Source organism: Bradyrhizobium sp. USDA 3262 (assembly GCF_054060035.1).
The window spans coordinates 461,404-573,019 of sequence record NZ_JBSSCT010000001.1 but is presented as its reverse complement, the minus strand read 5'-3'; the positions used below and the strand labels follow the sequence as shown (position 1 = coordinate 573,019).

The 111,616-nt window shown below is 65.0% G+C and carries 103 protein-coding genes and 3 pseudogenes (2 of these 106 running past the window's edge); 66 read left to right on the top strand and 40 right to left on the bottom strand.

Annotated elements, in window-relative coordinates:
- From maiA to ACVWYP_RS02715, 4 genes are all read left to right on the top strand, one after another.
- On the top strand, positions 1-159 hold the end of the coding sequence (maiA, locus tag ACVWYP_RS02730) for a maleylacetoacetate isomerase (protein WP_304497642.1). 474 nt of this gene lie to the left of the window's left edge; 159 of the gene's 633 nt are visible here — the last part of the coding sequence; its start codon lies off the left edge, out of view; the stop codon is at positions 157-159.
- Positions 149-661 carry a MarR family winged helix-turn-helix transcriptional regulator gene (locus tag ACVWYP_RS02725; RefSeq protein WP_304497641.1) on the top strand — a complete coding sequence of 171 codons (513 nt, stop codon included), beginning with the start codon at positions 149-151 and terminating at the stop codon, positions 659-661. The genes maiA and ACVWYP_RS02725 overlap by 11 nt, the downstream gene beginning before the upstream one ends.
- Positions 661-1,845 (top strand): 3-hydroxybenzoate 6-monooxygenase, encoded by a 1,185-nt coding sequence (locus ACVWYP_RS02720; protein ID WP_304497640.1) that lies wholly within the window; start codon positions 661-663, stop codon positions 1,843-1,845. Before ACVWYP_RS02725 ends, ACVWYP_RS02720 begins: the two co-directional genes overlap by 1 nt.
- A gap of 510 nt (positions 1,846-2,355) precedes the next feature.
- Positions 2,356-3,297 carry an IS110 family transposase gene (locus ACVWYP_RS02715; protein ID WP_369525591.1) on the top strand — a complete coding sequence of 314 codons (942 nt, stop codon included), beginning with the start codon at positions 2,356-2,358 and terminating at the stop codon, positions 3,295-3,297.
- A 64-nt stretch (positions 3,298-3,361) separates the two neighbouring features.
- Here ACVWYP_RS02715 and ACVWYP_RS02710 read toward each other — a convergent pair whose 3' ends face one another.
- The 5 genes and pseudogenes from ACVWYP_RS02710 to ACVWYP_RS02690 form a co-directional block, all read right to left on the bottom strand.
- A complete protein-coding gene (locus ACVWYP_RS02710; protein WP_439711128.1) occupies positions 3,362-4,972 on the bottom strand; it encodes a benzoate-CoA ligase family protein in 1,611 nt (536 codons plus the stop codon).
- Complete coding sequence (locus ACVWYP_RS02705) at positions 4,969-6,099, bottom strand: FAD-dependent monooxygenase (RefSeq protein WP_304497638.1); 1,131 nt, start codon at positions 6,097-6,099, stop codon at positions 4,969-4,971. The genes ACVWYP_RS02710 and ACVWYP_RS02705 overlap by 4 nt, the downstream gene beginning before the upstream one ends.
- Before the next feature lie 114 nt (positions 6,100-6,213).
- Complete coding sequence (locus tag ACVWYP_RS02700) at positions 6,214-6,426, bottom strand: hypothetical protein (RefSeq protein WP_304497637.1); 213 nt, start codon at positions 6,424-6,426, stop codon at positions 6,214-6,216.
- Between the two features lie 93 nt (positions 6,427-6,519).
- Positions 6,520-6,741, bottom strand: coding sequence for a cysteine rich repeat-containing protein (locus tag ACVWYP_RS02695; RefSeq protein ID WP_304497636.1), 222 nt, complete (start codon positions 6,739-6,741; stop codon positions 6,520-6,522).
- A 40-nt stretch (positions 6,742-6,781) separates the two neighbouring features.
- A pseudogene (locus tag ACVWYP_RS02690) lies at positions 6,782-7,571 on the bottom strand (cysteine rich repeat-containing protein).
- A 249-nt stretch (positions 7,572-7,820) separates the two neighbouring features.
- Here ACVWYP_RS02690 and ACVWYP_RS02685 point away from each other — a divergent pair.
- Both ACVWYP_RS02685 and ACVWYP_RS02680 read left to right on the top strand, forming a co-directional pair.
- Positions 7,821-8,978: an efflux RND transporter periplasmic adaptor subunit gene (locus ACVWYP_RS02685; protein WP_304497634.1), complete on the top strand. Its 1,158-nt coding sequence runs from the start codon at positions 7,821-7,823 to the stop codon at positions 8,976-8,978.
- Positions 8,979-8,990: 12 nt separating this feature from the next.
- Positions 8,991-12,161, top strand: coding sequence for an efflux RND transporter permease subunit (locus tag ACVWYP_RS02680; RefSeq protein WP_304497633.1), 3,171 nt, complete (start codon positions 8,991-8,993; stop codon positions 12,159-12,161).
- Positions 12,162-12,527: 366 nt separating this feature from the next.
- Here the strand turns inward: ACVWYP_RS02680 and ACVWYP_RS02675 are convergent, their stop codons facing one another.
- On the bottom strand, positions 12,528-13,529 hold the full coding sequence (locus ACVWYP_RS02675) for an NADP-dependent oxidoreductase (RefSeq protein WP_304497632.1): 1,002 nt from the start codon (positions 13,527-13,529) through the stop codon (positions 12,528-12,530).
- Between the two features lie 226 nt (positions 13,530-13,755).
- Between ACVWYP_RS02675 and ACVWYP_RS02670 the strand changes: the two genes are divergently transcribed.
- Together ACVWYP_RS02670 and ACVWYP_RS02665 are read left to right on the top strand one after the other, a co-directional pair.
- Positions 13,756-15,045: a dicarboxylate/amino acid:cation symporter gene (locus ACVWYP_RS02670; RefSeq protein WP_304497631.1), complete on the top strand. Its 1,290-nt coding sequence runs from the start codon at positions 13,756-13,758 to the stop codon at positions 15,043-15,045.
- Between the two features lie 12 nt (positions 15,046-15,057).
- The gene (locus tag ACVWYP_RS02665) at positions 15,058-16,014 is read left to right on the top strand and encodes an amino acid ABC transporter substrate-binding protein (RefSeq protein ID WP_304497630.1); all 957 of its coding nucleotides are present in this window, start codon (positions 15,058-15,060) and stop codon (positions 16,012-16,014) included.
- Between the two features lie 260 nt (positions 16,015-16,274).
- On the opposite strand, the gene ACVWYP_RS02660 is transcribed toward ACVWYP_RS02665, so the two are convergent.
- Positions 16,275-16,502: a hypothetical protein gene (locus ACVWYP_RS02660; protein WP_304497629.1), complete on the bottom strand. Its 228-nt coding sequence runs from the start codon at positions 16,500-16,502 to the stop codon at positions 16,275-16,277.
- Positions 16,503-16,568: 66 nt separating this feature from the next.
- On the opposite strand from ACVWYP_RS02660, the gene ACVWYP_RS02655 reads away from it, so the two are divergent.
- Positions 16,569-16,733, top strand: coding sequence for a hypothetical protein (locus ACVWYP_RS02655; protein WP_304497628.1), 165 nt, complete (start codon positions 16,569-16,571; stop codon positions 16,731-16,733).
- A 114-nt stretch (positions 16,734-16,847) separates the two neighbouring features.
- Here the strand turns inward: ACVWYP_RS02655 and ACVWYP_RS02650 are convergent, their stop codons facing one another.
- On the bottom strand, positions 16,848-17,105 hold the full coding sequence (locus ACVWYP_RS02650) for a hypothetical protein (RefSeq protein WP_304497627.1): 258 nt from the start codon (positions 17,103-17,105) through the stop codon (positions 16,848-16,850).
- A 215-nt stretch (positions 17,106-17,320) separates the two neighbouring features.
- Between ACVWYP_RS02650 and ACVWYP_RS02645 the strand changes: the two genes are divergently transcribed.
- Together ACVWYP_RS02645 and ACVWYP_RS02640 are read left to right on the top strand one after the other, a co-directional pair.
- Positions 17,321-17,677, top strand: a complete 357-nt coding sequence (locus ACVWYP_RS02645) for a response regulator (protein WP_304497626.1) — start codon at positions 17,321-17,323, stop codon at positions 17,675-17,677.
- Between the two features lie 20 nt (positions 17,678-17,697).
- Positions 17,698-17,898 carry a hypothetical protein gene (locus ACVWYP_RS02640; RefSeq protein ID WP_028341810.1) on the top strand — a complete coding sequence of 67 codons (201 nt, stop codon included), beginning with the start codon at positions 17,698-17,700 and terminating at the stop codon, positions 17,896-17,898.
- Positions 17,899-17,956: 58 nt separating this feature from the next.
- Here the strand turns inward: ACVWYP_RS02640 and ACVWYP_RS02635 are convergent, their stop codons facing one another.
- A complete protein-coding gene (locus ACVWYP_RS02635; protein WP_304497625.1) occupies positions 17,957-18,892 on the bottom strand; it encodes an ATP-grasp domain-containing protein in 936 nt (311 codons plus the stop codon).
- Between the two features lie 349 nt (positions 18,893-19,241).
- Between ACVWYP_RS02635 and ACVWYP_RS02630 the strand changes: the two genes are divergently transcribed.
- The 3 genes from ACVWYP_RS02630 to ACVWYP_RS02620 all read left to right on the top strand — a co-directional run bounded on the left by ACVWYP_RS02630 (position 19,242) and on the right by ACVWYP_RS02620 (position 23,494).
- On the top strand, positions 19,242-20,015 hold the full coding sequence (locus ACVWYP_RS02630) for a ferredoxin--NADP reductase (protein WP_024581583.1): 774 nt from the start codon (positions 19,242-19,244) through the stop codon (positions 20,013-20,015).
- A 384-nt stretch (positions 20,016-20,399) separates the two neighbouring features.
- Entirely contained in the window at positions 20,400-21,269 is an 870-nt protein-coding gene (locus ACVWYP_RS02625) for a patatin-like phospholipase family protein (protein ID WP_080583354.1), read from the top strand.
- Between the two features lie 596 nt (positions 21,270-21,865).
- Positions 21,866-23,494, top strand: coding sequence for an FMN-binding glutamate synthase family protein (locus tag ACVWYP_RS02620; RefSeq protein WP_304497624.1), 1,629 nt, complete (start codon positions 21,866-21,868; stop codon positions 23,492-23,494).
- Positions 23,495-23,602: 108 nt separating this feature from the next.
- On the opposite strand, the gene ACVWYP_RS02615 is transcribed toward ACVWYP_RS02620, so the two are convergent.
- The 4 genes from ACVWYP_RS02615 to ACVWYP_RS02600 all read right to left on the bottom strand — a co-directional run bounded on the left by ACVWYP_RS02615 (position 23,603) and on the right by ACVWYP_RS02600 (position 29,652).
- Positions 23,603-25,075, bottom strand: coding sequence for an FAD-dependent monooxygenase (locus ACVWYP_RS02615; RefSeq protein WP_304497623.1), 1,473 nt, complete (start codon positions 25,073-25,075; stop codon positions 23,603-23,605).
- 296 nt (positions 25,076-25,371) lie between these two features.
- A complete protein-coding gene (locus tag ACVWYP_RS02610) occupies positions 25,372-27,360 on the bottom strand; it encodes a carbohydrate porin (RefSeq protein WP_304497622.1) in 1,989 nt (662 codons plus the stop codon).
- A gap of 310 nt (positions 27,361-27,670) precedes the next feature.
- Complete coding sequence (locus ACVWYP_RS02605; protein ID WP_304497621.1) at positions 27,671-27,871, bottom strand: hypothetical protein; 201 nt, start codon at positions 27,869-27,871, stop codon at positions 27,671-27,673.
- Positions 27,872-27,906: 35 nt separating this feature from the next.
- Positions 27,907-29,652 carry an NRAMP family divalent metal transporter gene (locus ACVWYP_RS02600; RefSeq protein ID WP_304497620.1) on the bottom strand — a complete coding sequence of 582 codons (1,746 nt, stop codon included), beginning with the start codon at positions 29,650-29,652 and terminating at the stop codon, positions 27,907-27,909.
- Positions 29,653-30,137: 485 nt separating this feature from the next.
- Here ACVWYP_RS02600 and ACVWYP_RS02595 point away from each other — a divergent pair, with 485 nt between their 5' ends.
- Positions 30,138-30,404 (top strand): hypothetical protein, encoded by a 267-nt coding sequence (locus ACVWYP_RS02595; protein WP_304497619.1) that lies wholly within the window; start codon positions 30,138-30,140, stop codon positions 30,402-30,404.
- A 298-nt stretch (positions 30,405-30,702) separates the two neighbouring features.
- On the top strand, positions 30,703-30,972 hold the full coding sequence (locus tag ACVWYP_RS02590) for a metal-sensing transcriptional repressor (protein WP_304497618.1): 270 nt from the start codon (positions 30,703-30,705) through the stop codon (positions 30,970-30,972).
- A 116-nt stretch (positions 30,973-31,088) separates the two neighbouring features.
- On the opposite strand, the gene ACVWYP_RS02585 is transcribed toward ACVWYP_RS02590, so the two are convergent.
- Positions 31,089-31,355: a hypothetical protein gene (locus ACVWYP_RS02585; protein ID WP_038384780.1), complete on the bottom strand. Its 267-nt coding sequence runs from the start codon at positions 31,353-31,355 to the stop codon at positions 31,089-31,091.
- A 323-nt stretch (positions 31,356-31,678) separates the two neighbouring features.
- Positions 31,679-32,485, bottom strand: coding sequence for a creatininase family protein (locus ACVWYP_RS02580; protein WP_304497617.1), 807 nt, complete (start codon positions 32,483-32,485; stop codon positions 31,679-31,681).
- A 144-nt stretch (positions 32,486-32,629) separates the two neighbouring features.
- Between ACVWYP_RS02580 and ACVWYP_RS02575 the strand changes: the two genes are divergently transcribed.
- From ACVWYP_RS02575 to ACVWYP_RS02525, 11 genes are all read left to right on the top strand, one after another.
- Positions 32,630-33,661: an ABC transporter substrate-binding protein gene (locus ACVWYP_RS02575; protein WP_304497616.1), complete on the top strand. Its 1,032-nt coding sequence runs from the start codon at positions 32,630-32,632 to the stop codon at positions 33,659-33,661.
- 324 nt (positions 33,662-33,985) lie between these two features.
- Positions 33,986-34,792: an ABC transporter ATP-binding protein gene (locus tag ACVWYP_RS02570; protein ID WP_304497615.1), complete on the top strand. Its 807-nt coding sequence runs from the start codon at positions 33,986-33,988 to the stop codon at positions 34,790-34,792.
- Entirely contained in the window at positions 34,789-35,577 is a 789-nt protein-coding gene (locus ACVWYP_RS02565; RefSeq protein WP_253594168.1) for an ABC transporter permease, read from the top strand. The genes ACVWYP_RS02570 and ACVWYP_RS02565 overlap by 4 nt, the downstream gene beginning before the upstream one ends.
- The gene (locus tag ACVWYP_RS02560) at positions 35,577-36,560 is read left to right on the top strand and encodes a 2-hydroxyacid dehydrogenase (protein ID WP_028341796.1); all 984 of its coding nucleotides are present in this window, start codon (positions 35,577-35,579) and stop codon (positions 36,558-36,560) included. The genes ACVWYP_RS02565 and ACVWYP_RS02560 overlap by 1 nt, the downstream gene beginning before the upstream one ends.
- Entirely contained in the window at positions 36,560-37,255 is a 696-nt protein-coding gene (locus ACVWYP_RS02555; protein ID WP_028341795.1) for an AprI/Inh family metalloprotease inhibitor, read from the top strand. The genes ACVWYP_RS02560 and ACVWYP_RS02555 overlap by 1 nt, the downstream gene beginning before the upstream one ends.
- Before the next feature lie 393 nt (positions 37,256-37,648).
- A complete protein-coding gene (locus ACVWYP_RS02550) occupies positions 37,649-38,020 on the top strand; it encodes a YciI family protein (protein WP_038384775.1) in 372 nt (123 codons plus the stop codon).
- A 13-nt stretch (positions 38,021-38,033) separates the two neighbouring features.
- On the top strand, positions 38,034-38,384 hold the full coding sequence (locus tag ACVWYP_RS02545; protein WP_028341793.1) for a YciI family protein: 351 nt from the start codon (positions 38,034-38,036) through the stop codon (positions 38,382-38,384).
- Positions 38,385-38,400: 16 nt separating this feature from the next.
- Entirely contained in the window at positions 38,401-39,699 is a 1,299-nt protein-coding gene (locus tag ACVWYP_RS02540) for an RNA polymerase sigma factor (RefSeq protein WP_439711126.1), read from the top strand.
- Positions 39,700-39,894: 195 nt separating this feature from the next.
- Entirely contained in the window at positions 39,895-40,272 is a 378-nt protein-coding gene (locus tag ACVWYP_RS02535; protein WP_304497613.1) for a hypothetical protein, read from the top strand.
- Between the two features lie 194 nt (positions 40,273-40,466).
- Positions 40,467-41,495 carry a putative zinc-binding metallopeptidase gene (locus ACVWYP_RS02530; RefSeq protein WP_018269137.1) on the top strand — a complete coding sequence of 343 codons (1,029 nt, stop codon included), beginning with the start codon at positions 40,467-40,469 and terminating at the stop codon, positions 41,493-41,495.
- Positions 41,492-42,526 (top strand): D-alanine--D-alanine ligase family protein, encoded by a 1,035-nt coding sequence (locus ACVWYP_RS02525; protein ID WP_028341789.1) that lies wholly within the window; start codon positions 41,492-41,494, stop codon positions 42,524-42,526. The genes ACVWYP_RS02530 and ACVWYP_RS02525 overlap by 4 nt, the downstream gene beginning before the upstream one ends.
- A gap of 10 nt (positions 42,527-42,536) precedes the next feature.
- Here ACVWYP_RS02525 and ACVWYP_RS02520 read toward each other — a convergent pair whose 3' ends face one another.
- The 3 genes from ACVWYP_RS02520 to ACVWYP_RS02510 form a co-directional block, all read right to left on the bottom strand.
- Entirely contained in the window at positions 42,537-42,809 is a 273-nt protein-coding gene (locus tag ACVWYP_RS02520) for a hypothetical protein (RefSeq protein WP_304497612.1), read from the bottom strand.
- 361 nt (positions 42,810-43,170) lie between these two features.
- On the bottom strand, positions 43,171-43,797 hold the full coding sequence (locus ACVWYP_RS02515) for a Crp/Fnr family transcriptional regulator (RefSeq protein ID WP_028341787.1): 627 nt from the start codon (positions 43,795-43,797) through the stop codon (positions 43,171-43,173).
- A gap of 135 nt (positions 43,798-43,932) precedes the next feature.
- The gene (locus ACVWYP_RS02510; protein WP_304497611.1) at positions 43,933-44,907 is read right to left on the bottom strand and encodes a lytic transglycosylase domain-containing protein; all 975 of its coding nucleotides are present in this window, start codon (positions 44,905-44,907) and stop codon (positions 43,933-43,935) included.
- 187 nt (positions 44,908-45,094) lie between these two features.
- On the opposite strand from ACVWYP_RS02510, the gene ACVWYP_RS02505 reads away from it, so the two are divergent.
- From ACVWYP_RS02505 to ACVWYP_RS02470, 8 genes are all read left to right on the top strand, one after another.
- Positions 45,095-46,114, top strand: a complete 1,020-nt coding sequence (locus ACVWYP_RS02505) for a L,D-transpeptidase family protein (protein ID WP_304497610.1) — start codon at positions 45,095-45,097, stop codon at positions 46,112-46,114.
- 189 nt (positions 46,115-46,303) lie between these two features.
- Positions 46,304-47,107 (top strand): dienelactone hydrolase family protein, encoded by an 804-nt coding sequence (locus tag ACVWYP_RS02500; protein WP_304497609.1) that lies wholly within the window; start codon positions 46,304-46,306, stop codon positions 47,105-47,107.
- Between the two features lie 213 nt (positions 47,108-47,320).
- Positions 47,321-48,985, top strand: coding sequence for a thiamine pyrophosphate-binding protein (locus ACVWYP_RS02495; protein WP_304497608.1), 1,665 nt, complete (start codon positions 47,321-47,323; stop codon positions 48,983-48,985).
- Between the two features lie 114 nt (positions 48,986-49,099).
- Complete coding sequence (locus tag ACVWYP_RS02490; protein WP_304497607.1) at positions 49,100-49,870, top strand: SDR family NAD(P)-dependent oxidoreductase; 771 nt, start codon at positions 49,100-49,102, stop codon at positions 49,868-49,870.
- A gap of 133 nt (positions 49,871-50,003) precedes the next feature.
- A complete protein-coding gene (locus tag ACVWYP_RS02485; RefSeq protein WP_304497606.1) occupies positions 50,004-50,216 on the top strand; it encodes a hypothetical protein in 213 nt (70 codons plus the stop codon).
- A 100-nt stretch (positions 50,217-50,316) separates the two neighbouring features.
- Entirely contained in the window at positions 50,317-50,583 is a 267-nt protein-coding gene (locus ACVWYP_RS02480) for a hypothetical protein (protein ID WP_155258580.1), read from the top strand.
- A 195-nt stretch (positions 50,584-50,778) separates the two neighbouring features.
- Positions 50,779-51,696 (top strand): DMT family transporter, encoded by a 918-nt coding sequence (locus ACVWYP_RS02475; protein WP_304497605.1) that lies wholly within the window; start codon positions 50,779-50,781, stop codon positions 51,694-51,696.
- 105 nt (positions 51,697-51,801) lie between these two features.
- Positions 51,802-53,358 (top strand): serine hydrolase domain-containing protein, encoded by a 1,557-nt coding sequence (locus ACVWYP_RS02470; RefSeq protein WP_304497604.1) that lies wholly within the window; start codon positions 51,802-51,804, stop codon positions 53,356-53,358.
- A gap of 285 nt (positions 53,359-53,643) precedes the next feature.
- Here ACVWYP_RS02470 and ACVWYP_RS02465 read toward each other — a convergent pair whose 3' ends face one another.
- Complete coding sequence (locus ACVWYP_RS02465) at positions 53,644-53,820, bottom strand: hypothetical protein (RefSeq protein ID WP_162832420.1); 177 nt, start codon at positions 53,818-53,820, stop codon at positions 53,644-53,646.
- A 387-nt stretch (positions 53,821-54,207) separates the two neighbouring features.
- On the opposite strand from ACVWYP_RS02465, the gene ACVWYP_RS02460 reads away from it, so the two are divergent.
- Positions 54,208-54,336 carry a hypothetical protein gene (locus ACVWYP_RS02460; RefSeq protein WP_016847287.1) on the top strand — a complete coding sequence of 43 codons (129 nt, stop codon included), beginning with the start codon at positions 54,208-54,210 and terminating at the stop codon, positions 54,334-54,336.
- Here the strand turns inward: ACVWYP_RS02460 and ACVWYP_RS02455 are convergent.
- From ACVWYP_RS02455 to ACVWYP_RS02440, 4 genes are read right to left on the bottom strand one after another with little or no spacing between them, the layout of a single operon-like run.
- On the bottom strand, positions 54,333-55,088 hold the full coding sequence (locus ACVWYP_RS02455; protein ID WP_018269133.1) for a GntR family transcriptional regulator: 756 nt from the start codon (positions 55,086-55,088) through the stop codon (positions 54,333-54,335). The genes ACVWYP_RS02460 and ACVWYP_RS02455 overlap by 4 nt on opposite strands.
- Positions 55,089-55,094: 6 nt before the next feature.
- A complete protein-coding gene (locus ACVWYP_RS02450; RefSeq protein WP_304497603.1) occupies positions 55,095-56,075 on the bottom strand; it encodes a Gfo/Idh/MocA family protein in 981 nt (326 codons plus the stop codon).
- A complete protein-coding gene (locus ACVWYP_RS02445) occupies positions 56,072-56,959 on the bottom strand; it encodes an NAD(P)-dependent oxidoreductase (RefSeq protein WP_304497602.1) in 888 nt (295 codons plus the stop codon). Before ACVWYP_RS02445 ends, ACVWYP_RS02450 begins: the two co-directional genes overlap by 4 nt.
- A gap of 19 nt (positions 56,960-56,978) precedes the next feature.
- Positions 56,979-57,938 (bottom strand): Bug family tripartite tricarboxylate transporter substrate binding protein, encoded by a 960-nt coding sequence (locus ACVWYP_RS02440; protein WP_456683981.1) that lies wholly within the window; start codon positions 57,936-57,938, stop codon positions 56,979-56,981.
- A 136-nt stretch (positions 57,939-58,074) separates the two neighbouring features.
- Between ACVWYP_RS02440 and ACVWYP_RS02435 the strand changes: the two genes are divergently transcribed.
- From ACVWYP_RS02435 to ACVWYP_RS02425, 3 genes are all read left to right on the top strand, one after another.
- Entirely contained in the window at positions 58,075-58,464 is a 390-nt protein-coding gene (locus ACVWYP_RS02435; protein WP_051002989.1) for a carboxymuconolactone decarboxylase family protein, read from the top strand.
- Between the two features lie 60 nt (positions 58,465-58,524).
- A complete protein-coding gene (pcaB, locus tag ACVWYP_RS02430) occupies positions 58,525-59,886 on the top strand; it encodes a 3-carboxy-cis,cis-muconate cycloisomerase (protein ID WP_304497600.1) in 1,362 nt (453 codons plus the stop codon).
- A 114-nt stretch (positions 59,887-60,000) separates the two neighbouring features.
- On the top strand, positions 60,001-61,257 hold the full coding sequence (locus ACVWYP_RS02425; protein WP_304497599.1) for an aminopeptidase: 1,257 nt from the start codon (positions 60,001-60,003) through the stop codon (positions 61,255-61,257).
- A gap of 171 nt (positions 61,258-61,428) precedes the next feature.
- Here ACVWYP_RS02425 and ACVWYP_RS02420 read toward each other — a convergent pair whose 3' ends face one another.
- The 3 genes from ACVWYP_RS02420 to ACVWYP_RS02410 form a co-directional block, all read right to left on the bottom strand.
- Positions 61,429-62,361 carry a GNAT family N-acetyltransferase gene (locus ACVWYP_RS02420; RefSeq protein WP_304497598.1) on the bottom strand — a complete coding sequence of 311 codons (933 nt, stop codon included), beginning with the start codon at positions 62,359-62,361 and terminating at the stop codon, positions 61,429-61,431.
- Positions 62,362-62,372: 11 nt separating this feature from the next.
- A complete protein-coding gene (locus ACVWYP_RS02415; RefSeq protein ID WP_304497597.1) occupies positions 62,373-63,422 on the bottom strand; it encodes an amidohydrolase family protein in 1,050 nt (349 codons plus the stop codon).
- Positions 63,423-63,567: 145 nt separating this feature from the next.
- Positions 63,568-64,512 (bottom strand): EamA family transporter, encoded by a 945-nt coding sequence (locus tag ACVWYP_RS02410; RefSeq protein WP_304497596.1) that lies wholly within the window; start codon positions 64,510-64,512, stop codon positions 63,568-63,570.
- A gap of 90 nt (positions 64,513-64,602) precedes the next feature.
- Here ACVWYP_RS02410 and ACVWYP_RS02405 point away from each other — a divergent pair, with 90 nt between their 5' ends.
- On the top strand, positions 64,603-65,226 hold the full coding sequence (locus tag ACVWYP_RS02405) for a CGNR zinc finger domain-containing protein (protein WP_304497595.1): 624 nt from the start codon (positions 64,603-64,605) through the stop codon (positions 65,224-65,226).
- 11 nt (positions 65,227-65,237) lie between these two features.
- Here ACVWYP_RS02405 and ACVWYP_RS02400 read toward each other — a convergent pair whose 3' ends face one another.
- The gene (locus ACVWYP_RS02400; RefSeq protein ID WP_304497594.1) at positions 65,238-66,053 is read right to left on the bottom strand and encodes an MBL fold metallo-hydrolase; all 816 of its coding nucleotides are present in this window, start codon (positions 66,051-66,053) and stop codon (positions 65,238-65,240) included.
- Positions 66,054-66,223: 170 nt separating this feature from the next.
- Between ACVWYP_RS02400 and ACVWYP_RS02395 the strand changes: the two genes are divergently transcribed.
- Entirely contained in the window at positions 66,224-67,174 is a 951-nt protein-coding gene (locus tag ACVWYP_RS02395) for an alpha/beta fold hydrolase (RefSeq protein ID WP_304497593.1), read from the top strand.
- Here the strand turns inward: ACVWYP_RS02395 and ACVWYP_RS02390 are convergent.
- Positions 67,158-68,675 carry a permease gene (locus tag ACVWYP_RS02390; protein ID WP_304497592.1) on the bottom strand — a complete coding sequence of 506 codons (1,518 nt, stop codon included), beginning with the start codon at positions 68,673-68,675 and terminating at the stop codon, positions 67,158-67,160. The two genes, ACVWYP_RS02395 and ACVWYP_RS02390, sit on opposite strands and share 17 nt — an antisense overlap.
- Positions 68,672-69,424: an ABC transporter ATP-binding protein gene (locus ACVWYP_RS02385; RefSeq protein WP_304497591.1), complete on the bottom strand. Its 753-nt coding sequence runs from the start codon at positions 69,422-69,424 to the stop codon at positions 68,672-68,674. The genes ACVWYP_RS02390 and ACVWYP_RS02385 overlap by 4 nt, the downstream gene beginning before the upstream one ends.
- 295 nt (positions 69,425-69,719) lie before the next feature.
- Between ACVWYP_RS02385 and ACVWYP_RS02380 the strand changes: the two genes are divergently transcribed.
- The 6 genes from ACVWYP_RS02380 (at position 69,720) to ACVWYP_RS02355 (ending at position 76,569) form a co-directional block, all read left to right on the top strand.
- On the top strand, positions 69,720-70,595 hold the full coding sequence (locus ACVWYP_RS02380) for a branched-chain amino acid ABC transporter permease (protein ID WP_018269126.1): 876 nt from the start codon (positions 69,720-69,722) through the stop codon (positions 70,593-70,595).
- A 10-nt stretch (positions 70,596-70,605) separates the two neighbouring features.
- Complete coding sequence (locus tag ACVWYP_RS02375) at positions 70,606-71,757, top strand: branched-chain amino acid ABC transporter permease (RefSeq protein ID WP_304497590.1); 1,152 nt, start codon at positions 70,606-70,608, stop codon at positions 71,755-71,757.
- On the top strand, positions 71,754-72,512 hold the full coding sequence (locus tag ACVWYP_RS02370) for an ABC transporter ATP-binding protein (protein ID WP_028336610.1): 759 nt from the start codon (positions 71,754-71,756) through the stop codon (positions 72,510-72,512). Before ACVWYP_RS02375 ends, ACVWYP_RS02370 begins: the two co-directional genes overlap by 4 nt.
- A gap of 10 nt (positions 72,513-72,522) precedes the next feature.
- A complete protein-coding gene (locus tag ACVWYP_RS02365; protein WP_304497589.1) occupies positions 72,523-73,302 on the top strand; it encodes an ABC transporter ATP-binding protein in 780 nt (259 codons plus the stop codon).
- 147 nt (positions 73,303-73,449) lie between these two features.
- The gene (locus ACVWYP_RS02360) at positions 73,450-75,288 is read left to right on the top strand and encodes an AMP-dependent synthetase/ligase (RefSeq protein ID WP_304497588.1); all 1,839 of its coding nucleotides are present in this window, start codon (positions 73,450-73,452) and stop codon (positions 75,286-75,288) included.
- A gap of 81 nt (positions 75,289-75,369) precedes the next feature.
- Positions 75,370-76,569 carry an ABC transporter substrate-binding protein gene (locus ACVWYP_RS02355; RefSeq protein WP_016846826.1) on the top strand — a complete coding sequence of 400 codons (1,200 nt, stop codon included), beginning with the start codon at positions 75,370-75,372 and terminating at the stop codon, positions 76,567-76,569.
- Between the two features lie 148 nt (positions 76,570-76,717).
- Here the strand turns inward: ACVWYP_RS02355 and ACVWYP_RS02350 are convergent, their stop codons facing one another.
- The gene (locus ACVWYP_RS02350; RefSeq protein WP_304497587.1) at positions 76,718-77,467 is read right to left on the bottom strand and encodes a transglutaminase-like cysteine peptidase; all 750 of its coding nucleotides are present in this window, start codon (positions 77,465-77,467) and stop codon (positions 76,718-76,720) included.
- A 594-nt stretch (positions 77,468-78,061) separates the two neighbouring features.
- Between ACVWYP_RS02350 and ACVWYP_RS02345 the strand changes: the two genes are divergently transcribed.
- Together ACVWYP_RS02345 and ACVWYP_RS02340 are read left to right on the top strand one after the other, a co-directional pair.
- The gene (locus ACVWYP_RS02345) at positions 78,062-82,210 is read left to right on the top strand and encodes a VCBS domain-containing protein (protein ID WP_304497586.1); all 4,149 of its coding nucleotides are present in this window, start codon (positions 78,062-78,064) and stop codon (positions 82,208-82,210) included.
- 100 nt (positions 82,211-82,310) lie between these two features.
- The gene (locus ACVWYP_RS02340) at positions 82,311-84,545 is read left to right on the top strand and encodes a CHASE2 domain-containing protein (protein WP_304497585.1); all 2,235 of its coding nucleotides are present in this window, start codon (positions 82,311-82,313) and stop codon (positions 84,543-84,545) included.
- Between the two features lie 166 nt (positions 84,546-84,711).
- Here the strand turns inward: ACVWYP_RS02340 and ACVWYP_RS02335 are convergent, their stop codons facing one another.
- Positions 84,712-86,319 (bottom strand): ABC transporter substrate-binding protein, encoded by a 1,608-nt coding sequence (locus tag ACVWYP_RS02335; protein ID WP_304497584.1) that lies wholly within the window; start codon positions 86,317-86,319, stop codon positions 84,712-84,714.
- 209 nt (positions 86,320-86,528) lie between these two features.
- Here ACVWYP_RS02335 and ACVWYP_RS02330 point away from each other — a divergent pair, with 209 nt between their 5' ends.
- From ACVWYP_RS02330 to ACVWYP_RS02300, 7 genes and pseudogenes are all read left to right on the top strand, one after another.
- Positions 86,529-88,181, top strand: coding sequence for an ABC transporter substrate-binding protein (locus tag ACVWYP_RS02330; RefSeq protein WP_439711125.1), 1,653 nt, complete (start codon positions 86,529-86,531; stop codon positions 88,179-88,181).
- 197 nt (positions 88,182-88,378) lie between these two features.
- Positions 88,379-89,332, top strand: coding sequence for an ABC transporter permease (locus tag ACVWYP_RS02325; protein ID WP_038384809.1), 954 nt, complete (start codon positions 88,379-88,381; stop codon positions 89,330-89,332).
- A gap of 2 nt (positions 89,333-89,334) precedes the next feature.
- Positions 89,335-90,222 (top strand): ABC transporter permease, encoded by an 888-nt coding sequence (locus ACVWYP_RS02320; protein ID WP_193375416.1) that lies wholly within the window; start codon positions 89,335-89,337, stop codon positions 90,220-90,222.
- A 3-nt stretch (positions 90,223-90,225) separates the two neighbouring features.
- The gene (locus tag ACVWYP_RS02315) at positions 90,226-91,299 is read left to right on the top strand and encodes an ABC transporter ATP-binding protein (RefSeq protein WP_304497583.1); all 1,074 of its coding nucleotides are present in this window, start codon (positions 90,226-90,228) and stop codon (positions 91,297-91,299) included.
- Positions 91,296-91,505 (top strand): hypothetical protein, encoded by a 210-nt coding sequence (locus tag ACVWYP_RS02310; protein ID WP_028339145.1) that lies wholly within the window; start codon positions 91,296-91,298, stop codon positions 91,503-91,505. The genes ACVWYP_RS02315 and ACVWYP_RS02310 overlap by 4 nt, the downstream gene beginning before the upstream one ends.
- A pseudogene (locus tag ACVWYP_RS02305) lies at positions 91,502-92,915 on the top strand (amidase). Before ACVWYP_RS02310 ends, ACVWYP_RS02305 begins: the two are co-directional and overlap by 4 nt.
- Positions 92,912-93,889 carry an ABC transporter ATP-binding protein gene (locus ACVWYP_RS02300; RefSeq protein ID WP_304497581.1) on the top strand — a complete coding sequence of 326 codons (978 nt, stop codon included), beginning with the start codon at positions 92,912-92,914 and terminating at the stop codon, positions 93,887-93,889. The pseudogene ACVWYP_RS02305 and the gene ACVWYP_RS02300 overlap by 4 nt, the downstream one beginning before the upstream one ends.
- On the opposite strand, the gene ACVWYP_RS02295 is transcribed toward ACVWYP_RS02300, so the two are convergent.
- Together ACVWYP_RS02295 and ACVWYP_RS02290 are read right to left on the bottom strand one after the other, a co-directional pair.
- Entirely contained in the window at positions 93,886-94,017 is a 132-nt protein-coding gene (locus ACVWYP_RS02295; protein ID WP_456684317.1) for a hypothetical protein, read from the bottom strand. The genes ACVWYP_RS02300 and ACVWYP_RS02295 overlap by 4 nt on opposite strands.
- A gap of 85 nt (positions 94,018-94,102) precedes the next feature.
- Positions 94,103-94,840: pseudogene (locus tag ACVWYP_RS02290) on the bottom strand (LysR family transcriptional regulator); the annotation flags it as partial.
- A gap of 65 nt (positions 94,841-94,905) precedes the next feature.
- Between ACVWYP_RS02290 and ACVWYP_RS02285 the strand changes: the two are divergent.
- The 3 genes from ACVWYP_RS02285 (at position 94,906) to ACVWYP_RS02275 (ending at position 98,915) form a co-directional block, all read left to right on the top strand.
- Positions 94,906-95,706: an acyl-CoA thioesterase domain-containing protein gene (locus tag ACVWYP_RS02285; protein WP_304497579.1), complete on the top strand. Its 801-nt coding sequence runs from the start codon at positions 94,906-94,908 to the stop codon at positions 95,704-95,706.
- A 150-nt stretch (positions 95,707-95,856) separates the two neighbouring features.
- Complete coding sequence (locus tag ACVWYP_RS02280) at positions 95,857-97,608, top strand: type I secretion system permease/ATPase (protein WP_304497578.1); 1,752 nt, start codon at positions 95,857-95,859, stop codon at positions 97,606-97,608.
- Entirely contained in the window at positions 97,605-98,915 is a 1,311-nt protein-coding gene (locus ACVWYP_RS02275) for an HlyD family type I secretion periplasmic adaptor subunit (RefSeq protein WP_304497577.1), read from the top strand. Before ACVWYP_RS02280 ends, ACVWYP_RS02275 begins: the two co-directional genes overlap by 4 nt.
- Before the next feature lie 284 nt (positions 98,916-99,199).
- On the opposite strand, the gene ACVWYP_RS02270 is transcribed toward ACVWYP_RS02275, so the two are convergent.
- Positions 99,200-99,682, bottom strand: coding sequence for a CinA family protein (locus tag ACVWYP_RS02270; RefSeq protein ID WP_304497576.1), 483 nt, complete (start codon positions 99,680-99,682; stop codon positions 99,200-99,202).
- A gap of 173 nt (positions 99,683-99,855) precedes the next feature.
- Here ACVWYP_RS02270 and ACVWYP_RS02265 point away from each other — a divergent pair, with 173 nt between their 5' ends.
- From ACVWYP_RS02265 to ACVWYP_RS02250, 4 genes are all read left to right on the top strand, one after another.
- On the top strand, positions 99,856-100,932 hold the full coding sequence (locus ACVWYP_RS02265; RefSeq protein WP_304497575.1) for an amidohydrolase family protein: 1,077 nt from the start codon (positions 99,856-99,858) through the stop codon (positions 100,930-100,932).
- Positions 100,929-102,038, top strand: coding sequence for an amidohydrolase family protein (locus tag ACVWYP_RS02260; RefSeq protein WP_304497574.1), 1,110 nt, complete (start codon positions 100,929-100,931; stop codon positions 102,036-102,038). Before ACVWYP_RS02265 ends, ACVWYP_RS02260 begins: the two co-directional genes overlap by 4 nt.
- Before the next feature lie 53 nt (positions 102,039-102,091).
- The gene (locus ACVWYP_RS02255) at positions 102,092-102,505 is read left to right on the top strand and encodes a Rieske (2Fe-2S) protein (protein ID WP_016846808.1); all 414 of its coding nucleotides are present in this window, start codon (positions 102,092-102,094) and stop codon (positions 102,503-102,505) included.
- A gap of 114 nt (positions 102,506-102,619) precedes the next feature.
- Positions 102,620-103,132: a class I SAM-dependent methyltransferase gene (locus ACVWYP_RS02250; protein ID WP_304497573.1), complete on the top strand. Its 513-nt coding sequence runs from the start codon at positions 102,620-102,622 to the stop codon at positions 103,130-103,132.
- Between the two features lie 39 nt (positions 103,133-103,171).
- Here the strand turns inward: ACVWYP_RS02250 and tcuB are convergent, their stop codons facing one another.
- The 4 genes from tcuB to ACVWYP_RS02230 form a co-directional block, all read right to left on the bottom strand.
- Positions 103,172-104,275: a tricarballylate utilization 4Fe-4S protein TcuB gene (gene tcuB / locus ACVWYP_RS02245; RefSeq protein WP_304497572.1), complete on the bottom strand. Its 1,104-nt coding sequence runs from the start codon at positions 104,273-104,275 to the stop codon at positions 103,172-103,174.
- A 16-nt stretch (positions 104,276-104,291) separates the two neighbouring features.
- The gene (gene tcuA, locus ACVWYP_RS02240) at positions 104,292-105,692 is read right to left on the bottom strand and encodes an FAD-dependent tricarballylate dehydrogenase TcuA (protein ID WP_439711124.1); all 1,401 of its coding nucleotides are present in this window, start codon (positions 105,690-105,692) and stop codon (positions 104,292-104,294) included.
- A 128-nt stretch (positions 105,693-105,820) separates the two neighbouring features.
- On the bottom strand, positions 105,821-107,131 hold the full coding sequence (gene tcuC / locus ACVWYP_RS02235) for an MFS transporter (RefSeq protein WP_304497571.1): 1,311 nt from the start codon (positions 107,129-107,131) through the stop codon (positions 105,821-105,823).
- Positions 107,132-107,407: 276 nt separating this feature from the next.
- Positions 107,408-108,307, bottom strand: coding sequence for a transcriptional regulator GcvA (locus ACVWYP_RS02230; RefSeq protein WP_304497570.1), 900 nt, complete (start codon positions 108,305-108,307; stop codon positions 107,408-107,410).
- Positions 108,308-108,425: 118 nt separating this feature from the next.
- On the opposite strand from ACVWYP_RS02230, the gene ACVWYP_RS02225 reads away from it, so the two are divergent.
- Entirely contained in the window at positions 108,426-108,629 is a 204-nt protein-coding gene (locus ACVWYP_RS02225; protein WP_304497569.1) for a DUF1127 domain-containing protein, read from the top strand.
- Between the two features lie 70 nt (positions 108,630-108,699).
- Positions 108,700-109,323 carry a GNAT family N-acetyltransferase gene (locus tag ACVWYP_RS02220; protein ID WP_028339129.1) on the top strand — a complete coding sequence of 208 codons (624 nt, stop codon included), beginning with the start codon at positions 108,700-108,702 and terminating at the stop codon, positions 109,321-109,323.
- Positions 109,324-109,400: 77 nt separating this feature from the next.
- On the opposite strand, the gene ACVWYP_RS02215 is transcribed toward ACVWYP_RS02220, so the two are convergent.
- Positions 109,401-110,330, bottom strand: coding sequence for an enoyl-CoA hydratase (locus ACVWYP_RS02215; RefSeq protein ID WP_456683980.1), 930 nt, complete (start codon positions 110,328-110,330; stop codon positions 109,401-109,403).
- A gap of 195 nt (positions 110,331-110,525) precedes the next feature.
- Positions 110,526-111,227, bottom strand: a complete 702-nt coding sequence (locus tag ACVWYP_RS02210; RefSeq protein WP_038384830.1) for an SDR family NAD(P)-dependent oxidoreductase — start codon at positions 111,225-111,227, stop codon at positions 110,526-110,528.
- Positions 111,228-111,298: 71 nt separating this feature from the next.
- Here ACVWYP_RS02210 and ACVWYP_RS02205 point away from each other — a divergent pair, with 71 nt between their 5' ends.
- Positions 111,299-111,616: the 5' end (the start) of an acyl-CoA dehydrogenase family protein gene (locus ACVWYP_RS02205; RefSeq protein ID WP_304500417.1), read on the top strand. It continues 1,464 nt past the right edge of the window; 318 of the gene's 1,782 nt are visible here — the first part of the coding sequence; its start codon is at positions 111,299-111,301; its stop codon lies off the right edge, out of view.

Genomic DNA, 111,616 nt, shown 5'->3' with positions numbered 1-111,616 from the left:
ACGCTGGCCGATCTCTGCCTGGTGCCGCAGCTCGCCAATGCGCGGCGTTTCGGCGTCGACGTCTCAGCCTATCCGCGTCTGCTCAAGGCCGAGGCCGCGGCAAAGCAAATCAAGGCGTTTGCCGACGCCGCCCCGGACAAGCAACCCGATGCCGAATAGCAAGCCAACGCCCGTCACGATGGACGCGGTCTACACCGCGCCCGGCTACCTGTTCCGGCGGATGCAGCAGATCGCGGTCGCGCTGTTCATCGAGGAGTGCAAGCTGTTCGACCTGACGCCGGTGCAATATGCCGCGCTGGTCACGATCTCGACCCATCCCGGCATCGACGCCACAAGGCTCTCGGCGGTGATCGCGTTCGACCGCTCCACGCTCGGCAACGTGATCGAGCGGCTGCAGGCCAAGGAGTTCATCGTGCGCAAGCCTGCGCCCGAGGACAAGCGGGTCAAGCTGCTTTATCTTACCAAGGCCGGCGCGGCGGTGCTGAGCGACATCATGCCCTCGGTCGACAAGGCACAGGCGCGAATGCTGCAGCCGCTGAAGCCGGCCGACCGCAAGACGTTGCTGGCGCTGTTGACCCAGCTGGTCGACCTCAACAACGAGGCGTCGCGGGTGCCGCTGCGCGCCGAGGATGCGCTCGAACATCTCGGGAGGTCGGGCTGATGGCGGAGACGAGACCTGTCCTGATCGCGGGCGGCGGCATCGGCGGCCTCGCCGTGGCGCTCGGCCTCGCGCAGAAGGGCATCCGCTCGATCCTGCTGGAGAAGGCTGCCGCGCTCGGTGAGATCGGCGCCGGCATCCAGCTCGGCCCGAACGCGTTCCACGCTTTCGACTATCTCGGCGTCGGCGAGGCCGCGCGCAACATGGCGGTCTATATCGATCAGCTGCGGCTGATGGATGCGCTGACCGCCGACGAGATCACCCACATCGATCTCGGCGATGCGTTTCGCGCGCGGTTTGGCAATCCCTATGCCGTGGTGCACCGCGGCGATCTGCACGGCGTGTTCCTGCGCGCGTGCCAAAGCCACGAACTGATCGAGCTGCGCGTGTCCAGCGAGGTGACCGGCTATGAGCAGGACGGCTCGTCCGTGACGGTAAAGCTCGCGGGTGGCGAGCGGATCACCGGCCGTCTTCTGATCGGCGCCGATGGCTTGTGGTCGAACATCCGCAAGCAGGTCACGGCGGACGGCCCGCCGCGCGTCTCCGGCCACACCACCTATCGCTCGGTGATTCCGACCGAGCAGATGCCGGAGGATCTGCGCTGGAACGCGGCCACGTTGTGGGCCGGCCCGAAATGCCACATCGTGCATTACCCGCTGTCGGGCTGGAAGGTGTTCAACCTCGTCGTCACCTATCACAACAATGCGCCGGAGCCGGTCGCGGGCAAGCCGGTGTCCGAAGCCGAGGTGATGAAGGGTTTTACCCACGTCCATGAGCGGGCGCAGAACATCATCCGCCACGGCACCAACTGGAAGCTTTGGGTGCTGTGCGACCGCGATCCGAACGGGCAATGGATCGACGGCCGCGTGGTGCTGCTCGGCGACGCCGCGCATCCGATGCTGCAATATTTCGCGCAGGGCGCCTGCCAGGCGATGGAGGACGCGGTCTGTCTGTCGCACATGCTGGCCAGTCACGATGACCAGACAGCGGCGCTCGAAGCCTACAGCGCGCAACGCTTCCCGCGCACCGCGCGCGTGCAACTGATGTCACGCGCGATCGGCGAACACGTCTACCATCCCGCAGGTGAGCACGCTCGCATCCGCAACGCGATCATGAGCGCGAAGTCGCAGGCCGAGTGGTGTGACGATATCGCGTGGCTCTATGGCGGGACAGGGCTTAAGGCGTAACTGCCGACGGTCGATACACGCGGCATGCTCGCCGCATTCTCCCTCGTCGTCCCGGACAAGCGAAGCGCGATCCGGGACCCATAACCACCGAAGGCTGTTGTGATGGCAGGCTGGGGCCCCAGCCTTTGCGCCGCAAATATTTGTGGTTATGGGTCCCGGCCTTCGCCGGGACGACGCTGAATCGCGTGGCGGTATGGCGGGACGCGGCTGGGCAGCTAGCTACTTACTCGTCGTCCCGGACAAGCGAGCGTAGCGAGCGCGATCCGGGACCCATAACCACCGATGGCTGCTGTTGTGGCAGGTTGGGGCTCCAGCCCTCGCGCCACACACATTTGTGGTTATGGGTCCCTGTGTCTTGGAAGTCTGTCAGGATGAGGGTGGGCGGGAAGCCGTTGGGTCCTTGGCGCTTGACGCCGTGAGCCGGCTCGGTCTCCCGCCCGTTCCATCTATCAACCTGAACAGTTGCACGAGGCTGCGCCAAACAGACCTCGCATCACAGGGACAGGCACCGTGATCATAGCTCTTCGTTACGTCGGAATCGACATCTCCAAAAACCACCTCGATATCTTTGATGAGGCTGACGGCGTGCCGAGGCGCATTGCCAACGCGACACAGGCCATCACACAGCAGGTGGCGCGTTGGCAATGCGATGCGCTGGTCGTCTTCGAGGCGACGGGTATCTATGACCTCGCGCTTCGCGAGGCGCTGCGTCAGGCCGGGATCCAGTTCGCACGGATCAACCCGGCCCGTGCCCGCGACTTTGCACGGGCTAGCGGCCTACTCGCCAAGACCGATCCGATCGATGCGCGGATGCTGGCGGCCTTTGCGCGGGCCATGCAGCCCGCCCCCGAGCAGGTCGCCGATCCTGCACGGGGCGCCTTGGCGAGGCTTGCAAAACGGCGGGATCAGCTGGTCCTCATGCGCGCCCAGGAGAAGAACCGGCGCAGCGAGGCCGACGATCGCGCCATGGCCGAACGCATTGGCCGCCTCATCGAGGTCCTCGACAGCGAGATCGCCGAGATCGAGGCCGACATCAGCGCATTGATTAAAGCCGAAGCGGAGATCGCGGACGATGCGAAGTTAATGCGTTCGCTGCCCGGCGTGGGTCCCGTGGCCTGCATGCAGCTCATCGCGCAGATGCCGGAACTCGGGCGGGTCGGACCGAAACAACTCGCAGCGCTCGCTGGCCTTGCTCCCTTCAACGTCGACAGCGGCACCTTCCGCGGCAAGCGCAAGATTGCGGGCGGCCGAAAGCGCGTTCGTGACGCCCTTTATATGGCGGCCCTCAACGCAGTTCGCAGAGCTGATCCGTTCAAGGCCTTCTATGCACGACTGCGACAGGCCGGAAAACCAGCCAAACTCGCCCTCATCGCCGTCGCCAGGAAGCTGCTCACGGTCCTCAATGCCATGATGCGAGACCGAAAGCCGTACCTACAGACCAAACCAACATAACAGTTGCCGGCTTTCGCCGGGACGACATCGAATGTGTGGCGGCAGTGTTGCGCAGTCTGCGCACTCACATTCGCATCACCGCCTGCCGGTCGATCTTGCCGGTGCCGGTCTTCGGCAGCTCGTCGATGAATTTGACCTCGCGCGGGTATTTGTACGGCAACAGCTTTGTCTTGACGTAATCCTGCAGCCGCCGCGTCGCTTCGGCCGTGTCGAAGCCGGCCTTGTTCATGACAACCACGGCGCGCAGCGTCATGCGCCGGTCAGGCAATTCGGCGGCGTAGACGGCGCATTCGCGGACGTCGGGGTGATCGGCGAGGCAGAGCTCGACTTCGAGCGGATAGACCCACTGGCCGGAAATCTTGATCAGATCGTCGGCGCGGCCGCGGAAGAAGTGGAAGCCGTCGCTGTCGCGCATGAAGCGGTCGCCGGTGTAGATCCAGCCGTCCTCGCGCACGGTCTCGGCGGTCTTGTCCGGCCGGTTCCAGTACAGTGGGGTCGCGGAATCGCCGCGCACCCACAAGATCCCTTCCTCATTGTCGCCGACCTCGCGGCCGTCGCTGTCGCGCAGCATGATCTCGTAGCCGGGCACGCGCAGGCCCGCGGCGCCGAGCTTCTTTCGCTCCGCGCGGTTGCTGAGATAGACGTGCAGCACTTCGGTCGAGCCGAGGCCTTCGATGATCTCGAGCCCGGTGAGCCGCTTCCAGCCGTTGAACACATCGGCCGACAGCACCTCGGCGGCTGAGACCGCCATCCGCAGCGAGGAGAAATCGGCAGTGTCGGCGCCCTCGGCCTTTGTCAGGGAGATGTAGAGCGTCGGCAGGCCGAAGAACACGGTCGGGCGATATTGCCCGATCGCCGCGAAGATCGTGGCCGGCTTCGGCTGGCCCGGCAGCAGCAGCGTCGCGGCGCCGATTGAGAAGGGAAACGTGATCGAGTTGCCGAAACCGTAAGCGAAGAAGATCTTCGGCACCGAGAAGCAGATATCACCGGACTCTAGCTTCAGCACATTGCGGGCAAAGGCGCGCTCGCTATAGGCCATGTCGTGCTGCAGATGCACGATGCCCTTGGGACGGCCGGTCGACCCCGACGAATACATCCAGAACGCCATCTCGTTGCGGTGGGTGTCGGCCGCGTCGAGCTCGATCGGAAATCCTTGCAGCCAGTCGCCGGCGTTGCGCGCCTCGGCGACGGCGTGATCGCCGGCGGCGCCGTTGACCACGACCAGCGTGCGTAGCGGCGTGTCCTTGCAGGCTTCCGCGTTGAAGCGCGCACAGAATTCCGCATCGGTGACCGCGACCTGCGCGCCGGCGTCGGACAGATAGAATTGCAGCAGCTCGGGCGTGGTCAGCGTGTTGATCAAGAGCGGCACGAAGCCGGCACGCACCGCGCCGAAGAATGCCGCGGGATAGGCCGGGGTGTCGTCGAGGAACAGCAGGACGCGGTCGCCGCGCTGCAGTCCAAGCGACCGGAAGGCGTGGCCCCAGCGTGCGGCCTCAGTGCAGAGCTCGCGATAGGTCCGCGTACCGGCCGGGCCGGTCAGCGCCAGGCGCTCGGCATTCCCGTTGCCGAGATTGTCAAACAGGATGCCGCTCGCATTGTAGCGTTCGGGGATCGTAAAGCCGATCTCGCGCGCACCGGGATTGTCCAGCGGAACCTGGTCGGCGATCCCAGTCATGATTGTCCCTTTGCGGCTGCGTAGCGGGCCATGAAGGCGGGCGACATCGCGCGCAGCCGCGCGTCATCGATCCGGCCGGAGCGGGTGATGTAGCTGTAGGCGAAATCCATCAGATCGAGCGTCATGTGCGCGGGGAAATGCTCGTACCAGTCGGCACTGGTCCGCGCCGCGGTGACGAGCTTCTTCACGATCGGCTTGCGCTCGCTCTCGTAGCGGGCAAGCGCGGCGGCGATGCCGCTCTCGGTCTCCAGCGCCTTGGTCAGCGCGATCGCATCCTCGATCGCAAGCCGCGTGCCCGAGCCGATCGAGAAATGCGCCGAATGCAAGGCGTCGCCGATCAGCACCATGTTGCCGTGCGACCAGCGCTCGTTCCAGATCCACGGGAAATTGCGCCACACCGATTTGTTCGAGATCAGCCGGTGGCCGTCCAGCGTCGCGGCGAATACGTCTTCGCAAATCGCCTGCGACTCCTCGATGCTCTTATCGGCGAAGCCGTAGGCGGCCCAGGTCGCCGCATCGCACTCGACCAGGAAGGTGCTCATGTCCTTCGCATAGCGATAGTGATGGGCGTTGAAGCTGCCGCGCTCGGTCGCCACGAAGGTCTGCGACAGTGTTGCGAAGGTTTTCGTGGTGCCGTACCAGGCGAACTTGTTTGAGGAATGCGAGACCGACGCGCCGAAGGCGGACTCATAGCCGCGGCGGACCATCGAGTTCAGCCCGTCGGCGGCGACGATCAGGTCGTAACCCCTGAGCTCATCGACCGATTGCACGACGGTGTCGAAGCGCGGCGTGACGCCTGTGCTGCGGACGCGCTGTTGCAGGATCGTCAGCAACGCCAGCCGGCCGATCGAGGAGAACCCGACGCCGTCGATCTCGACGCTCTCGCCGCGCAGATTGAGGGTGATGTTCTTCCAGCTCTCCATAAGCGGGGCGATGGCGTCGACCGTCTCGGGGTCGTCGGCGCGCAGGAAGTCCAGCGCCTGTTCGGAGAACACCACGCCGAAGCCCCAGGTGGCGCCGGCCGCGTTCTGCTCGAACAGGTCGATCTCGGCGTCGGGATGACGCCTCTTCCAGAGATAGGCGAAATAGAGCCCGCCGGGCCCTCCGCCGATCACGGCGATCCGCAACGTCTGCCTCCCAGATTGACAGTGTACTTACAATTTGGATCCAGACTAATCACCCTCCGACGGGAACGCCAGAGGGAAAATGCGCGCGGCGACTAGCCGCCTGGGCTGAAAGTCTCAGTAGCAGCGGCGGACCTTGACCCCGTCGACCCATACCCAGCGGCAGCCGGCGGCGACGGGTTTGCGGACGACGACCGCACCGTTGGGACCGGCGCAGCCGGCGCGATAGACGCCGCGCGCGCAAACGACCGCGTTGGCGTCGGAGGAGTCAAAGGTCATGGTCGCGGCAAAGGACAGCAGGGCGGCGGCGATCAGCAATATTGAACGCATGAAATTCCCTCTCCCGGGTGTGGGTGGCAACAAGGTGCTACGGTTCCGTGCCCGGCAAATCGCCGGGCACATGTCGTCTCACCGCCTGCGCGGCTATTTCTTCTCCGCTTCCGCCAGCACCTTCTTGCAGGCGGGCGCCAGCTTGTCGCTCTGCTTGGCGAGACAGGCGATGATGCGGCCGCCGCCGGGCGTCACGCTTTTGCAAAACTTCTCGTAATCGCCCATGCAGGCGTCGCGTTGCGCGGTGGTCAGCTCCTGGGCGCAGACGGCGGTTGCGCCGCAGAGCAGCGCGGCGGTCAGGATAATGCGCAGCATTGTTCGCTCCCCTTTTCCGGTCGATCGCGTGACAACAGGATTACCGCGCCGCGAACGGCGCCAGCACGTCGCGGCACGCCGGCGACAGCGAGCCGGCATTGGTCGCGAGGCACTGCACGATCCGCCCGCCGCCCGGCTGGACGCCGCCACAGATCGAGCGGACGTCGGCGCCGCAGGCCGAGCGCAGCACGAGCAGCTCTTCGCGCGGCCGCAGCGGCCGCAACGCGATCACGGCCGGCGCCGCGGCTGGTGCTGCCGTCGTCGCTGCAGCGCCCGCGGGCCGGCGCGGCGGCACCGCCACCAGCGGCGGCCACGGCCTTCTCGCAGGCCGGCGAAAGCTTGCCCTTGTTCTTTTCGAGGCACTGCAGCGCCGGCGCGCCGCCGGTCGGCACGCCCGCGCAAACCTTGGGATAATCGGAGCGGCATGCGCTGCGGATCGCGGAGATCTGCGCGTTGGACGGCGTCCCGGCCGCCTTCGGTGCGGCGGCTTCGGTGGCAGGCTTGGCCGTTGCCGCGGGAGCAGCTTCGGTCTTGGCCGCCGCCGGCGCGGTGTCTGCCTTCGGTGCGGCGGCCGGCGCTTCGACGGCCTTCACCGCGCTGGCGCAGCCCGCGCCGAGGCTTGCCATGTTCTTCTGCAGACATTGCAGCGAGGCTTCGCCGCCTGGCGGAACGCTGGAGCAGTGGGCGATGTAGTCGTTGCGGCATTGCGACTTGATGGCGTCGCGCTGCGCCTGGGTCGGCGCCTGCCACAAGGCCGGTGCGGTGCTCATGAATGCCGCAAGCGCAAGACATGCGGACAGCTTCGTTGCTCGTGTCAACGCATTGATCATCTGAATAAATCCTCTGGTCGCGCCGGAGGCATCCGGCTCAACTGAACTGAGTTCTGAAAAAGTCTTGTTGTAACAACCTCGGCGCGCGACATCATTTTCGCTTTCGAGTTCCGCTGCAAGCGGATTGTTGCTATGGATGAAGCAGGCGGATTTTTTGCCCGTCACGAGATCTTTAAATTTAGTCATTTGAATCGAGGCTCGGAAATGAGGCATGCGCGCGCGTCGGCACATTTCGGTCGGAGCAGTTTTGTGCGGCTGCGAAATGCACCGCTTGCGCGCGTCGCGTTCGTGATATCGGCCTTCGTCAGTTTAAGTGCCTGCGAGCAAAACAGTTTTGTTGCGCCGCCGCCGCCCAAGGTCGAGGTTGCGCCGCCGGTGCAGCGCGCCATCACGCGTTATCTGGACGCCACCGGAAACACCGCGCCGATCCAGACCGTCGATCTGGTCGCGCGCGTGCAGGGCTTCCTGCAGACGATCAACTATCAGGACGGCTCCTTCGTGAAGGCGGGGACCACGCTGTTCACGATCGAGCCGGAGACCTACAAGCTGAAGCTGGAACAGGCGCAGGCCGCAGAGGTCGGCGCGCAGGCGACGCTGAAGCAGGCCGAGCTCGACTTCAAGCGGCAGACCGATCTGGTGCAGCGGCAGGCGGTCTCGCAGGCGACCCTTGATACCTCGACGTCGACCCGGGACAACGCCCAGGCCAGCCTGCAGCAGGCCCAGGTCAACACCAAGATCGCGGCGGTCAACTACGGCTACACCAACGTGGCCGCGCCGTTCGACGGCATCGTCAGCAATCACCTGGTCTCGGTCGGCGAGCTGGTCGGCGTGGCGTCGCCGACCCAGCTTGCCACCATCGTGCAGCTCAACCCGATCTATGTGAATTTCAACGTCAACGAACAGGACGTGCAGCGGGTGCGGGATGAAGCGCGCCGTCGTGGCCTGACGGTCAACGAACTCAGGCAGTTGCCGGTCGAGGTCGGCCTGCAGACCGAGACCGGCTTTCCGCACAAGGGCAAGCTCGATTACATCTCGCCGACCCTCAACCAGTCGACCGGCACGCTCGCGGTCCGCGGCGTGTTCGCAAATCCGGACCGGACCTTGCTGCCCGGCTTCTATGTCCGCGTTCGCGTGCCGTTCGAAAAGCAGGACAACGCGCTGCTGGTGCCTGACGTCGCGATCGGCAGCGACCAGGCCGGCCGCTACGTGCTGGTCGTCAATGCCGAGAATGTGGTCGAGCAGCGCAAGGTGACGACCGGCCCGCTCGATGAGGGGCTGCGCGTCATCGAGAGCGGCCTGAAGGGGGATGACCGCGTCGTGACCGCCGGATTGCTACGCGCGATCCCCGGGCAGAAGGTCGATCCGCAGGTGCAGAAGGCCGACGCGGCGCCGACAGCCGCCAAATAGGACGCACGCGCCATGATCTCGAAATTCTTCATCGAGCGCCCGGTCCTTTCCAACGTCATCGCGATCCTGATGATCCTGATCGGCGGCGTGGCGCTGTATAATCTCGCGGTCGCGCAATATCCCGACGTGGTGCCGCCGACGGTGCAGGTGACGACGCGCTATCCCGGCGCCTCGGCCAAGACCGTGGTCGACACCGTGGCGCTGCCGATCGAGCAGCAGGTCAACGGCGTCGAGGACATGCTGTACATGCAGTCCTACAGCGGCGCCGACGGCACCTATACGCTGACGGTGACCTTCAAGATCGGCACCGATCTCAATTTTGCGCAGGTGCTGGTGCAGAACCGTGTCTCCAGCGCGCTGTCGCAGCTGCCGACCTCGGTGCAGAACCAGGGCGTCACGGTCCAGAAGCGGTCGACCTCGATCCTGCTGTTCGTGACGCTGACCTCGCCGAACAAGACCTATGACAGCCTGTTCCTGTCGAACTACGCCACCATCAACATCCGGGACGAGCTGTCGCGCCTTCCGGGTGTCGGCAACGTCACGGTGTTCGGCGCCGGGCAATATTCGATGCGGGTCTGGCTCGATCCGAACAAGCTGCAGGTGCGCGGGCTGGTGCCGCAGGACGTCATCCAGGCGATCCAGCAGCAGAGCCAGCAGGTCACCGCCGGCCAGGTCGGCGCGCCGCCGACGCCGGCGGGCCAGGCGTTCCAGTACACGCTGAACGTCAACGGCCGGCTCGACGACAAGAGCCAGTTCGAGGACATCATCGTCAAGTCAGGCAATGTCGGCGACGTCACCCGGGTCCGCGACGTCGGCTGGGTCGAGCTCGGCGCGCAGACCTACAGCCAGATATTCTCGCTGAACCAGAAGCCCGCGACCGGCATCGGCGTGTTCCAGTCGCCGGGCGCCAATGCCTTGCAGGTCGAGAAGGCCGTCGAGAAGAAGATGGCGGAGCTCGCCAAGCAGTTCCCGCAGGACATCAAATACGACACGCCGTTCGACACCACCAAATTCGTCAACGCCTCGATCGAGGAGGTCTACAAGACCCTGTTCGAGGCCGGCCTCCTGGTGCTGGTCGTGATCCTGGTCTTCCTGCAGGACTGGCGGGCGATGCTGGTGCCCGCCACCACCGTGCCGGTCACGATCATCGGCGCGTTCGCGGCCATGGCGGCGCTCGGCTTCACCATCAACCTGTCGACGTTGTTTGCGATCGTGCTGGCGATCGGCATCGTGGTCGACGACGCCATCGTCGTGGTCGAGGGCGCGGCGCACAATATCGAGCGCGGCATGTCGGGCCACGACGCCGCGATCAAGGCGATGGACGAATTGTTCGCGCCGATCGTCGGCATCACGCTGGTCTTGATCTCGGTGTTCCTGCCGGCGGCGTTCCTGCCCGGGCTGACCGGGCGGATGTACGCGCAATTCGCGCTGGTGATCGCCGCCACCGCGCTGCTCAGCGCCGTCAACGCCGCGACGCTGAAGCCGACACAGTGCGCGCTATGGCTGCGTCCTCCCGCTCCGCCCGAGCAGCGCAATTTCTTCTATCGCGGCTTCAACGCGGTCTATGACCGGCTGGAGCGCGGCTACACACGGCTGGTCAGCGGCATCGCCGGGCATGCCAAGACCTCGGTCGCCGTTGCGCTCGTCATCATCGGGCTCGCCGGCTACGGCCTGTCGCGGGTGCCGACCGGATTCATTCCGATCGAGGACCAGGGCTATCTGCTCGCCGCGGTGCAATTGCCCGACGGCGCGGCCCTCGACCGCACCCAGCACGTGCTCGACGAGGTCACCAGGATCGCCGGCAAGACCCCCGGCGTCGACCAGGTGGTCAGCATCGCCGGCATCTCCGCGCTCGACAACTCCTCGAGCCTCGCCAATGCCGGCGTCGCCTATCTGATCCTGAAGGACTGGGGCGCGCGCGGGCCGGGCGAGGATCTGCGTTCGCTGGTCTACGGGCTCAACGACAAGCTCGCGGTGATCCCGGAGGCGCGCATCCTGGTGATCCCGCCGCCGCCGATCCAGGGCATCGGCAACGCCGCCGGCTTTGCCATGCAGGTCGAGCTGCGCGACGGCAATGCCGACTACGGCAAGCTGCAGGCGGTCACCGGCGCGATCGTGGCCAATGCGCAGACCCAGAGCGCGCTGCAGCGGGTCCAGTCGTCGTTCCGCTCGATGGTGCCGCAGTTCGACGTCGACGTCGATCGCATCAAGACGCAGACCCTGCACGTCACCCCCGACCAGATCTTCGCGGCGCTGTCGACCTATCTCGGCGCCAGCTACGTCAACCAGTTCACCAAGTTCGGCCGCACCTTCCAGGTCTATACCCAGGCCGAGGCACAGTACCGCCTGAGCCTGCGCGACATCGAGAACATGATGGTGCGCAACAGCAACGGCGACATGATCCCGCTTGGCACGGTCGCCAAGATCACGCCCTCGATCGGACCGTCGCTGATCAGCCTCTACAACCTCTATCCATCCGCCTCCATCATCGGGCTGCCGGCGCAGGGTTACTCGTCCGGCCAGTCGATGGCGTTGATGGAGGAGATCGCGGCAAAGACGTTGCCGCCCGGCTCGGGCTTCGAGTGGACGGCGATGTCGTACCAGGAGAAGGAGGTCGGCAGCCAGATCTACTATGTGTTCGCGCTGGCGCTGCTCCTCGTCTATCTCGTGCTCGCCGGGCAATATGAGAGCTGGTACGCGCCGATCTCGGTGATCCTGGCCGTGCCGCTGTCGCTGCTCGGCCCGACGCTGGTGCTGCTGAGCCTGAATATCGAGAACAACCTCTACACCCAGATCGGCACCATCCTGTTGATCGCGCTGTCGGCCAAGAACGCGATCCTGATCGTCGAGGTCGCGCTGGAACGTCATCTGCGCGACGGACGGTCGGTGCTGGATTCGGCGATCGACGCGGCGCGCGCGCGATTCCGGCCGATCCTGATGACGTCGTTTGCCTTCATCCTCGGCGTGCTGCCGCTGGTGCTTGCGACCGGCGCCGGCGCCAGCGCCCGCAAGTCGATCGGCATCACCGTGTTCTCCGGCATGATCGCCTCGACCTGCCTCGCCGTGCTGTTCGTGCCGGCGTTCTTCGTCGTGGTGCAGAGTTTCGAGAACTGGCGCAAGGCGAAGAAAGGCAAGACCGCCGCGCCGCAAGCCGCACCGCAGGCGTCGGGCACGCTGCATTAGGGCTGCGCCGAGTGCATTCAGATCTCTCCCCGTCACCCTGAGAGAATGTGAATGTATTCACCGTCGTCCTGGCGAAAGCCAGGACCCATTACCCCAACCGCTTGTTGTTGTGTGACGCTGGGGCCACTATCGCACGCTCAATCGAATTCGGTGGTTATGGGTCCTGGCTTTCGCCAGGACGACGACGTTGGGAAGCCACTCGCTACAACTCTCACACCGTCACCCTGAGGAGGCCGCGAAGCGGCCGTCTCGAAAGGTCGACGGCCACCAGCCGGGCCGTGCATCCTTCGAGACGCGCTACGCGCTCCTCCAGCGACAAAGGCGAAGCCTTTGCGCGGGGATGACGGGTTCGGAGATGTTCCCCAGCTACACCTTCACCATGCGCTTACCGCGATTCTCGCCGGCCAAGAGCCCGATCAGCGCCTGCGGCGTGTTCTCGATGCCGTCGATGACGTCCTCCTGCACCTTGAGCTTGCCCGAGGCGACCCAGGACTGCAGGTCGGCGAGCGCGGCGTCGCGCTGGTCCATGTAGTCCATCACGATGAAGCCCTGCATGATCAGCCGCTTCACCACGATCAGGCCGGGCACGCCGCGCGGGCCGTGCGCGGAGGGGACGCCGTCATATTGCGAGATCGCGCCGCAGCAGGCGATCCGGCCGCGATTGTTCATCTGCGCCAGGCAGGCCTCCAGAATGTCGCCGCCGACATTGTCGAAATAGACGTCGATGCCCTTGGGCGCCGCCGCGCGCAGCGCCTTGTAGGTGGCGCCGTCCTTGTAGTCGACCGCGGCGTCGAAGCCGAGCTCGCTGGTCAGCCAATGGCACTTGTCCTTGCCGCCGGCGATGCCGACGACGCGGCAGCCCTTGATCCTGGCGATCTGGCCGACGATCGAGCCGACCGAGCCCGCGGCCGCCGACACCACCACGGTCTCGCCTTCCCTGGGCTTGCCGACGTGGAGCAGTCCGAAATAGGCGGTCAGGCCGGCAACGCCGTAGACGCTGAGCAGATGCGTCATCGGCTCGAGCTTCGGCATCTTCGCCAGGTGCCTGGCGGGCACGGCGGCATAATCCTGCCAGCCGGTGTCGCCGAACACGAGATCGCCGGGCTTCAGGGCGGGGTCGTTCGACGAGATCACCTCGGCGATGCTGCCGCCGGCCATCACGGTGTTGGCTTCCACCGCAGCGCGGTAAGTGGCGCCGTGCATCCAGGCGCGGTTGGCGGCATCGAGCGAGATGTAACGCGTCCGCACCAGCGCCTCGCCGTCCTTCGGTGCGGGGATCGTCCCCTTGGTCAGGCGAAAATGCTCGGGGCCAAGCTTGCCGGTCGGCTTTTCGACAAGCAGGATCTGGCGATTGACGGTGTCGTTCATTGGTGTCTCCCCCTTTTGCCTTCCCTTGGCGTTGGTTGTTTCGCATGCAATTGACTGCGACGCGCGCAGCGCCTTGCACAGATTGTGCGCTGCATGAACGCTAATCCGCGCGCTGGCATTCCACAACGGGAACGTTTCGGCAAAGTCGCGCTGGACGCGAAGCGTGTTGCGTAGCTGCGTAAATCTGCCACACTTGCCCTCCGCCGGGAACTACGGGGGTAAGAGAATGTCCAGCAGGTTTACGCAGTATATCCTGATTGCGATGGTCCTTGGCATCGCGATGGGGACGATTGTCTTCAACTACTTTCCTGACAGCCGTGCCGAGATCGCAGCAGACGTCAACCTGATCGCGATGCTGTTCCTGCGTCTGATCAAGATGATCATCGCGCCGCTGGTTTTCGCGACCCTCGTCGGCGGCATCGCCCATATGGGAAGCGGCGCCAAGCTCGGCCGCATCTTTGCCAAGACCATGGGCTGGTTCGTCTCCGCCTCGTTCGTCTCGCTGCTGCTCGGCCTCGTGATGGTCAATCTGCTGCAGCCCGGCGCCAACTTCCCCGGCACGCTGCCCGACAAGGCGCAGGCGACCGGGCTGCCGGTGTCGGCGTTCTCGATCGAGAAATTCCTCACCCATCTGATCCCGACCTCGATCGCGGATGCGATGGCGCAGAACGAGATCCTGCAGATCGTCGTGTTCGCGGTGTTCTTCGCGGTCGCGCTCGGTGCGATGCCTGAACGGGCCAAGCCGATCATGAGCCTGATCGACGACCTCGCGCACATCATGCTCAAGGTCACCGGCTATGTGATGCTGTTCGCGCCGCTCGCGGTGTGGGCCGCGATCATGGCGACCGTCTCGAAGAACGGCCTCGGCGTGCTCTGGAAGCTCATCGTCTTCATGGGCGGCTTCTATCTCTCGCTCCTGATCCTGTGGGGCATCCTGGTCGTCGTCGGGTTCATCGTGATCGGGCCGCGCTACAGCCATCTGTTGCGGCTGATCCGCGAGCCGCTGATGATCGCGTTCTCGACCGCCTCGTCGGAGGCGGCCTATCCGAAGACGCTGGAGGGGCTGAACAGGTTCGGCGCCTCCTCGCGCATCTCGGCCTTCGTGCTGCCGCTCGGCTATTCCTTCAACCTCGATGGCACGATGATGTACTGCACCTTCGCGAGCATCTTCATCGCGCAGACCTACCACATCGAGATGTCGGTCGGCACGCAGCTCGCGATGCTGGCGACGCTGATGATCACCTCGAAGGGCGTTGCCGGCGTGCCGCGCGCCTCGCTGGTGGTGATCGCCTCGACGCTGGCGCAGTTCAACATCCCCGAGGCGGGCCTGCTGATGATCATGGGCATCGACACCTTCCTCGACATGGGCCGCAGCGCCACCAACGTGATCGGCAACTCGCTGGCGACCGCCGTGGTCGCGAAGTGGGAGGGCGAGCTGAAGGCCGAGCACGAGCTCGGGCCCGACGACGCGGTGCCGCAGGATGCGGTGCCCGGCGCCGTGATGGCCGGCCATTGAGGGGAGGGATGCATGCATCGCGCCCGCTGGAGGCCGATACGGGCTGAGGCGCCCCTGCTGTCGACATGCCTGCTGTCGGCATGTCTGCTGGCGGCAAGCCTGCTCGCCGCACCGGCCACCGCACAGCCGGCGGGCGAGGGGCTCAGCCCCACGCTCGCCAACATCAAGGCCACGCACACGGTGCGGATCGGCTATCGCGAAAGCTCGCTGCCGTTCTCGTTCCTCGACCACTCCAACCGGCCGATCGGCTACAGCCTCGAGCTGTGCGATGCGATCGTCGAGGAGATCGGGACCGAGGTCGACGACGCCAATCTCAAGGTCGACTACGTCAAGGTCACCTCCGACGACCGCATTCCGGCGGTCGTCGACAAGAAGATCGACCTCGAATGCGGATCGACCACGGCGAATGCCGAGCGCGGCAAGCAGGTCGCATTCTCGCCGCTGATGTTCGTGGCCGGCACCAAGCTGATGGTGCCGAAGGCCTCCGGCGTCACCCAGGTTGCCGACCTCAAGGGCAAGACGGTGGTGGTGACCAAGGGCACCACCAATGAGCAGGCGATGCACAATGTCGACGCCAAGCAAAAGCTCGGCCTCAACATCGTCACCGCCCCCGACCACGAGCAGTCCTACCAGATGCTGGCGGACGGCAAGGCGGACGCGTTCGCGACCGACGACATCCTGCTTTACGGCCTGATCGCGCGGCACAAGTCGCGGGACAAATTCCGCGTCACCGGCGACTACCTGTCCTACGATCCCTACGGCATCATGTACCGCAAGGGCGAGCCGCAGATGAAGGACGTGGTCGAGCGCGCGTTCCGCAGGCTCGCCTCGAACCGCGACATCGTCCCGCTCTACAACAAATGGTTCGTCGCCCGGCTGCCGACCGGCGAGAAGCTCAACGTCGCGCTGTCGCCGCAGCTCGAAGAGGCGTTCAAGGCGCTCGACGATTCACCGGGCGGGTCGAACTAGCCGCGAGGTTCGACCTCTCCCCTTGCGGCAGGGCAATCGCATTTCGTGGCGGTGCCCTCGTGGCCATCCTTCGAGACGCCCGCCTTCGGCGGGCTCCTCAGGATGAGGTCTTGTTTTGCGGCACAATAGTAGACCCTCATGGTGAGGAGCGCCACTTGCGGCGCGTCTCGAACCACGAGGCCCAGCACTTGCGCGGTCGCCAAGGGGCATATGCGATAACCCTGCCCCTTGCGGGGAGAGGTCGGGAAGTCTGGCGCGCGTCACCGCCAATAGCGGCGCGACAAATCCAGGCACTGCCGGACCCAGTATCCGTTCACATGGATCAGCTGGCATGTGCTCGGAGGCGGCTCCTTGATGATCGGGTAGCCGTGGATGTCGATGTTCGTCGGGGCCGTGACGCCGCGCCAGAACACGGCGTTGGCGGCCGGAGGATTGAAGGCGGCGGCGAACGCCGCGATTGCGAGTAGGCCCAAAAGAAGTTTGCGCATAATCTGTGTCCGGATCAATCAATGCGCGGAAGCGTACTCCCTTGCGCGGGATGAGCAAGGCGCTGAATGGATCAAAATGACGGCCAGAGCTTCGGTGCCAGCCGCACCACCGCCCCCGCGTCAGCCGCCGCGAACCGCCATACATGCGAGGGCAACGATGCCGACCGCCGCCAGAACAACCATGACCTGGAAAATCGCGCGCCCAAGAATCGCTCCAATCGCACCCATTAAAGCTCCGTCGATCCGGCGGGATCTTTCTTCGAGTGTCCACGCGCCGCGATCTCTGGAGCATCATCGGCAGGCAAGATTCGGTTGTTGAAGTCGGCGAGCTCGTCGCTTCACCGGCTAATGTCGTTCGGCGACAAGTCGATCGACCTGTTGCTTCAGCTCTGCTTCCATTTCGGAGATGACGTCGTGCGGCAGGCGAGCGCGAAGCGGATCGGTCGTTTCGTGCGGCTTCCCGGGCGGCTTGACGAGCGCGGGTCGTTCAAGGGCCTGATCCTCAATCAATCGTCGAGAGGACACATAGCCTGTCGCGCCAGCCGTCACGTCAGTTCCGTGGGGTTCGCAAGAATCCTGATCCGGCTGCACCGCGTTCTTCATGAGCTTTGCCTCCTGGCACTATGTCGCAAGAATTCCCTTGCTCAGGCCCGAACCATTCGGCTCGTCCGGCTCGTCGCCCATCAATGACGCCGAAACCTCCAAAGTTGTTCCGCTCGGAACCTGCAAAGGTCCGCCGGAGCAGTCCCTCATGAAGCGGGAACCAGAACCATAAACATCCTCATTCGTTAACTCTGGTTGGTTGTTTGGAGGTTGCCATGGGTCACGCGAGGCCAATTCGACAAATAGCCGTTGTCGTTGAAGACGACACGATCCAGCGCGACATGATTGCGCTGTTGTTGCAGGAAGGTCATTTCGACGTCATCCAGTGCGAAGACGCCGAGACGGCAGCGCTGGCCATCAAGATGCGTCATCCGTCGCTGGTGGTCACCGACATCAAGCTCACGGGCAAAATGGATGGCGTCGAACTTGCTCGTTTGGCCCTCGATTGCGACCCGGGCGTGCGCGTCCTTGTCATCTCGGGCCGGCCCCCGGACAGCGCGCTGCCCGAGGGCGTCAAGTTTTTCGAGAAGCCGGTTTATCCACCCATGCTGCTGCGAGAGCTGGCGTCGTAGGTCTCGCCGATGGGTGGCCCATGCAAGACGATCCTGAAATCGATTGGCACCGGGAGCAGATTGCGAAGAACCGGGAGCTGATCGCGGAATTGCAATCCGGAAATACGGCGGGGGCTGACGTGTTTCCAGAGACGCAAGCCGAGATCGACCGTCTCACGGCACAGATCGAGCAATCGGAACTGATCGTCGCCGCCTATGAAAAGGAGCACCCGCAAGGCTGATCGGGCGCTCACAGTGCAGGATAGCGCCGTCGAGCCCGCGTCATCGGGCGGGGAGACGCTACGCGAACACTTCGTCCAGCGCCGCCGAATAGGCCGCCTCGACCAGCGCCGGATGCCGGCGCCCCAGCGCTTCCATCTTCACCCCGGAATTCACCTCAAGGATTTTCCACACGCCCTCCGTGCGCACGACGTCGATCGAGGCGAAGCGGATGCCGACGGCTTGCGCGGCCCTGATCGCGAGCGCGACGCAGGCCTCGCGCGTCGCGTCATCGGCGAGCAGCACGGGCTCCGCGCCGGCATCGAGGTTGTGCCGCCAGTTGAGCAGAAGCCGTTCGCCGGCGGGCGGAACGGCGTCGAGCGCGGCGGCATCGAACTCCTCGGTGATGGTCTTGAGTTGCTCGTCCGTCGCGTTCGCCTGCGCCAGTGCGCGCAGCGACTGGATGCCGTCGCCAACCACCGACGGGCGCGTCTTGCCGTAGACGATCAGCGCGCGCGCATTGAGCAGCACCACGCGCACCTCGTCCGCGATCTCGGCGTAGGGCGAGATGGCAAGACTTGGATGCGCGGCAAGGATGCGCGCAACCGCCGTCTCCAGCTGCGCTCGCGTCGTCACGCGGAAGACAAGCTCGCCGGAGGTCCCCTCATTGGGCTTCACGACCAGCCCCCGCGGATGCTGTTCGAGCAGACGCTGCATCGCGTCCAGCGAGTCCGATCCCGGAATGTGCTTGCTGAACTTCGCACCCAAAAACAGCGTGTGCGGAATGGCGGGAACGCCGGCCGATGCCAGCACGTCCGCGCAGGCCGATTTGTCATTGGCGACCTGATGCGCGACCGCGCTGTTCAGCCCGACGTCGTAGCCGATCGCGAGCCGCCGCGCGTTGCCCTTGGTCATGGTGACCAGCCAGCCGCCGGACTGCACCTCGACGGCAATCGCGTGCGCCAAACAATATTTTTTGATGGTTTCCAGGAAGATTCGCTGGCTGATCAGGACCACGAGATCATTTTCCCTTCACCGCGGTTTTCGTAGCAATTAATTGCCAGATCAATGCCGATCCCAGCAAGTAAATTACGTGCAGTCCCACGTGTTAACGATGACGCGGTTGAACCTCTGCGCGAAATCGAACGACTGCCATTCTGAGATCGCAATTGCACGCCAGTTGATCTTGACTATCTCCTGCATTGGCGCAATGGACACGCGAGATCTTCAGTGATTTCGGCCACTTCCGCGCCGTCGCGAGCAGTCTAAGCATGACCCGGAAAAGTGGGCACCGGTTTTCCGAACAGGTCATGCGCCAATAGAGTCAAACCATTCTAATTCTGGTCAGTCGAGAAAACGAAAACCCATGAGCGCGTTCTATCGAGAGAAAGTTCTTTCCGTTCAGCACTGGACCGATACGCTTTTCAGCTTCCGGGCGACCCGCGATTCCGGTTTCCGCTTCCAGAACGGGCAGTTTGCCATGATCGGCCTCGAGGTCGACGGAAGGCCGCTGCTGCGCGCCTATTCGATGGCGAGCGCCAATCACGAGGAAGAGCTCGAGTTCTTCTCGATCAAGGTGCAGGACGGCCCGCTCACCTCCAAGCTGCAGAAGATCCGCGAGGGCGACACCATCCTGGTCGGCCGCAAGGCGACCGGCACGCTGATCACCGACAACCTGATTCCCGGCAAGCGGCTGATGCTGCTGTCGACCGGCACCGGCCTCGCGCCGTTCGCCAGCCTGATCAAGGACCCCGAGGTCTATGATCGCTACGATCAGATCCTGCTGGTGCATGGCTGCCGCCAGGTCTCCGAGCTCGCCTATGGCGAGGAGCTGGTCGCCAAGCTGCGCGACGACGAATTGTTCGGGCCGCTGCTGTCCGAGAAGCTCTCGTACTATCCGACCGTGACGCGCGAGCCGTTCCGCAACCGCGGCCGCATCACCGACCTGATCACCTCCAACCAGCTGTTCACCGATCTGCATCAGGGTCCGCTCGACATCGAGACCGACCGCATCATGATGTGCGGCAGCCCGGCGATGCTGGAAGAGCTGAAGCAGCTGTTCGAGACGCGCGGCTTCAAGGAAGGCAGCGGCAACACCCCCGGTCACTTCGTGATCGAGAAGGCGTTCGTCGAGCGCTAGGGCCGTGAGCTTCTAAGATTGTCGTCCTGGCGAAAGCCAGGACCCATAACCACCGCTCTTTGTTTGTCGAAGGTTGGGGCCCCACCGGGCTCCAGCCTTTTGCATTTCGAGAATATGTCCGCGAACTCTCTTCGCCTCTCCCGCTTGCGGGGGAGGCCGGATCGCATCGATAGATGCGATCCGGGTGGGGGCTCTCTCCTCACGAAGAGGATTGCAAGCGGCGAAACCCCCACCCCAGCCCTCCCCCGCAAGGGGGAGAGGGGGCGCAGTCCCGTTGCGGCCCCGGTAGTTTCCTGTTGGGTGGCGTGCACCGTTTCTCACTTGCTATAACGCCCCCAACGCCGCGCAGCCGTTTCCCGAACGCGGCGATCAGGGAGTAGCACCTTGTCCATCACCGATCCGGATGCACCGAAGACCGCCTTTGTGTTCGCCGGCGGCGGCAGCTTTGGCGCGATCCAGGTCGGCATGCTGCAGGCGCTGGCCGCGCATGGCGTGGTCGCCGACATGGTGGTCGGCTCCAGCGTCGGCGCACTGAACGGCGCGTTCTATGCCGGCGACCCGACGGTCTCGGGCGTCGCACGGCTGGCCGAGATCTGGCGCGGCCTCAACCGGCAGGACGTGTTTCCCGTGACCTGGCGGACGCTGGTGAGCTTCCTGTGGCGGCGCGACTTCCTGATCCCGCATGATGGCGTCCGCAAGCTGATCGACGACTACATCCCGTTCCGCAATCTCGAGGACGCGCGGATCCCGATCCACATCGTCACCACAGACATCATCAGCGGCGACAGCGTGGTGCTGTCGGAAGGTTCGACAGCCGAGGCGATCGTCGCATCGACCGCGATCCCGGGTGCGTTCACGCCGGTGCACTACCGCGATCGTTTCCTGGCCGATGGCGCGATCTCCAGCAACACGCCAGTCCGCGTCGCGGTCAGGCACGGCGCCAAACGCCTGATCGTGCTGCCGACCGGGCATGCCTGCGCCAACCAGGCGCCGCCGGTCGGCGCGCTCGCCAATGCTCTGCACGCGCTGACGCTCCTGATCGCGCGGCAGCTCGTCAACGAGCTCGAGAACATCGCGCCCGATGTCGAGTATTTCGTGGTGCCGCCGCTCTGCCCGCTGGTCGGCTCGCCCTACGATTTCTCCCGGACCGCAGATCATATCACCCGGGCGCTGGACACCACCAACGCCTGGCTTGATGGCGACGGCCTGAAGCCCGGGCATATCCCGCACGAATTGCAGCCGCACGAGCACTAGGCGAACGGTGCTCTCTCCTCATCTCCTCTGCAAGCGCACTCACATGCGCGGGTGATGACACCGCGTGGTGCGACGCCTCGAATCGAGAACCATCCTCATCGTCGTCCCTGCGAAAGCAGGGACCCATACGCCGCGGCCGACCTTGTTGAAGGGACTCGTCGTTCCAGCGTGGCCCAACAATTGGCATTTGTGGTTATGGGTCCCTGCTCCCGTGCGCAATTGCGCACTAGGCAGGGACGACGGGTTGGAGGAGCCGCAGACTCACATCACGATTTCGGAATAGTGGAATTGTGCCGGTGAGTTGCCCGACGTGTCAAGTCGCTCTATCGAGCGCCGGCCGCAGCCGGCTCCTTTGCATGGGGTTGTTTTCGATATTTTGGTAGTGCGCCCGCGACGGCAGGTTATCGCATCCGATCCGCTGCGCTCCGTTGCAGTGCAAAAGGCGATACCGTTTCAATTTGACCGGTATCCGCACCCACCCATTCGGGCGGTTGTCACATCTGTGACTGCTCGGCCCTATAACCGTAGTGCACTTGTTCCGCGAGTTGGATTAGGCTCGCGGCCGACAGGGTATTTGGCCAGACCGGAGGAATTTCATGGATACAGTGCTGCTTCCGTTCTCGCCACGCTTCATCGTGCTGACGATCTGCGCCGTCGTCACCACACTGCTGCTGCTGGTCGGAATTTTCGATCACAAGGTCTTCAAGATCGTTCTGATTCCGCTGGTCATCTTCGGCGCCCTGACATTGCTCGGCATCCGCGACCTCACCCAGAAAAACCACGCGGTGCTGCGCAACTACCCGATCTCGGCGCATATGCGCTTCCTGCTCGAGGAAATCCGCCCCGAGATGCGGCAATATTTCTTCGAGAGCGAGAAGGACGGCATGCCGTTCTCGCGCGACACCCGCGCGCTGGTCTATCAGCGCGCCAAGATGGTGCTCGACAAGCGGCCGTTCGGTACCCAGGAGGACGTCTACCGCGAGGGCTATGAGTGGATGCATCATTCCGTGGCGCCGAAGCCGCGTGCCGAGGAGAAATTCCGCATCACCGTCGGCGGCCCCGACTGCACCAGGCCGTATTCGGCGTCGGTCTTCAACATCTCGGCGATGAGCTTTGGCGCGCTGAGCCCGAACGCGGTGCGAGCGCTCAATGCCGGCGCCAAGAAGGGCGGCTTCGCCCACGACACCGGCGAGGGCGGCGTCAGCCCGTACCATCGTGAGATGGGCGGCGACATCATCTGGGAGATCGGCTCCGGCTATTTCGGCTGCCGCAACCGCGACGGCACCTTCAATCCGGATCTCTTCGCAAGCGTCGCGGGCGACGACCAGATCAAGATGGTCGAGCTCAAGATCAGCCAGGGTGCCAAGCCCGGCCACGGCGGCGTGCTGCCGGCGGCGAAGGTTTCCGAGGAGATTTCCAAGATCCGGGGCGTACCGATGGGCGAGGACTGCATCTCGCCGGCCTATCACAAGGCGTTCTCGACGCCGCTGCAGATGATGGAATTCGTCGCCCGGATGCGCAAGCTGTCCGGCGGCAAGCCGGCGGGCTTCAAGATGTGCATCGGCCATCCCTGGGAATTCCTGGCGATCTGCAAGGCGATGCACGAGAGCGGGCTCTATCCCGACTTCATCGTGGTCGACGGCAATGAAGGCGGCACCGGCGCCGCGCCGCTCGAGTTCATGGACCATCTCGGCATGCCGATGCGCGAGGGCGTCAATTTCGTCCACAACGCGCTGGTCGGCATCGGCGCGCGCGATCGCATCAAGATCGGCGCCTCCGGCAAGATCGCGACCGCTTTCGACATGGCGCGCGCGATGGCGATCGGGGCCGATTGGTGCAATTCGGCGCGCGGCTTCATGTTCGCGCTCGGCTGCATCCAGTCCCTGAGCTGCCACACCGATCGCTGCCCGACCGGCGTGACTTCGCAGGACCCGATCCGCAACCGCGCGCTCTATGTGCCCGACAAGATCGACCGCGTGTACAACTACCACCACTCGACCCTGCACGCGCTGACCGAGCTGCTCGCCGCCGCCGGCCTCGAGCACACCAAGGAGCTGCGCCCGATCCACTTCTCGCAGCGCAGTTCGACCACCGAGGTCTCTTCCTTCGCGGAGCTCTATCCGACGCTGCGCCCCGGCGAACTGCTCGAAGGCACACCCCAGGACCGCCGCTTCCGCGACGCCTGGGCGATGGCGCGCGCGGATTCGTTCCAGCCGGCGGGGTAGAGGGGCGGCAAATCCGTAGCCCGGATGAAGCGCAGCGTAATCCGGGGCCACGCTCTGTGCGGATCGACCGATCCCGGATTACGCTTCGCTCCATCCGGGCTACGCTCGCTACGTACCAGCGGACGCGCCGAACCATTTGGTCAGCGCCTCGGTCAGCCCGGCCTGCGTTCGCTCGCCGACCCACGCCACATAGCCATCGGGCCGCACCAGTACCGCGGTCGGGGCCGAAACCGTGCCGCGCGCGGGAAGCTCCCATGCGCCGCGATACGCGGCATCGACCAGCTGAACCCGGTCGGTCCATCCCGTGATGGCGATGCTGCCGGGCGCGCCGAAATTCAGCAGCACCGGCCGCGCGCGGTGCAGCAGCGCGAAGACCTGCATCGGGCCGTCGGCGGTGACGAGATCGAGATCGGGCATGCGGCGTCCGAGCAGCGGATGGCCCTCGCCAAGATCGTAGTGAAGATCCAGGCCGGACATCATCGCGGCGAAGCATCTGCGCGGCTCGTCCATGCGCAGCAGGTCGGAGACGATCTCGTTCAGCGCCCTGGTGCGTGGATCGGTGCGGTTGAGCGCGACATGGGCCATGGTGTTGCGCAGCACGCGGGCCGCCACCGGATGCCGTTCGGCCTCGTAGGTGTCGAGCAGGTTGTCCGGCGCGATCTGCTTGACCACCTGGGCGAGCTTCCAGCCCAAATTCACCGCGTCCTGCACGCCGACATTGAGGCCTTGGCCGCCCATCGGCGGATGCACATGGGCGGCATCGCCGGCCAGCAGCGCGCGCTGTTTGCGGTAGGCCACGGCCTGCCGGGTCATGTCGGTGAAGCGCGAGATCCAGACCGGATTGTGGATGCCGAAATCGGTGCCGTAGGCGGCGACCAGCGCCTCGCTGACGTCGCGCAAGGTCGGCTCCCTGTCGGTGCCGAGTTGCCGCTCGGTCAGCACCAGCCGCACCCGCCCGCCATCTTCCGCCTTGCCGATCGCTGAGGTGCCGGTGTCGTGCTGGCGAAAACCCCATTCGGGCTCGCCCGACATCTCGGCCTCGGCGATCAGCCAGCTCATGGTCGGATCCCACCCGGCGAATTCGATGCCGGCCGCTTTGCGGACGAGGCTCCGGCCGCCATCGCAGCCGACGAGATATTGTGCCCGGAGCAATTGGCCATCCGACAGTTCGACGTCGACGCCGCCGTCGTCCTGCGCGAAGTCGGTCACCTCGCGCCCGCGATGGATCGGCACCGCGAGTTCGCCGACCCATTCGCCGAGAATGCGCTCGATATGGGTCTGGAACAGCCCCAGCGTGAAATTGCGCCGGGTCGGAAAGTCGGTGATCTCAAGCGGAACCAGATGCGAATGGAACAGCACCGCCGGATGGCGCGTTCCCAGCGCGACGAAGCGGTCGCCGATGCCGCGCTGATCGAGCACCTCGATGGTGCGCGCGTGCAGGCCGCCGGCCCGCGCGCCGATCAGGTCCTCCCTCGCGCGCCGCTCGACAATCGCAACATCTATTCCCGCCAGCGCCAACTCGCCCGCCAGCATCAGCCCGGTCGGACCTCCGCCGGCAATCACGACAGCATGTTCCCGCATCCCGCACTCCTCCGTTCGATTGGGCGCGCGTTCTACGGGATGACCCCGGGCTTGCGGCAAGCCCGGGGGGTCTACATATATCTGAGTGGGGAGAGGGCGTTTGCTTCTCGAACCAATTCAGAAGCTGTGCGCTGGCGATGCAAACTCGCTGTCGTCCCGGCGAAAGCCGGGACCCATAACCACAGGACCTTGTGGTTGGATTCGCTGTCGCCCCAGCTCGCTCTAACGACAATCAGCGGTGGTTATGGGTCCCGGGTCGCGCTTCGCTTGCCCGGGACGACGGGGCGTATCGCGCCTCAGAACTCGCCGTGGATGCGGCCGGAGAAGATGTGCACCGGGCCGCGGTCGGCGTTGTAGGCGGGGTTGGTGATGAACTGATAGTCCGCGGTCAGCGTCAGGTTCTTGTTCACCTGATAGGCGTAGTAGGTCTCGAAGATCCGCTCCGGGCTGTAGTTCAGCGCGCCGTCGCCGATCAGCAGGCCGAGGCCGCCGGCGGCGAGATAGTCGCGATGCGCTGATGACAGCCCGTTGACCGCGCCGCCGATGCCGATCGTGTCGTTCGCCCGTCCCCACCTGCTGCCCTTGATCGACAGGCCGCCCGAGATGCTGCGATCGACATCGGTGAACGACAGGATCTCGGTCCGGCCGTCGTTCCAGCTGAGGCGGCCGAACAGGCCGACATCGGTTGCGATCTGCTGCTCGCCGTTCAGATAGAAGCCGTATTTCAGATTGTCCTTGCGGATGCCGGCCATCACGTCGTTGATGTCGAGCCCCGGATTGGCGTCCTCGATCGCGAGCGCTTGGGCGTAATTGCCGGTGTTGCCGCGGTTGCCGAACACGCCGACGCGCAGCTTGCCGGGCTGGTCGAAGATCGAATAGCGGCCCTCGAACTCGACCACCGCGCCACCGGTGTTGAACACCAAGACGTCGCTGTTCGGTGCGTTCGGCACCTGGAACACGCCGGCGCGCACGGCCCAATCCTTGCGGTTGAGCTCGACCACCGCGCCGCGGGTATAGCCGGGCAGGTCGGCCGGGAAGTCGTAGGCCGCGGACGCCCACATCGCCCAGTTCATGAAATCGGCGCGCGGATCCTTGGCGTAGGAATTGCCGTCGAAGAAATCGCCGACCGCAAAGCGCCCGACCACGAGCGTGAGGCGATCGATGTCGCGCTTGCCGGCGATCTGGTTGGGACCGTCGGCGACGTCTTCCTGCTCGCCGCCAAAGCCGAAGGTCTGCTTGAAGTAGTAGCGCTGCGGCCGGATTTTCGGGAACGGCGCGCCGGCCTTCTGGGCTTCGCCGTTCGAGAAGCCGGCAAGGCCGAGCGTGCCGTTGAGGCCAAAGCCCTGCGCGGTTTCCGGGTTGAAGTAGAACTCGCCGCCTTCCCAGAGCCGCACGCCGAGAAACGCCGTCGTGGTCCAGGTCTGCTGCAACTGCCCCGCGCCGGGAAGGCTGTTGGTGCCGGCATAGGGCGAGCGGAAGGACGCGTAGGTCTGCGGCAGCAGCGTCGTCTGGCCGTGCACGCTCCAGTCGCTCGATTCGGGCAGCGCGGTGCGCGTCGGCGTCGCCGACCACGGCGAGTCGCCGAGCTGATAGTTGAGGCCGAATTTCAGCAGATGGATGCGCGGGTCGATGCTGACGCCGGGCATGCCGAAGTCATTGAGGCCGAGCGTGCGGCGCGACAGGTCGACATAGTCGTATTCGACCTTGGCGGTCCAATTGCCGCTCACCGCGAATTCGGCGCCGGCGCCGACGGTCCAGCCGGTCTGGTACTGGCCGGGCTCCGAGATCACCTCGCCCGCGGCGTCGTTGACCCGAACCTGGCTGTGGCCCCAGGCGAAGCCGCCGGTCACGTAAGGCATCCAGGTGCCGAAAGAGTAGCCGGCGCGGCCGCGCAGCGTGCCGACATAGTCGATCGACGAATTGAAGGGGCCGAGCACCCGCCGCGGCAGATCGGTCGGGCCGGTGAAGGTCGCATCCGCCTCGACGCCGAGCACGAAGCGGTTGGCGAATTCCTTGTTGTATCCGACCTGGAAGCCACCGATCCCGCCGGTGATGGTGGGCGGAAAGAACACGCCCTGTTCCAGGATCGGGTTGGTGCCGGGACCCAGCGTGCCATCGCCATAGCCGACATGGGCGCCGACGTAAAAGCCGGTCCAGCTGTAGACCGCCCTGGCGGCGGGAGATTTGAGGGCCAGATCGGCCGCGGTCGCCGGCGCGCCGAAGGTTGCCGCACCGAGCGCTGCGCCGGCGGCGATCTGGACCCGGAAGAGGCGGACGCAGGTCATGACGCGGCTTTCCGCGAACAAGTGGCGGTTTCGCCCGGCATCACTGCAGATTTGGCGGCCGCTTGCCACCCGAGATTTGAAATCATCGCCCGCCGTCCCCGGTCCGATCTGTGTCGTCCCATCCAAAGCCAGATCAGCACCTAGCATCCCCCGTTGCTTATTGCAAATAATTCGCAATAGCAACTGAGGCGCGCCCAATACCGCTCCGATTTGCACGCCACCGTGACAGTCACGTAACAGCGCGAAATCCCACGCCACATCGGCTGCGATCGACCACGTGTCTGTGGCAAATCGGTCGAGACCCGACCGTTCAATCGACGCCACCATTGCCATTGTCCTTTGTCCTGATGAATGCCGACTGCGATGTCCTGCCGAGCACGACCCTCGCGCCGGCCCGTTCGACACATCGCGCCATCGACAGCGCCGTCCGCAGCCCGGCGCCCGAGATCACACGCCTCTGATGGAGCGCGGCCGCGCCGCGCAGGATGGCGCTCGCCAGCCTGAACAGCATGAGCGCGCCCCATCGCCGGCTGCGACTGAGCCCAGTCACGCCCCCACCGTGGCAAGCTGCACGATCCGCAGCAGCACGAGCCCGGCGGCGACGACGAGATAGCCGCGCAGCACGATCATCCAGATCCGGCTCAGTGGGCTGAGCCGCGCCGGCGGCAGCCGGTCAAGCGGCGGCATCCGCCAGCTGTCGCGGTCGACCAGAGCGTTTTCGAGCGAAGTGGGTACCGGTTCGCGTGAAGAAAACGCGTCAAAACAGGAATCTGGAGCCCCGTTCCGATTCCATCGGAACGGAAAAGGCTCCAGCGGAGGCCTGCGCTTGAAGCGGAACGACGCGTTGCGGCGCGACGACATCTCGTAGAACTTGACAGCTGCGGTCACCAATAGTGCGAGCAGGCTGCCTCCGACGAGGATGCCGATGATCCAGGCCTCGCCGAGATCGGGGAACAGCACCGCCGCGGTCAGGATCACCGACAGCATCACCAGCCCCGCGACCACTGCGCCGGTGAACAGGTTGAGTTTGGTCGAATTGACCCAGGGCCCGAGGATGTGGCGGTCGTTGCACAGCAAGAGCAGGAACACGGTCGCGCTCGGCAGCAGCACGCCGGCCAGCGTCTGCACCGCGTTTGTGAGCAGCCCGAGCGGCGTGCCCGGCGTCAGCACCAGCACCGCCGCGAGCACGATCAGGCCGCAATAGACGCTGTAGAAGCCCTTCGCGTCCCAAGGCTTGCGGTGCAGCGAATGCTTGACCGCGAACACGTCGCCGATCGCATAAGCGGTCGCGAGGGAGACCGCCGCAGCGCCGATGATGCAGGCATCGAGCAGCGCAAGGGCGAACAGCACCGCCGGCAGCCGGCCGGCATATGTCTCGAGGCCCACGGCGGTCCCCAGCGCGTCGGTGTAATTGCCGAATTCGGCCTTTCCTGCGAACACCGCCGCGCAGAACGAGATCATCGCGACCGCGCCGACCACCACCAGCACGATGCCGATGCACAGATCCATCCGCTCATAGCGGATGAAACGCGGCGTGATCCGCTTGTCGACGATGTAGCTCTGCTGGAAGAACAATTGCCACGGCGCCACCGTGGTGCCGACGATGGCGACGATCAGCAGCATCACCTCGCTGAGCTTGGCGTCTTGCGGCATCTTCGGCACGAAGAAGTCCGCCGCGATCTGCCCGATCGGAGGATGCACCATCAAGATCACGGGCACCAGCAGCAGGCTGCCGGCGACCAGCACGATGCCGAAGCGTTCGAAGCGGCGGAAGTCGCCGGTCGAGACCGCCAGCATCACGATAACAGCCGAGGCCAACACGCCCCAGAACTGCGAGACGCCGAGGAAATGAAGCGCAAACGTGATGCCGATGAACTCGGTGACGATGGTCAGCGCGTTCAGCACCAGGAGGTCGATGACGCTGAAGGCGCCCCAGAACTTGCCGAAGCGCTCGAAGATCAGCCGCGCATGGCCGACCCCGGTGACCGCGCCGAGCCGCACCACCATCTCCTGGTTGACGTAGAGCACCGGGATCAGCAGCAGCAGCGTCCACAGCAGCGTGGTGCCGTAATTCTGTCCGGCCTGGGTATAGGTGCCGAACGCGCCGGCGTCGTTGTCGCCGACCATCACGATCAGGCCGGGGCCGACGATCGCCAGCAACGTCTTCAGCCGCGCCAGCAATGTCGCGCGCGGCGCGATGTCGTCGCGAGCGATGCTGCCGAGCGCGCCGCGGATGTCGCCGGCATGCGCGCTATCGAGAATGGCGGTTTGTGTGGTCTTGCTTTCGGTCATTTCGCGTCTCCTCGCCGCCTTTCGGCACGGCGGGAGGGACGCAGGCGTCGTCAGGCGCGCACGTCTCCGCTACCGTGAGCAGCGGCATTTCCAGATGTGATGCAGTTCAATAGTCCCGCTGCCGCGCCGCGATGGCGCGCAACGGGACGACTAGGTCCTTCGTCCATGTCGGCCTCCTGAACCAAGACGACTATTTCTGACCGAGCAGCGGGCGCCGCTTCACCTCGCCCCGCGTGCGGGGAGAGGTCGGATCGCATCGTCAGATGCGATCCGGGTGAGGGGGAGCCTCCGCGAACTCGGCTATCACCGTGTACGCGGAGACGGCCCCTCACCCCAACCCTCTCCCCGTAAGAACGGGGAGAGGGAGCAGCAGCACCGTCGTTATCAAGCCCACCCTCATCGTCGGCCTACGCGCACAGCCGCGGCTTTGCCGCGGCGTGGCGCGTGGCGGTTGCGCGCGGGCCGAAACGCCGGCCCGCGCGTCGATGCTGATCGAGATCGCCGCCGGTATCATCGACGATCCAACGGCATTCCAGGCGGCCGTCGATCAGGACCCAATGACATGCCGGGGTTGGACGCCGGCGGCGACCCGCCAGGCGGCGAAAGCCCGGCAGGTTGTCATTGCAATGAACGGCGGCCGGCGGCGGCATGCGCCGCGGCTCGACAACGCGCCGCGGGCTTGCTTGCCGGAATTTTGCGAGCTTTTCGAACATCGCTCACCTCCACTTCCGCTGGTCGCGGCAGGCCGGTGAGGAGCAGTGGTCAGCTTGGGCGCGACCACCCGTCCACGCAGGCGAGATCTGCGCGATCAGTCTTGCTGTGTTGCGGCGTCACCAGTCCCGGCATCGCCGGTCTACTGTCGCCTGAGTTGCTACTGCCCATGTGCCTCTGTGCTGGCTCGTGGATCGACTTGTCTCCGGGCTAGAGCCCCGGTGCGGAACGAACGTCCCGGTCATCGGGCACTACGCCCGCGACAATCGCCTGTCAAGCCGATTCCGCTATCCTCCGGGGAGGATCATGATTATCCTCCGGGGAGGATAGGAGAGCCAGATGTCCGACGACCATCCGCACGCTGCGATCGCCCGGCGCCTGAAGCGCGCCAACGGCCATCTCGACACCATCGTCGAGATGATCGAGCAGGGCCGGCCCTGTACGCAGATCGCCCAGCAATTGCAGGCGGTGGAGAGCGCGATCGAGAGCGCCAAGAAGGCGCTGATCCACGATCACATCGGTCACAGCCTGGAGGAGACGCTGAAGGCGTCAGGGCCGAAGGGCCGCGCCGTGCTGCGCGATTTCCGGCTGGTCGCGAAGTATCTGTGATTGCCGCGTTCAAGAATTGACCCGCCCGGGGGGATCACCGGACGGGTCGGTTGCGACACGGGGTGGATGAGGACCCGTGCCGAACGCAGGATCCGCAGTCCTAAAGAACCAGTCGATCAGTAGCAGGAGCGCACGCGGCCGATGTAGTTGCCGTAGGCGTCGAACTGGCGCACCCAGCCGCAGCGCCGATAGCCGCCGCCGTAGTAATAGCCGTCGCTGGCCGCGATCGCACTGCCGACAACGGCGGCGCCGACGAGGCCCGCGCCAACGCCCCAGCCCCAGCCATAGGGCTTCGCTTCAGCCTGCGACGTCGTGGACGCGATGGTGCCGGTCACGGCGAGCGCGGTGAGGGCGAGGGCGGCGAGCTTGGTCTTGATCGACATGGAATACTCCATCCTGTGTGGGCGGCGCCGGTGTGGTCCGCATGCCCGTTGGACGGAGGCTGTCCGGTTCCGGTTCGAAGATCGGGGCGGAAATATGGTTTCGCGAATTGTTTCGTCGCGTCTGCCGCGGGGCCATCATATGCGGGAATCTGGTGGGCGGTGCTCCTGCGGCCCATCCTTCGAGACGCCCGCCTTTGGCGGGCTCCTCAGGATGAGGTCTTTTTTCGCGGCAAAATCCTGGACCCTCATGGTGAGGAGCGCCGCTCGCGGCGCGTCTCGAACCACGAGGCCGGGCGCGTGCGGCCGCGCGAAGCAATGCCGGGTCAGCTGCCGCGAAATACGCTGGGATCGAACCTGTCGACGTCGGCGAGCAGCTCGCAGAACGCGCGCGCGCCGTGCTCGATCAGCTTCTCGCCCTTCTCGGCCGAGGCCTTGGTCGCATCGCCGATCGCGCCGCTCGGATTGAGGTCCTGCGCCTGCCAGGCGAACGGCGCCGGCCGCTGCGTCGACAGAAAGCGATGATCCTTCTCGATCTGCACGCTGGCCGGCTTGAAGTCCGCGATCGCTTCCTTGCGCACGGCGTGCGGATATTTCGCCAGCATGATCGAGGTCTCGACCGCGCCGCCATGGATGCCGTGGCGCAATTCGCCGGCGTCGAACAGCCCGTCGGGCGCGCCGAAGCGCGACCAGCTCGTGGTCACCACCAGCATCTGATGGTGCGCGCGCAGATCCTGCGCCACCAGCTGCATCGCGGCGGAATTGCCGCCATGGCTGGTCACGATCACGAGCTTCCTGACGCCTGCGCGCGCCACGCTCTCGCCGAGCGCCATCCAGCTCTTCAGCGCCACGTTGGTGGGCAAGGTCAAGGTACCCGGAAAATCGATGTGCTCGGTTGAGATGCCGACCGGCTGCAACGGCAGGAACGTGGCGGGAGTGGTCGTCGGCAGCAACTCTCGCACCCGCGAAAGATAGGCCTCGCCGATCATGACGTCGGTTCCGAGCGGCAGATGCGGCCCGTGCTGCTCGGTCGCGGCCAGCGGCAGCACCGCAATCCAGCGCGCGGCCGTATCCCTGGCGATATCGGGCCAGTGGATGGCGGTCCAGTCGCGGGGCGGAAGCTGAGAAGTCATCAAGCCGGTCGTTTCAATACAAGCGTTTCACGGGATGGATTTGCAGGCTAGTTTGTTTAACATCATAACGGGTTCGCGTCTCCGGGCGCGGTCCACGTCTTCCCGCCTTCCATCATGGGCCATAATGATCGACGGAGTCCAACCATGATCCCGGCCTTTTTGCTGCGAGCGTTAACCACAAGCCTTCTGACCGCCGCGCTTTGCGTTGCCGCGGCGCTCGCCCCGGCGCGGGCGCAGACTCTCGACAAGGTCTCGTTCGGCACCAATTGGGTCGCCGAGGGCGAGCATGGCGGGTTCTTCCAGGCGCTCGCCGACGGCACCTACAAGAAATACGGCCTCGACGTCACCATCGTGCCCGGCGGTCCCAACGAGAATAACCGCATGCTGCTGATCGCGGGCAAGCTCGACTTCTTCATGAGCGCGAACTCGCTGCAGACTTTCGACGCCGTCACCAACAACGTGCCGCTGGTCGCCGTTGCCGCCATGTTCCAGAAGGACCCCCAGGTCTTCCTCACCCATCCCGAGGTCAAGGCCACAAAGATCGAGGATCTGAAGCCGCTCACGCTTTTGATCTCGAAGGAGGGCATCACCAGCTACTTCCAGTGGCTGAAGTCCGAATATGGTTTCGACGAGAACAAGGTGAAGCCCTACACCTTCAACCCCCAGCCCTTCATCGTGAACAAGCAGACCGCGATGCAGGGCTACGTCACCTCGGAGCCCTTCGCGGTCGAGAAAGCCGCCGGCTTCAAGCCGAACGTGCTGCTGCTCGCCGATTACGGCTTCAACTCCTACTCGACGCTGATCGAGACCCGCCGCGACCTGGTCGACAAGAAGCCTGACCTGGTGCAGCGCTTCGTCGACGCCTCGATTGTCGGCTGGTACCACTACGTCTACGGCGACAACTCGGCCGGCAATGCGATGATCAAGAAGCTCAATCCCGACATGAACGACGAGCTGCTCGCCTATTGCGTCGCCAAGATGCGCGAGCATGGCATCGTCGATTCCGGCGATTCCATCAAGAACGGCATCGGCGCCATGACCGATGAGCGGATGGCGAGCTTCTTCGACAAGATGGTGCGCGCCGGCGTGGTCAAGAGCGCCATCGACTATCGCCAGGGCTACACGCTGCGCTTCGTCAACAAGGCGGTCGGCGCCGAGCTCAGGCCGAAGAACTGACCATGATCCGATCTGTTTCAGCATCGGCAGTCGACCTCTCCGTTGATAGGAGAAAGCACGCATGGCGTCCGTGAAGCTCGCCCGCGGGCTTCCTTCGCCTCTTCCGCTTGCGGGGGAGGCCGGCGCGCGCGTAGCGCGGGCCGGGTGGGGGCTCTCTCCCCGATACGACTCGCGGAGAGAGCCCCCACCCCAGCCCTCCCCCGCAAGCGGGAGAGGGAGCCGACCGCCGCTGCCTCCCGAGTCTCCTATGCGATCGTCACGTTGTTCGCCGCGTAGAGAGGTGTCTTTCTCAGCTCGGCTGCGCTCACCGCTATTCCGCCGTCGATGGTAGAGAGCGCCGTGCTGGAAACCGATGCCAGTAACCTCGCCGTGCGCCTGCGCGGCGTCAGCAAGACCTATGACAGCGGCGTGAGGGCGCTCGGGCCGCTCGACCTCGATGTGAGGCGAGGAGAGTTCGTCTCGCTGCTCGGGCCCTCCGGTTGCGGCAAATCCACCGCGCTGCGGCTGATTGCAGGTCTCGCCACGCCAAGCGCCGGCACGGTCGAGGTCTCGCATCATGGCGCGGAGCAGCGCGGCAGCCACCGCATCGGCTTCGTGTTTCAGGAGCCGACCCTGATGCCGTGGGCCACGGTGCGCGACAATGTCCGCCTGCCGCTGAAGCTCGCCCGTGCGCCCGCGACGGACGCCGATGCGCGCGTCGATGCGGCGCTGGATCAGGTCGGGCTCGCGGAATTCGCGAGGGCCTATCCGCGCGAACTGTCCGGCGGCATGAAGATGCGGGTGTCGCTGGCGCGCGCGCTGGTCACCGATCCGGATGTCCTCTTGATGGACGAGCCGTTCGCGGCTCTCGACGAGATCACGCGATTTCGCCTCAACAACGACCTGCTGTCGCTGTGGCGCAGCCTGCACAAGACCGTCATCTTCGTGACGCACTCCGTGTTCGAGTCGGTCTATCTTTCGGAGCGCGTGATCGTGATGACCGCGCGCCCGGGCCGGATCGGCGCCGAGTTTCGCATCAACTCGCCGGAGCCGCGCGGCGAGGAGTTCCGCACCTCGGCCGAATATGCCGCGTTCTGCCGCGAGGTCTCCAGCGCGCTGGCGCCATCCTATGCAGGGCAGGCGGGCGCATGAAATCTCCGCAGGACCTCGTCCGTTTTCTGCTGCCGCTTGCGGTGTTCGCCGCTGGCCTCGTGCTCTGGGAAGCCATCGTCCGCGGCTATGGCATCCAACCTTACGTGCTGCCGAGTCCGCTGTTGGTGCTGAAGACGCTGGTCGCGGACTGGCCGGTGCTGTCGCAATCGCTCGGCGTCACGCTGCTGACCACGCTCGAAGGCTTCGTTGCCGCCGCAATCGGCGGCGTCGTGCTGGCGCTATTGTTCAACCAGTCGAAATGGCTGGAATATTCGCTGTTCCCCTACGCCGTGGTGCTGCAGGTCACGCCCGTGATCGCGATCGCGCCGCTGCTCCTGATCTATCTGCAGCAGCAGACCGCGGTGATCGTCTGCGCCTGGATCGTGGCGTTCTTTCCGGTGCTGTCGAACACGACGCTCGGCCTCAACTCGGTCGATCGCAACCTCGCCGGATTGTTTCAACTTTATGGCGCTTCACAGCTGCAGACGCTGCTGTTCCTCAAGCTGCCCGCGGCGCTGCCCTATATCCTCGGCGGCCTGCGCATCGCCGGCGGGCTGTCGCTGATCGGCGCCGTGGTCGCGGAGATCGCGGCGGGCAGCGCCGGCGCCGGCTCGGGCCTCGCCTTCCGGATCGCTGAATCAGGCTACCGGCTGAATATTCCCCGCATGTTCGCAGCACTTCTGCTGCTATCGCTGGCCGGGATTGTCATCTATGGGTTGCTGGCGCTAGTTTCGCACCTGTTGTTGCGGCGTTGGCACGAAAGCGCGTTAGGAAAGGACAGTTGATGGCCCCGATTTCTTCCGAAAAGATCGATCTGTTGATCTATGGACCGATCCGGCCAATCCTCGAAAACGGCTTTCCCGATCAATACGTGCTGCACCGCGCCGAGAGCCGCGGCGACCTCGAGCGGCTGACGCCCGAGACGATGGCCAAGATCCGCGGCATCGCCGTCACCTATCACACGATGGCGACCGACAAGACCGCGCTGGCGCTGTTTCCCAAGCTGGAAATCATCGGCAGCTTCGGCGTCGGCTACGACCACGTCGATTCCGCCTATGCGCGCGATCACAATATCGTGGTCACCAATACGCCCGACGTGCTGACCGAGGAGGTCGCCGACGTCGCGATGGGCTTGTTGATCGCGACGTTGCGCGAATTCGTCAAGGCCGACCGCTATGTGCGCTCCGGGCTCTGGCAGACCCAGAATTATCCGCTCAGCGTCGGCTCGCTGCGCGACCGCAAGATCGGCATCGTCGGCATGGGCCGGATCGGTCAGGCGATCGGGCGCCGTCTTGAAGCCTCGCGGGTGCCGGTGTCCTATCACTCGCGCAATCCGTCCAAGGACGTCTCCTACAAGCACTATCCGGATCTGATCGAGATGGCGAAGGCGGTCGATACTTTGGTCGTCATCGTGCCGGGCGGCGCCTCGACGGCGAAGATGATCAATGCCGACGTCTTGAAGGCGCTCGGCCCGCGCGGCGTGCTGATCAATGTCGCGCGCGGCTCGGTGGTCGACGAGCCGGCGCTGGTCGCTGCGCTGAAGTCAGGCACCATCCTGGCCGCCGGTCTCGACGTGTTCGCGGCCGAGCCGAACGTGCCGGACGAATTGAAGGCGATGCAGAATGTCGTGCTGCTGCCGCATATCGGTTCGGCCTCGGTGGTCACGCGCAACGCGATGGACCAGCTCGTGGTCGACAACATCAAGAACTGGTTTGCCGGCAAGCCGCCGCTGACACCGGTTGCCGAAACGCCGGTCAAGGATCGCTGATGTCGTTGTCCCGCTTCAATGCCGTGCTGTGTCTGCTGCTGGCCGCGTGCGGTCCGGCAGCCGCGCAGGACGTCACGACGTTGAAGAGGGACATGATCGGGCAGTGGGAGCTCGCCACCACCGAGCGCAGCAAGACCTGCGTCGTGACGCTGAAGGGCGATACGGCGCAGCAAGGCTTCAAGCTCGAGCTCGAGCCCGCTTGCGCCGCCGCGCTGCCCTTCACCAAGGACATCACCGGCTGGAGCATCAGGGGCCTCGGCGACATCGTGCGGCTGCAGAACGCGGCCGGCGAGGCCGTGATCGATTTCACCGAGGTCGAGACCGGCATCTTCGAAGGCATGCGCACCAACGAGGGCGTCTATATCCTGCAAAACCTTGCCGCGGCGCGCTCGCTCGCCAAGTCGATGGACCAGATGATCGGCGACTGGTCGATGGTGCGCGGCAACGGCCAGGCGATCTGCACGTTGGTGCTGACCAACACCGACGCCGGCAACGACAATTTCCAGGTGTTCCTGAAAGGCAAATGCGATCCGGCGGTCGCTTCCTTCAACCCGACCATGTGGCGGCTCGACCACGGCCAGATGATCCTGATGTCGGCCAAGGGCGAGACCTGGCAGTTCGAGGCCGACGACAACGCCCAGTGGCGCCGCGTCCCCGACAGCGCCGACCCGCTGATCATGCTGCGGGAGCAGTAGGTCGGGTGCTGGCTTCGTGGCCCGCATGAGCGCAAGCGATATGCGGGTGTCTCGCGCGGCTCCCGGGTATCGCTTCGCTCACCCGGGCGACGGGACTGCCACAAGCTCCGTGTCGTCCCTGCCTAGTGCGCAATTGCGCACGGGAGCAGGCACCCATAGCCACGGTGCCGGTTGGTTTTGCGCGGCTGTGGCCACGGCTCGCTTCAGCAACTCAACCCAGTGGTTATGGGTCCCTGCTTTCGCAGGGACGACGATGGGGCCGGTATGATCTGCTTTTGCCCGAAAAAATAATTCACGCCCCCTGTCGATTCACCCCCTCCCGGATCGTCGTTCCCCATAGCGAGCCGGTCTTGCGGCGATCATCGCCGCGTCTCGCCCAACAGGAGTTTTCCGATGCGCTTCATGTATATCGTCACCTCGCCCCAGCCCCCGGGCCCGCCGACCCCGGCGCTGATGGAGGCGATGGGCAGGCTTGCCGAGCGGGAAATCAAGGCGGGCCGCATGATCGACACCGGCGGGCTGCTGCCGGTCGCGATGGGCGCCCAGGTCCGCATCACCGACGGCAAACTCAACGTCGTCGACGGGCCCTTCGTCGAGACCAAGGAGATGATCGGCGGCTACGCGATCTTCGAGCTCCGCAACAAGGAGGAGGCGGTCGCCGCCGCGGTGGAGTTCATGCAGCTGCACAAGGAGCACATGCCGGGCTGGGAGGGCACCTGCGAGGTTCGCCCCTTCGCCGGCCTTGCCGGCCAGTGCGGCGCGTAAAAGGAGCAGCACGATGCGCTTCATGTATGTCCTCGTGGCCGAGAAGCCGATGCTGCCGAATCCGCCGTTGCGCGAGGCAATCGGCAAGCTCGCCGAACGCGAGATCGCAGCCGGCCGGATGCTCGACACCGGCGCGCTGTTGCCGCGCACCGCGGGCGCGGAGGTGAAGATCAAGGATCGCAAGCTCACCGTCACCGACGGCCCCTTCATGGAGGCCAAGGAGGTGGTCGGCGGCTACGCCGTGTTCGAGCTGAAGGACAAGGAGGAGGCCGTGGCGCGCGCGGTCGAGTTCATGCAGCTTCATCTTGACCACATGCCGGACTGGGAATTGTCATGCGAGGTTCGCCCCTTCATGGAGTGTTGACGGTCGCGCTGACCGCATGCCGGAGGCCAGCGTGACGGAGGACGACGTCAAGCGCACCATCCTCGGTGTGTGGCGCATCGAGCAGCCGCGGCTGATCACCAGCCTGTCGCGGATGCTGCGCGATGTGCCGCTCGCCGAGGACCTGACCCAGGAGGCGCTGGTCGCCGCGCTCGAGCACTGGCCGCTCAGTGGCGTGCCGGAAAAGCCCGGCGCCTGGCTGATGGCAACCGCCAAGCGGCGCGCGCTCGATCAGATCAGGCGCAACCGCATGCTGACCGAAAAGCACGGCATGCTTGCGCATGATCTGGCGCGGGAGCAGGACACCATGCCCGATTTCGATGCCGCGCTCGACGACGATATCGGTGACGAATTGCTGCGGTTGATCTTCACCGCCTGCCATCCGCGCCTGTCGCGGGAGGCGCGCGCCGCGCTGGCGCTTCGGATGATCTGCGGCCTCACCACCGAGGAGATCGCACGCGCCTTCCTGCAGGCGGAGGCGACCATCGCCCAGCGCATCGTGCGCGCCAAGCGCACGCTGTCGGAGTCGGGGCTTGCCTACGAGACGCCGCGCGGCGAGGAGCTGTCGCAGCGGCTCGCCTCCGTGCTCGAGGTCGTCTATCTCATCTTCAACGAGGGCTATACCGCGGCAAGCGGCGACGAATGGCTGCGGCCGCAGCTCTGCAACGAGGCGCTGCGCATGGGCCGCGTGCTGACCTCGATCGCACCATCGGAGCCGGAGGCGCATGGCCTGCTGGCGCTGATGGAGTTCAATGCCTCGCGGATGGCGGCGCGCACCGATGCGTCCGGCGAACCGATCCTGCTGATGGACCAGAACCGCGCGCGGTGGGATCGCCTGCAGATCCGCCGCGGGCAGCTCGCGTTGGCGCGCGCCCGCGAGCTCGGCGGCGCCGGCGGCTTCTATGCGTTGCAGGCCGCGATCGCCGCCTGCCACGCCGAGGCCGGCACGCCTGACGCGACCGACTGGCGCCGCATCGCCGCGCTGTACGGCGACCTCGCCGCGCTCCTGGATTCTCCCGTTATCGAGCTCAACCGCGCGGTTGCGATCGGCATGGCCGAGGGGCCGCTTGCCGCGCTCGCGATCGTCGACGGCCTCGCGGATGAGCCGGCGCTGCAATCCTATCATCTGCTGCCGAGCGTGCGCGGCGATCTGCTGCATAAGCTGAGCCGTTTCGCGGAGGCGCATGCCGCGTTCGAGGCCGCCGCCGCGCTGGCCGGCAATTCGCGCGAGCGTGAGTTCCTCAAACGCCGCGCCGCGATCGCCGCGCGTGCCGCGCAGGATCATGCCTGCCGCTGACGGCTCCGCGATTTCGACGGAACGAAACCACGTAGCCCGTATGAGCGAAGCGACATGCGGGTCTTTGCCACGAGCGACCCCGGGTGTCGCTCCGCTCACCCGGGCTACAAGGTTGCTGCGGGTCGTCGTGTCCGCGATTTCGACTCAAACCTCTGGCATGTTCGGGCACGATGGAGCGGAATGGGAACTGTCACCATGACGAAGCCATCCGTGCTGGCGATCGGCCTCGACCCGACCTTCGTCGATCTGTCCGTCATGCCGCAGTTCACGCCCGAACTGGTGCGCAGCTATCTCGACGCGCAGATCGAGGGCCTGCGGACGCTTGGCTACGACGTCGAGAGCTGCCTGATCGACCTCGGCGATACGGCGGAAGCCGTGACGGCGGCGGCCCTCAACGCGCGCCGCTACGACTGCGTCGTGATCGGTGCCGGGCTGCGCGAGCCGCCGGAGCGGCTCTTGCTGTTCGAGACGATCCTCAATCGGGTGCACCGGCTCGCCCCCGATGCCGCCATCTGCTTCAACACCAGGCCGGCCGATACGGCCGCGGCCGTGCAACGCTGGGTCAAGCCTTAGGACGCAAGATGAGCGTCGCCTCGAGCCGGCGGATCGGGCCCGGCGCGCTGCCCGCCGCCCAAGGCGGACACTCGGGCCGGGTCCGGCCCGATGCCGGCATTGGCCGGGGGCCCGGCGCGAAGGCCCGGCGGTTGTTGCCGGCGGCAACCTATGACACCATTCAGAGTCCGATTTGTTTTAGACTTTGGAAGCCTATGCCGCGCCGCAAATTTGACTGGGAAAAGCTGACGGACGAGCAGTTGCTCGCGCAACCGCTGAGCCGTCTGAGGGTTGCCGTCGAGGGCACCTGGCTCGCCGATTGTGTGAATACGCTCTATGAAGAGCTCGAGGAGCGCGGCGTCCGGTTGCGGCCGCACACATGGATCTCGAGCGAATGGTTCAGCCCGGCAGACGTGCCCGGCATCGCGATCCCGTTCTACCTCGCCCATCCCCGCCTGATGAAGCTCGAGAAGAAGATGATGCTCGACGTCGAGGGCGCCTCGTGGTCCGAGTGCATGGCCATTCTCCGCCACGAGGCGGGGCACGCCGTGCAGCACGGCTACCAGCTGCAGCGCCGCCGGCGCTGGCAGCAGCTGTTCGGCCCGTCGTCGCAGCACTACCCGCGTTACTATCGACCCAATCCGGCCAGCCGCAATTATGTGCAGCATCTTCGGCTCTGGTACGCACAGAGCCATCCGGACGAGGACTTCGCCGAGACCTTCGCGGTGTGGCTGCGGCCGCGCTCGAACTGGCGGACGCGCTATGCCGGCTGGCCCGCGCTGAAGAAGCTCGAATATGTCGACGAGCTGATGGGCGAGATCGCCGGCAAGCGGCCGCTGCTCGCGACGCGCGAACGGGTCGATCCGCTGCATACGCTCAAGCAAACGCTCGCCGAGCACTACAGGAAGAAGCAGGCATTCTACGCCTTCACGCCGCCGAAGACCTACGACCGCGATCTCTCCAAGCTGTTCTCCGCCGATCCGCGGCATTATCGGCGTCCGCCCGCCGCGGCCTTCATCAGGCGGCACCGCGCCCAGATCAGGCAGCTGGTGGCGCGGTGGACGGGCGAGAACCAGCTGACGCTGGATGCCGTGCTCGACGACATGATCTCGCGCTGCCGCGAGCTCAATCTGCGTGCCGTCGGCCCCGAGCAGAAGCTCGTGACGAACTTCACCATTCTGCTGACCGCCAAGACCATGCACGCGCTGTTCGGCCCGTCGCGCCGGAAATGGATCGCGCTATGAAACAGCTTCGCATTCTGGTGCTGATGCACCCGGACTGTGTGCCGCCCGACTCCAGCGATGGATACAGCGCACGGGAGATCAACGAGTGGAAGACCGAATACGACGTCGTGAGCACCCTGCGCGCGGCCGGCCATGAGGTTCGTCCGCTCGGCGTGCAGGAGGAAATCAAGCCGGTGCGCGACGAGATCGAGGGCTTCAAGCCGCACGTCGTGTTCACGCTGCTGGAGGAGTTCCACTATGACGTCGTGTACGACCAGCACATCGCGAGCTATCTCGAGCTGATGAAGATCGCCTATACCGGGTGCAATCCGCGCGGCCTGATCCTGGCGCGCGGCAAGGATCTGTCCAAGACGCTGGTGCACCATCGCCGGATCCCGGTGCCGGCCTTCGCCGTGTTTCCGATGCGCCGCAAGGTCAAGCGGCCGCCGCGTCTCGAGCTGCCGCTGATCGTCAAGAGCCTGAGCAGCGATGGATCGCTGGGTATCTCGCAGGCGTCGATCGTCGATACCGACGAGAAGCTCGCCGAGCGCGTCGCGTTCATCCATGAGCGGATCGGAACGGCCGCCATCGCCGAGCAGTTCATCGAGGGACGCGAGCTCTATGTCGGCGTGCTCGGCAACAACCGGCTGCGGGTGCTGCCGGTGTGGGAATTGAAGTTCGGCAGCATGGGCGGCCCTGCTGCGCGCCAGATCGCCACCGAAAAGGTCAAGCACGATACCAGCTATCAGGAGCGGGTGGGGATTGTCGACGGCCCGGCCGAGGACCTCACGCCGGAGCTATCCGCCCATATTCAACGGCTGGCGAAGCGCATCTACCGGACCTTGGGGCTCGACGGTTATGCGCGCATCGACTTTCGCCTGTCCACCAATGGCGTTCCGTATTTCATCGAAGCCAATCCCAATCCCGAAATCGCCAAGAGCCAGGAGTTCGCGACGGCCGCCGGGCATGACGGGCTCAACTATCCGGATCTGCTGCAGCGCATCGTGACGCTCGGAATAAGCCGCGCCAAGGCCGGCGCATCGCTGGGCTGACTCGAGGCCGCTAAAGGCTGCGCTGCGTCGGATGGCGTCGCGCATCTTTGGGGATGAACATCGCAAACGTTTCCCTAACGCGCGCGGCCGGCGTCACGTTGCCGGCGATCGCGGAAACAGGGAGTGCCGTGGGACGAAACGCGTCCGGTTCCGGCCAGCGCCGTGCAAGGACCTCGTTTACCGAAACCGGCATGGCGAGCCCATCACTGCGGCAGCTGTCGTAGACGTACAAACCGGCAAGAAGAATCGATACGACAACAAGGATCGTCCTGGAAATCGGCATTGTGCTTGCGCCTTCTTGATTGAGGCGGACAATGCGTGGTGACGGTGAACCGCGCGTTTAGCGCTCCGGTCGATCGGCCGATACGGTTCCTAACTCATGAACAGAGGCTTGCGTAAACGGCTCGCTTACCAATGCCTTCAAGGTTGCGGCAACCAGCTTTCCTCACCGGCGGGAAAGAAGTCTCTGGCATTGAGAGACCAACAACAAGACTGAGGAGGCACCATGTTCGTCGCCATTCGAGTCATGATCCTGATCGCCAGTGCATACGCCGGCTCGGCCGTTGCAGAGATGCAGTTTGCGCCGCTGCCGAGCCTTGCGGCGTCGTCCGCGCCGTAGCGCCGGCAAAGCGAGGCGGCGCGCATCACGCCGGATTAGGCGCCACCGCGCCGACCCCGATTGCGCGGGCTGCGTTTTCCGTCATCCTCGTCGCCGTCAAGCGCAGGAAATACAGCGATAGTCCCGGGTTGCGCTCGCACAGCTTCCTCAGCGCGCCGTCACTGATCCAGAGCAGATCCACATCGGTCGCAGCGAGCGCCGTTTGCGTGCGGCGGCGCTCGAGCGAAAACAGCCCGATCTCGCCGAACAGTTCGCCCGCCGATACCCCGCGATCGATCTCGGGAAACCTGACCTCGCCGGACACGACCATGTACAGCAGGTCGGCGTCGTCGCCCTTCCGGAAGATCGTTTCTCCCGCCTTGAGATGCTTCGGCTGCATGAACGGCTGCAGCCAGTTCGGAGAAAGGTCCGTCGCTGCAGCACGCTTCGCTTTCCGAAGCAGCCGAACCATCTGGAACAGCAACACCACGTTCAGCGGCAGCAGAATGATATGCAGGATAAGCACCGGGTAGATCCCGTCGCCCAATCCATAGCTGATGAACGCCAGATTGCTGAATATCGCGACAGCGCGCAGGCTCAACATCGTACTCATGCAGAACGTCAGCAACACAAGCGCCGACGCCAGATAACCCAAACCATCGATCAACGTCATGACAACGCCCACTGGAAAATGAATTGCAAGCAACCGATCTCAAAACGACCGGCAACATACACCAGTGCGCTCAGTTTCCTGAGCGGAAATGTGGCTGGCCCGCATTTGCGGCGGTGCACGCGTCGTGACGCGGCCTCAGCTCGACGAACGTGCGCGCGAGGCGACGTGAACGGCCTGGCCCTTCGCCGGTTTTGCCCTGGCGGCGACAACGGTCCGGCGCGCCTTGCCGAGCCGGGCCGCGCCCGACGAGCTCTTCCCGAGCACGAGCGCGAGCCGCTTGCGCGCGCGGCCGGCGACCGACCTTGCCGCCTCTCGCGCGGCCTCGGCCTTGCGGATGATCGTCGTCACCGCGGACGCCGGCGACGCCGCGACGAAGGCGACATCCTTCGCCTTTGAAAGGCCGCCTATGCCTTCGCACGGCGCTTCGCTCGGCAAGTCGATGCGGATGGCGAGCGTGTCGGCATGCTCGATCCAGTCCTCCGCCTTGGTGCCGGTGATGACCCGGACATAGTCGCGGGTCTCGCGCGGCAGCTCGTTCTGCTTGGCGAGCCATTTCTGGACGCGGCCGCTGCCGGCATTGTAGGCGGCCGCTGCCAAACCGAGATTGCCGAAATCGTCGCGCAGCTTGCGCAGCAGTCTTGCCGATGCGGGCAACGCCTTCAGCGGATCGAAGGGATCGTCGAGCCCGACTTCGGCCGCCGTCTCCGGCATGAACTGCGCAACGCCCTGCGCACCGGCATGGCTGATCTCGTTCGAGCGAAAGCGGCTCTCCTGCCAGATCAGGCGCGCAAAGAACGCGACCGGGATTTCGCTCGCCTGCGCCGCGTCCTTCAGGCCGTGGCAGAATTTGTCGATCGTGGACAGCTGCGGCTCGGCCGCGGCATCGCTCGGCTGCGCCGCAGGCGCGGGCGTCTTGTCCGCGTCCGTCGCAGCGGGTGCCTCGCTGGCATCAGCGCTTTCGATAAAGCGTGCGGCAAACGGAACGGCGTCGGATGTCGCGTCGCGCGAGAATGTCGGGGCTTGGGTTGAGACATTGATCGAGCCGGGCGAACGATCGAAGTCGAGCATCAAGACAAGAAACGCGGCAAGCGCCGCGATGACGAATCGCATTTGCTTCCAGAGACCTGAATTGTGATGTGGGTTGCGCGCAAATGCACTTCGGATCGCGACTTTTTGGCGAGTCGATTGCGGCGAAGCCGCGATATCAGCTGTTCCGCCGCGGAACTTCGCTGCTATTCGCATTGGAACTTCGACGCTTTCCGTAGCTTTACGGAAGATGGCCACGTTGGGATACGCGATGTTCCGACCATTTTCCGTTGCGCGTTTTGCTCTTGTCCTTTTGCTCGTGTCGGCCGCGCCGGCGGTGGCCGCGGGTCTTGATGCCGCCGCGATCAACGACGAGGCGGCGCCGCCGGCAAAATTGCCGGACCGTCGTCAGCTCAGCGCCTTCATTGCCAGGCTCGAGATCCTGCTCGACCGCGCGCATTTTTCTCCCGGCGAGATCGACGGCAAGCTTGGCGACAACGCGCAGAAGGCGCTCAGGGCGTTTGCCGAGGCGAATGGATTGTCCTTCGACAAGGCGGTGACGCCGGAGCTCTGGAGCAGCCTCGCCGCCGCCAGCGACGGGCCTGCGATCGTCAGCTACACGATCGTCGATGCCGACGTGAGGGGGCCGTTCGTGAAGAGGATCCCCGCGAAGATGGAGAGCATGAAGAGCCTGCCGGCGCTGGGCTACACCAGTCCGCGCGAAGCGCTCGCGGAAAAATTCCACATGAGCGAGGCGCTGCTTCAGGCGCTCAATCCGGGACGGAAGTTCGACAAGGCCGGCGAGACCATTGCGGTTGCGAACGTCGTCGACGCCGCAAAGCCGCCGCCGATCTCGCGCGTCGAGGTCGACAAGACGCGGCAGACGCTCAGCACGTTCGATGCAGCAGGCAAGCTGCTCGGCTTCTATCCTGCGACGGTCGGCAGCGCGGATAAGCCGACGCCGAGCGGAACGCTGAAGGTGACGGCGATCAACAAGAACCCGACCTATCGCTACAATCCAAAATACGCGTTCAAGGGCGTCAGATCGAAGACGCCGTTCACGGTCAGGCCCGGTCCGAACAACCCGGTCGGTGTGGTCTGGATCAACCTCTCGGGAGAAGGCTATGGCATTCACGGCACCCCCGATCCCGGCAAGGTCTCCAAGGCGGAGTCCCACGGCTGCGTCCGGCTCACCAACTGGGACGCGCAGCGCGTCGCGGCCGGTGTCGCGAAGGGAACGCCGGTTGCGTTCGTCGACAGCGCGACAAGCGCAGCAACGGCGACGCGCTGAGCTTGACGCGACATCGTTCACACATCAGCAACCGACAGAAATGTCGGCGCGCTCGGCCTCGGGCCGGGCGCCCGCGCGCTCGAGAGATGATGCGCAGCCCGCGGAGCAAAGCGGCTCCGCTTTCCGAGCCTAGCGCGGGATTCGCTGGTATGCCAATGTCGCGTCGTGCCAAACCCGCAGGAGGTCAGCATGCGAACGATCATAACAAACATAGTGGGAGCACTCTGCGCCATCGCGATGGTCGCGAGCGCACACGCAGCGGTCAAGGAAGAGCCGGTCACCTACAGCGACGGCGAGACCACGATGAAGGGCTTCGTCGTCTATGACGACGCGACCCAGGCCAAGCGGCCCGGCATCGTCATGGTGCATGAATGGTGGGGCATCACCCCGCATATCCATAACGAGGCGCGGAAGTTCGCGGAGCAGGGCTACGTGGCCTTTATCGCGGATATGTACGGCGACGCCAAGACTGCCGACAACCCGAAGGATGCCGGCGCGCTCTCGGGCTCGGTGATGAAGAACCCGAAGGTAATGGAGCAGCGCTTCAACGCCGCACGCGAGCAACTCGCCAAGCAGGCCTCGGTCAATCCGCAGCGGATCGGCGCCGTCGGTTACTGCTTCGGCGGCGCGGTGGTGCTGAACATGGCGCGCACTGGCGCCGATCTCGCCGCCGTCGCGGGCTTCCACGCCTCGCTCGGTCTCAACACCCCCGCACCGGCGCCGGGCACCGTCAAGGCGAAGATCCTGATCCTGAACGGCGCCGACGACCCGTTCGTGAAGCGCGAGCAGTACGATGCGCTGAAGAAGGATTTCGATGCGGCGAAGGCCGATTACCGCATCGTCGAATATCCTGGCGCGGTCCACGCATTCACCAATCCCGAGGCTACCGAGCTCGGCAAGAAGTTCAATTTGCCGCTCAGATACGACGCCAAGGCCGATCAGGAATCCAAGGCCGAAGCCGCCGAGCTGTTTGCCGCCAACCTCAAGAAATAAGCAACAAGGGCCACCCAAACGGTGGCCCTTTCCATTCGTGGCTGCTTTGGTCGCGGAAGTGGCAGGGCTGCGGCCTCGCTGGCGCGTTCGCGCCTTGAAGCCATGCGGAAGACGCAGCCGGCCGCGCGGATGCCAACCGCCTCGCACGGTTGCCATGGGCCGCTCCCCGGCCGATGATGCGCAAAACGGATCAGAACAATCGAGAGGGAGCGAATGCGCGGGCGTCGTGTGCTGATGGAATCGTTCGTGTCGCACGGCGTGCGTCATATCTTCGGTAATCCTGGCACGACCGAAACGCCGCTGCTCGATAGCCTGCCGGCATTTCCGCAACTCGAATACATCATGGCGCTGCATGAAGGTGTCGCGGTCAGCGCCGCCAGCTTCTACGCGCAGGCGTCGGGGCGCGTCACCGTCGCCAACCTGCACGTCGCTCCCGGCCTCGGCAACGGCATCGGCTCGCTCTACGGCGCGCTGAAGGCGGGTTCGCCCGTGGTCGTCACGGCCGGCCAGCAGGATACCCGGATGCGGCTCAACAACCCGCTGCTCGGCCACGACCTTGTTGCGATGGCGGCTCCGGTGACCAAGTGGAGCGTGCAGATCGAGCGTGCCGACGAGATCGCGCCGATCATGCGGCGCGCGTTCAAGGTGGCGACCGATGCGCCGCAGGGGCCGGTGTTCGTGTCGCTGCCGATCGACGTCATGGAACAGGAGACCGCGGTCGACGCGTCGCCGCCGGATAATTTGTGGCGCTCGACGCGCCCCGATCCGGCCGGCATCGAAGCGCTTGTCGCGCTGCTTCTGAAGTCGAAAAAGCCGGCCATCATCGCCGGCGACGACGTGGCGCGATCGGGCGGCGAGCAGGCGCTGGTGGCGCTAGTGGAAGCGATCGGGGCCACCGTGTGGTTCGAGGGGCTGCGGCATCATGCGCCGTTCCCGACCAGCCATCCGAGCTATCGTCAGTCGCTTCCGGGCGACGCCCGGCAGGTGCGCAAGGCGCTCGGCGATGCCGATCTCGTGCTGCTGATCGGCGGTCCGTTCTTTGAGGACATCTGGTTTGCGCCTGGTGGCCACATCCCTGGCGGCGCGTCCGTGCTGCAGATCGAAGCCTCGGCCGAGCGCCTCGCGCTCAACAACCGGCTCGATGCCGGCATCGTCGGCGACATCGCCGTCAGCGTCAGTGCCTTGACGGAGGCGGTGCGTGCAAAGGCGAGCGCGGACTTCAGGCAAGCCGCGCAGAACCGCAATGCCGCGCTGGCCGAATTGCAGGCAAAGGAAAGGGAGGCCTACCGCGCGCGCGTCGAGAAAAGCTGGGACCGCCAGCCGACCGCGATGCCGCGCGTCACGGCGGAGCTGCGTCGCGGCCTGCCCGATGATGTCGTCATCGTCGATGAAAGCATCACGGCAAGCCTCGATCTCGCGCGCGCCTTCGACTATCGCGGCTTCGGCGATTATTTCGGCGGTCGCGGCGGCGGCATCGGCCAGGGCCTCGCCGGCGCGATCGGCGTCAAGGTCGCGATGCCGGACCGTCCAGTGGTCGCCATCTCCGGCGACGGCTCGGCGATGTATGCGATCCAGGCGCTGTGGACCGCCGCGCACCACAAGCTTGCGATCGTGTTCGTGGTGCTGGCGAACCGCGAGTACCGCATTCTCAAGCACAATGTGGACGTCTGGCGCCAGAATTTCGAAGCCGGCACCCAGCATCCCTATCAGAACATGGATATCACCGGCCCCGCGCTCGACTTCGTGCATCTCGCGGCCGGCATGGGCGTCGAGGCGGTCAGGGTCGAGAAGGCCGACGACATTGCCGGTGCCGTTGCAAAGGCTGTCGCGGCGCAGCGGCCGTACCTCGTCGAGATCGCGATCGAAGGCAAGCGCTAGAGCATGATCCGGAAAAGTGCGAAGCGGTTTTTCCGACAAGATCATGCTCAAACAAGGAACAAAACGCGCGATGACGATTCGAGCCGATCGCGTCGCGCTTTAGAGGAGTTTCTCATGGCAGGCATTCTGGACGGCAAGGCTGCATTGGTGACGGGCGGCGGCTCCGGCATCGGCCGGGCGACGGCGATCGCAATGGCGTGTGAAGGTGCGCGTGTGGCGGTGTCCGACCTCTCGAAGGATGGCATCGACGAAACGGTCGCCTTGATCAATGCCGCCGGCGGCCAGTCGATCGCGATCCAGGGCGACGTCACCGACGAGGCCGATGTCGCGAACATGGTGGCGCGCACGGTTTCGGCGTTCGGGCGCATCGATTGCGCCTTCAACAATGCCGGCGTTGCCGGGCGCTCCGTCGGCCCGCCCGGCCAGCGCATTCATGAACTCACGCAGGCCTCGGTGGCGAAGATGTTCTCGGTGAATCTGATGGGCGTATTCCTGTGCCTGAAATACGAGATCGCGCAAATGCTCAAGCAGGGCGGTGGCGGCGCCATCGTCAACACGGCCTCGATCGCAGGCCTGGTCGGTCTCGCCACGTCGGGCCACTATGTCGCGACCAAGCACGGTGTCGTCGGGCTGACCAAGTCTGCTGCGATCGAATATGCCCAGGACGGCATCCGGGTGAATTGCGTCAATCCCGGATACATCAAGACGCCGATGACCAAGGAGACGATGGACGAACGTTACGACGAGATCATCGCCAAGGTGCCGGTCCGTCGCCTCGGCGTGCCCGAGGAAATCGCCGAAGCCGTGGTCTGGATGTGCTCGGACAAGGCGTCGTTCATGACTGGCGCATCGCACGTGGTCGACGGCGGCTACAGCGCGGCCTGATCTCTGAAGGCCTTGTTTACGTTAGTGGCCCATTTGCACAAAGCCACGTTGATCTTCGCGGCTTCAACGCTCTTGCTGTGAGTGGTGCATCTCAGCCAATATCGCGTTTGGCAACGAAGAGCTTCGAGGTTAGGTGTTCAAACTCAATCGCATCGTCGGTTTCATCATTCTAGCAGCGCTCGTCTACGGCGTGCTCCAGGCTTACGGGTTACTTCCGAGGGCGCACCTCGGCTGTTTCCTCAACGCAGCGGCTCGCCCGCGGCTTAAGATTGATGCCGCACATCCGAGCGCCAGCTCCTGGCTCAAGATGGAATTCGCGGCGGCGCGGAATGATGTCGGCCTTTAACCCGTAGCGGACATCGTCTGTCGCCAGTTCTGCCGCCTCCTTCGGCAAGGAACTGAAGCCGCTCCAGCCGGTTTGCTACGATCAGCCAAGGGAGGTCCGAATGCGGATCATTCTGATGACGACGATTGGCTGGGCGTTGTCGTGTGGATTTGCGATAGCCCAGCCCGATCCCGAGAAGGACGTGAACACGGCAACTGGACGCTCGGCACCGGAAGAAAAAGGTCAATTGCAGCCACAAGGATGGACCGGGCCGCTTGAAACAAGATCGGGTGGTGCGCCGCCGGAAAGCCCGCAAGGTCAAAGCCCGCCGGGAATGCAGGCAGCGCCGGACGGATCGACAAAGACGGTGGTCGAGCCGCGGAAGTAAGTCGCACTTCTTGTCTGTGAAGGTCAGCTTCGCCTAGAGCGACCGGCCGCAAGGTCGCCCTTTGGCCAGAGCCGACATCGCGGCAGCGCGGAGTGACGTCACCGCGCAGCCCAAGCGGACGCCGGCAGCGTTGCGCCAATCAGCCCTGCACCTCAATGGGTTGATCCGTCTCGGCAGCTCACGTAGTCGTTCGCGATGAACGAACGTCCGGCCAATGCCAAGGCTAAAACCCTTCCGGATCCGAAAGCCATCCTGATCGGGGTCGCCTGCGGCCTCGGTGCGGCGCTGTGCTGGGCGCTCGGCTTCGTGGCGACCCGGCATGGCCTGAAGGTCGGGTTCACGCCGGTCGACCTGCTGATGCATCGCTTCCTGTGGTCGGGCATTGCCTTCCTGCCGCTCGTTGTGCGCGCCGGCCTTCGCGACCTCTGCGGCATCGGCTGGGGGCGCGGCATGGCGCTGATGCTGTTGGGCGGGCCGGTGATGTCGCTGATCAGCTATGCCGGCTTCATGTTCGTGCCGCTGGGGCATGGCAGCGTGATCCAGCCGTCCTGCGCGACGCTGGGCGGATTGTTTCTCGCGGTCGTCTTGCTGAAGGAATCGGTCTCGCTCTCGCGCGCAGCCGGCGCTGTCGTCATCGTCGTCGGACTTGCCGTGATCGGCAGCGAGTCGATCGGCCATATGGGGCCGAGCGCCGTGATGGGCGACCTGATCTTCGTTGCGACCGGCTTGATGTTCGCGGGCTTCGCCACGCTGGTGCGCCATTGGCGTGTCTCGGCGTTCTCCGTGGCCAGCGTTATCAGCGTGCTGTCGCTCTCGCTGTTTCCACTGTATGCCGCCTCGGGTGGGCTCGCTCGCGATGCGGTCATCGGCCTGCCTGAAAACGCGCTACAAGCCATCGCCCAGGGGATCCTGGCCGGGCCCGTGGCGATGTATTTGTTTGCGGTGTCGATCCAGCGCCTCGGCGTGGCCCGCGCAGCCGTATTTCCTGCGACCGTGCCGGTGTTGACCCTGCTGTTGGGATGGCTCCTGATCGGCGAGCCACCGACCACGCTGCAGGCGGCCGGGTTGGCCGCCGTGTTGGCCGGATTCTATCTCGCGCAGCGGCAGCGCTAGACGGCTTGCCGCTGTCCCGATTGGCGCGCGGTGGTGGCGACGATTGACAAGCATGCGAGGGATCGCGGATGGTGCGGCTCTCCGCCGTGTCGCAATGAGACGCTGATGCAGGTTCAACGTTTGGCGCTGCCGATGCTTGCGGGGCTCGTGCTTGCAGCCTCGGCTTTGTCGGGCGCAGCCCAGGCGCAAGATGCCGCCGAGCCGGTGCGGCCGACCTGGCAATGGCAGACCTCGACGCCGGAAGAGCAGGGGATGGATTCCGCCGCGCTGGCGCGGCTCGTCAATTTTGGCGCGGACCACAATCTCGATAGCCTCCTGATCGCGCGGCACGGCCGGATCGTGCTCGACGCCTACTATGCGCCCTACACGCCGGAGATCCCGCATCTCTTCAATTCCGTCACCAAGGCGGTGACCGGCACGCTGGTCGCGATGCTGCTCAGGGATGGCGTGCTCGACAGCCTCGACCATCGCATGGTGGATTTCTTCGGCGATCGCACCATCGCCAATCTCGACGACCGCAAGCGGGCGATCACGGTCCAGACTATGCTGGACATGACCTCGGGAATGGCCTGGACCGAAGGCGTCGAGGGTGGCCGGCCGGACTCGCTGATCGAGTGGGGGCGCAGCCCCGATGCGATCCAGTTCATCCTCGACCGCCCGATGGCGAAGGCGCCGGGCGAGGCGTTCTATTACAACACCGGCAATGCGCAGCTGTTGGCCGCGATCATCAACAAGCTCACCGGCATGAGCGCGCGGGATTATGCGGTGACGAAACTGTTTCGCCCGCTCGGGATAGCCGCGCCGTACTGGCACAGCATCGGCCCCGGACTGACGCAGGGCGGCGGCGGGCTTCAGCTCGCGCCGCGCGACGCCGCCAGGATCGGCCTGCTCTATCTGCATGACGGTGAATGGGACGGGCAGCGGCTGCTGCCGACCGGCTGGGTCGACCGCATCAGGCATGCGACGACGGAGATGCACGCCTCGTTCGATCCATCGTTACGCTACGCCAATTTCTTCTGGGTGATGCCGCAGCGGCAGGTTGTCATGGCGGTCGGCGACCGCTGCCAGCTCGTCATGCTGTTTCCCGCGCTCGACATCGTCACGGTCGTGACCGCGCGCGACTACTGCTCGTTCGGCGGAATGGCCGACGAGATTTCGGGCGCGGTCAAATCCGGTACGGCGCTGCCGGTGAACTCCGTCGGCGGCAATCAGCTCGCGAGCGCGCTGCGCGATATCGCAACCGAAAAGCCGTCGGCCGTCGGTGCCGTGTCCGAGACGGCCGCCGCCATCTCCGGCAAGACCTGGCGCTTCCCGGCCAATGGCTTCAACTTGCGGGCGCTGACGCTGTATCTGACCGATCAGCCCGCGCACTACGAGCTGGAAACGGCGACGCCGGATCCGGCAAAGCCGGCGACGACACTTCCGGGACCGATCGGGCTCGACGGTGCCTACCGTCTCGGTCAGCCAACGGCGCTCGGCGTGATGGCGCTGAAAGGGACGTGGCAGGACAACCAGACATTCGCCATCGACCTGCGTCTGGTCGGCGGCGATACCGACCGCCGATGGCTGCTGTCGTTCGATGGCGGCAAGGCCAGGCTCAGCGGCAAGGATCGCTTCGGCCGCGACGTGAAGGCCGATGCTGAAGCGCCGGGCGCGCAATAGCTCGAGCGCGGCCGCGTCTCTATCCATTTCGGTCACGTGAAGCTCGGCTTCCTTCGCGTCGTCCCGGCGAAGGCCGGGACCCATACGCCGCGGCGGACGTTGTGGCTGGGACTGGTCGTTGCAATAGTGCAGAAGGCGTCGTGCCCGCGCAGCGACCTCGCCGGCATGGCCGCAGGAAATCACGACCGGCGTACGCCAACACGCACGCCTGCCATGGCAGACGGCCGCGCGAATCGACAGTGCTATGAAAACTGTGCGCCCGAGGCTCTCAGCGCGGCGGCGACCTTATTGGTCCACCTTCGGCGTCTTGCCCGCAATGTCGAGGCCGAACCGGAGCGCGCGCTCCTGGCGCTCTTCCGTCAGCAGCTTCAATTCCCGTTCCAGCGACCGCGCGACCTCGTCCTGGGTTTCCTTGGAGCGGCGACGGGAGTCGCCTTGCGGTTTGGCCGGTTCGGCAGTCACGGGAGAAACCCTTGTCATCACAGTGTCACAGGCCCTGATGGCACGGCGGGAGTCGGGGCGACAATCAAAAAGAATTCAGTGGGCGCATCTTTGGAAGGTTTGCTGTGCGTCTGACTCAAATTTGGGCAGAAAATTCTCTTAAGTGTTGCCTCGAATGGAGCCGAACCGCTTCGGCCCGCCGTCTCATCAATTCGGATGAGAGAGCCCGGTTCCGACGAAATCATTTCCGGATTCGCACGAAGGCGTCCTGAAACCGACAAGGTCTAACCTTAGTAGCGTTGTGAAGGACGGCTGCCTGGTGAGACGCTGAGGACCGCGGTGGTGAGATTCACGACCCGGGTCGAGAGGTCAGTCGGTCCTCCTGAGACGTTGGGGATGATCCCGGAAATGAAGAAGTTGAATGCTGTGCCTTATGTCTGGGCGGCCGCGCTGATCGCGGTCGCGATCTGGGGCGTGAGCGGCACCCCGCAGACGGCACATACCTCTGCCAGCACTCATCTGGCCCGGGTGCGCTAGAGCTTCGGCCGCAGCGAGCGCTGCATATCCATCGTGTAGGTGTAGCGCCCCTCGGGGTGCGTGGTGATGGTGACCTCGAACAGTTCCTCGCGCTGGCCGTAGTAGCGGCGTACCACGGTGAGCGCCGGCGAGCCGGTCTTGACGCCGAGCGCCCTGGCGATCGGCGCCGGCATGCCCCGCACGAAGATTTCCATCTGCGCGCGCTCGGTGACCTGGCCGTACATCCTGGCGATCTGCTCATGCACCGGGGTGCGGCCGTGGTCGCTGCGGGTCACGACATCGGCGAACCGGCGCAGCACGTAGATTTCGGCCCAGCCGAGCGGCGCGGCGAACTGGTCGGAGCGGCGTACCGCCTCGATCAGGAACCAGCTCTTGCCGGGCTCGCATTTCAAAAGCCCAGCCAGCTTGCGATCGGCCACGATGTCGCTGCTGGCCACGACCTCGCGGTAGGTCTCGTTGGAATAGCGCAGCCACTCGCCGAGCGACTTGACGCTGTGGGTGAACAGCACCGGCGGCTCGGATGCGATCACCACCGAGCCGAGGCCGGCGCGGCGCACGATCAGGCCCTGGTCGATCAGGATGCGCAGCGCCTCGCGCACGGTCTGCCGGCTGGCCTGGTAGCTCGCCATCAGTTCGGTCTCGGTCGGCAGCAGATTGCCGACCGCGTAGGTGCCGAGCCGGATGTCCTTCTGCAGCCCGGTGGCGATGTCGCGGTAGCGGGACGATCTCGCCCTGTCCGGTTGTTCAGACATGGCAGATCACTGGCATGCCATATGGCAGGCAACCGGATGTCCGGACGACATCGACTGCAGCGCTGCCTCGAACGCAGCGAGCGTCGCCAGCACGTCCGCTTCAGGCACCGGGAACGGCTGCTTGCCTTCGACGGCGTCGGCAAAGGCCGCAAGTTCCGCGGTCAGGGTGTCGATCGCCGGATAGCGCGTGATCGCAGGCGCCTCGCCGGATTTCCGCAGCACCATCGTCTGTTCGTCGAGCACCTCGGCCGATCCCTTCGTTCCGAACACATGCACGCGCCAATAGAACGGTGTTGCGCGAATTGTCGCAAGGGTTGCGCTGACGCCATTCACAAATTCAATCGCCAAGGTTGTAGTGTCGAGCGGCGGCGGTCCCGCCTCGCGCGCACTCAACCGGGCATAGACCTGGCGCGCGGGGCCGAGCAGGCTGACGAAGCCGTCGAGCACATGCAGTCCCGCGCCGGTCAGGCCGCCGCTCGGCGATTCCTCGGGCGACAGCCGCCAGCCCTGCCTGATGGTCTGTGAGTTCTCGTTGCTGTTGTGGCCCTCGACATGCAGGATGGTGCCGAGCTCGCCGCTGGCCGTGATCGCGCGCAGCGCCTGCATCGACGGCCAGAACCGCCGGTTATGCCCGACCGCGAGCACCACACCGGCGCTGCGGCACGCCGCGAACATCTCTGCGGCATCGGCGCGCCGAAGCGCCAGCGGCTTCTCGCAAAACACCTGCTTACCGGCGCCGGCTGCCGCGATCACCTGGCCCTTGTGCAGCGAATGCGGCGTCGCCAGCAGCACGGCATCGATGCGAGGGTCGGCGAGGACATCGTCCAGGCTCGCCGCGACGGAGAGGCCGTGCGCCTCGCAAAAGCTGGCGGCGCCGTTGGCGTCGGGTTCCACCGCGCGGACGATCCTGAGCCGCGGCTCGTTGCGCGCGGCCCCGACCAGTGCGCGGCCCCATCGACCGAGGCCCGCGATCGCACAGTTGATCATGACTGTCCCTCACCGTGGCCGCGGCCGGCCCGGATCGCCTCGATGACCGCGGCGCTGTCGTTGTCCGCCCCTTGAAGCGCGATCGCCGCGCGCAGCAGTTCGGCCTGCACCGAGGTCAGCGGCAAGGGCAGGCCGTGCCGGCCGGCCTCCTGCAGGATCAGTTCGGCATCCTTCAAGGTCTGCGCGATGTGCGATTGCGGCGAGAAATCCCGCGCCAGCATCTTCGGCCCCTTGCTGTCCATCACGGCAGAATATGCCGCCGATTGCCGCGCGGTCGCAAGGAACGCCGCGCCGTCAAGGCCGAGCGCCTCAGCAAGTGCGATGCCCTCGGCCAGCGCGGCGCGGTTGTTCTGCAGGATCAGGTTGATGGCGAGCTTGGTGCGGCTGGCATTGCCGATCGCGCCGACATTGACCCGCTGCGGGCAGAGAATATCGAGCGTCGCCGCGGCGGCGTCGATGACGTCGGCATCGCCGGCGACCAGCGCAGTGGCCGTGCCCGCACGCACCTCGGCGCTGGTCCCTGAGATCGGCGCTTCGATGAAGGCGAGGCGCGAGCGGGAGGCGAATTCGGCGATTGCCACGATCTCGCCCGGCGCGCAGGTGGTGGTGCAGATGACGCGCGGCGGCGGCGTCGCGTTGGCGAGGTCCGGCAGCAGCGTCCTGACCTGGGCCGCGTCATACACCGCGATGACGATGGTCCGGCAGCGCGCCGCGACGTCGGCGGCGAACGCAGCGAACTCGGCGCCGCTGGCTCTCAGGCCATCCGTCTTCGCGGCGTCGATGTCGAAGCCGATCACCCCGATGCCGGCGTCGATCAGCCGCGCGGAGAGCGCCGATCCCATCAGCCCCAAGCCAATCATGCCAACAGGTGTCTCGCGAGCCATGATGCGACGTCGCCTCGCTTTATTGCGGCTGGATGCCGGCCGCCTTGACCTCCGCCGACCAGCGCGCGACCTCGCTCCTGACGAAGGCGCCGAACTCGGCCGGAGCCAGCGGCGCCACCATCACGCCGACATCGGCGAGCTTCTTCCTCGTCTCCGGCATCGCGAGGTATTTCGCACACTCGGCGTAGAGCTTGCTGACCACCGGTTCCGGCGTGCCGGCGGGCGCGAACAGGCCGTACCAGATCGTGGCCTCGAAGCCCGGCATCGCTTCGGCGAGTGCGGGCAGGCCGGGCGTCAGCTCGTTGCGGGTCGCCGACGTCACGGCGATGCCGCGCAAGGTGCCGCCCTGCATCTGCGGGATCGCGACCGAGAAGTCGCCGAAGGTGAGATCGATCACCCCCGCCATCACGTCGGTCATTGCCTGCGGCACGCCGCGATAGGACGCCGCGATCAGCGACAGGCCGCCGCGCGATTGCAGCTGGGCGATCGAGATCTGCGAGGCACCGGAGCCGTAGCCCGCGGTCAAATTGGGATTGGCCTTGGCGTAGCTGAGGAACTGCGGCAGGTCCCTGGCCGCGAGCTTCGGATTGACCAGCAGCACCATCGCCGTCGTGGTGGTGCGGATCACGGGTGCAAAGTCCTTCACCGGGTCGTAGGGCAGGCTCTTCAGCGTCGCGACATTGCTGGCATGGGTGGTGTTGGTGCCCATCAACAGCGTGTAGCCGTCGGGCGCGCTGCGGGCAACCTCCTGGGCGCCGATGCTGCCGAGCGCGCCGGCGCGGTTCTCGATCAGCACGGTCTGGCCGAACGCGTCCTGCAGATGCTGGCCGACCAGCCGCGCGACATTGTCGGGACCGGCGCCGGCCGGGAAGGGCACGATGATCTTGAGCGGCCGTTGCGGAAAATCGTCGGCGGCGAAAGCCGGCAGGACCGGAAGCGTCGCAAGCAGGACGACGAGCAGCCCCAGCCGTAACTTCATCGCGGTGCCCTCCCGTGTCTGCTCTTGCAAATTTATACGGACAAATACATCAGAAAGGCAAGCGTCAGGCCTGTCGGAATGTTGAGGTGCATCATATTTATCCGTATAAATAGTCCATTCAGGGAGCCCGACGACGATGGTGGACATCAGCGATCTCCATGCGCGCGGACTGCGCCGGCGCCAGAAGATGTTCGGCGAGGTCGATGTCGCCAAGCGGATGGCCGCTGCCGGCGATTTCGGCACGCCGCTGCAAGACATCATCAACGCCTATGTCTATGGCGACGTCTGGGAGCGCAGCGGGTTGTCCGACCAGATCCGCAGCCTCGTGATGCTCGGCATCACCGCGGCGAGCAGCAAGCCGGCCGAGTTCCGCGTCCATGCCAAGGGTGCGCTGGCCAATGGCTGCACCGCCGCGCAGGTGCAGGACGTGCTGCTGCTGGTCGCGATGTATTGCGGCATTCCGGCCGCGATCGAGACCAGCAAGATCGCAGCCGAGGTGTTCGGCGAGGTGCCGCCTGAGGGGTAGGGTACAAGCCCCTGCCGTGATAGGGACGTTGCCGACCGCGACCGGCAACAGGATCTGCCCATGTCCGCCTTCCCGACCTCGACCACCGTGCTCGATTCCGTATTGTTTCGCGATGCCTTCGGCACGCACGAGATGCGCGGGGTGTTTTCCGACCTGCGGCTGATCGAGCGCTACGCCGAGGTCGAAGTCGCGCTGGCAAGGGCCGAAGCGCGCTGCGGTGTGATCCCGGCGGAAGCCGCCGCGGAGATCGCAAAACGGACCGATGTCGCCACATTCGATTTCGATCTGCTGCGGCAGGAGACCGACGTGGTCGGCTATCCGATCCTGCCGCTGGTGCATCAGATGGCGAAGCAATGCGGCGAGGCCGGCCGCTATGTCCATTGGGGCGCGACCACGCAGGACATCATGGACACCGCCGTGGTGCTGCAGCTGCGCGATGGCCTGAAGATCATCGAGGACGACATCGCCGCGCTGCGCGGCATCCTGGCTGATCTCTCGAAGCGATACCGCGACACGCCGATGGCCGGGCGCACCCATCTGCAGCAGGCGCTGCCGGTGACCTTCGGCTACAAGACCGCGATCTGGCTCGCCGCCTTCGATCGCCACGCTGCGCGGCTCGTGGAGCTGAAGCCGCGCGTGCTGGTCGGCCAGTTCGCCGGCGCCGCCGGCACGCTGGCCTCGTTGGGTGACAAGGGTTTCGAGGTCCAGCAGGCGCTGTGCGAAGAGCTCGGCCTCGGCGTGCCCGTCTCCACCTGGCATGTTGCCCGCGACGGTCTGGCGGAAGTGGTGAATTTCCTCGCGCTGGTCACGGGAACGCTCGGCAAGATCGCGCTCGACATCATGATCATGGCGTCGACCGAGTTCGCCGAGGTCTACGAGCCGTTCGTGAAGGGGCGCGGCGCGTCCTCGACCATGCCGCAGAAGCGCAACCCGATCTCGTCGGAGTTGATGCTCGCCGCCGCCAAGGCGGTGCGCCAGCATGCCGGCCTGATGCTGGATGCGATGGTGCAGGATTTCGAGCGCGCCACCGGTCCGTGGCACGCCGAATGGATGGCGATCCCGGAAAGCTTCGTGCTGACCGCGGGCGCGCTGCATCAGGCGAGGTTCGCGCTTGGCGGCCTGATCGTCGACGAGCGGCGGATGGCCGACAATCTCGACATCAGCCGCGGGCTGATCGTGGCCGAAGCCGTGATGATGGGCCTCGCGCCCGCGATCGGCCGGCAGGAGGCGCATGACGTGGTCTATGACGCCTGCCGCGTCGCCAACGACAAGGGCCTGACGCTGGCCGAGGCGCTGGCCGCGGATGATCGCGTTGCCAGCCGGATCGATCGGGCGACGATCGACCGCCTCACCGCGCCGAAAAACTATCTCGGCCTCGCGCCCGAGATGGTCGACCGCGTGCTGGCCTCGGTGAAGCGGTAAAATTCGAGGCAATTGCTCGCCGTCGCGTGATCGAGCGCGGTGGCCGGGAACCTTGCGGATGCGGATCGAATTGGACTACGAATCCCGAGAGTTCCTCAAACGACACGGCGCTTCATGACCGCACATCAACGCAACCTTTCCGCCTCGATCGATCCCGTGAAACTTGATCGGCTCGCCGAAGTCGCCATCAAGGTCGGCCTGCAGCTGCAGCCGGGCCAGGATCTCTTGCTGACGGCGCCTGCCGCGGCGATGCCGCTGGTGCGGCGGGTGGTGGAGCATGCCTACAAGGCCGGTGCTGGTCTCGTGACCCCGTTCTTCTCGGACGAAGAGCTCACGCTGGCGCGCTACCGTTACGCCAGCGATGCGAGTTTCGATCGTGCCGCAAGCTGGCTCTATGAGGGCATGGCGAAGGCGTTCGGCGCCAACACCGCGCGGCTTGCGATCGTCGGCGACAATCCGATGCTGTTGTCGGGCGAAGACCCGGCCAAGGTGGCGCGCGCCAGCAAGGCCAATTCGATCGCCTACCAGCCGGCACTGGAGAAGATCGTCAATTTCGACACCAACTGGAACATCATCGCCTATCCGAGCACGTCCTGGGCCAAGCAGGTGTTCCCCGACGATGCCGAGGACGTCGCGGTGGCCAAGCTTGCGGATGCGATCTTCTCCGCCTCCCGGGTCGATCAGGATGGCGCCGTCGCCGCCTGGGCACAGCACAATGCGAAGCTCCGCGAGCGCACCGAATGGCTGAACGGCCAGCGTTTCCACGCGCTGAAATATTCCGGACCTGGCATGGACCTCACGATTGGCCTCGCCGACGGTCATGAATGGGAAGGCGGTGCGTCGACCGCCAAGAACGGCATCGTCTGCAATGCCAACATCCCGACCGAGGAAGTCTTCACCACCCCGCACTGCCGCCGCGTCTCAGGCCACGTCGTCAGCTCCAAGCCGCTGTCCTATCAGGGCACGCTGATCGACAATATCTCGGTCAAGTTCGAGGAAGGCCGCATCGTCGAGGCCAAGGCCTCGCGCGGCGAGGAAGTGCTGAACAAGGTGCTCGACACCGACGAGGGCGCGCGCCGCCTCGGCGAGGTCGCGCTGGTGCCGCACTCCTCGCCGATTTCGAAGAGCGGGCTGCTGTTCTTCAACACGCTGTTCGACGAGAACGCCGCCTCGCACATCGCGCTCGGCCAGTGCTACTCGAAATGCTTCGTTGGCGGCGACAAGCTGACGCCGCAGCAGATCGCCGAGCAGGGCGGCAACAAGAGCCTGATCCATATCGACTGGATGATCGGCTCCGCCCACACCGACATCGACGGCATCCACGCCGACGGCCGCAGCGTGCCGGTGTTCCGCAAGGGTGAGTGGGCGTAAAGGGGCGGCCCACCTGCCTAATCCCGTCATCCTGAGGTGCGCGCCCTTGCGCGCCTCGAAGGATGGACGGCCCGGATATCGCGTGCGCGGAGAGACTACGGCCGTTCGCCCTTCGAGGCTCGCTCCGCTCGCACCTCAGGGTGACGGGGAAAGATTTGTGTCCAGGGTCGCCTACTGAAACCGCCGCTCCCGCGCGGCGGTCAGTTCGCCTCGCGTGGCGCTGAAGCGGCAGGTCTCGTGCTGCGGCCGGAAGCCGAGCCGGCGATAGATCTTCAGCGCGGGAGCGTTGCGGCTCGAGACGTTGAGCCAGCAGGGGTGTTCGGTCGAGACGTCGTGTGCAGCCAGCACGCGATACACCAATAGCTGGCCGAGCCCGCGTCCCTGCCGCACCGGATCGACGGCGACCGACTCGATCCACATCGAGTTCCGTTCCGGCTCGGTCAGGCAGAAGCCCGACATCTGTCCATCCTCCGACGCAATCCAGACTTCGCTCTCGGTCAAAACCTGCGCCATCTCCTCCGGCGAATACAGGCGGAAGGCGGCGTCCGAGGCATAGGCGGCATTGTGGATGCGCGCGACCTCGCCCGCGCAGGCGGTGACGTCGCTGACCTGCTCGATGGTGGCGCGCGCGGCCGCGAGCGTGCGCGCCGGCTGCAGCGGCTCGACGCACTTCATCCCGATCTCGGACTCGACATGAACAAAGCCGAAGGCAGCCACGAAGGCCATTCCGGCAGGCCAGTCGCTGCTCACCAGCGTCTGTATGGTGAGATTCGGATCGGTGTCGATCGCTAGCACGTCGTCGAACAGTGCGAGGCCAATCCGGTGGCGCCGCATCTCGGGCGCCACGACGATCTTGAGGAACCGGGAATGATGCGCGCCCTGGTCGCGCAACGACGATTCGGCGAGGCCGCAGAGCACGCCATTGCGCTCGGCAACGCGAAAGTCGCGCCCGCCGCGGTTCTGCGGCAGCTTCAGGAACTGATCCCATTGCGGCAGCGTGACAGGGCCTAGCCGCGGTTCCACCGCGGCTGCCTTTGCGTAAAGTTCGACCACCGCTTCCGCATCAGCCTCTCGAAGCGGCCGGATGGTGATGCCGTCATCCATGAGTCGGAAGCTTACCCGATATCGAGCCGATAGACATCCTTTGCCGTCTTCAAGAACAACGCCGTCTTTTCGGCTTCGCTATATTGTGATGCAAGCCGTTTAAAGGTGTTGAAGATGACCTGGTAGCTGCATTGCCCCTTATCAGGTGGGAAGTTGCTCTCGAACATGCAACGGTCCGGACCGAACGCCTCGATGCAGGTCTCGATATAAGGCCGCCAGGCGGCGGCGAGTTCCTCCGACGAGGGCGGCTTGGGACGGAGGTGGAAGTCGTAGCCGAGCAGGCACATCGCCAGCCCGCCGAGCTTGACGACGACATTCGGGCATTGGGCGATCTCCTGGATCGACGCCTTCCAGACCGGAAATGTCTCCGCGCGCTTGCCGGCGAAGCGGCCGGTGCCGACCGGGCCGCCGCAATGGTCGAGCACGATCCTGGTATCGGGAAAGGCGCGGGCGAGGTCGGTCAGTTCGCCGATCTGCGGGTGGAACAACCAGGCATCGAAGCTGAGGCCGAGCGGCGCCAGGCAGGCGAACCCCCTACGAAAGGTGGAGTCCAGCAGAATGCCCTTCGGCCGGTTCGCGTACATGTGGGCGACGTTGGGATCCTCGTCCCAGGCCGAGGAGTGGCGGATGCCGCGGAACCGGCCGTTGCCGGCGGCAATCTGCGCCTCCAGCACCGCCTTGGCCTGATCGCCGATCAGAAGATTAACGTGGCTGACGATGCCGGCGCAGATCGCCGCCTTGCCATAGCCGCCGCTCGCCGCCATCGCCGCGACGCCGTTGGCGAACTCGACCTCGCCGACCGGGCGGAACGCCTCCGGCCCGTCGGCGCGGTACATCGACCGGCAGTCGACATAGACGGTCGCAACGATGTTGTGGCCCGAGGCCATGTCGTCGCGCATCTCCTCGATCAGATAGCGCAAGCCTCCGCGATCCCAGAGATGGTGATGCGGATCGACGATCGGCCGGGCCGGATCGATGATCTCTTCAGTGTATTGGGCGAGCCAGTCTTCGCGCGGGTTGGCATAGAGCCCGCTGGCGGAGGCGGGCAGAGTGCTGGCCATGGATGATACTCCCTGTTCTTGCTCTTGTCGGCCGCCGATACGATGTCGGCTGTGGGGAGGATAACGAGCCGCGGCGGAGCGCGTCAAACCCGGGCCTCTGCCTGACCTCTGCCTGAGGAGGCATGCGTATGTCTGCGCGTGCCGGTCAACCCGACCGCATTGCCGGTCGCGACCATGTCATCGACTGAGCTCGCCTCGCCGACGCCGGAGATGCCTGCTCGGCGCGCCAGGCGATGATGACCGAGGCGATGACGAGAAGCGCTCCAAACAACATCGTGACGGAAAACGGCTCGCCCAGAATCAGCGTGCCGAGCAGCACGGCGATGATCGGGTTGACGAAGATGTAGGTCGAGACCATGAAAGTCGACACATTGTCGAGCAGCCAGCGAAAGGCCGTGAAGCCGATGACGCTGCCGGCGATGGCGAGATAGATCACCGCCGCGAGCGAGGGCGCCGAAACGTCGCGCGGCGAGAAGCCTTCCAGTTCACCGGACGCAACACTGATCGCAAACAGGACCGCGCCGCCGATCGACAGCTGCATGCCTGACGACAATGTTGGCGAGCCATGATCCGAGGTCCGACGCGACAGCACCGTGCCCACCGCCCAGGAGAACGCCGCAGCGAGCAGCAGCAGAATGGGAAGGATGCCGAAATGGCCCTGTCCGGCCGATTGCCAGCCCACGATTGCAACGCCAGCAAGGCCGGGCAGCAATGCGGCCAGCGTCATAGTCGCGGGACGCCGGGTTTGCGGATACAGGAGATCGATGAGCAACACCCAGAACGGAATCGTGGCCAGCATGATCGCAGCGATGCCGGACGGAACCGATTGCTGGGCATAAGCGAGAACACCATGGCAGCCGACGAAGAACAACACGCCGCAGAGCGCGGCGGTCAGCCAGTTCCACCGCGAAACGCGCGTGACGTCCGCCCCGTTCAGCGCGATCAGGATCAGGCCGCCGCCGAGCGAGCGAAGGCCCATCAGCAGGAACGGCGGGATCGACTTCAAGCCGAGCGCGATCGCGAAGTAGGTGGAACCCCAAAGCAGATAGATGGCGGCGAACGCGCCGACAATCAAAAGGCGCTTGGACATGCGAGGCTCCCGAGCTAGCTTCTAACCCCTTAATGGGTTGTCAAATCCAACCCATTAAGGGGTTATGCGTTCCAGAGGAGTTGCTGGACCATGTCGCGTGTTCCTTCGCCTGAGGCGTCGTCCCGGGAAGAGCTCAGCATCAAGTTCGTCAATACCGTCGCATGGCGTCTCCGCGACCTGGCTGAGGACCGGATCGCGACCTCGGATTCCATCCTGAAATGGTTGGTCGATGCCGAACTGGCGGACCGCCGGATCGCAGCGCAGCTCAGGGCGCGATGGAAATCCTCACCGCGCGAGGCAGATACGTTTCTGAATGCCGCGCATGGCCTGCGCGAGGCGCTCTACAAGATATTTGTCGCCCGCATCGGGGGTGGCCGGGCCGATCCGACGGCGGTGGCCGATCTCAACCGATCTCTCGGAATTGGATCGGGTGGTGTTGCGCTCGGAACCGTCGGCGACACCCTGCGGTGGCTGCCGACCGCCGGGAAGGTCACGCCCGACGCGCTGTTGAAGCCGATCGCGTGGTCGGCGGTGAGCCTTCTGACCGGTCCCCGTGCTGAGCGGGTGAAGCAGTGCCAGGACGAGCGGGGCTGCGGCTGGTTGTTCGTCGACGAGAGTCGCGCCCAGAACCGGCGGTGGTGCTCGATGGGCGATTGCGGCAATCTCGCCAAATCGCGGCGGCATTACCAGCGCAGCCAAGCGGCGGAAGAATGATGACGTGAGCCTCACACCCCGTCGAGGATGATCACCGTCGGCGTCGCCGGCAGGGTGTCGCGCGAGATCCGCAGGGTGCGCTCGCCGCCGCGGCGATCGATCTCGAATTGCTGGCCGATCAGGCGCATGAACTCGTCGAGCGGGGTGGCGAAGCGGTGCATCGGCAGCACGACGGCGGCGCGCAATCGCCTGGTGATCTCGGAGATGCCGTCGAGCGACATCGTATAGGTGCCGTCGATCGGCACCATCACGATGTCGAGCCGGCCGATCGCGGCGAAATGGCTGTCGTCGAGCTTGACGTGGAGGTGGCCGAGATGGCCGATGCAGAGGCCGGCGACCTCGAAGATGAAGATCGAATTGCCGTCCTTGATCATCTCGCCGCCGGAGTCTTCGCCCCAGTAGCGGCGGATGTCGGTGGTGACGTTGCGGATATAGACGTCGCCGATGCGCTCAGCGTAATGCGCGGCCTGGCCGTTCTCGCCCCAGCCATGCAGCACGTGGGGAATCTTGGGATCGGGAAACAGCGTGTAATGGGTCGCGTGGGCCCGGTTCATGGTCGCGACGTCGGGCAGCCGCCCGGTCCGATAGACGCCGTTATAGTCGGTCGCGATCCGGATGCCGCCCGGCGTGTCGATGTAATAGGTCGAATGGCCGGCATAGGTGATCGCGACCTCGTCGGCTTTGGCTGCGACGCGCCGGTAGTTCACCGGGACGGCGCGCGGCGGCGCATTGGCCATCGCCAGGCATTCGCTGCGCTGGGCATCCTGCGCGAAGGCGTAGCTGGTGAACGTTCCCAGCAACACGAGCGCGGCGAGCAATCTCAGCATGACTGTTCCGTCTGCGGCGGCATCCGCGGACGATAAGACTAGCGCGCAATTGGCGCGCCGTCATGATGAGGCCCGTGCATCGCTCCATGGCGCGGGCTGCAATACGAGCCGGCGATTATTGCGTCGGGACACGCTAGGATGCCGCGCAAACCGAGATCAGGGAGTTCTGCGTGACTGATAACGTCTCATCGCAGCGCGCGCCTTCGACCAAACGGCTCGAGCCGTTACGGCAGGTCGATGCCGGTGTGCTCAACATCGCCTATTACGAAGCGGGCCCATCCGATGGGCCGGCCGTGATGCTGATGCACGGCTTCCCCTACGACATCCACTCCTATGTGGACGTCGCGCCCCTGCTGGCGGCGCAGGGCTGTCGGGTCATCGTGCCCTATCTGCGCGGCTACGGACCGACGGCGTTCCGCGACAAGTCAACGCCGCGCTCGGGCGAGCAGGCGGCGGTCGGCGCCGACATGATGGCGCTGATGGACGCGCTCGGCATCGAGCGCGCGGTGGTCGCCGGTTATGACTGGGGCGGCCGCGCCGCATCGATCGGTGCGGCGCTGTGGCCGGAAAGATGCATCGGACTCGTCTGCACCAACGGCTACATGATCCAGGACATCGCGCATGCAATGGTGCCGGCGCCGCCGGATCGCGAGGTGGCGCTGTGGTATCAGTACTACTTCCAGCTCGAGCGGGGGCGGGCGGGGCTCGCCGCCAACCGGCGCGGCATCGCCAAGATCCTGTGGTCGCAATGGTCGCCGAGCTGGGCGTTCGACGACGCCTGCTTCGAGCGGACTGCGGTCGCGTTCGACAATCCTGATTATGTCGACGTCGTGATCCACAGTTATCGGCACCGCTACGGCGTTGTCGACGGGGATCCGCAATATGCGGATTTGCAGCGGCGGCTCGACACATTGCCTGTCATCAGGGTCCCCGCTATTTCGCTCGACGGCGCGGACGACGGCGTGACGTTCGCGACCGACGGCAGTCGCACCGCGGCAAAGTACACCGGCCGCCTGGCCCATCGCCTGATTCCGCATGCCGGCCACAATCTGCCGCAGGAAGCGCCGGAGGCGTTTGCCGCCGCAGTGCTGGAGGTGATGAAGGCTAGCGCCGCGGGCTGATCTTCCAGGCGATGGCAAGCGTCAGCAGCGTCAGAATGCCGCTGACCAGAGCGGCCGTCGGGATTGTCAGGGCCAGCGCCGCGGTCGCGGCCCAGCCGATCGAGGAGAAGGCTTCCGCGAAAGTGGCGATGCGGGAGGAGGTCTGACGCCGGCGGAATTGGCTGCGCTTGGCCTGCGCGCGGAACCAGAGCTGGACGGCCGCGGCGGATGCGGTCGCGATGATGATCGCGATCGCCGTGACCGCGGCCTGCCCTGGCGAGGCAAACGCCAGCGCGGCCACCAGCGGGGCGAAGACCACGGCGATGGCGAACAGGACCACCTCGACCTTGGCGCGGGTCACGCGTGACGGCGGCAGCGGCGCGGTCGCCACCAGATCGGGCGCGTCCTCGCCGGAGATGGTCAGCCATGCGAGCCCGCCGGCGAGCTGGCCTGCGGCCATGACGATGACGGGCGTGATCAGCACGATCGCAGTCGATGTGCCGGAGAAGCTGCGCCACAGCATCAACGCCGGCGGCAGCAGATAGAGCATCTGCATCAGGCTCTGCGACAGCAGCCAGGGATCGCGGCGCAGCAGCAAGAATTCCTTGCGCCGCAGCGCCTGCTGCCGCGAGCCCGCCCGGAACGCGCGGGCGCGCCCCCGCGTCACCGCAGCCGGATTGGCGGCGACGCTGGCGACCGTATCCGCGAACCGGTGTGCGAATATCGCCATCACGCCGCCGAGCATCACCAGCGCCGCGGCGAGCAGCAGCATCATGATTTCGAGCTCGCCGAGCGATGCCCGTGCCGGCCACCACAGCAGGCTGTCGGGGGCGGGGGCAATTCGCGCCGCGGTTTCCGAGGTCAGAAAGGCAAAGCGCGACAGCGTGCCGTAGGACAGCACAGCCACGACCTGCAGCGCGATGACGAAGCCGGCACCGATCACGGCGGAGACGACCTGCGCCACCAGCCGCGTCCGGCTCGGCCCGATCAGGCGGAACAGGAACGCGGTGACGGCGATCGCGGTGGCTGCCGCCGACAGCCCGATCGCAAGGACGACGCCGAAGCCGGCGAGCCAGCGCGGGCCGCCGAGATAGACCAGCACGTCGATGAACGGCGTCGACAGCAAGAGCGCCATGCTGCTCACCGTCAGCGCGATCGCGGCGATCCGGATCGAGAAGATGTTGGTGAGTTTTGCCGGCGACGACATGATCAAGTCGAGATCGGCGCGGGCGTAGAACACGCGCGTCACCGACTCGATCGCCTGCGAGAGCATCAGCGCCCAGGCCAGGAAGATCGTCGCGGTCAGCACGATCAGCGACGACGGGTCGAGCGGAAACCGCAGGTCGGCATAGCGGCTGACCACGGCATAAGCCGGCAGATGCAGGATCGTCGCGAAGATCAAGAGGCCGATCACGGCGCGATTGCGCCGGCGCCGGCCGCCGGTCATCATCGCCAGCCATTCGCGCCACGCCAGGCGGAATTCGTGGCGCGCGAACCAGGTGAGGTGGGCGACCGAGCTCACGCGGCCGCCGCTTCGGTATCGACCAGCGCGATGAACATGTCCTCGAGGGTGGTGTCGTTGCGGCCGTTCTGCTCGCGCAGCTCGGCCAGCGTGCCCTCGGCGATCAGCCTGCCGGCCGCGATCACGCCGATCCGGTCGGCCATCCGCTCGGCGACTTCGAGAATGTGGGTCGTCATGATCACGGTGCAGCCAGCGCGGACGCGCTCCTGCAGCAGCCCCTTGACGTGACGCGCCGACAGCGCGTCGAGGCCGGTCAGCGGTTCGTCGAGAATGATCAGGCGGGGATCGTGCACCAGCGCGCCGGCGAGCGCCACCTTCTGGCGCATGCCCTTGGAGAAGCCTTCGCAGCGCTCGTTGAGATGCGGCTCGAGCCCGAGCGACATCAGGAGATCGCGCGCCGAACCCTCCGAGGTGCGCGGATCGATGCCCCACAGGCCGGCGACGAATTCGAGATATTCCAGCGGCGTCAGCTTGTCGTAGATCATCGGCTCGTCGGACACCCAGGCCATGACCTGCTTGGCGGCGACCGGATCGGCGAGCGCGTCGATGCCGAGGATCGACACCGAGCCGGCATCGGGCCGCAATAGCCCCGCCACCATGCGCAGCGTCGTGGTCTTGCCGGCGCCGTTCGGCCCCAGCAGCGCATAGAATTCGCCGACACGGATCGTGAGATCGAGCGCGTCGACCGCCGGGCGGTCAAAACGCTTGGTTAACCCTCGCACGGCGAGTGCGGACAGTTCAGGTGTCATGGCGTGGTGGCGATCCGGAAGTTCGCTCGTCGGTTGCGCAAAGCTTGGACAAAAACCGTTTCGGTGCAGTGAATCGCACGGGGCAAATCACAGGTGATATCCGTATTAGTCCGTGCTGCGGCAAATCTCCGCAAATGTGATGATACAGCGACAACAGCGGTTTGTTGACAGGGATCGGGCGTTTTGGCTCAATCGGGGCGGACATAGGCGGCTTTCAGCGCTCCAGACACAAGGGCGTGAAGGCGGGATGCAACGAGCGATCGGATAAGAATCGCTGGGCATCGGGGAGGGAACGATGCTGGACTTTGTTCAGCAGCTCGTCAGCGGCATCGCGCTCGGCTGCGTTTACGGCCTGATCGCGCTCGGCTTCGTGCTGGTCTACAAGGCAACCGAGGTCGTCAATTTCGCGCAAGGCGATTTGATGATGCTTGGCGGCTTTTTCGCCTTCACCTTCATCGGCATGCTCGGGCTGAATTACTGGGTCGGGTTCGCCGGCGCGGTGATCTGCATGGCGCTGTTCGGCATGCTGGCCGAGCGGCTCGTGGTGCGGCCGATCCTCGGCTATCCACAGTTCTCCATCATCATGGCGACGATCGGGCTCGGCTATTTCCTGCGCTCGATCTCCGGCATGATCTGGGGCACCGACGACTTCAAGATCGAGACGCCGTTCAGCCAGGGCGTCCTGAGGATCGGCAGCCTGGTGCTCGCCTACGACAAGCTGTCGGTGATCGCGGCGACCATCATCCTGTGCGCGCTGCTCTATCTGTTCTTCAACCGCACCACGCTCGGCACGGCGATGCGCGCCAGCTCCGAGAACATGCTGGCTGCCTATTACATGGGCATTCCGGTCAAGCGGGTGGTCTCGATCGTCTGGGCGATCTCGGCCGCGGTCGCGACCTGCGCCGGCGTGCTGCTGGCGCCGATCACCTTCATTCATTCCAATGTCGGCCTGGTGCTGGGGTTGAAGGCGTTTCCGGCCGCGGTGCTCGGCGGCTTCGGCTCGATCCCGGGCGCCGTGGTCGGCGGCGTCCTGATCGGCGTGATCGAGAGCATGGCCGGCTTCTATTTGCCGCAGGGATGGAAGGACGTCGCGCCCTACATCGTGCTGCTCGCGGTGCTGCTGCTCAAGCCCGAAGGCCTGTTCGGCCTTCATGTCCGCAAGAAAGTCTGAGGAGCAACACATGCGGTTTCTCTTCAAGACCGATTACGAAGACGACATCAAGCTGTTCCCGCATTCGGGCTACATCTATTCCTACGGCTTGTTGCTGGCGGTGCTGCTGATCGCGCCTTACGTGCTCTCGAGCTATCTGATGAGCCAGCTCGTCTTCGTCTGCATCTACGCGACCGTCGGCGTCGGGCTCTTGATCCTGACCGGCTTCACCGGACAGGCCTCGCTCGGCCATGCCGCGTTTCTGGCGATCGGCGCCTACACCGCGGCCTATCTGCAGCAGTTCAATGTGCCGTTCCCGGTCTATTTCCTCGCCGCGGGGCTGTTGACCGGCGTGGTCGGCGCGCTGGTCGGATTTCCGGCGCTGCGGCTGCAGGGCATCTATCTGGTGATCGCGACGATCTCCTTTGCGTTCATCGTCGAGGAGATCCTGGCGCGCTGGGAAAGCGTCACCAACGGCAATGAGGGCATGCGGGTCAAGACCATGCAGCTGCTCGGCACCACGGTGTCGCGCGATGGCCCGACGTTCTATTACCTCTGTCTTGCCGTGCTGGTGCTGACCATCGTCGGCACGCTCAATCTGCTGCGCTCGCCGACCGGGCGCGCCTTCGTCGCGATCCGCGACAGCGAGACTGCGGCGCGCAGCATGGGCATCAATGTCGCGCTCTACAAGGTGAAGTCGTTCGCGATCTCGGCGGCGATCACCGGTTTTGCCGGCGTGCTGTTCGCGCACAAGCTCTCCTTCATCTCGCCCGAGATGTTCACCCTGCAGCTTTCGATCGAGTTCATCATCGTGATCCTGATCGGCGGCACGTTCAGCCTGCACGGCGCGGTGCTGGGCGCGATCTTCCTGGTCATGATCGATCCGTTCCTGACCTATCTGAAGGACGATATGCCCGGCGTGATCGGCGGCGTCGCTGCGACCCTCGGCGCCGGCTCCGAGCGCGCGGGCCACATCCAGGACGCGGTCGCAGCCTTCGCCTCCGCCAACGGACTGAAGGGCGCGATCTACGGCATCATCATCGTGCTGTTCGTGCTGTTCGAGCCGCTCGGACTCTACGGCCGCTGGCTCAAGATCAAGCTCTTCTTCCAGCTGTTCCCGCTCTACAAGCGCGCGACCTTCAAGCGGCAGAAGATCTACGTGAAATCGGAGCGGAACAGATGAGCTATTTCCGCGCCGAGAACCTGTCGCTGCATTTCGGGGGCCTCAAGGCGGTCGATGCGGTCAGCTTCGCGGTCGAGAAGGGCGAGATCCTCTCGATCATCGGGCCCAACGGCGCCGGCAAGAGCTCGATCTTCAACCTGATCTCGCGGATCTACCCGCCGACCTCCGGCAAGATCTTCTTCGAGGATCAGGACATCACCCAGGAGCCGGCCTACGACATCGCGAAGCTCGGCATCGCGCGCACCTTCCAGAACATCGAGCTGTTCGAGAACGCGACCGTGCTGAGCAATCTCCTGGTCGGCCGCCATCGCCATTCCACCACCCGGCTCTGGCAGGAGCTATTGTTCCTGCCGAGCGTTCGCGCCGGCGAGAAGGCGCATCGCCGCCGCGTCGAGCAGGTGATCGAGTTTCTCGATCTCGAGCCCTACCGCGACAAGCTGATCTCGGGACTGCCTTACGGCGTGCGCAAGGTGATCGAGCTGGCGCGGGCGCTGTGCTCGGAGCCGAAGCTGATCCTGCTCGACGAGCCGTCCTCCGGACTCAATGTCGAGGAGACCGACGACATGTCGTTCTGGATCCGCGACATGAAGAGCGAGCTCGGCATCACGGTGCTGATGGTCGAGCACGACATGACGCTGGTCAACCGCGTCTCCGACCGCGTCATCGCGCTGAACTACGGCCGCGTGCTGGCGATGGGCTCGCCGTCCGAGGTGCAGCACCATCCCGACGTCGTCGCAGCGTATCTCGGCGCATGAGGATGATGCCATGAGCACAGCGGACATCATCCTGAAGCTCTCCAACATCGAAAGCTATTACGGGCCGATCATGGCGATCCGCGGCATCAGCCTTGAGGTGCCGCGCGGCCGGATCGTGACGCTGCTCGGCGCCAATGGTGCTGGCAAGACCACGGTCTTGAAGACGATCTCCGGCATCCTCGACCCGCAGAAGGGCTCGATCGAATTCCTCGGCAAGCCGATCCAGCGCATGGAGGCCGACCGGATCGTGCGGCTCGGCCTCAGCCACGTGCCGGAGGGGCGCGAGGTGTTTCCGTTCCTGTCGGTACGCGAAAACCTGATGATGGGCGCCTATCTGCGCAAGGACCGCGACGGTGTGGCGCAGGACCTCGAGCGCGTCTACGGCTATTTTCCACGGCTGAGGGAGCGGCTCGGCCAGCCGGCCGGGCAGCTTTCGGGCGGCGAGCAGCAGATGCTGGCGATCGGGCGGGCGCTGATGAACCGGCCGACGCTGCTGCTGCTCGATGAGCCGTCGCTCGGGCTGTCGCCGATCCTGGTGAAGGAGATCTTCACCATCATCCGCCGCGTCAATGAGGAGCAGGGCATGTCGATCCTGCTGGTCGAGCAGAATGCCAAGATCGCGCTGGAGACGGCGCATTACGGCTATGTGCTGGAGATCGGCCGCATCGTCATGAACGATACCTGCGAGCGGCTGATGAATTCACCCGATATCCAGGAATTCTATCTCGGCGCCAAGGAAGCGGGCGCGCGGGGCGAGCGGCGCTGGAAAAAGAAGAAGACGTGGCGTTGAGAAGGACTTGGCGCTGAAGAAGGCTCGCGTCGACGAAAGTCGACGCTGCGTTGAGAGAGGGTTGGAGCTAGATTTCAGGCTTGGCTCGCAAACAAGACCGGCACAACAACCCGGCGCGCGAGGCAGGCGGCATAGGAGGGAGCGCGCATGGCAGGACCAGCGGTGCTGACGGTTGCCGACACGATCGCGAGGAGCTTTTTGCTCGCGGTTCAGACGCGTGGCGACAGGCCCGCGATCCGCGAGAAGAAGTTCGGCATCTGGCAACCGACCAGCTGGCGCGAATGGCTGCAGATTTCCAAGGACATCGCCTTCGGCCTGCAGGCGACCGGCTTTCGCCCCGGCGACGTTGGCTCGATCATCGCCAACGCGGTGCCGGAATGGGTCTATGCCGACATGGGCATCCTGTGCGCCGGCGGCGTCTCGTCCGGCATCTATCCGACCGATTCGGCGGCGCAGGTCGAATACCTCATCAATGATTCCCACACGCGGGTGATCTTTGTCGAGGACGAGGAGCAGCTCGACAAGGTGCTGACCTGCCGCTCGCGCTGTCCGACGCTGGAGAAGATCGTCGTGTTCGACATGGAGGGCCTCTCCGGCTTCTCCGATCCGATGGTGCTGTCGCTTGCCGAATTCACCGCGCTCGGCCGCAACCATGCCCAGGGCAACGATGCCTTGTGGGACGAGATGACCGGCAGCCGCACCGCCTCCGACCTCGCGATCCTGGTCTACACCTCCGGCACCACGGGCCCGCCCAAGGGCGCGATGCACTCCAATCGCAGCGTGACGCACCAGATGCGCCACGCCAACGATCTCTACCCCTCGACCGACAGCGAGGAGCGGCTGGTGTTCCTGCCGCTCTGCCATGTCGCCGAGCGGGTCGGCGGCTATTACATCTCGCTCGCGCTGGGGTCGGTGATGAATTTCGCCGAGAGCCCGGAGACGGTGCCGGACAATCTGCGCGAGGTGCAGCCGACTGCGTTCCTCGCGGTGCCCCGGATCTGGGAGAAGTTCTATTCCGGCATCACCATCGCGCTGAAAGATGCGACCCCGTTCCAGAACTGGATGTACGCCCGTGCGCTCGCGATCGGCAACCGGATGACCGAGTGCCGGCTGCAGGGCGAGACGCCGCCGCTGTCGTTGCGGCTCGCCAACCGCGCGGCCTATTGGCTGGTGTTCCACAACATCCGCCGCATGCTCGGGCTCGACCGCTGCCGGATCGCATTGACCGGCGCCGCGCCGATCTCGCCGGATCTGATCCGCTGGTATCTCGCGCTCGGCATCGACATGCGCGAGGTCTACGGCCAGACCGAGAATTGCGGCGTTGCGACCATGATGCCGGCGGACCGCATCAAGCTCGGCTCGGTTGGCAAGGCCGCGCCCTGGGGCGAGGTGATGATCTGCCCGAAGGGCGAGATCCTGATCAAGGGCGACTTCCTGTTCATGGGCTATCTCAACCAGCCGGAGAGGACCGCCGAGACGATCGACGCGAAGGGCTGGCTGCACACCGGTGACGTCGGCACGATCGACAATGAAGGCTATGTCAAGATCACCGATCGGATGAAGGACATCATCATCACCTCCGGCGGCAAGAACATCACGCCGTCCGAGATCGAGAACCAGCTCAAATTCTCGCCCTATGTCTCGGACGCGGTCGTGATCGGCGACAAGCGGCCGTATCTCACCTGCCTGATCATGATCGACCAGGAGAATGTCGAGAAGTACGCCCAGGATCACGACATCCCCTTCACCAATTACGCGAGCCTGTGCCGCGCCCGCGAAATCCAGGATCTGATCCAGCGCGAGGTCGAGGCGGTCAACGTGAAGTTCGCGCGCGTCGAGACCGTCAAGAAATTCTATCTGATCGAGCGCCAGCTCACGCCCGAGGACGAGGAGTTGACGCCGACCATGAAGCTGAAGCGCAGCTTCGTGAACAAGCGCTACGCCGCCGAGATCGACGCGATGTATGGCGAGCGGGCGGTGGCATAGCCGAGGAGAAGGAAATTGGCGAGGGAGCGAGCAGGCCCGACCCTTCGCTCAACATGGGCCTTTGTTAAGGAGGAGACTGCAATGTCGAAATCGCTGAAGGCGCTGGGCCTTGCGGTGAGCGCGCTGGCGCTGACCTGTCTGCCGGCCGCAGCCCAGACCAAGGTCACCAATGAAGGCATCTCGCCGACCGAGATCGTGATCGGAACGCACCAGGACTTGTCCGGCCCGATCAAGGTCTGGGGCGTTCCGGTGTCCAACGGCATGAAGATGGCGGTCGAGGAGATCAACGCCGGCGGCGGCATCAACGGCCGCAAGATCAAGATGATCCTGGAGGATAATGGCTACGATCCGAAGAAGGCGGTGCTGGCCTCGCAGAAGATGGTCGAGCGCGACAAGGTGTTCGCGATGATCGGACCGATGGGCTCGCCGACCGTGCTCGCCGCGCAGGACGTCCTGTTCGATGCCGGCGTGCTGCAGCTGTTCCCGCTGACGGCTGCCGAATTCACCTTCAAGTTCGATCCCGCCAAGCCGCAGGAGCGGCTGAAGTTCAACAACCTCCTGCCCTATGTCGAGAGCACGCGCGCCGCGCTCAAATACATGATGGAGTGGAAGAACTTCAAGAAGCCCTGCATCATGCATCAGGATGACGAGTACGGCAAAAACGTGCTCGACGGCTTCACCCAGCAGCTCGGCGCGATGAAGGTGCAGCCGGCCTCGGTCACGAGCTACAAGCGCGGCGCCTCCGACTTCTCGGCGCAGGTCGCCAAGATGAAGGCCGACGGCTGCGACCTCGTCGTGCTCGGCACCGTGATCCGCGAGACCATCGGCGCGATGAACGAAGCGAAGAAGCTCGGCTGGGACGTGACCTTCCTCGGCGCCACCCCGACCAACGTGCTCGAAGTGCCGGCGCTCGGCAAGGAAGCCGTCGAAGGGCTCTATGCGGCGTCGGGCTTCGAGATTCCCTACGAGGACACGGCCAAGGGCAAGGTGAAGGACTGGCTGGTGAACTACAAGAAGATGTTCAACACCGACGCCAATACCCAGGCGATCATCGGCTACAACGCGGTGATGACCTTCGCCTTCTACGCGCAGAAGGCGGGCAAGGATCTCACCGGCCAGAAGATGCTGGACTCGCTGGAGTCAGGCGACAAATTCCTCGACATCTTCAGCTCGCCGCCGACCAAGTTCTCCAAGACGGACCATCTCGCCAACACCATCACACAGGTGCAGCAGGTCAAGGGCGGCCGCTGGGTGCTGGTGAAGGACAATCTGATGTTCTGAGGGGGGCGGGACATTCCTCCAGACCGTTCTGGGATGGTGCGTTAGCACCAGACCTGGTGCGCAGTTGCGCACCGGGGAACCTCGAGATTCCCCAATTCGCAATTGCGAATTGGGGTTCGATGCTTCGCATCGCCCCGGAATGACGCAGTCAGTTACCGCGCCGCCGGCCGCCACGCGGCCTCAGCGACGAGCGGGCATCGACATAGCGGCTGACTCCATGCTGGTCGATCACAAAGGTCGGCCGAAAACTCCTGATGTCGGCGTCCTCGATCATCGCCATGCGGCGGTTGTCGAGCGTCAGCCAGCGGCCGTCGAGCCGCGCCGCGACCACCGCATGGTCCTCGCCGCCGACGAGGTCATGCAGGACGACGATCCGCAAATCTTCCGGCGCCACGCCGGCCTTGCGCAGCGCCACCAATTTCGCGATCGCATAGTCCTCGCAATCGCCGCTGCCGCGGGCGAATGTGGCGAGCGGCGTCGTCCAGACGTCGGGCTCGCCATAGGCCGCAAGATCGCTGCCCGGACGGATCGCAAGGTTGATCGCGCGGTTGATCTCGCCGAGCCGGGCGCGACCCTGACGCGCCCGTCCGGCATCGACGATCGCCAGGAATCGCAGCGCCGCCGGCGACGCACAGCCGGCGCGGTCGCTCTCGCAGGCTGCCAATTGCTCCAATTCGTCGGCGAGCTGGCGCTGCACGCCGAGCCATTTGTCGTACAGGCCGCCGTCGGCAAGCAGACTGGTCGTCAGGCCGAACGGCTCGGTCGACTTTCTGATCAGCGTCGCCGGACCGGGCGAGAGCAGCGAAGCGGCATTGAGCTCGGCAACCGGCGCGGCCAGCGCCAGGCCAAAACCCAGCATCACGGCGCGCAGCGCAAGCGGGCGAAGCGAGAATCTCATCTGACACCCCCTGTCCGCTCATCGGCGGGTGGATATTGCACCGCGCACGCGACCGGATCGTTTCATGCCGGGCAGCATGGCGAACGATCCCTTCGAATCGACTTAAGATGTGGGGAATCAGGGGAAGAGGCTAAAGGGCGCCTGCTTGGGGTCCCGAAAACTTTACCGGTTTGTGAAAGGAAGCGGCGAACCTTTTTCCACTGCTTTGCAACTCATCCTTGCCTTCTGGTTAACCCGCCGGTCCGCGCACGGGACCGCTGTGATTTGTAAGCTAAGTCACAGCTTTGGCCGGGAAATTGGGGTCAAATGCCCGCTCTGGGCTAAGGGGAAATAGAGGCAAGTACAGAAATGCCAATCAATACCACGAATACGTGGCTCAGTACGTATCTTGGCTTAAATCCCACCTTATGGTACCGTCAATCGAATCGCAATTACACGGCTCTTCACAGCGTGAGCCAAGTCACATCCAGTCAAACCGCACTTCAGGACCACCTTGCGCAAGCACAGAGTGGTTTCGCCAAGCTTTATCCGATGATATGCAGGCATAATCATTCGGATATTTTAACAATATTAACTCTCGTGCGGTGATCCGCAGTGAACTTTGTCGAGAAATTCGACGGCCTGTTGCCGAACACGGACGCTTATGCCCGTGGATACGTGCACGTCGACAGTGTCTCCACGCTTGCTCCGCCCGGCGCGATCGTCGTCGACGACGGGCAATTGCTGTTCACCGGCGACTTCAAGCGGACCGGGCTCGATCTCGTCATCGCGAAGGACGATCGGGAACTCGTCCTGCACGACTACTTCAAGGGCGAAAAGCGCGCGCCGCTGGCGTCGCCTGACGGCGCGCATCTCACCGGCGATCTTGTCAACGCACTCACCGGCTATACCCAATATGCCCAGGCCGGCGGCGCGGCGGAGCCGGCCAAGGTCATCGGCCATGTCACCAAGCTGACCGGGAACGCCACTGCCATCCGCAATGGCGTCGCGATCGTCCTGAACCAGGGCGACAACGTCAACAAGGGTGACGTTGTGCAATCCGGCGGCGACTCGACGCTCGGCATCACCTTCATCGACGGCACCGTGTTCGGTCTCGGACCGAACGCCAAGATGGTGCTGAACGAAATGATCTACGACCCGAACGGGTCGAGCAATTCGTCGCTGATGAGTCTGGTCTCGGGCACGATCTCCTTCGTGGCCGGCGCGACCGCCAAGCACGGCGACATGAAGGTCGATACGCCGGTCGCGACCATGGGCATCCGCGGTACCGCGGTGCTGGTCGAAATCGATTTCGACGTGCAGGGCACCGGCGGCGTGCCGCCGGCCAAATTCCAGGTGCTGGTCGAGCCCGACGGCACCACCGGCTCCTACATCCTGTTCGACAAGACGACGCTCAATCCGATCGCGACCGTCGATCAGGCCGGCACCCAGACCATCGTCAACGGCCAGGGCAGCGTCAGCTTCGTCTCGTCGGCGCAACTGTCGACCGATGCGCAGAAGCTCATCTCCGACGTGTTCGCGCTGAAGTTCACCGACAACAACAATCCTAACACCAAGCTCACGACGAACTTCACGGACAGCGTCGTGCCGGTGTCGACCAGCTTCAAGCTCACCAGCAGCGACAGTGGCGCGCCGATCATCATTCTGCTGACCTTCGTCAACACGACCGGACCTCAGGCCGGCGGCGCTCCCAACAGCAGGCTCGATCACATCCCGGGGCCGCCGCAAGTCGTGACCCAGGACGCGGTGTTTACCGAGCGGTCGGGGCTGACCCAGAGCGGGCTGTTCGACACCGCGACGGGCCAGATCAAATGGCTGGACCTCAATGTCGGTGACACGCCGAGTGCGAAGGTCGACTATTCCGCGCTCAGCTACCGGGACGCCAACGGCAGCGACGTCACCTCATCGCTGACGGCGGCGCAGCTTGCGGCCATCAAGGCCGTCGAGATCCCGTTGCTGCTCGAGCCCAATCCGAACAACAAGAATGCCGGTTCGGCGACCTGGACCTACAACCTTGCCGACAGCGCGTTCGACTTCCTGGCCGCCGGCGAAACGCTGACGCTGACCTATGTCGCGCGCGTGGATAACAATTTCGCGCCGAACAACGAGACCACGTTCAAGACCTTCACCATCACGATCACCGGCACCAACGACACGCCGGTGGTGACGTCCTCGGCGCAGGCCGGTTCGATCACCGAACTCGCCGCAACGACGAATTCCACCCAGCCTGATACTGCGCATGGCACGCTGACATTTGCCGATGCGGATCTGACCGACACGCATACGGTCACCATCACCGGCGTCACCGCGACCGGCGTCACCAGCGGACTTGCCAGCCATGCCACCGTGCTGAGCTGGCTGTCGCTGGGCGCGCCGACCGATTCGACCGATGGCGTGACGGGATCGCGCTCCTGGACGTTCTCGTCTGCCGACAGAAGCTTCGACTATCTCGCCACCGGCGAGACGCTGACGCTGACCTACACGATCCAGATCGACGACCATCAGGGCGGCGTCGTCACGCTGCCGGTCACCATCACGATCGTCGGCACCGACGACAGGCCGGTGATCACCTCGCCGACCCAGGCGGCCGCCATCACTGAAGCCGAGGAGACGACCGGTTCGGTCGTGCCGGATACCGCATCCGGTACCGTGACCTTCGTCGATGTCGATCTCAGCGACACCCACAGCGTCACCGTGGCCGGCGTCACCGAAACGGGCGTTATCACAGGGCTTCCCGATCAGGCGACGATACTGGGCTGGATGTCGCTCGGCACGCTGACGGATTCGACCGGCGGCGTAACCGGATCGCGCGCCTGGACCTTCTCGGCCGCCGACGAGAGTTTCGACTATCTCGCGGCCGGCGAGAAGCTGACCTTGACCTATCTGATCCAGGTCGACGACCATCACGGCGGTGTCGTCACCCAGCCCGTCACCATCACCATCACGGGCACCAACGACGCGCCAGTGGTCGCGGCCGACGTCTCCAGCAAAGCCGGCGTGCACGAGATCACCGAGCTTCCTGAGACGACCGGTGACACCGCTGATTCTGACAACGCAGTTGGTTCGTTGGCCTTCACCGATGTCGATCTGAGTGATCGCCATACGGTCAGCTATTCCGCACCAAGCTTCAGCTGGTCGGATGCTAGCCAGCAGCTGACCTTGACCGCGGATCAGCGGGACGCGTTGACGGCGGCGAGCCACCTTACCCTGACGCTCAGCGACAGCACAGGCAGCGGTCATGGCGCGGTGGACTTCAATTATAGCGCTGTCGATGCAAGCTTCGATTTCCTCGCTCTGGGCGAGACGCTGACGGTCACCTACGACATCACGGTCACCGACAACAACCACGTGTCCTCGACCCAGCCGGTGACGATCAGGATCATCGGGTCCAACGACGCGCCGACGCTCGCCAACGTCAATGCTGGTACGCTCACCGATACCGCGGCCGACGACAGCTTCGGCCCGCTCACTGGCACGCTGCATGGCAACGATGTCGATCACGGCGAGACCGCGACGCTGACCTATGCGGCCGTGAACAATGACGTCCCGACCCTGGACGTCGCGATCAAGGGCCTGTACGGCTCGCTCACCGTCCATGCCGACGGTACCTACACCTATGTTCCGGACGCGATCGCGATAAATGCGCTCGCCGAAGGCACCTATGCCGACACCTTCGATATCGAGACCATCGATGCGCATGGCGCCGTCGGCGCAGCACAACTGACAATCGACGTTGTAGGGGCAAACGATGCGCCCGTGACGACGGACGACGTGGCCACCACTTTCGGGAGCACCGGCAGCGTCACCGGCAACCTGCTCAGCAACGACAGCGATGCCGAACACGATACGCTCTCGATTGCCGGCGTCGGGCACGATGCGGCGGTGGACCATCAGTTCATGGTCGATGGCCTTTATGGCGAGCTGGTCGTCGATCCGGTGACCGGCGCTTATACCTACACGCTCGGGGTCACGGCCGCGCAGATTACGGCGATCGCTGCCCTGCCTCACGGCACCAGCGCGGTGGACCAGTTCACCTATACGGCCTTTGACGGCGCGCTCGGAACTGTCGGGCATCTGACGGTGACGGTCAATGGCGACGACGCGCCCGTGATCCAGACCGATAACATCGGCGTGCTGCACAATTCCGACGGGACCGACACGATTACTGGCCTGACGGCGACGGATGCCGATGCAGGCGCCGATGAGATTTTCAACCTGACAGCGGCGACTGATGGCAAGAGCAGCAGTACCGTCGCTCCCTCGTCCCACGCGGGCGACCTGGCCGGTATCAATGCCACGCTCTCAGCGGGCCTTACCTATGATCCGGGCGAATTCGCGCCCTCCACCGATATGGTCACGCTCACAGTGGCCGACGGGTACGGCGCGACCGACAAGGTCAATCTGATCTTCAACGTCCAACAGGATCGGCCAGAGCCCGTGATGCTGACCGGGACCGGCGACAAGGACATATTCTTTGGGTCGGACTACCAGGACAAGTTCGTGTTTGCGCCGAACTTTAACCACGACACGATCCTGAACTTCACGCCAGGCCAGGACCAGATCGACCTGTCCACGGTCGTCTCGGCAAGCACCTTTAGTACCTGGTTCGATCAGCATGTTGCGACATCGCCGACGAACTCGGCGGATACGCTGATCACGGTCGACGGCGCAGACACGATCACATTGCACAATGTCGCCAAGGCGAGCCTGTCCCAGAACGACTTCATCATTCATTTTACGTGACGGACGCGCGGCCGTGCCGCCGCGGGTCTGGCCCGGCTGATTGTGCACTGCGCATGCTTGCTCGATTGGAACAATTCCGCGCGCGTGATATCCAGATGGCATGAAACGGCTGAAGGCGATACGCAGGTGGTTCGCACGGCGCTTCGGCTATGCGCGGCTGGTCTGCGTGGCGCTGTTGATCGGCATTGCCGCGCTGCGGATCGTGGATCCGGCTCCGGTCCAGGAGCTTCGCGTCAGGACGTTTGACACATTCCAGGCGCTGCAACCGCGCCAAAAGACCGCGCGGCCTGTCACCATCGTCGACATCGACGAGAAGAGCCTCGCCGATCCCCGGCTCGGACAGTGGCCGTGGCCACGGACGCGGCTCGCCGACATCGTCACCAATCTCACCCGGCTCGGCGCCGTGGTGATCGCGTTCGACGCGGTGTTCTCCGAGCCGGACCGTCTCAACCCCGATATCGCCGCCGATACCTTCAGCAGCCTCGATGAGGAGATGCGCGCGAGACTGCGGCAGCTGCCGAGCAACGACAGCATCATGGCCGAAGCCATCAAGAACTCGCGCGTGGTGCTCGGCGAATCGGGCGGGCCCAACGTGCGCGCCGACCTCAACGAAAAGCTTCCGGTCACCGGACTTGCGATGCTCGGCGAGGAGCCGCAGCCTTTCATGTTCATGTTCCCGGGGTTGCTGCGCAACGTGCCGGTGCTCGAGGAGGCGGCTGCCGGGCGCGGCCTGTTCACGATCAGGCCGGAGCGCGACGGGATCGTCAGGCGCGTGCCGATGATCATGGTGGCGCAGGGCATCACCATGCCGTCGCTGAGCTTCGAGATGCTGCGGGTGGCGAGCGGCTCGGGCACGATCCTGATCAAGGCCGACAAGGCCGGTATCAAGAGCCTGGGTCTCAAGGGCTTTGCGATCCCGACCGATCTCCACGGCCAACTCTGGATCCACTACGCCCGCCGCGATCCCTCGATCTATGTCTCGGCCGTCGATGTGCTGGACGGGCGCGTCTCACCGGACCGAATTGCCGGCAAGCTGATCGTGATCGGCACCTCGGCGATCGGGCTGAACGACATCAAGACGACGCCGGTGACGCCGGCGATGCCCGGTGTCGAGGTCCACGCCCAGGTGCTGGAGAGCGCGCTGACCGGCGACGTCGTTTCGCAGCCGAACTACGGCATCGGCATCGAGTTCTTCGCCGCGCTGATCATGGGGCTCCTTGTCATCGCCTTCGCGCCGAAGTTCGGTCCGATCACGCTGGTCGCCGTCGGCGGGATGTTCGCCTCCGTGCTGATCGGCACGTCCTGGTATTTCTATTCCCAGCACCGGCTGCTGATCGACTTCACCTATCCGCTGATGTCGACCACGGCGATCTATCTCACGCTGATCTTCTCCGCCTTCGTGCGCGAGCAGCAGCAGCGCCGACAGATCAGGTCGCAATTCGTGCAGTACATGTCGCCCGCGCTGGTCGAGCAGCTGGCGCAGTCGCCGGAGCGGCTGGTGCTCGGCGGCGAGGAACGCGAGATGACCATCATGTTCTCGGACATGCGCGGTTTCACCTCGATCTCGGAAACCTACAAGAGCAATCCGCAGGGCCTCACGGCGCTGATGAACCGCTTCCTTACTCCGCTTTCCAACGCGATCCTCGCCCGCAAGGGCACCATCGACAAATATATGGGCGACGCCATCATGGCGTTCTGGAACGCGCCGCTTGACGACAAGCAGCACCAGCTCAACGCCTGCGATGCGGCGCTCGACATGCTGGAGCGCGTCGACGACCTCAACCGTGAGCGCGAGCAGGAGGCGAAGGACGGTGGCCACGTCTATGTGCCGCTCAACATCGGTGTCGGTCTCAACACCGGCTCCTGCGTGGTCGGCAATATGGGCTCCGATGTGCGCTTCGACTATTCGGTGTTCGGCGACAGCGTCAATCTGGCCTCGCGGCTCGAGGGGCAGTCCAAGGAGTACGGCTTCCCGATCATTGTGGGATCGAAGACCGCGCTCGCGGTGAAGGAGAAGTTCGCGATCCTCGAGCTCGACTTCATCATGGTCAAGGGCAAGAGGGAGCCCGAGGTGATCTATGCGATTGCCGGCCGCGAGGATGTCGCGAACTCCGGCCGCTTCCAGCGGCTGCGCAACCTGACCATCGAGATGCTCGCCTGCTACCGCGGCCGCGATTGGGACGGCGCGCTCGCCGCGATCGAACGCGGCCGCAAGACCGACGAGGCGCAGACGCTGCAATATCTCTACCGCCTCTATGAGGCGCGCATTCGCGCGTTCCAGAAAGAGCCGCCGCCGCAAGACTGGGACGGCGCGTTTGCGTTGACGACGAAATAGGCGACGCAAACCCGCTGTCGTCCCGGTGAAGGCCGGGACCCATACGCCGCGGCCCGCGCAATGGGCAAGCGGCCAGACGGCTTTCCAACAACACCCCTTCGTGGTCATGGGTCCCGGCTTTCGCCGGGACGACGGCGGAGGGGTTTACCCGGCGACGACCAGCAACTTACTCCAGCCCGATCTGGGTCAGATCCTGGAACCAGTGCTGCGCCTGCACGAAGGTCTTCACCTTCGGCGACAGCGCGTGCGGATTGGTATCGTGCACCACCCACACCAGCGCGGCGTCGTCGACGATCAGCGCATGGGCCTGCGCCAGCAGTTCATCCTGCTTGGCGGTATCGAAGGTCTGCTTGGCCTCGTCGATCAGCGCATCGACCTTCGGGTTCTTGTAGCCGCCCCAGTTGACGCCGACGGGCGCCACTTGGCCGGAATGGAAGAACCGCACGATGGCATAGAGCGGATCCGACGTGACGTAGGCGATGTTGTTGGCGGTGATGCCGGCGTTCATCTCGTCCGCCGCGCCCTTGCGCCAGTGCGTATATAATGTCTCGAGCTCGACCACCTTGAAGTCGATGTCGATGCCGATCTCCTTGAAGCTCTGCTGCAGGAATTCGTTCATCGGCAGCGACAGCATCTGCCCGGTACCGCCCTGGGCGATGATGAAAGTCGCCTTCAACGGCTTGTCCTTCGAATAGCCGGCTTCCTCCACCAGCTTCTTCGCGGCCGCGAGGTCGTATTTCAGTTCGAACGTCGGCTTGCCGAACCACGGGCTCGACGGGTCGACCTGGCCCTTGGCGGGCTTGGCGAGGCCGTTCATCAGGCCAACCACCGCGTCGCGGTCGATCGCGAGGGTGAGCGCCTTGCGCAGGCGGATGTCGGTCCATGGCGAGCCCGGCAGCACGCTCAAGTGATAGTTCCAGACATGCGGTGTCACGTTGTCGACGATCCTCATGCCGGCGGCCTTGAGCTGCGGCACGGCGTCGGGCGCCGGCGTTTCGATCAGGTCGACCTGGCCGGCCAGCAGCGCGTTGGTGCGGGTCAGCGCTTCCGGCATCGGAATCAGGATCATCTTGTCGACCTTCGCAAGCCGCTTCTTGTCCCAATAGTCCGGGTTCTTCGTCAGTTCGGCGAGCTCGCGCGGCACCAGCTTGGTCAGCTTGAACGGACCGGTGCCGGAGGGCTGACTGGCGAATTTGTCCCAGTCCTTGCCGAGCTTTTCATATTGCGCGGGGCTCGAGACCAGGAACCAGAGCATCTGATAGGGGAAGAAGGAGTCGACGGTCTTGGTGGTGATCTCGATGGTGAAATCGTCGACCTTGGCGTAGCTCGCGACCGAGGGCAGGCGGGTCTTGACCTGCGCGCTCTGCCGCTTGTCGAATTGCGGCGCCTTGTCGTTCAGCACCTTGTCGAGATTCCAGATCACCGCGTCGGCATTGAAGTCGCTGCCGTCGTGGAACTTGACGCCCTTGCGCAGCGCGAAGCGCCATTTGGTCCTGTCGTTGTCGTCGACCTTCCATTCGGTCGCAAGCCCCGGCACCAGTTTGCCCGGCCGGTCGGCAACGTCCATCTCCCAGGCCACCAGCGGATCGTAAATCGTGTAGGCGGTGAACTGATAGGCGCCGGCGCCGCGATCGGGCTGGCCGGTCGTCAGCGGGATGTCGGCCATCGAGATGCCGTAGCGCACAATGGACTCTGCTTGCGCGGATTTCCCCGGCCAGCCCGCGGTCAGGGCAAGCGCCATTGCTGCCATCAGGATCAAATTGCGCGCACGCATATGAAGGCTCCGTTGGAAAGATGTCGGAGCCAAATCCTGCAAGCATGATGCCAGAATAGGCATCTTCGCTCCGTTCGTGCGCGAGGTGGGAAGAAATGACGCGCCCGGCGGTTATTTGCTGATGAACTATTCCCCTTGGCACAGGCATTGCATACGCTTGCCCAAGAAATAATCACCAAAACGTCACCAGACTCGAAGGGGCTGCTCAGATGCGTAACAGGAAAACCAATGCGACGGCGATCATGCTGGCGCTTGCGATAGCCACTGGCGTGCCGGCGATCGCCAGCGCCGAGACCGTGCTGCGCATTGGCATGACTGCTGCCGATATTCCGCGCACGCTCGGTCAGCCCGACCAGGGGTTTGAGGGCAATCGCTTCACCGGGCTGACGATGTATGACGCGCTGACGATGTGGGACCTGTCCTCGTCGGACAAGGCAAGCGCGATGATCCCCGGCCTCGCGACCGAGTGGAAGGTCGACGATGCCGACAAGACGAAGTGGATTTTCAAGCTGCGCCCCGGCGTCACCTTTCACGACGGCTCGCCGTTCAATGCCGACGCCGTGGTCTGGAATGTCGACAAGGTCTTGAAGCAGGACGCGCCGCAATACGATGCGAGCCAGGTCGGCGTCACCGCCTCGCGCATGCCGACGCTGGTCTCCGCGCGCAAGATCGACGACATGACGGTGGAGCTGACCACCAAGGAGCCGGACAGCTTCCTGCCGATCAATCTCACCAATCTGTTCATGGCGAGTCCGGCCAAGTGGCAGAAATTCTACGACAAGGCCGAAGGCGCCGACGCCAAGGCGAAGTCGCAGGCCGCATGGGCCGCGTTCGCCAAGGACGCGTCGGGCACCGGGCCCTGGAAGATGTCGAGCTTCACCCCGCGCGAGCGGCTTGAGCTGGTGAAGAACGAGAGCTACTGGGACAAGGCACGGGTGCCGAAGGTCGACAAGATGGTGCTGCTGCCGATGCCGGAGGCCAATGCCCGCACCGCGGCGCTGCTGTCGGGGCAGGTCAACTGGATCGAGGCGCCGGCGCCGGACGCGCTGCCCGAGATCAAGCAGCGGGGTTTCAACCTCTATTCCAACGAGGAGCCGCATGTCTGGCCGTGGCAGTTCTCGCGCGTCGAGGGTTCGCCGTGGAACGACATCCGAGTCCGCAAGGCTGCCAATCTCTGCGTCGATCGCGAAGGGCTGCGTGACGGCCTGCTTGCCGGCCTGATGGTGCCGGCGACCGGCACGTTCGAGCCCGGCCACCCCTGGCGCGGCAGCCCGACCTTCCAGATCAAATACGACAAGCCGGCCGCGCAGAAGCTGATGCAGGAGGCGGGCTTCGGCCCGAACAAGAAGCTGACGGTCAAGATCCAGACCTCGGCGTCGGGCTCCGGCCAGATGCTGCCGCTGCCGATGAACGAGTATCTGCAACAGGCGTTGGCCGAGTGCTACTTCGATGTGCAGCTCGACGTCATCGAGTGGAATACGCTGTTCACCAACTGGCGGCGCGGCACCAAGGATCCGACCGCCAACGGCTCGAACGCCATCAACGTCACCTATGCGGCGATGGATCCGTTCTTCGCGCTGGTGCGTTTCCTGCAGTCGGGCATGGCGCCGCCGGTGTCGAACAATTGGGGTTTCAACAACAACCCGAAGTTCGACGAGCTGGTGAAGAAGGCCCGCCAGACCTTCGAGCCGGCGGCGCGCGATGCCGCGCTCGCCGAGCTGCATGCGGCCTCGGTCGACGACGCGGCCTTCCTTTATGTCGCCCACGACGTCGCACCGCGCGCGATGAGCCCGAAGATCAAGGGCTTTGTGCAGCCGAAAAGCTGGTTCGTCGACTTCTCGCCGGTCACGGTCGCGCCGTGAGGCGCTAGTCGCGCAATGGGTGCACCCTCTCCCCTTGTGGGAGAGGGTGGCTTCGCGAGAGCGAAGCCGGGTGAGGGGTTGTCTCCGCGGACACGCCTCTCTGAGATGAAATGATTGTATCCGCGGATAGAAACCCTCATCCGGCGCGCTCCGCGCGCCACCTTCTCCCACAACGGAGAAGGAAGAAAGAACGCAACGTGTTCGCCTATACGTCCAGACGGATCGTCTACGTCATTCCGATCGTGCTCAGCGTGGCGCTGGTGTGCTTCCTCCTGGTGCACATCACGCCTGGCGACCCGCTGGTCGCAGTGCTGCCGGCCGATGCCTCGCAGGAGCTTGCCGCGCAGTTGCGCACGGCCTACGGCTTCGATCGCCCGTTGCCGGTGCAATTCGGCCTGTGGCTGTGGCGCGCGATCCATGGCGATCTCGGCAATTCGATCGCGACCGGGCGGCCCGTCCTGACCGAGGTGATGCGCGCCGTCGGCAACACCGTGATGCTGGCGATCGCGGCCGCGATGATCGGCTTTACGCTCGGCCTGCTGTTCGGCCTGATCGCCGGCTATTTCCGCGACACCTGGGTCGACAAGGTCGCGACCTCCTTCGCCATCGCCGGCGTGTCGCTGCCGCATTATTGGCTCGGCATGGTGCTGGTCATCATCTTCTCGGTGCAGCTCAACTGGCTGCCCGCGGTCGGCGCAGGTCCCGGCGGCTCCGGCGCCTGGGCGTGGGACTGGGAGCATCTGCGCTATCTGGTGCTGCCGGCGATCACTACCTCGGTGATCCCGATGGGTATCGTCACCCGCACGGTGCGCGCGCTGACCGGCGACATCTTGAGCCAGGACTTTGTCGAGGCGCTGCGCGCCAAGGGCCTGCGCGAGACCGAGGTGTTCCGCCACGTCGTCAAGAATGCGGCGCCGACCGCGCTCGCGGTGATGGGGCTGCAGCTCGGCTATATGCTGGGCGGCTCGATCCTGATCGAGACCGTGTTCTCCTGGCCGGGGTCAGGTCTGCTCCTGAACTCGGCGATCTTCCAGCGCGATCTGCCGTTACTGCAGGGCACGATCCTGGTGCTGGCGCTGTTCTTTGTGCTGCTCAATCTCCTGGTCGACATCGCGCAGGCCGCGATCGATCCGCGCATCAAGCGGAGCTAACCATGAGTGCGATGTCAGATACTGCATTACAGGCCGCTCCCGCGAGCAAAGCGCGCGGCTATTGGGCGACGGTTGCCCGCCGCATCAGGCGCGACAAGGTCAGCATGGCCTGCGCCATCATCCTGGTGCTGATCTTTGCCTCGGCGCTGCTGGCACCATGGCTGCATCTCGCCGATCCCTATCAGGGCTCGATGATCCGCCGTCTCCGCCATATCGGCACGCCGGGCTATCCGCTCGGCACCGACGAGCTCGGCCGCGACATGCTGGCACGGCTGATCTATGGCGGACGGCTGTCGCTGGTCATCGGCATCCTGCCGGTGATCTTCGCGTTCGTGATCGGCACCTCGCTCGGCCTCGTCGCCGGTTATGTCGGCGGCAAGCTCAACACCGCGATCATGCGCACGGTCGACGTGTTCTACGCCTTTCCGTCGGTGCTGCTGGCGATTGCGATCTCGGGTGCGCTCGGCGCCGGCATCACCAATTCGATCGTGTCGCTGACCATCGTGTTCGTGCCGCAGATCACCCGCGTCGCCGAAAGCGTCACCACCGGCGTCCGCAACATGGATTTCGTCGAGGCGGCGCGCGCGTCCGGCGCGGGTCCGTTCACCATCATGCGGGTGCACATGCTCGGCAATGTGCTGGGCCCGATCTTCGTCTATGCCACCGGCCTGATCTCGGTGTCGATGATCCTTGCAGCCGGTCTCTCGTTCCTCGGGCTCGGCACCAAGCCGCCGGAGCCGGAATGGGGCTTGATGCTGAACACGCTGCGCACCGCGATCTACGTCAATCCATGGGTCGCGGCGCTGCCGGGCGCGATGATCTTCGCGGTCTCGATCTGCTTCAACCTGCTCAGCGACGGCATGCGCAGCGCCATGGACATCAGGAATTAAAGCATGAGCGATGCCAATCTCTCCGTCGACATGCTGGAGCCGGTCGCCGACCTCGGCGGCGCCGCGCAGCCGCTGCTGCAGGTCAAGGGACTGACCAAGCACTTCCCGGTGCGCGGCGGCCTGTTCAGTCCGCGCAAGACCGTGCGCGCCGTCGACGACGTCACCTTCGCGGTTATGAAGGGTGAGACCGTCGGCATTGTCGGCGAATCCGGCTGCGGCAAATCGACCACGGCGCGGCTGTTGATGCACCTGATGGCACGCGATGCGGGCGATATCATCTATGACGGCCGGCAGGTCGGCCCGTCGCTCTCGCTGCGCGATCTGCGGCGCGGCGTGCAGATGGTGTTCCAGGATAGCTACGCCTCGCTCAACCCGCGCCTCACCATCGAGGAATCGATCGCCTTCGGGCCAAAGGTCCACGGCATGGCCGACGACACGGCGCGGACGCTGGCGCGCGAGCTGCTCGGCAAGGTCGGCCTGCGGCCGGAGATTTTTGCCAACCGCTATCCGCACGAGGTGTCGGGTGGTCAGCGCCAGCGCGTCAATATCGCGCGCGCGCTCGCGCTGTCGCCGCGGCTCGTGATCCTCGATGAAGCGGTTTCCGCGCTCGACAAATCGGTCGAGGCGCAGGTGCTCAATCTACTCGCCGACCTCAAGCGCGAATTCGGCCTCACGTACCTGTTCATCAGCCACGATCTCAACGTCGTCCGCTACATCTCCGACCGCGTGCTGGTGATGTATCTCGGCGAGGTCGTCGAACTCGGGCCGGTCGATGCGGTCTGGGACGCGCCGGCGCATCCCTATACCCGCGCGCTGCTGGCGGCGATGCCGTCATCCGATCCCGACAGGCGCACCGAGGTGCCGCCGATCTCGGGCGATCCGCCCAATCCGATCGATCCGCCGCCGGGCTGCCGGTTTCACACCCGTTGCCCGTTTGCGGAGCCGCTCTGCGCAAACGACACGCCAAAACTCAGCGATCTCGATACAATGGGCCATCAAGCGGCGTGCTACATGGCCATTCCCGGCTCGGGGCACAGCCGCGCGCCGGCAAAAGCAAAAGGAGAAAACGCGGCATGACCAGACCCACTCCCAAGGACGTCAAGGTGATCGCGCACGTCGCCGACGTGCCCGCCGACGACGACGTCGCTACCCGGATCGCCAATTCGATCGGGCCGGCATTCGACGGCTTCGCACCGATCTCCGGCACGCTGCCCTTCGATCTCGAACCCGCGAGCTTCCTGCTGGCGCAGATCGCGCAGAAGATCGAGAAGGTGTCGAAATGAGCTCTGAACCGGCCCTGATGACGCTGACCGCGGTCGCCAAGGCGATTGCCGACAAGAAAGTTTCCTCGCATGAGGTGACGCGCGCCGTGCTGCATCGCATTGCGGAATGGCAGCCGCGCCTCAACGCCTATATGGCTGTTGAATCCGAGCAGGCGCTGGCCGCCGCCACCGAGGCCGATGCCGCGCTCGCCAAGGGCAATAGTCGCGGTGCGCTGCATGGCGTGCCGCTGGCGCACAAGGACATGTATTACGACGCCGGCAAGTTCGTGACCTGCGGCTCGCTGATTCGTCGCGACTTCGTGCCGAAGACGACTGCGACCGCCCTGCAGCGGCTCAAGGATGCCGGACAGGTCCGCCTCGGCTCATTGCAGATGGTCGAGTTCGCCTATGGGCCGACCGGCCACAACGTGCATTACGGCGCGGTGCGCAATCCCTGGAACACCGAGCACATCACCGGCGGCTCGTCGTCGGGCTCGGGCTCGGCGGTCGCCGCGCGGCTCACCTTCGCGGGCGCTCGGCTCCGACACCGGCGGTTCGGTGCGCATGCCCGCGCATTTCTGCGGCGTCACCGGCCTGAAGACGACGGTCGGCCGCGTCAGCCGCGCCGGCGCGATGCCGCTGTCGCAGTCGCTCGATACGGTCGGCCCACTGGCGCAGACCGCGGAGGACTGCGCGCTGCTGCTCGGCCTGATGGCTGGGGCGGACCCGGAGGACCTGACAGCGTCGACGCAGCCGGTGCCCGACTACTTGGCCGCGACCAAGCAGTCGCTGAAGGGTCTGAAGATCGGCGTCCCGACGTCGTTCTATGTCGACGACCTCGACCCTGAGGTGGCGCGTATCCTCGACGAGACCATCGCCACCTTGAAGAAAGAGGGCGCCGAGATCGTCAAGGTCGAGTTGCCCGATCAGCGCCAGCTCTCCTCGGCATCGCAACTGGTGCTCGCGGTCGAGGCTGCCGCCTTCCACAAGCGCTGGATGATCGAGCGGCCGCAGGATTACGGCGCGCAGGTCTTGATGCGGCTGCAGAACGGCCTGACCATTCCGGCGGTCACCTATCTTGAGGCGATGCGCTGGCGCGGCCCCGCGCTCGCCGCGCACAACGCGGCGGTCAACGGGGTCGATGCGGTCATTGCGCCGTCGTCGCCGGTGCCGGCGCCCACGATTGCCGAGAGCGATGTCGGCAATGGTCCGGGCGCCGACGCGGTGCTGCAGCGGCTGACGCGCTTCACCCGCCCGGTCAACTATCTCGGCCTGCCGTCGCTCTCGATTCCCTCCGGCTTCACCAAGACGGGTCTGCCGGTCGGCATGCAACTGATCGGCCGCTCCTTCGAGGAAGCGGTTCTGCTCCGGATCGGCGCCGCCTTCCAGCGCGCGACCGATTTCCACGCCAGGGTGCCCAAGCTCGCATGACCAACCTCGTCGAGATCAACAACCTCAACATCCGCTTCACCGGCGATCGCACGGTCCATGCCGTGAACGATCTCAGCCTGTCGCTCGGCGAGGGCGAGGTGTTGGGGCTGCTCGGCGAGTCCGGCTCGGGCAAGAGCGTGACGCTGCGCGCGTTGATGCGGCTGTTGCCGAAGAAGCGCACACAGATCTCCGGCAGCGTCAAGGTGCTGGGCCAGCAGGTGCTGGCGATGGACGACGAGGCGCTGTCCGCATTCCGCGGCCAGACCGTCTCGATGATCTTCCAGGAGCCGGCGCTGGCGCTCGATCCGGTCTACACCATCGGCCGCCAGATTGCGGAGACGGTGATGCGCCACGAGGGCAAGAGCGAGCGCGAGGCCACGGCCCGCGCGCTTGAAATGCTCGAGGTGGTGCGGATCCCCTCCGCGAAGCGGCGGCTGGACTCCTATCCGCACGAGATGTCGGGCGGCATGCGCCAGCGTGCGATGATCGCGCTGGCGCTAGCCTGCAAGCCGAAGATCCTGCTCGCGGACGAGCCGACCACGGCGCTCGATGCCACCGTGCAGATCCAGATCCTGCTGCTGCTGCGCGAGCTGCAGCGCGAGTTCGGCATGTCGGTCATCTTCGTCACCCACGATATTGGTGTCGCGATCGAGATCTGCGATCGCGTCGCGGTGATGTATGCCGGCCAGATCGTGGAGCAGGGCGCCCTGCGCGACATCGTGCGCTCGCCGGTGCATCCCTATGCAAAGGGTTTGCTGGCCTCGACCATTCACGGCGCGATGCGCGGCCAGCGGCTGGAAACCATTCCGGGCACGCCGCCCTCGCTCGATCACGCGCCGTCCAGTTGCTCCTTCGCACCGCGTTGCAAGTTCGCCGAGCCGCGCTGCAGCGAGCGCTTGCCGCCGGTCGTGCAGGTCGCGCCCGGCCGTTTGGCACGGTGCATCCTGGCCGAGCCGGCGCCCGCCACGGTTTAGCTCGCGCGCGCGACCGCGTCCGTGATCCAGCGTCGCACCGCGGCGATGCGGCGGTCCCGCGCCTGCTCGGTGCGGGAGACCAGGTAGATCGTCTCGCTGTATGCGGCCTCGAACGCAAACGGCGCCAACCAGCCGCTTGCCGAAGCCCGGCCGCGCCTTGATCAGGGGCGCGATCGCGATCGCGACGCCGAGCCCGTGTTCGGCGGCCTCCAGCATCGCCGGCACGCTGTCGAGCCACAGATGTCCGCGCGGAGCGAGATTCGGCAGCCCGGCCTCCTTCAGCCAGGCCGGCCACGCCCGCGGCTGCGTCGTGACATGGATCAGCACCTCGCGCGACAGGTCTGCAGGGGTCCGAAGACCTGCCTTGACCAGTGCCGGCGTACAGACCGGCATCCCTTTGACCTGCACCAGCGGCTCGACCTTCAGTCCGGCGGCGTGTTCCCGTCCGTAGCGGATCGCGACATCGACGCGCGAACCGTTGAAGTCGGCATATTGGTGGGTGGCCTCGATCCGCAGCGTCAGTTGCGGATGGCGCCGCTTGAACTCCGGCAGCGCCGGCAGCAGCACGGCGCTGGTGAAGAACGGCAATGAGCTGATCCAGAGTTCGCCGCTGGCCTCGCCGCGTTGCCGCAGCATGTCACGGCTAGCCTCCTGCAGCGTCGCCAGCGCGGCCGACACTTTTGCAAGGTAGCGCTCGCCGTCGTCGGTCAATCGCACCTGGCGCGCGCCGCGGACGAACAGCCTGGTGCCGAACTGCTCTTCCAGCCCGCGGATCTGATGGCTGATCGCCGACGGGCTCAGCGACAGGTCGCGCGCGGCGCGCCGGAAGCTGAGTTGGGTGGCCGCGCGCTCGAAGGCGAGCAGCGCCGGCAGCGGCGGGATCACCCGCGGATCGGGGGCATCCAATAGGTGAATCCTGCTCACCTGAAGTGATGAATGGCCTTTTGTCATAGCCGCTATTCTTGGATCAGATTGGCCGAACGCTCAATCCTGCTCATCTCAGGAGATCATTCGCCTTGGCCATCTTCGAACCGCTCGCCACGCCCCATCACTGGAAGCCCGCGGCGCTGGCGGCCGGGCCGTTCACAGGCCTTCAGGGCGGGGCGGTCGCAAGCCTGTTGACCGGCGAGGTCGAGGCCATGGCCGGCGCGCGCAATTGGGGCACCGCGATCTCGGCGGCGGCCTGGTTCCTGCGGCCGACGCCAATGGCGGAACTGCGCACGCAGGTTACCGTGGTGACCGAAGGCGGCCGGGTCAGCGTGATCGACAACAGGCTCTGGCCGGCCGGCGAGGAGCAACCCTGCGCGACGGTGCGCGTGACGCTGTCGCGCGAGCGTGGCGTCGAGGTCCCGGGGTTTTACGGGAGCGCGGCCGATCCGGTGGATCCCACGGCATTTCCGTTGCGCAACCTGCGCGCCGTCCATGGCCATGGCCGCAGCTGGTTCATGGATGCGATGGAAGCCCGCGCCGGCGGCGATACCGCCTGGTTTCGCTTGCATCACGCCGTAATTGCGGACGCCGGTCCGCTGGCGCGGGTGCTCGGCCCGGCTGATTGGACCCACGGCATCGCGCGCCCGGTCCAGAACGTGGTGGCCGACCCTAATCCGAACCTCGCGGTGCAGCTGTTCAGGCCGCCGCGGGGCGCGTGGATCGGCGTTCGCGCCGAGGCCCGCTGGCGACCGGAGGCCGGGCTCGGCGTCGGCAGCGGGGTATTGCTCGATGTGGATGGCGAGATCGGCCGGGTCTCGATGTCGGTCATTCTCGTGCCGTTTCCGAGAAGCGCGCCCGCGCAGGGCCAGGGTTCCGCGGCCCGTTAACCCTAATTTATTCCGTCAACTGTCGGTGCGATCACAAAATTAGGCCGCGAACCATGCTTTGGTTCACGCGACTTAAAATGGACGGTGGTCGCAAACGTCTATACAACGTGGTGATCACGTAACTCTTTTGTTTTGCAGAGATCAGTTTTTATGGCAGCCGCGCCCGCTGTCCGGCGTTCCGAACTGGCTGAGGCGCTGCGCGCTTGCCGCAGCGCTTTTATCGGCGTCGGCCTCATCAGTTGCATGATCAACCTGCTCTACCTGACAGGTTCGATGTTCATGCTGCAAGTCTACGACCGGGTGCTGCCGAGCCGCAGCGTTCCCACCCTGGTCGGCCTCGTGGTCATCGCCGCGGTCCTCTACATCGCCCAGGGCGTGCTCGACCTGCTGCGCGGACGGATCCTCGGCCGCGTCGGCACCTCACTCGACGAAGCGCTCAACGCACGGGTGTTCGACACCGTCGTGCGGCTGCCGCTGATGGCCGGCAATCGCAGCGAGGGCCTGCAGCCGCTGCGCGACCTCGACAATGTGCGCTCCTTCCTCGGCAGCATGGGTCCCGGCGCGTTCTTCGATCTGCCCTGGCTGCCGTTCTACATGGTGATCTGCTTCGCATTCCATTGGCTGCTTGGCGTCACGGCGCTGGTCGGCGCCGTCATCCTGGTGACGCTGACGCTGATCACCGAATATTTGTCGCGCACGCCGGCCAAGGAAGCGATGACGCTCGCGGCGCGGCGCAACGATCTCGCCGCCTCCAGCCGCCGCAATGCCGAGGTGCTGGTGGCGATGGGCATGGCCGGCCGCATGAACAGGCGCTGGAACGAGGCCAACGAGGAATATCTGTCCGGCAACCAGCATGCGAGCGACGTCACCGGCGGCCTCGGTGCGGTCGCCAAGGTGCTGCGCATGATGCTGCAGTCCGCCGTGCTCGCGGTCGGTGCCTATCTCGTGATCCATCAGGAGGCCACCGGCGGCATCATCATCGCCGGCTCGATCCTGAGCGCGCGGGCGCTGGCACCGGTCGATCTTGCGATCGCGCATTGGAAGGGCTTCGTCGCCGCCCGGCAGAGCTGGCATCGGCTCAACCGCCTGCTGCAGCAGATGCCGGCGCGTCCCGAGCAGACCCTGTTGCAGGCGCCGGAGAAGAAGCTCTCGGTCGAAGCCGTGACCATGGTCGCGCCGGGCGATCAGCGCGCCATCGTGCAGGACATCACCTTCGCCGTCGAGGCCGGCAGCGGTGTCGGCGTGATCGGCCCGAGCGGCTCCGGCAAGTCGTCGCTGATCCGGGCGCTGGTCGGCGTCTGGATGCCGGCGCGGGGCAAGGTACGGCTCGACGGCGCCGCGCTCGACCAGTGGTCGTCGGACCAGCTCGGCCGTCATGTCGGCTATTTGCCGCAGGACGTCGAACTGTTCGCCGGTACGGTCGCGCAGAACATCTGCCGGTTCGATCCCGACGCCAAGTCCGACGGCATCATCGCGGCGGCCAAGGAGGCCGGCGTGCATGAGATGATCATCAAGATGCGCGAGGGCTACGACACCCAGGTCGGCGAACAGGGCACTGCGCTCTCGGCGGGCCAGGCGCAACGGGTGGCGCTGGCGCGTGCGCTGTACGGCAATCCGTTCCTGATCGTGCTGGATGAGCCGAACTCCAATCTCGACAGCGAAGGCGACGAGGCGCTGACCCGCGCGGTGCGCGGCGCCCGCGAACGCGGCGCGGTCGTCATTGTGGTTGCGCACCGGCCGATCGGCATCGAGGGCGTCGATCATCTGCTGGTGCTGAAGGACGGACGCATGCAGACCTTCGGGCCGAAGGAAGCCGTGCTCGCGCAGGTGCTGCAGCGTGCCGCGCCGCCGGTGCCAACGCCGATCAAGATCGTCGCGGATGCCGGAGCCGCCAAGTCATGACCGATCAACCGCGCAACGCACATCGCTCGATCCGCAAGCATCTGATCGTCGGCCTCGTCGTGGTTCTGGTCCTGGGCGGCGGTGTCGGCGGCTGGGCCGCGACGGTGCCGATCTCCGGCGCGCTGATCGCGCCGGGCTCCGTGGTGGTCGAATCCAACGTCAAGAAGGTGCAGCATCCGACCGGCGGCGTCGTCGGCGAAGTCCGGGTGCGTGACGGCGACGTGGTCAAGGCGGGCGACATCGTCGTGCGCCTCGACGAGACCGTCGTGAAGGCCAGCCTTGCAATCGTGGTCAAGACGCTGAACGGGCTCTATGCGCGGGCGGCCCGGCTCGAGGCCGAGCAGCAGGGCCGCGACAAGATCGCCTTTCCGCCGCAACTCACCGAGCAGGCCAAGGATCCCGACGTTCGCGACATCATGGCGAGCGAAACCAAGCTGTTCGAGGTGCGGGTCAATGGCCGCACCGGTCAAAAAGCGCAGCTGCGCGAGCGCGTCACCCAGCTTAACGAGGAGATCTCGGGGCTCGAGGCGCAGGAGAAGTCCAAGGACAAGGAAATCGAGCTGGTGAAGACCGAACTGGTCGGTGTTCGCCAGCTTTACGAGCAGCATCTGGTGCAGCTCACCCGCCTGACCACGCTGGAGCGCGACGCGGCGCGGCTCGCCGGCGAGCGCGCGCAATACATCGCCTCGCGCGCGCAGGCCAAGGGCAAGATCACCGAGACCGAGCTGCAGATCATCCAGGTCGACAAGGACATGGTCTCGGAGGTCTCGAAGGACCTGCGCGAGGCCAACGACAAGATCGGCGAGTTCGTGGAGCGCAAGGTGACCGCCGAAGACCAGCTCCGCCGCATCGATATCCGCGCACCACAGGACGGCGTCGTGCTGCAGTCGACCGTGCACACCGTCGGCGGCGTCATCACCGCGGGCGATGCCATCATGATGATCGTGCCGAAGGCCGACGATCTGTCGGTCGAGGCCAAGGTCAATCCGCAGGACATCGACAAGCTGCAGGTCGGACAGAAGACCGTGCTGCGGCTCTCCGCCTTCAACCAGCGCACCACGCCGGAGCTGAACGGCGTCGTCACCCGCGTCTCCGCCGACGTCACCACCGACCAGCGCACCGGGCAGAGCTACTACACCATCCGCGTCTCGATGCCGCCGGAAGAAGTCGCGCGCCTCGGCAGCGAGGTGAAGATCATCCCGGGCATGCCGGTGGAAGCCTTCGTCCAGACCGGCGACCGCACCATGCTGTCCTATCTGATGAAGCCGATGAGCGACCAGTTCATGCGCTCGTTCCGCGAGAAGTAGGTTCTCGCGTTACCGCTTTCGTAGCCCGGATGGAGCGAAGCGAAATCCGGGAACAGTCGTGCTGCGGATATAGCCGCCCCGGATTGCGCTTCGCTTCATCCGGGCTACGCCGTCTTCGTCAGGTTGCAGGCTCTTTCCTTGCGTCGTCCCTGCGAAAGCAGGGACCCATAACCACAGGATCGAGTTGTTGAAGCAGGCTGTGGCTCGAGCGGACCATCGTCAATGGCCATCGGTGGTTATGGGTCCCGGGTCGCGCTTCGCTTGCCCGGGACGACAGCGGAGATTTATTGCGCCAGATTCTTCATCAACAACTCCAGCGCCGCCTTCGCAAATGCCTGCATGTTCGCCTGCCGGTCGCCGCTGGCGGTCTCCAGCGTGATTACCTGCTGCCGGGGGCCGGCGACCGCCATGCAGCTGTGGCCGGCGGCATCGCCGTAGCGGTTGCCGGTCGGGCCGGCGGCACCGGTCTCCGACAATCCCCAGTCGGTTGCGAGGCGCTCGCGAATCTGCCGCGCCAGCAATTGCGCGTAGGGTTCCGACGACGAACGGAGCCCGCGCATGGCGTCGTCGGAAATATCCATCAGCGCGCGCCGCGCGTCGCGGGTGTAGATCACGCCGCCGCCGAGGAAATAGGCCGACGCGCCGGGAACCGCGAGCAGCGATGCGGAGATCAGTCCGCCGGTTGAGGATTCCGCGACCGCAATCGTCTGCTTGTTCGCGATCAGCTTTGCGGCGACCTGTTCGGCGATGGATGTGAGCGCGTTCATCGGCCTTCTTTCTCGTTGCTTGCCATGAAAATCCCGTGGGGCGTTCTGCCTTCCTAGCACAGCACGCAGGCCCTTGCCGAGTTGCAGGCCGCGGCACGGCCTGCTTGAATGCGAGGCAAGAACCAAGCGCCGCCCGACAAGCTTGTCGTGAGAGCGTGCGCGGAGGAAACATCATGACGTCGCCGATCGCGGGCGGCGTGGATTGCGATCTGCATCCCGCCGTACCTCACCTCACCAGCCTGCTGCCGTACATGAACGACTACTGGCGCGACCAGGTGACGACGCGCGGCATGACCGACCTGATCTCGCAATCCTATCCCACCAATTCGCCGATCTCGTCGCGGCCGGACTGGCGCCCAGCGCAAGGCAAGCCGGGCTCGAGCCTTGCGGACATGCAGCATCAGGCGCTCGACAGGTTCGGCACGGCCTACGGCATCTGCAATCCGCTCTATGGCGTGCAGATGGTGTTCTCCGAGGACATGGCCGATGCGTTCTGCCGCTCGCTGAACGACTGGCTGGTCAAGGAATGGCTCGACAAGGACGATCGCCTGCGCGGCTCGATCATGATCCCGGTACAGAGCATCGAGAAGGCGGTCGCCGAGATCGAGCGCTGTGCGCAGGACAGGCGCTTCGTGCAGGTGCTGATGCTGGTGATGGGCGACATGCCGCTCGGCAAGCGCCACTACTGGCCGATCTACGCCGCGGCGGAACGGCTCGGCCTGCCGGTCGGCATCCATGCGGGCAGCGCCTATCACAATCCGCCGACCTCGGTCGGCTGGGGCTCCTATCACATCGAGGATTATGTCGCGCAGGCGCAGGCGTTCCAGACCCAGCTCACCAGCCTGATCGTCGAGGGCGTGTTCGCGCGCCATCCGAACCTGAAAATGGTGATGCTGGAGTCCGGCTTCACCTGGCTGCCGCCATTCCTGTGGCGGCTGCACAAGTTCTGGCGCGGCGTGCGCATGGAGACCCCGTGGGTCGACCGCGCGCCGCTGGAGATTGTGCGCAGCAACATCCGCTTCTCGCTGCAGCCGATCGATGCGCCGCCGGACGGAGACACGCTGAACCGCCTGTTCGACCATATGCAGTCGGACGAATTGATCCTATTCTCGTCAGATTACCCGCATTGGCAGTTCGATGGTGACGAGGTGCTGCCGCAGGGGTTGTCGCAGGATCTGGTGCGCAAGATCATGATCGATAATCCGCATGCGACCTATGGCCGGCTCAAGGTGAAGGAGATGACGCCATGAACATCCAGCTTCGCGAGCGCCCCGAAACCGCGTCGCCGACCAGCATCAAGACCGCGATCGCCGACTGCGACATCCATCCGGCCCGCGCCACCAAGGACGAGCTGTATCCTTATCTCGAGAAGCGCTGGCATGCGCATCTCGAGACCTTCGGCGTCCATGCCTATCAGGGCATGATGGAAGGTCCGCCCTATCCGAAGGCGCAGCCAAATGCGTCGCGCCGCGATGCCTATCCGCCGGAAGGCGGCCCGCAGGGCTCGTCGCTGTCCTTCATGCAGAAGCAACACCTCGATCCCAACAATGTCGCGCTCGGCGTGCTTAACCCGCTCAACACCGGGCAGGGTATCCGCAACCAGGATCTCGCCGGCGCGATCTGCTCGGCCATCAACGACTGGCAGATCGAGAAATGGACCAGCAAGGATTCCCGGCTGAAAGGCTCGGTCGTCGTCGCCAATGAGGATGGCATGTCGGCCGCGGCCGAAATCCGCAAGCGCGCGGGCGACGCAAATTTCGTCCAGGTGCTGCTGCTGAGCCGCAATGTCGAGCCGCTCGGCCAGCGCCGTTACTGGCCGATCTATGAGGCGGCACAGGAAGCCGGCCTTCCGATCGGCGTGCACGCCTTCGGCTTCGGCGGCAACCCGATCACCGCGTCGGGATGGCCGAGCTACTATATCGAGGAGATGGTCGGGCATTCGCAGTGCCAGCAGGCCGCGCTGGCGAGCCTCGTGCTTGAGGGCGTGTTCGAGCGCTTCCCGAAATTGAAGATGGTGATGGTGGAGGCCGGGTTCGGCTGGGCCCCATCGCTGGCCTGGCGCCTCGACAAGGTGTTTGCGCGGCTGCATGCCGAAGTGCCGCATCTGAAGCGCAAGCCGTCGGAATATATCCGCGATCACATCTGGTGGACGACGCAGCCGATGGAGGATCCGGAGAGCCGCGACCATCTGTTCCAGACCATCGAGTGGATCGGCTGGGACAGATTGTTGTTCGCGACCGATTACCCGCATTGGGATTACGACGAGCCGTCGCGCGTGCTGCCGGCCGGCGTCAGCGATGCCAATCGCCAGGCGTTCTATCTCGACAACGCCAGGCAGCTGTACGGTATCGCTTGATCCGAAAAAGTGGGAACCGGTTTTTCGAATCAGATCATGCGTGAGAACGATTGATGGCGCGTCATGTGATCGCCCCGGTTGACGAACTGCCGCCGGGTTCGCGAAAATTCCTCGAGATCGACGGACGGCCGATCGCCGTCTTCAACGTCAAGGGCGAGTTCTTCGGCCTGCTGAACCGCTGCCCGCATCAGGGCGCGGCGCTGTGCGAGGGGCCGCTGATCGGGCTCGCCTCATCGTCCGATCCCGGCGAGATCGAATACACCAAACTCGGCGAGATCCTGCGCTGCCCCTGGCACGGCTGGGAGTTCGATATCCGCACCGGTCAGTCCTATTGCGACCCGCGCCGCTTCCGCGTGCGCGCCTATCCGGTCAGCGTCGAGCCGGGCACCAATGTGGTGAAGGGGCCGTATGTCGCCGAGACCATCAAGGTCGCGGTGGAGAGCGACTACGTGGTGGTGGATCTGTAGCCGCGACCGTCCCGAAATCCTGTTCACCGGAGATGGCAATCGGTGAGCGCCGTGCAAAGCATCCTCTTGCGTGCGTTTGGCCGTCCTCGGGGTCTCCTGGGGAGGCTCGGCGGCATGATCATGGCGCGCACCAATGCAGATTGCGGCGCGTGGGTCGCAGATCGCCTCGAGGTCGGACCGGACGACAGCGTGCTCGAAGTCGGGTTTGGTCCGGGCGTCGTCCTTCAACGCCTGTCGACATTGGTGCCGGCGGGACGCGTCGCGGGCATCGATCCGTCGCAGGAGATGGTCGGGCAAGCTCGCGCCCGGAACGCGGCCGCGATCGAGGATGGTCGTGTCGAGCTTCGGCTTGGCCCCGTGGAGCGCATGCCATTCGATGCGGATAGCTTCGACAAGGTGCTGGCGATCAACTCGATGCAAGTCTGGCCGGACGCCATCGCCGGGCTACGGGAGGTCCGGCGCGTCATGAAGCCGAGCGGCAGGATCGCGCTCGGCTTTACGCGCTATTCCGGACAGCCCAAGGAAGGGGTCGCGGAAAAGCTGGCAGCAGCCGGCTTCACGCAGGCTCAGCTGGTCGAGACAAATGAGTGGTTCTGTGCCCTGGCGACAAAGCCCGATGCAGGATGAGTTCGTAAGCTGGGTTACGCTGCGCTAACCCACCACCATTCATTCCGCCATCATCTGCCGTTCGCGCGCATAGCGCACCAGCGCGACGAAGCGGTAGATGCCGTGCACGAATTTGCCGTAGGGCATGGTGATGAACAGCGCGAACACCACGCCGAGATGCAGCGCCAGCAACGGACCCATCGCGGCGGTCTCACGCCACAGCAGCAGGGCGAGGCCGGTAATGCTGGTCAGGAACAGCATCAGGATGAACGCGGTATCCATGCCCATGCGCTGCTCATCGACCAGCACGCGGTCGCGCTTCCATTTCTCCGACAGGAGCCCGAGCGGGCCGACCACGAGCCCGATGCCGCCGAGCGTACCGAGCACGACGGGCAGGTCCCACCACGCATAGGGCGCCTCGCGCGCCAAGAGGTAATGATACAGCGTGCCGACGCAGGTCGCGGCGAAGCACAGGATGAAGCCGTAGAAGGTGAAGTGGTGATACAGCTTGCGGCGGTCGGTCGGCTGGTCGTCCTCGTTGAAGCAGCCGACACCGCCGCCATCGAGATAGCGCAGCTCGCCGGCGTCGCGGACCGCCTGCAACAGCGCCTTCACATCCGTCGTCATGCCGACCGGCTCGCCGATGTCGCGCCAGAACGCGCGCACGCCCATCACCAGCGCCAGGATCGCGTAGAGCAGGGCCAAGCCGAACAGCAGCGCCATCGCGTTGTGCGGCATCAATTCATAGAACGCGCCGGGACCGGTGTGGATGCCGGTGAGCACTCCGCGATCATTGATCGCGGCGAAGCCGAAAATGAAGGCAGCGACGCTGAGCGCCGCGATCAGGCTGATGACGAGGCCGTTGCGCGCGAACGCACCGGCAAAGGCGCGCGGCCAGGCATAGGCGGCGTAGGATTCGGCGCGCGCCACCGCAAGCGTCTTCGGTACATTGACGTTGAATTCGTGCGGCGGCGAGAACTGGCAGTCGGTGTAGCAGGCGCCGCAGCCATGGCAGAGGTTGGCGAGGTAGTTGAGATCGCCGTCGGAGAAGGCGCGGCGCATCTCCATCGCGGGAAACACCGCGCACAGGCCCTCGCAATAGCGGCAGGAATTGCACACCGTCATCAGACGGTCGGCTTCCTGCAAGATCCTCGTCCCGTGCATCGCGTCAGTCCCGCCTTCAGTTCCGCGCATTCTTGGCTGCTTCCCGGCCGGCGACGCGGCCGAACACGCTGCCGATGGTCATGCCGATGCCGGCGGCATAGCCCTTGCCGAGCACGTTGCCGGCCATGATCTCGCCGGCGGCGAACATGTTGGCAGACGGCTTGCCGTCCTTCATCAGCATCCGCGCCTCTCTGTTCACGCGGGTGCCGAGATAGGTGAAGGTGATGCCCGGCCGCACCGGATAGGCGAGATAGGGCGGCGTCTCGATCCGGCGCGCCCAATGCGTCTTCGGCGGCGTGATGCCTTGGGTAGCGCAGTCGTCGAGGATGGTGTGGTCGAAGGTGCCGGGCTGCACTGCGGCGTTGAACTCGGTGATGGTCTTTTCCAGCGCGGCCGCGTCGAGCTCGAGCTTGCCGGCGAGTTCGGCAATCGTCGCGCCCGCGATCGGCGGAAACAGCGTCGGCATGAAGCTCGTCACCACGGTCGAGTCGAAGATGATGTAGGCGATCTGGTCCGGCTGCGCGGCGACCAGCCGGCCCCAGATCGCATAGCGCTTCGGCCAGATGTCCTCGCCCTCGTCGTAGAAGCGCTCGGCATGCTTGTTGACGACGATGCCGAACACGACCGAGTCGTGGCGCGTGATGATGCCACCGTCGAATTTCGGCGCGCGCGCATCGATCGCCACCGCATGGCATTGCGTCGGATCGCCGATCTCCTGCACGCCCTTGGCGAGCAGCATCTTGAGGATTGCGCCGCGATTATAGGGCGTGCCGCGGATCAGGAAATTGTCGGCCGCATCGCCCCAGGACTCCTTCAGCCATTCGATGTTGGCCTCGAAGCCGCCGGCGGCCGCGACCAAGGTCGAGGCGCGGACTTCGGTCTTGCCGCCGACCGGCTGCTTCAGCTGTGCCGAAAGGAACATGCCGTCCTCGACCGTGAGGTCGATGACCTCGGCATCGTAGAGGATGTCGACGCCGAGTTCCTCGGCGGTGCGATAGAGCGCGTTCAGCATCGCACGGCCGCCGCCGAGGAAGAACGAGTTGGTGCGGCCAAGGCTCAGCGTGCCGCCGAGCGAGGGCTGCCAGCGCACGCCCTGTTCGACGATCCAGTTCAGGATGTCCTTGGATTCGTGGATCATGAAGCGGGCCAGTTCCTCGTCGGTCTGGCCGCCGGTCACCAGCAGCAAATCGTTCCAGAATTCGTCCTCGGTGTAGGGACCGGTGAGGATTTCGGTCGCCGCGTCATGGGCGCAGCGCATGTTGCGGGTGTGGCGGGTGTTGCCGCCGCGATAGAATTTCGGGGCGCCTTCCAGCACCAGCACCGAGGCGCCGGCGCGCCGTGCGCTGATCGCAGCGCACAGCGCGGCGTTGCCGCCGCCGATCACCAGGACGTCGAACCTGCGCGTCAGATCAACCATGCGCTCTTGTTATCGTTGTTGGCATGGAAAGCAACACGGCCGGGCGCATGAGCATGATCCGGAAAAGCGTGTCGCGATTTTCCAAAGAAGTCATGCCCAGCGAGCCCGCCCGGCCGCGAAGTGGAATATCAGGCCGCAACCGTCTCGCGCTGCTCGATGGTATGGCCGCCACGATAGACGATCAGCGTGGCGACGATGCCGAGAGCTGCGGCGCACATCAGCCAGTAGCCGGGCGAAGCCTTGTCGCCGGTCTGCTGGATCAGCCAGGTCGAGGCGAACGGCGTGAAGGTGCCGAACAGCCCGGCCGCCAGCGCAAAGGCCAGCGAGAAGCAGGTGGTGCGGACATGCGCCGGCACGATCTCGACCAGAGAGCCCAGCATGGTGCCGCTGTAGACGCCGAAATAGAACGAGAACATCATCTCGACCGCCAGCATCTTGCCGAACGACGGATTGGTCACCAGCCAGTGCAGCGCCGGATAGGCCGTGATGAGGGACAGGCCGGCGATCGCCAGCAGCACCGGCTTGCGGCCGATCCGGTCGGACACCGCGCCGCCGACCGGATTCCAGATGAAGTTGGTCACCGCAACCAGCAGCGTCACCAGCAGCGCGTCCTGGGTCGAGAGCTTCAGCACGGTCTTGCCGAAGGTCGGCGTGTAGACGGTGACGAAGTAGAAGGTGGTGGTGGTCAGCACCGCGATCATCATGCCGAGCACGACGATGCGCCAGTTCGCGATCGCCGAGGCAAACACCTCGCTCGCGGTCGGATGCTTCTTCATCGCGAGGAACGCCGGGGTCTCCTCCAGCGTCCGGCGCAGGAAGAAGATCACCGGGATGATCAGGCAGCCGACGAAGAACGGGATGCGCCAGCCCCAGGAGGCAACGGTCGCCGCCGGCATGCTCTCGCTGAGGACGAAGCCGAGGATCGAGGCGACGAAGATCGCGACCTGCTGGCTCGCCGACTGGAACGACGTGTAGAAGCCGCGATTGCCGGGCGTGGCGATCTCCGCGAGATAGACCGAGACGCCGCCGAGCTCGACGCCGGCGGAGAAGCCCTGCAGCAGGCGCGCGATCAGCACGATGATCGGCGCCGCAATGCCGATGGTCGCATAGCTCGGGCAGAGCGCGATCACCACGGTGCCGATAGCCATGATCGACAGCGTCACGATCAGGCCCTTGCGGCGGCCGATGCGATCGATATAGGCGCCGAGCACGACGGCGCCCACCGGGCGCATCAAGGCGCCGAGCCAGAACACGCCGAACGCGTTGAGCAGCGCCGCCGTCTCGTTCTCGGAGGGGAAGAAGGCCTTCGCAATCGCCTGCGCATAAAAGCCGAACAGGAAGAAGTCGAACTGCTCGAGGAAATTGCCGCTGGTCGCGCGCAGGATGGCGCCAAGACGCGATTTGATCTGCGGGACTTGCGATGAACTCGACTGCGACATAACGCCCTTTCCTCCCCGTGACGAAACGGCCGGCGCAAATTGTTTCGCCGGCCAAAGCAGTTAACTGCCATGTGCGGCAATTTGGCACGCCTGTCTGGCGCGACCAACCCGAAATCACGCGGGGGGCTATGGGAAAAAAGCCGTAGGTGGACATTGCAGGGAGCGTCTCGAGCGAAAAGGATATCGGTTCGCGCGAAGAAAGCTCGTCAAAACAACAATCTAGCACCTCGGCTCTGGTTCAATCAGAACGAAGCTCCGGCCGTCGCGTGCGCCGCATCAAGGCGCAGCGTGCGCCGTTGTGCCGAGCCAGTTCCGGAACGCGGACAGCTTTGGCGTATCGGCGCGTCCCTGCGGCGACACCAGGTAGAAGCCGGCGTCGGCAGGCAGCGCGATCTTGAAGGGAACCACGAGGCGGCCCTTGGCGATGTCGTCCTGCACATAGGAGGTGCGGCCCATCGCGACGCCGATGCCATCGATCGCGGCCTGGATCGTCACGAACAGCAGGTCGAAGGTGACGCCCGGCTGCTTGGAAATATCGGTCGGCAATCCCGCCGCGGTCAGCCACAGCCGCCAGTCGTCGCTGTTGGCGTTGCTGGTGTGCAGGAGCGTGTGATCCCTGAGGTCTTCAGGGCATTTCAGCGGCCTGGTTCCCTGCAGCAGCGACGGGCTGCACACCGGAAACAGCTCATCCGCCATCAGCCAGTCGGCACGCAGGCCCGCCCATTGGCCGCGGCCATAGCGGATCGCCGCGTCGACCTTGTCGCGCTGGAAGTCGACCAGGCTGGTCGAGGTGGTGATACGAACGTCGATACCGGAATGCGCCTCCTGGAAGGCCGACAGCCGCGGCAGCAGCCACTTGGCGGCAAGCGACGCCAGCGTCGAGACGGTCAGCACGTGATCGTCGTCCCGGCGCAATAGGCGATCAGTCGCGAGCCTGAGGTCATTGAAGGCGGCGCGGACGCCGGGAAGGTATTCGGTAGCCTCCGGTGTCAGGCTCAGCGAGCGGTTCTGGCGGATAAACAGGCGGACGCCGAGCTCCTCCTCGAGCCGCCGGATCTGATGGCTGATCGCAGTCTGCGTCACGTTCAGTTCGGACGCCGCCAGCGTGAAGCTCATATGCCGTGCGGCGGCCTCGAACGCCCTTAGACCATTCAGCGAAGGCAGGCGGCTGGTCATCTCTTGTGCGTCTCCAAATACATGACTTTAATTCATGCGAAACGGTACAAAGTGTCGTTTGTGAGTGGACCAAATAGCTCCGATATTCCTGCCAACAGGTTACCGATAGGAGCCGCAGATGTCCATTTTCACCCATGAATCGATGACAAATCATCATACGTCCGGATTGCTGAACCAGGTCGGCGAGACGCTGCATGTCTGGTGGGAGCGTTACGAGCGCCGCCGCGAGCTGTCGCAGTGGACCGAGCGCGATCTGCACGACATCGGCATGTCCCGCAGCGACATCGTGTTCGAGACCGAGAAGCCGTTCTGGCGGGCCTGAGAAGGACGCCACCGCTGGCGTCGCCTCGATCGAGGGGCGCCGGCCAATTTCTTCACCCGAGGAGCGTGTCATGGTTGCGCTGCATCTCGACGATCTCAAGCAATACTCTGACGTGCTGCGCGCCAAGAACGGCAGCGAGGTCAAGGTGCGCTTCGTCGAGCCGCGCGACCGCGAAGAGCTGCAGAGCTACATCCGCTCGCTCTCCGCGGGGTCCCGTTACAACCGCTTCCTGGGCGCGTTGAGTGAGCTGCCGAAGACGGAGCTCGAACGTTTCATCCATGTCGGCGAGGCTGACCGGTTCACGGTGGTCGCGACGATGCTGGTCGATGGCTTTGAGACCATCGTCGGCGAAGCCCGCTACGCCTTCCATGCCGATAATTCGAGCGTCGAGTTCGGCCTGTCGATCGATGACCGGTGGCAGGGCCACGGCATTGGCAAGGCGCTGCTGAAGAATCTCGAATGCCGCGCGGCGTCCTTCGGAGCCGAGCGCATCTTCGGCGACACGTTGCGTTCCAATGCGACGATGATCGGCCTAGCCCGCAAGTCGGGCTACGCCTTCACCCAGAGCCCCGGCGACTGGAAGCTGGTGCGCTTCGTGAAAGAGATCCACGTCGAACCGCAAGACATTCCCTGTGCCAGCTGGCGGCTTGCCGCCACTTCCCGCTTGGCCGCGATGTCCTCGCTTGCGGTTTGACTGACTAGGCCCGGTTCTGGCCCCTCCAGAACCGGGCCCTTTTCTTTAGCCCGTGCCTTTGCCGCGATTTCCGCCCGTCATGCGCGGGCTTGACCCGCGCATCCATCAAACAAAAAGCATTCCTTTGCGATGATTGCCGGGTCAAGCCCGGCAATGACCGGACACTGAACTGGGATCAACTCCCCCCGAACACCCGGCTTGCGCTTCTCGATGAAGGCCTGCACCGCCTCCTTGTGATCGGCCGTCGTGGTGAGGCGGATCAGTCGCTCGGCCTCGTGGTCGCGCGCGGTGGCGAAGTCGAATTGCAGCGCCTCGTCGAGATTGTCCTTCATGTAGCGCAGCGCCAGCGTCGGGCCCTCGGCGATCGACTTCGCCAGCGCAAAGGCTTCGTCCTGCAGCGTCTCGTCCGGCACCACGCGGTTGACGAGGCCGATCTGCTCGCACCTCGCGGCGTCAACCTTCTCCGAAGTGAACATCAGCTCGCGGGCGCGCGAGGTGCCGATCAGCCGCGTCAACAGCCAGGCCATGCCGTAATCGCCGCTCAGCGCCACGCGCAGGTAACCGGTCGAGATGAAGGCGGATTGTGCGGCGATCCGGATGTCGCAGGCCATCGCGATCGCAAGGCCGGCGCCGACCGCAGGGCCGGGAAGGGCGGCAATCGTCGGCTTGCGCACCGAGGCGAGCGCGCCGGTGAGCAGGCGCTGACGCTCCTGCAAATCCGCGACCTTGTCTTCATAGGACATTTCGAGCTTCTTCTTGTCGCGGTGCGCGCCCATGCCCTTGACGTTGCCGCCGGCGCAGAACGCCTTGCCGGCGCCGGTGACGAGCAGCACGCCGACCTCGGGGTTCTCGCCGCAGGTCCTGATCATCGTGCGCAGCGCCGGCGTCAGCGTGTCCGACAGCGAGTTGCGGGCGTCCGGGCGGTTCAGCGTGATGACGGCGACGCGGTCGCGGATCACGCAGAGCAGTTCGTCGGTGCCGGTCTCGATCTTGATTTCGTTCGACATGTTTTCCTTCCCCAGTTCCGTCCGTCATTGCGAGCCACCCGGTCGGCGCGCAGCGCCGCCGGATGACAGGCTCCGCGAAGCAATCCATGCCGCCGCTAGTGGAGGAATGGATTGCCTCGTCGCTTCGCTCCTCGCAATGACGAATGTGGCGGCGGTTTGCGTCCAGCCTACGCCGCTTGCATGATCTCCGTCATCTCAAAACTTCTCAACCCAGGGCCGCAATTCCAGCTCCCAGGTCCAGGCGCTGCGCGGCTGTTGCAGCACGTTCCAGTAGCTCAATGCAATCGCGTCGGGATCGAGCATCGAGTCCGGCCGGTCGGCGGGCTCGGTGCGGGCGGCGCTGCGGATGCCGCCGTCGATCACGAAATGCGCGACGTGGATGCCCTGCGGCGACAGTTCGCGTGCCATGCTCTGCGCGAGGCCGCGCAAGGCGAACTTGCCCATCGCGAACGGTGCCGACTGCGCATAGCCCTTCACGCTGGCAGAGGCGCCGGTGAACAGGATCGCGCCCTTCTTGTTGGGCAGCATGCGCTTCGCCGCCTCCTGCGCCACCAGGAAGCCGCCGAACGCGGAGACTGCGATTGCTTGCTCGACCTCTGAGGGGACGAGTTCAACGAACGGCCCGCGCGAGCGGCCGCTGGCGTTATAGACCACGAGATCAGGCGTTCCGATCTCGCGCTCGACCAGACCAAAAAGCCGTTCGACATCCTCGGCCTTGGTGGTATCGCAGGCATAGGCGCGTGCGCCGGTTTCGGTGCAGAGCGCGCCGAGTTTCTCGATGCTGCGGGCGCCCAGTGCCACGCGAATTCCCTCTCGCGAAAATAGCCGCGTCAAGGAGGCGCTGAGGCCCGCGCCGGCACCGACGATCAGGGCGATCTTATATTTTGGAATATCCATTGGGCTTTCCTTTGCTCGGCCGGAGGAGGATAGTCGTGCCCAAACAAATGAGCACCGAAGCCGGGAATTCAATGCAGCCGCACAAGCAGGATCCGAAAACGTCAGCCGCCAGCCAGCCGGGACTGCTGGCGCCCGACACGACGGGAATCAATTTCTACCGGGCCGATCCGGCGCTGACCGATCTTCTGAAGCTGCATCTGCCCGAGGCGTTGTTCCGCCACATCGAGCCGCATCTCGACCGCCTCGGTGGGTTAGCCGGAGGCTATCTCGACGAATGCGCGCGACTTGCTGACCGGCATACGCCGGTGTTGCACCAGCGTGACAAGTTCGGCCGCGACGTGCAGCACATCGAATACCATCCGGCCTATCGCGAGATCGAGAACGCCGCG

What these genes read in the sequence shown, in the direction of transcription:
- ACVWYP_RS02725 (WP_304497641.1), top strand. Translation starts at nt 149, where the DNA reads ATGCCGAATAGCAAGCCAACGCCCGTCACGATGGACGCGGTCTACACC.
- ACVWYP_RS02720 (WP_304497640.1), top strand. Translation starts at nt 661, where the DNA reads ATGGCGGAGACGAGACCTGTCCTGATCGCGGGCGGCGGCATCGGCGGC.
- ACVWYP_RS02710 (WP_439711128.1), bottom strand. Translation starts at nt 4,972, where the DNA reads ATGACTGGGATCGCCGACCAGGTTCCGCTGGACAATCCCGGTGCGCGC.
- ACVWYP_RS02700 (WP_304497637.1), bottom strand. Translation starts at nt 6,426, where the DNA reads ATGCGTTCAATATTGCTGATCGCCGCCGCCCTGCTGTCCTTTGCCGCG.
- ACVWYP_RS02695 (WP_304497636.1), bottom strand. Translation starts at nt 6,741, where the DNA reads ATGCTGCGCATTATCCTGACCGCCGCGCTGCTCTGCGGCGCAACCGCC.
- ACVWYP_RS02680 (WP_304497633.1), top strand. Translation starts at nt 8,991, where the DNA reads ATGATCTCGAAATTCTTCATCGAGCGCCCGGTCCTTTCCAACGTCATC.
- ACVWYP_RS02675 (WP_304497632.1), bottom strand. Translation starts at nt 13,529, where the DNA reads ATGAACGACACCGTCAATCGCCAGATCCTGCTTGTCGAAAAGCCGACC.
- ACVWYP_RS02670 (WP_304497631.1), top strand. Translation starts at nt 13,756, where the DNA reads ATGTCCAGCAGGTTTACGCAGTATATCCTGATTGCGATGGTCCTTGGC.
- ACVWYP_RS02665 (WP_304497630.1), top strand. Translation starts at nt 15,058, where the DNA reads ATGCATCGCGCCCGCTGGAGGCCGATACGGGCTGAGGCGCCCCTGCTG.
- ACVWYP_RS02660 (WP_304497629.1), bottom strand. Translation starts at nt 16,502, where the DNA reads ATGCGCAAACTTCTTTTGGGCCTACTCGCAATCGCGGCGTTCGCCGCC.
- ACVWYP_RS02655 (WP_304497628.1), top strand. Translation starts at nt 16,569, where the DNA reads ATGGATCAAAATGACGGCCAGAGCTTCGGTGCCAGCCGCACCACCGCC.
- ACVWYP_RS02650 (WP_304497627.1), bottom strand. Translation starts at nt 17,105, where the DNA reads ATGAAGAACGCGGTGCAGCCGGATCAGGATTCTTGCGAACCCCACGGA.
- ACVWYP_RS02645 (WP_304497626.1), top strand. Translation starts at nt 17,321, where the DNA reads ATGGGTCACGCGAGGCCAATTCGACAAATAGCCGTTGTCGTTGAAGAC.
- ACVWYP_RS02640 (WP_028341810.1), top strand. Translation starts at nt 17,698, where the DNA reads ATGCAAGACGATCCTGAAATCGATTGGCACCGGGAGCAGATTGCGAAG.
- ACVWYP_RS02630 (WP_024581583.1), top strand. Translation starts at nt 19,242, where the DNA reads ATGAGCGCGTTCTATCGAGAGAAAGTTCTTTCCGTTCAGCACTGGACC.
- ACVWYP_RS02620 (WP_304497624.1), top strand. Translation starts at nt 21,866, where the DNA reads ATGGATACAGTGCTGCTTCCGTTCTCGCCACGCTTCATCGTGCTGACG.
- ACVWYP_RS02615 (WP_304497623.1), bottom strand. Translation starts at nt 25,075, where the DNA reads ATGCGGGAACATGCTGTCGTGATTGCCGGCGGAGGTCCGACCGGGCTG.
- ACVWYP_RS02610 (WP_304497622.1), bottom strand. Translation starts at nt 27,360, where the DNA reads ATGACCTGCGTCCGCCTCTTCCGGGTCCAGATCGCCGCCGGCGCAGCG.
- ACVWYP_RS02605 (WP_304497621.1), bottom strand. Translation starts at nt 27,871, where the DNA reads ATGCTGTTCAGGCTGGCGAGCGCCATCCTGCGCGGCGCGGCCGCGCTC.
- ACVWYP_RS02600 (WP_304497620.1), bottom strand. Translation starts at nt 29,652, where the DNA reads ATGACCGAAAGCAAGACCACACAAACCGCCATTCTCGATAGCGCGCAT.
- ACVWYP_RS02595 (WP_304497619.1), top strand. Translation starts at nt 30,138, where the DNA reads ATGCTGATCGAGATCGCCGCCGGTATCATCGACGATCCAACGGCATTC.
- ACVWYP_RS02590 (WP_304497618.1), top strand. Translation starts at nt 30,703, where the DNA reads ATGTCCGACGACCATCCGCACGCTGCGATCGCCCGGCGCCTGAAGCGC.
- ACVWYP_RS02585 (WP_038384780.1), bottom strand. Translation starts at nt 31,355, where the DNA reads ATGTCGATCAAGACCAAGCTCGCCGCCCTCGCCCTCACCGCGCTCGCC.
- ACVWYP_RS02580 (WP_304497617.1), bottom strand. Translation starts at nt 32,485, where the DNA reads ATGACTTCTCAGCTTCCGCCCCGCGACTGGACCGCCATCCACTGGCCC.
- ACVWYP_RS02575 (WP_304497616.1), top strand. Translation starts at nt 32,630, where the DNA reads ATGATCCCGGCCTTTTTGCTGCGAGCGTTAACCACAAGCCTTCTGACC.
- ACVWYP_RS02570 (WP_304497615.1), top strand. Translation starts at nt 33,986, where the DNA reads ATGGTAGAGAGCGCCGTGCTGGAAACCGATGCCAGTAACCTCGCCGTG.
- ACVWYP_RS02565 (WP_253594168.1), top strand. Translation starts at nt 34,789, where the DNA reads ATGAAATCTCCGCAGGACCTCGTCCGTTTTCTGCTGCCGCTTGCGGTG.
- ACVWYP_RS02560 (WP_028341796.1), top strand. Translation starts at nt 35,577, where the DNA reads ATGGCCCCGATTTCTTCCGAAAAGATCGATCTGTTGATCTATGGACCG.
- ACVWYP_RS02555 (WP_028341795.1), top strand. Translation starts at nt 36,560, where the DNA reads ATGTCGTTGTCCCGCTTCAATGCCGTGCTGTGTCTGCTGCTGGCCGCG.
- ACVWYP_RS02550 (WP_038384775.1), top strand. Translation starts at nt 37,649, where the DNA reads ATGCGCTTCATGTATATCGTCACCTCGCCCCAGCCCCCGGGCCCGCCG.
- ACVWYP_RS02545 (WP_028341793.1), top strand. Translation starts at nt 38,034, where the DNA reads ATGCGCTTCATGTATGTCCTCGTGGCCGAGAAGCCGATGCTGCCGAAT.
- ACVWYP_RS02540 (WP_439711126.1), top strand. Translation starts at nt 38,401, where the DNA reads ATGCCGGAGGCCAGCGTGACGGAGGACGACGTCAAGCGCACCATCCTC.
- ACVWYP_RS02535 (WP_304497613.1), top strand. Translation starts at nt 39,895, where the DNA reads ATGACGAAGCCATCCGTGCTGGCGATCGGCCTCGACCCGACCTTCGTC.
- ACVWYP_RS02530 (WP_018269137.1), top strand. Translation starts at nt 40,467, where the DNA reads ATGCCGCGCCGCAAATTTGACTGGGAAAAGCTGACGGACGAGCAGTTG.
- ACVWYP_RS02525 (WP_028341789.1), top strand. Translation starts at nt 41,492, where the DNA reads ATGAAACAGCTTCGCATTCTGGTGCTGATGCACCCGGACTGTGTGCCG.
- ACVWYP_RS02520 (WP_304497612.1), bottom strand. Translation starts at nt 42,809, where the DNA reads ATGCCGATTTCCAGGACGATCCTTGTTGTCGTATCGATTCTTCTTGCC.
- ACVWYP_RS02515 (WP_028341787.1), bottom strand. Translation starts at nt 43,797, where the DNA reads ATGACGTTGATCGATGGTTTGGGTTATCTGGCGTCGGCGCTTGTGTTG.
- ACVWYP_RS02510 (WP_304497611.1), bottom strand. Translation starts at nt 44,907, where the DNA reads ATGCGATTCGTCATCGCGGCGCTTGCCGCGTTTCTTGTCTTGATGCTC.
- ACVWYP_RS02505 (WP_304497610.1), top strand. Translation starts at nt 45,095, where the DNA reads ATGTTCCGACCATTTTCCGTTGCGCGTTTTGCTCTTGTCCTTTTGCTC.
- ACVWYP_RS02500 (WP_304497609.1), top strand. Translation starts at nt 46,304, where the DNA reads ATGCGAACGATCATAACAAACATAGTGGGAGCACTCTGCGCCATCGCG.
- ACVWYP_RS02495 (WP_304497608.1), top strand. Translation starts at nt 47,321, where the DNA reads ATGCGCGGGCGTCGTGTGCTGATGGAATCGTTCGTGTCGCACGGCGTG.
- ACVWYP_RS02490 (WP_304497607.1), top strand. Translation starts at nt 49,100, where the DNA reads ATGGCAGGCATTCTGGACGGCAAGGCTGCATTGGTGACGGGCGGCGGC.
- ACVWYP_RS02480 (WP_155258580.1), top strand. Translation starts at nt 50,317, where the DNA reads ATGCGGATCATTCTGATGACGACGATTGGCTGGGCGTTGTCGTGTGGA.
- ACVWYP_RS02475 (WP_304497605.1), top strand. Translation starts at nt 50,779, where the DNA reads ATGAACGAACGTCCGGCCAATGCCAAGGCTAAAACCCTTCCGGATCCG.
- ACVWYP_RS02470 (WP_304497604.1), top strand. Translation starts at nt 51,802, where the DNA reads ATGCAGGTTCAACGTTTGGCGCTGCCGATGCTTGCGGGGCTCGTGCTT.
- ACVWYP_RS02460 (WP_016847287.1), top strand. Translation starts at nt 54,208, where the DNA reads ATGAAGAAGTTGAATGCTGTGCCTTATGTCTGGGCGGCCGCGCTGATC.
- ACVWYP_RS02455 (WP_018269133.1), bottom strand. Translation starts at nt 55,088, where the DNA reads ATGTCTGAACAACCGGACAGGGCGAGATCGTCCCGCTACCGCGACATC.
- ACVWYP_RS02450 (WP_304497603.1), bottom strand. Translation starts at nt 56,075, where the DNA reads ATGATCAACTGTGCGATCGCGGGCCTCGGTCGATGGGGCCGCGCACTG.
- ACVWYP_RS02445 (WP_304497602.1), bottom strand. Translation starts at nt 56,959, where the DNA reads ATGGCTCGCGAGACACCTGTTGGCATGATTGGCTTGGGGCTGATGGGA.
- ACVWYP_RS02440 (WP_456683981.1), bottom strand. Translation starts at nt 57,938, where the DNA reads ATGAAGTTACGGCTGGGGCTGCTCGTCGTCCTGCTTGCGACGCTTCCG.
- ACVWYP_RS02435 (WP_051002989.1), top strand. Translation starts at nt 58,075, where the DNA reads ATGGTGGACATCAGCGATCTCCATGCGCGCGGACTGCGCCGGCGCCAG.
- pcaB (WP_304497600.1), top strand. Translation starts at nt 58,525, where the DNA reads ATGTCCGCCTTCCCGACCTCGACCACCGTGCTCGATTCCGTATTGTTT.
- ACVWYP_RS02425 (WP_304497599.1), top strand. Translation starts at nt 60,001, where the DNA reads ATGACCGCACATCAACGCAACCTTTCCGCCTCGATCGATCCCGTGAAA.
- ACVWYP_RS02420 (WP_304497598.1), bottom strand. Translation starts at nt 62,361, where the DNA reads ATGGATGACGGCATCACCATCCGGCCGCTTCGAGAGGCTGATGCGGAA.
- ACVWYP_RS02415 (WP_304497597.1), bottom strand. Translation starts at nt 63,422, where the DNA reads ATGGCCAGCACTCTGCCCGCCTCCGCCAGCGGGCTCTATGCCAACCCG.
- ACVWYP_RS02410 (WP_304497596.1), bottom strand. Translation starts at nt 64,512, where the DNA reads ATGTCCAAGCGCCTTTTGATTGTCGGCGCGTTCGCCGCCATCTATCTG.
- ACVWYP_RS02405 (WP_304497595.1), top strand. Translation starts at nt 64,603, where the DNA reads ATGTCGCGTGTTCCTTCGCCTGAGGCGTCGTCCCGGGAAGAGCTCAGC.
- ACVWYP_RS02400 (WP_304497594.1), bottom strand. Translation starts at nt 66,053, where the DNA reads ATGCTGAGATTGCTCGCCGCGCTCGTGTTGCTGGGAACGTTCACCAGC.
- ACVWYP_RS02385 (WP_304497591.1), bottom strand. Translation starts at nt 69,424, where the DNA reads ATGACACCTGAACTGTCCGCACTCGCCGTGCGAGGGTTAACCAAGCGT.
- ACVWYP_RS02380 (WP_018269126.1), top strand. Translation starts at nt 69,720, where the DNA reads ATGCTGGACTTTGTTCAGCAGCTCGTCAGCGGCATCGCGCTCGGCTGC.
- ACVWYP_RS02375 (WP_304497590.1), top strand. Translation starts at nt 70,606, where the DNA reads ATGCGGTTTCTCTTCAAGACCGATTACGAAGACGACATCAAGCTGTTC.
- ACVWYP_RS02370 (WP_028336610.1), top strand. Translation starts at nt 71,754, where the DNA reads ATGAGCTATTTCCGCGCCGAGAACCTGTCGCTGCATTTCGGGGGCCTC.
- ACVWYP_RS02365 (WP_304497589.1), top strand. Translation starts at nt 72,523, where the DNA reads ATGAGCACAGCGGACATCATCCTGAAGCTCTCCAACATCGAAAGCTAT.
- ACVWYP_RS02360 (WP_304497588.1), top strand. Translation starts at nt 73,450, where the DNA reads ATGGCAGGACCAGCGGTGCTGACGGTTGCCGACACGATCGCGAGGAGC.
- ACVWYP_RS02355 (WP_016846826.1), top strand. Translation starts at nt 75,370, where the DNA reads ATGTCGAAATCGCTGAAGGCGCTGGGCCTTGCGGTGAGCGCGCTGGCG.
- ACVWYP_RS02350 (WP_304497587.1), bottom strand. Translation starts at nt 77,467, where the DNA reads ATGAGATTCTCGCTTCGCCCGCTTGCGCTGCGCGCCGTGATGCTGGGT.
- ACVWYP_RS02340 (WP_304497585.1), top strand. Translation starts at nt 82,311, where the DNA reads ATGAAACGGCTGAAGGCGATACGCAGGTGGTTCGCACGGCGCTTCGGC.
- ACVWYP_RS02335 (WP_304497584.1), bottom strand. Translation starts at nt 86,319, where the DNA reads ATGCGTGCGCGCAATTTGATCCTGATGGCAGCAATGGCGCTTGCCCTG.
- ACVWYP_RS02330 (WP_439711125.1), top strand. Translation starts at nt 86,529, where the DNA reads ATGCGTAACAGGAAAACCAATGCGACGGCGATCATGCTGGCGCTTGCG.
- ACVWYP_RS02320 (WP_193375416.1), top strand. Translation starts at nt 89,335, where the DNA reads ATGAGTGCGATGTCAGATACTGCATTACAGGCCGCTCCCGCGAGCAAA.
- ACVWYP_RS02315 (WP_304497583.1), top strand. Translation starts at nt 90,226, where the DNA reads ATGAGCGATGCCAATCTCTCCGTCGACATGCTGGAGCCGGTCGCCGAC.
- ACVWYP_RS02310 (WP_028339145.1), top strand. Translation starts at nt 91,296, where the DNA reads ATGACCAGACCCACTCCCAAGGACGTCAAGGTGATCGCGCACGTCGCC.
- ACVWYP_RS02300 (WP_304497581.1), top strand. Translation starts at nt 92,912, where the DNA reads ATGACCAACCTCGTCGAGATCAACAACCTCAACATCCGCTTCACCGGC.
- ACVWYP_RS02280 (WP_304497578.1), top strand. Translation starts at nt 95,857, where the DNA reads ATGGCAGCCGCGCCCGCTGTCCGGCGTTCCGAACTGGCTGAGGCGCTG.
- ACVWYP_RS02275 (WP_304497577.1), top strand. Translation starts at nt 97,605, where the DNA reads ATGACCGATCAACCGCGCAACGCACATCGCTCGATCCGCAAGCATCTG.
- ACVWYP_RS02270 (WP_304497576.1), bottom strand. Translation starts at nt 99,682, where the DNA reads ATGAACGCGCTCACATCCATCGCCGAACAGGTCGCCGCAAAGCTGATC.
- ACVWYP_RS02265 (WP_304497575.1), top strand. Translation starts at nt 99,856, where the DNA reads ATGACGTCGCCGATCGCGGGCGGCGTGGATTGCGATCTGCATCCCGCC.
- ACVWYP_RS02260 (WP_304497574.1), top strand. Translation starts at nt 100,929, where the DNA reads ATGAACATCCAGCTTCGCGAGCGCCCCGAAACCGCGTCGCCGACCAGC.
- ACVWYP_RS02255 (WP_016846808.1), top strand. Translation starts at nt 102,092, where the DNA reads ATGGCGCGTCATGTGATCGCCCCGGTTGACGAACTGCCGCCGGGTTCG.
- ACVWYP_RS02250 (WP_304497573.1), top strand. Translation starts at nt 102,620, where the DNA reads ATGATCATGGCGCGCACCAATGCAGATTGCGGCGCGTGGGTCGCAGAT.
- tcuB (WP_304497572.1), bottom strand. Translation starts at nt 104,275, where the DNA reads ATGCACGGGACGAGGATCTTGCAGGAAGCCGACCGTCTGATGACGGTG.
- tcuA (WP_439711124.1), bottom strand. Translation starts at nt 105,692, where the DNA reads ATGGTTGATCTGACGCGCAGGTTCGACGTCCTGGTGATCGGCGGCGGC.
- tcuC (WP_304497571.1), bottom strand. Translation starts at nt 107,131, where the DNA reads ATGTCGCAGTCGAGTTCATCGCAAGTCCCGCAGATCAAATCGCGTCTT.
- ACVWYP_RS02230 (WP_304497570.1), bottom strand. Translation starts at nt 108,307, where the DNA reads ATGACCAGCCGCCTGCCTTCGCTGAATGGTCTAAGGGCGTTCGAGGCC.
- ACVWYP_RS02225 (WP_304497569.1), top strand. Translation starts at nt 108,426, where the DNA reads ATGTCCATTTTCACCCATGAATCGATGACAAATCATCATACGTCCGGA.
- ACVWYP_RS02220 (WP_028339129.1), top strand. Translation starts at nt 108,700, where the DNA reads ATGGTTGCGCTGCATCTCGACGATCTCAAGCAATACTCTGACGTGCTG.
- ACVWYP_RS02215 (WP_456683980.1), bottom strand. Translation starts at nt 110,330, where the DNA reads ATGTCGAACGAAATCAAGATCGAGACCGGCACCGACGAACTGCTCTGC.
- ACVWYP_RS02210 (WP_038384830.1), bottom strand. Translation starts at nt 111,227, where the DNA reads ATGGATATTCCAAAATATAAGATCGCCCTGATCGTCGGTGCCGGCGCG.